The 96,000-nt window shown below is 48.9% G+C and carries 72 protein-coding genes and 1 riboswitch (1 of these 73 cut by a window edge); of the genes, 56 read left to right on the forward strand and 16 right to left on the reverse strand.

Annotated elements, in window-relative coordinates; genetic code table 11:
• The 3 genes in view from AB3N00_RS27750 to AB3N00_RS27760 are tightly spaced (at most 44 nt apart) and all read left to right on the forward strand, a layout consistent with a single transcriptional unit that may run on beyond the window.
• On the forward strand, nucleotides 1-5 hold the 3' portion of the coding sequence (locus tag AB3N00_RS27750; RefSeq protein ID WP_175397142.1) for a carbohydrate ABC transporter permease. It extends 880 nt beyond the left edge of the window; 5 of the gene's 885 nt are visible here — the last part of the coding sequence; its start codon lies off the left edge, out of view; the stop codon is at nucleotides 3-5.
• Between the two features lie 44 nt (nucleotides 6-49).
• Nucleotides 50-2,401 (forward strand): helix-turn-helix domain-containing protein, encoded by a 2,352-nt coding sequence (locus AB3N00_RS27755; RefSeq protein WP_413037405.1) that lies wholly within the window; start codon nucleotides 50-52, stop codon nucleotides 2,399-2,401.
• Nucleotides 2,402-2,418: 17 nt separating this feature from the next.
• Nucleotides 2,419-3,549: a glycoside hydrolase family 88 protein gene (locus AB3N00_RS27760; RefSeq protein ID WP_413037406.1), complete on the forward strand. Its 1,131-nt coding sequence runs from the start codon at nucleotides 2,419-2,421 to the stop codon at nucleotides 3,547-3,549.
• Between the two features lie 123 nt (nucleotides 3,550-3,672).
• Here the strand turns inward: AB3N00_RS27760 and pdxA are convergent, their stop codons facing one another.
• The 4 genes from pdxA to AB3N00_RS27780 form a co-directional block, all read right to left on the reverse strand.
• On the reverse strand, nucleotides 3,673-4,674 hold the full coding sequence (gene pdxA, locus AB3N00_RS27765; protein ID WP_413037407.1) for a 4-hydroxythreonine-4-phosphate dehydrogenase PdxA: 1,002 nt from the start codon (nucleotides 4,672-4,674) through the stop codon (nucleotides 3,673-3,675).
• Entirely contained in the window at nucleotides 4,671-5,966 is a 1,296-nt protein-coding gene (locus AB3N00_RS27770) for a four-carbon acid sugar kinase family protein (RefSeq protein WP_413037408.1), read from the reverse strand. Before AB3N00_RS27770 ends, pdxA begins: the two co-directional genes overlap by 4 nt.
• 61 nt (nucleotides 5,967-6,027) lie before the next feature.
• Entirely contained in the window at nucleotides 6,028-7,014 is a 987-nt protein-coding gene (locus AB3N00_RS27775) for a 2-keto-3-deoxygluconate permease (RefSeq protein WP_413037409.1), read from the reverse strand.
• A 168-nt stretch (nucleotides 7,015-7,182) separates the two neighbouring features.
• Nucleotides 7,183-8,865 (reverse strand): PrpR N-terminal domain-containing protein, encoded by a 1,683-nt coding sequence (locus AB3N00_RS27780; RefSeq protein WP_413037410.1) that lies wholly within the window; start codon nucleotides 8,863-8,865, stop codon nucleotides 7,183-7,185.
• 234 nt (nucleotides 8,866-9,099) lie between these two features.
• Here AB3N00_RS27780 and AB3N00_RS27785 point away from each other — a divergent pair, with 234 nt between their 5' ends.
• The 11 genes from AB3N00_RS27785 to AB3N00_RS27835 all read left to right on the forward strand — a co-directional run bounded on the left by AB3N00_RS27785 (nucleotide 9,100) and on the right by AB3N00_RS27835 (nucleotide 20,446).
• Nucleotides 9,100-9,312, forward strand: a complete 213-nt coding sequence (locus AB3N00_RS27785; protein WP_413037411.1) for a hypothetical protein — start codon at nucleotides 9,100-9,102, stop codon at nucleotides 9,310-9,312.
• A 231-nt stretch (nucleotides 9,313-9,543) separates the two neighbouring features.
• Nucleotides 9,544-10,248 carry a PspA/IM30 family protein gene (locus AB3N00_RS27790; protein ID WP_413037412.1) on the forward strand — a complete coding sequence of 235 codons (705 nt, stop codon included), beginning with the start codon at nucleotides 9,544-9,546 and terminating at the stop codon, nucleotides 10,246-10,248.
• Between the two features lie 41 nt (nucleotides 10,249-10,289).
• A complete protein-coding gene (locus AB3N00_RS27795) occupies nucleotides 10,290-11,321 on the forward strand; it encodes a TFIIB-type zinc ribbon-containing protein (protein ID WP_413037413.1) in 1,032 nt (343 codons plus the stop codon).
• 41 nt (nucleotides 11,322-11,362) lie between these two features.
• On the forward strand, nucleotides 11,363-12,115 hold the full coding sequence (locus AB3N00_RS27800) for a TPM domain-containing protein (protein WP_413037466.1): 753 nt from the start codon (nucleotides 11,363-11,365) through the stop codon (nucleotides 12,113-12,115).
• Nucleotides 12,116-12,162: 47 nt separating this feature from the next.
• A complete protein-coding gene (locus tag AB3N00_RS27805) occupies nucleotides 12,163-13,197 on the forward strand; it encodes an SPFH domain-containing protein (RefSeq protein WP_413037414.1) in 1,035 nt (344 codons plus the stop codon).
• A gap of 198 nt (nucleotides 13,198-13,395) precedes the next feature.
• A complete protein-coding gene (locus tag AB3N00_RS27810) occupies nucleotides 13,396-13,623 on the forward strand; it encodes a DUF896 domain-containing protein (RefSeq protein ID WP_095293145.1) in 228 nt (75 codons plus the stop codon).
• A 105-nt stretch (nucleotides 13,624-13,728) separates the two neighbouring features.
• Complete coding sequence (locus AB3N00_RS27815; protein ID WP_413037415.1) at nucleotides 13,729-14,685, forward strand: ring-cleaving dioxygenase; 957 nt, start codon at nucleotides 13,729-13,731, stop codon at nucleotides 14,683-14,685.
• Nucleotides 14,686-14,781: 96 nt separating this feature from the next.
• Nucleotides 14,782-15,870, forward strand: a complete 1,089-nt coding sequence (locus tag AB3N00_RS27820) for a low temperature requirement protein A (protein WP_175397131.1) — start codon at nucleotides 14,782-14,784, stop codon at nucleotides 15,868-15,870.
• Nucleotides 15,871-16,094: 224 nt separating this feature from the next.
• Nucleotides 16,095-18,878: a glycoside hydrolase family 3 C-terminal domain-containing protein gene (locus tag AB3N00_RS27825; protein ID WP_413037416.1), complete on the forward strand. Its 2,784-nt coding sequence runs from the start codon at nucleotides 16,095-16,097 to the stop codon at nucleotides 18,876-18,878.
• A 114-nt stretch (nucleotides 18,879-18,992) separates the two neighbouring features.
• On the forward strand, nucleotides 18,993-19,184 hold the full coding sequence (locus AB3N00_RS27830) for a hypothetical protein (RefSeq protein WP_175397129.1): 192 nt from the start codon (nucleotides 18,993-18,995) through the stop codon (nucleotides 19,182-19,184).
• A 245-nt stretch (nucleotides 19,185-19,429) separates the two neighbouring features.
• The gene (locus AB3N00_RS27835) at nucleotides 19,430-20,446 is read left to right on the forward strand and encodes a sialidase family protein (protein WP_413037417.1); all 1,017 of its coding nucleotides are present in this window, start codon (nucleotides 19,430-19,432) and stop codon (nucleotides 20,444-20,446) included.
• Nucleotides 20,447-20,488: 42 nt separating this feature from the next.
• Here AB3N00_RS27835 and AB3N00_RS27840 read toward each other — a convergent pair whose 3' ends face one another.
• Nucleotides 20,489-21,427 (reverse strand): helix-turn-helix domain-containing protein, encoded by a 939-nt coding sequence (locus AB3N00_RS27840; protein ID WP_413037418.1) that lies wholly within the window; start codon nucleotides 21,425-21,427, stop codon nucleotides 20,489-20,491.
• Between the two features lie 138 nt (nucleotides 21,428-21,565).
• On the opposite strand from AB3N00_RS27840, the gene AB3N00_RS27845 reads away from it, so the two are divergent.
• From AB3N00_RS27845 to AB3N00_RS27920, 16 genes are all read left to right on the forward strand, one after another.
• Entirely contained in the window at nucleotides 21,566-22,282 is a 717-nt protein-coding gene (locus AB3N00_RS27845; protein ID WP_413037419.1) for a copper homeostasis protein CutC, read from the forward strand.
• Between the two features lie 14 nt (nucleotides 22,283-22,296).
• Nucleotides 22,297-23,778, forward strand: coding sequence for an alpha-L-fucosidase (locus AB3N00_RS27850; RefSeq protein ID WP_413037420.1), 1,482 nt, complete (start codon nucleotides 22,297-22,299; stop codon nucleotides 23,776-23,778).
• On the forward strand, nucleotides 23,759-25,516 hold the full coding sequence (locus AB3N00_RS27855; RefSeq protein ID WP_413037421.1) for a beta-galactosidase: 1,758 nt from the start codon (nucleotides 23,759-23,761) through the stop codon (nucleotides 25,514-25,516). Before AB3N00_RS27850 ends, AB3N00_RS27855 begins: the two co-directional genes overlap by 20 nt.
• A gap of 104 nt (nucleotides 25,517-25,620) precedes the next feature.
• Nucleotides 25,621-26,487, forward strand: a complete 867-nt coding sequence (locus tag AB3N00_RS27860; RefSeq protein WP_413037422.1) for a sugar phosphate isomerase/epimerase family protein — start codon at nucleotides 25,621-25,623, stop codon at nucleotides 26,485-26,487.
• Nucleotides 26,488-26,741: 254 nt separating this feature from the next.
• Nucleotides 26,742-27,803 carry a Gfo/Idh/MocA family protein gene (locus tag AB3N00_RS27865; protein ID WP_413037423.1) on the forward strand — a complete coding sequence of 354 codons (1,062 nt, stop codon included), beginning with the start codon at nucleotides 26,742-26,744 and terminating at the stop codon, nucleotides 27,801-27,803.
• Between the two features lie 350 nt (nucleotides 27,804-28,153).
• Entirely contained in the window at nucleotides 28,154-29,566 is a 1,413-nt protein-coding gene (locus tag AB3N00_RS27870; RefSeq protein ID WP_413037424.1) for an alpha-L-fucosidase, read from the forward strand.
• Nucleotides 29,567-29,879: 313 nt separating this feature from the next.
• The gene (locus AB3N00_RS27875) at nucleotides 29,880-30,857 is read left to right on the forward strand and encodes an ABC transporter permease (protein WP_413037425.1); all 978 of its coding nucleotides are present in this window, start codon (nucleotides 29,880-29,882) and stop codon (nucleotides 30,855-30,857) included.
• Nucleotides 30,858-30,872: 15 nt separating this feature from the next.
• Nucleotides 30,873-31,781 (forward strand): carbohydrate ABC transporter permease, encoded by a 909-nt coding sequence (locus AB3N00_RS27880; RefSeq protein ID WP_095293099.1) that lies wholly within the window; start codon nucleotides 30,873-30,875, stop codon nucleotides 31,779-31,781.
• A 132-nt stretch (nucleotides 31,782-31,913) separates the two neighbouring features.
• Entirely contained in the window at nucleotides 31,914-33,548 is a 1,635-nt protein-coding gene (locus AB3N00_RS27885) for an ABC transporter substrate-binding protein (protein ID WP_413037426.1), read from the forward strand.
• A 171-nt stretch (nucleotides 33,549-33,719) separates the two neighbouring features.
• Nucleotides 33,720-35,933, forward strand: coding sequence for a helix-turn-helix domain-containing protein (locus AB3N00_RS27890; protein ID WP_413037427.1), 2,214 nt, complete (start codon nucleotides 33,720-33,722; stop codon nucleotides 35,931-35,933).
• A 55-nt stretch (nucleotides 35,934-35,988) separates the two neighbouring features.
• Nucleotides 35,989-38,301 (forward strand): glycoside hydrolase family 3 N-terminal domain-containing protein, encoded by a 2,313-nt coding sequence (locus AB3N00_RS27895; RefSeq protein ID WP_413037428.1) that lies wholly within the window; start codon nucleotides 35,989-35,991, stop codon nucleotides 38,299-38,301.
• The gene (locus AB3N00_RS27900; RefSeq protein ID WP_413037429.1) at nucleotides 38,298-41,396 is read left to right on the forward strand and encodes an alpha-mannosidase; all 3,099 of its coding nucleotides are present in this window, start codon (nucleotides 38,298-38,300) and stop codon (nucleotides 41,394-41,396) included. The genes AB3N00_RS27895 and AB3N00_RS27900 overlap by 4 nt, the downstream gene beginning before the upstream one ends.
• A gap of 202 nt (nucleotides 41,397-41,598) precedes the next feature.
• Entirely contained in the window at nucleotides 41,599-42,474 is an 876-nt protein-coding gene (locus AB3N00_RS27905) for a sugar phosphate isomerase/epimerase family protein (RefSeq protein WP_413037430.1), read from the forward strand.
• 12 nt (nucleotides 42,475-42,486) lie between these two features.
• Entirely contained in the window at nucleotides 42,487-43,359 is an 873-nt protein-coding gene (locus AB3N00_RS27910) for a sugar phosphate isomerase/epimerase family protein (RefSeq protein WP_413037431.1), read from the forward strand.
• Between the two features lie 224 nt (nucleotides 43,360-43,583).
• Nucleotides 43,584-43,820: a DNA-binding protein gene (locus AB3N00_RS27915; RefSeq protein ID WP_175397113.1), complete on the forward strand. Its 237-nt coding sequence runs from the start codon at nucleotides 43,584-43,586 to the stop codon at nucleotides 43,818-43,820.
• 224 nt (nucleotides 43,821-44,044) lie between these two features.
• A complete protein-coding gene (locus AB3N00_RS27920; protein WP_413037432.1) occupies nucleotides 44,045-44,473 on the forward strand; it encodes a VOC family protein in 429 nt (142 codons plus the stop codon).
• A gap of 81 nt (nucleotides 44,474-44,554) precedes the next feature.
• On the opposite strand, the gene AB3N00_RS27925 is transcribed toward AB3N00_RS27920, so the two are convergent.
• Entirely contained in the window at nucleotides 44,555-45,409 is an 855-nt protein-coding gene (locus AB3N00_RS27925) for a hypothetical protein (RefSeq protein WP_413037433.1), read from the reverse strand.
• A gap of 185 nt (nucleotides 45,410-45,594) precedes the next feature.
• Between AB3N00_RS27925 and ytxJ the strand changes: the two genes are divergently transcribed.
• The 8 genes from ytxJ (at nucleotide 45,595) to AB3N00_RS27965 (ending at nucleotide 56,048) form a co-directional block, all read left to right on the forward strand.
• On the forward strand, nucleotides 45,595-46,134 hold the full coding sequence (gene ytxJ / locus AB3N00_RS27930; RefSeq protein WP_413037434.1) for a bacillithiol system redox-active protein YtxJ: 540 nt from the start codon (nucleotides 45,595-45,597) through the stop codon (nucleotides 46,132-46,134).
• Between the two features lie 284 nt (nucleotides 46,135-46,418).
• Complete coding sequence (locus AB3N00_RS27935; protein ID WP_175397151.1) at nucleotides 46,419-46,502, forward strand: potassium-transporting ATPase subunit F; 84 nt, start codon at nucleotides 46,419-46,421, stop codon at nucleotides 46,500-46,502.
• 35 nt (nucleotides 46,503-46,537) lie between these two features.
• Nucleotides 46,538-48,217, forward strand: a complete 1,680-nt coding sequence (kdpA, locus tag AB3N00_RS27940) for a potassium-transporting ATPase subunit KdpA (RefSeq protein WP_413037435.1) — start codon at nucleotides 46,538-46,540, stop codon at nucleotides 48,215-48,217.
• 67 nt (nucleotides 48,218-48,284) lie between these two features.
• Nucleotides 48,285-50,432: a potassium-transporting ATPase subunit KdpB gene (gene kdpB / locus AB3N00_RS27945; RefSeq protein WP_413037436.1), complete on the forward strand. Its 2,148-nt coding sequence runs from the start codon at nucleotides 48,285-48,287 to the stop codon at nucleotides 50,430-50,432.
• 223 nt (nucleotides 50,433-50,655) lie between these two features.
• Nucleotides 50,656-51,216 carry a potassium-transporting ATPase subunit KdpC gene (gene kdpC / locus AB3N00_RS27950; RefSeq protein ID WP_413037437.1) on the forward strand — a complete coding sequence of 187 codons (561 nt, stop codon included), beginning with the start codon at nucleotides 50,656-50,658 and terminating at the stop codon, nucleotides 51,214-51,216.
• 203 nt (nucleotides 51,217-51,419) lie between these two features.
• Complete coding sequence (locus AB3N00_RS27955; protein WP_413037438.1) at nucleotides 51,420-53,759, forward strand: histidine kinase; 2,340 nt, start codon at nucleotides 51,420-51,422, stop codon at nucleotides 53,757-53,759.
• Nucleotides 53,760-53,767: 8 nt separating this feature from the next.
• Complete coding sequence (locus AB3N00_RS27960) at nucleotides 53,768-55,348, forward strand: ATP-binding protein (RefSeq protein ID WP_413037439.1); 1,581 nt, start codon at nucleotides 53,768-53,770, stop codon at nucleotides 55,346-55,348.
• 1 nt (nucleotide 55,349) lies between these two features.
• Nucleotides 55,350-56,048: a response regulator gene (locus AB3N00_RS27965; protein WP_413037440.1), complete on the forward strand. Its 699-nt coding sequence runs from the start codon at nucleotides 55,350-55,352 to the stop codon at nucleotides 56,046-56,048.
• A gap of 105 nt (nucleotides 56,049-56,153) precedes the next feature.
• Here the strand turns inward: AB3N00_RS27965 and AB3N00_RS27970 are convergent, their stop codons facing one another.
• Nucleotides 56,154-57,455: an alpha-glucosidase/alpha-galactosidase gene (locus tag AB3N00_RS27970; protein WP_413037441.1), complete on the reverse strand. Its 1,302-nt coding sequence runs from the start codon at nucleotides 57,453-57,455 to the stop codon at nucleotides 56,154-56,156.
• Between the two features lie 192 nt (nucleotides 57,456-57,647).
• Here AB3N00_RS27970 and AB3N00_RS27975 point away from each other — a divergent pair, with 192 nt between their 5' ends.
• The 6 genes from AB3N00_RS27975 to AB3N00_RS28000 all read left to right on the forward strand — a co-directional run bounded on the left by AB3N00_RS27975 (nucleotide 57,648) and on the right by AB3N00_RS28000 (nucleotide 63,912).
• Nucleotides 57,648-58,475, forward strand: coding sequence for an AraC family ligand binding domain-containing protein (locus AB3N00_RS27975; protein ID WP_413037442.1), 828 nt, complete (start codon nucleotides 57,648-57,650; stop codon nucleotides 58,473-58,475).
• Between the two features lie 81 nt (nucleotides 58,476-58,556).
• Nucleotides 58,557-58,748, forward strand: a riboswitch (cobalamin riboswitch).
• A gap of 164 nt (nucleotides 58,749-58,912) precedes the next feature.
• Nucleotides 58,913-59,851 (forward strand): nickel ABC transporter permease, encoded by a 939-nt coding sequence (gene nikB / locus AB3N00_RS27980; protein ID WP_413037443.1) that lies wholly within the window; start codon nucleotides 58,913-58,915, stop codon nucleotides 59,849-59,851.
• On the forward strand, nucleotides 59,852-60,685 hold the full coding sequence (nikC, locus tag AB3N00_RS27985; RefSeq protein WP_413037444.1) for a nickel transporter permease: 834 nt from the start codon (nucleotides 59,852-59,854) through the stop codon (nucleotides 60,683-60,685).
• Between the two features lie 14 nt (nucleotides 60,686-60,699).
• Complete coding sequence (locus tag AB3N00_RS27990) at nucleotides 60,700-62,295, forward strand: ABC transporter substrate-binding protein (protein WP_413037445.1); 1,596 nt, start codon at nucleotides 60,700-60,702, stop codon at nucleotides 62,293-62,295.
• Complete coding sequence (locus tag AB3N00_RS27995) at nucleotides 62,295-63,092, forward strand: ABC transporter ATP-binding protein (protein WP_413037446.1); 798 nt, start codon at nucleotides 62,295-62,297, stop codon at nucleotides 63,090-63,092. Before AB3N00_RS27990 ends, AB3N00_RS27995 begins: the two co-directional genes overlap by 1 nt.
• Nucleotides 63,082-63,912, forward strand: a complete 831-nt coding sequence (locus tag AB3N00_RS28000) for an ABC transporter ATP-binding protein (protein ID WP_413037447.1) — start codon at nucleotides 63,082-63,084, stop codon at nucleotides 63,910-63,912. Before AB3N00_RS27995 ends, AB3N00_RS28000 begins: the two co-directional genes overlap by 11 nt.
• Before the next feature lie 209 nt (nucleotides 63,913-64,121).
• On the opposite strand, the gene AB3N00_RS28005 is transcribed toward AB3N00_RS28000, so the two are convergent.
• The 6 genes from AB3N00_RS28005 to AB3N00_RS28030 all read right to left on the reverse strand — a co-directional run bounded on the left by AB3N00_RS28005 (nucleotide 64,122) and on the right by AB3N00_RS28030 (nucleotide 72,421).
• On the reverse strand, nucleotides 64,122-66,980 hold the full coding sequence (locus AB3N00_RS28005) for a DUF5704 domain-containing protein (RefSeq protein ID WP_413037448.1): 2,859 nt from the start codon (nucleotides 66,978-66,980) through the stop codon (nucleotides 64,122-64,124).
• A 541-nt stretch (nucleotides 66,981-67,521) separates the two neighbouring features.
• Complete coding sequence (locus tag AB3N00_RS28010; protein WP_413037449.1) at nucleotides 67,522-68,796, reverse strand: S-layer homology domain-containing protein; 1,275 nt, start codon at nucleotides 68,794-68,796, stop codon at nucleotides 67,522-67,524.
• Nucleotides 68,797-69,336: 540 nt separating this feature from the next.
• On the reverse strand, nucleotides 69,337-69,969 hold the full coding sequence (gene udk / locus AB3N00_RS28015; protein WP_175393910.1) for a uridine kinase: 633 nt from the start codon (nucleotides 69,967-69,969) through the stop codon (nucleotides 69,337-69,339).
• Nucleotides 69,970-70,167: 198 nt separating this feature from the next.
• On the reverse strand, nucleotides 70,168-70,749 hold the full coding sequence (locus tag AB3N00_RS28020; protein ID WP_413037450.1) for a VanZ family protein: 582 nt from the start codon (nucleotides 70,747-70,749) through the stop codon (nucleotides 70,168-70,170).
• Between the two features lie 27 nt (nucleotides 70,750-70,776).
• On the reverse strand, nucleotides 70,777-71,904 hold the full coding sequence (locus tag AB3N00_RS28025) for a DUF4179 domain-containing protein (protein ID WP_413037451.1): 1,128 nt from the start codon (nucleotides 71,902-71,904) through the stop codon (nucleotides 70,777-70,779).
• A complete protein-coding gene (locus tag AB3N00_RS28030) occupies nucleotides 71,888-72,421 on the reverse strand; it encodes a sigma-70 family RNA polymerase sigma factor (protein ID WP_413037452.1) in 534 nt (177 codons plus the stop codon). The genes AB3N00_RS28025 and AB3N00_RS28030 overlap by 17 nt, the downstream gene beginning before the upstream one ends.
• A 334-nt stretch (nucleotides 72,422-72,755) precedes the next feature.
• Between AB3N00_RS28030 and AB3N00_RS28035 the strand changes: the two genes are divergently transcribed.
• The 4 genes from AB3N00_RS28035 (at nucleotide 72,756) to AB3N00_RS28050 (ending at nucleotide 78,123) form a co-directional block, all read left to right on the forward strand.
• The gene (locus tag AB3N00_RS28035; RefSeq protein WP_413037453.1) at nucleotides 72,756-73,583 is read left to right on the forward strand and encodes a PRD domain-containing protein; all 828 of its coding nucleotides are present in this window, start codon (nucleotides 72,756-72,758) and stop codon (nucleotides 73,581-73,583) included.
• Nucleotides 73,584-73,716: 133 nt separating this feature from the next.
• The gene (locus AB3N00_RS28040) at nucleotides 73,717-75,651 is read left to right on the forward strand and encodes a beta-glucoside-specific PTS transporter subunit IIABC (protein WP_413037454.1); all 1,935 of its coding nucleotides are present in this window, start codon (nucleotides 73,717-73,719) and stop codon (nucleotides 75,649-75,651) included.
• 53 nt (nucleotides 75,652-75,704) lie between these two features.
• Nucleotides 75,705-77,162, forward strand: a complete 1,458-nt coding sequence (locus AB3N00_RS28045) for a glycoside hydrolase family 1 protein (RefSeq protein ID WP_413037455.1) — start codon at nucleotides 75,705-75,707, stop codon at nucleotides 77,160-77,162.
• 4 nt (nucleotides 77,163-77,166) lie between these two features.
• A complete protein-coding gene (locus AB3N00_RS28050; protein ID WP_413037456.1) occupies nucleotides 77,167-78,123 on the forward strand; it encodes a 2-keto-3-deoxygluconate permease in 957 nt (318 codons plus the stop codon).
• 194 nt (nucleotides 78,124-78,317) lie between these two features.
• Here AB3N00_RS28050 and AB3N00_RS28055 read toward each other — a convergent pair whose 3' ends face one another.
• Complete coding sequence (locus AB3N00_RS28055) at nucleotides 78,318-81,326, reverse strand: DEAD/DEAH box helicase (protein WP_413037467.1); 3,009 nt, start codon at nucleotides 81,324-81,326, stop codon at nucleotides 78,318-78,320.
• Between the two features lie 5 nt (nucleotides 81,327-81,331).
• Entirely contained in the window at nucleotides 81,332-83,092 is a 1,761-nt protein-coding gene (locus AB3N00_RS28060; protein ID WP_413037457.1) for an SWIM zinc finger family protein, read from the reverse strand.
• A gap of 282 nt (nucleotides 83,093-83,374) precedes the next feature.
• On the opposite strand from AB3N00_RS28060, the gene AB3N00_RS28065 reads away from it, so the two are divergent.
• The gene (locus AB3N00_RS28065; RefSeq protein WP_413037458.1) at nucleotides 83,375-84,193 is read left to right on the forward strand and encodes an endonuclease/exonuclease/phosphatase family protein; all 819 of its coding nucleotides are present in this window, start codon (nucleotides 83,375-83,377) and stop codon (nucleotides 84,191-84,193) included.
• A gap of 134 nt (nucleotides 84,194-84,327) precedes the next feature.
• Here AB3N00_RS28065 and AB3N00_RS28070 read toward each other — a convergent pair whose 3' ends face one another.
• Complete coding sequence (locus AB3N00_RS28070; protein ID WP_413037459.1) at nucleotides 84,328-85,137, reverse strand: methyl-accepting chemotaxis protein; 810 nt, start codon at nucleotides 85,135-85,137, stop codon at nucleotides 84,328-84,330.
• Between the two features lie 324 nt (nucleotides 85,138-85,461).
• Between AB3N00_RS28070 and AB3N00_RS28075 the strand changes: the two genes are divergently transcribed.
• The 7 genes from AB3N00_RS28075 to AB3N00_RS28105 all read left to right on the forward strand — a co-directional run bounded on the left by AB3N00_RS28075 (nucleotide 85,462) and on the right by AB3N00_RS28105 (nucleotide 95,291).
• A complete protein-coding gene (locus AB3N00_RS28075) occupies nucleotides 85,462-87,783 on the forward strand; it encodes a glycoside hydrolase family 88/105 protein (RefSeq protein ID WP_413037460.1) in 2,322 nt (773 codons plus the stop codon).
• Between the two features lie 217 nt (nucleotides 87,784-88,000).
• The gene (locus AB3N00_RS28080; RefSeq protein ID WP_413037461.1) at nucleotides 88,001-89,335 is read left to right on the forward strand and encodes an ABC transporter substrate-binding protein; all 1,335 of its coding nucleotides are present in this window, start codon (nucleotides 88,001-88,003) and stop codon (nucleotides 89,333-89,335) included.
• A 48-nt stretch (nucleotides 89,336-89,383) separates the two neighbouring features.
• Nucleotides 89,384-90,334: a carbohydrate ABC transporter permease gene (locus AB3N00_RS28085; RefSeq protein ID WP_217506281.1), complete on the forward strand. Its 951-nt coding sequence runs from the start codon at nucleotides 89,384-89,386 to the stop codon at nucleotides 90,332-90,334.
• The gene (locus AB3N00_RS28090; protein WP_175393918.1) at nucleotides 90,331-91,179 is read left to right on the forward strand and encodes a carbohydrate ABC transporter permease; all 849 of its coding nucleotides are present in this window, start codon (nucleotides 90,331-90,333) and stop codon (nucleotides 91,177-91,179) included. Before AB3N00_RS28085 ends, AB3N00_RS28090 begins: the two co-directional genes overlap by 4 nt.
• Nucleotides 91,180-91,204: 25 nt before the next feature.
• Nucleotides 91,205-93,091, forward strand: coding sequence for a cache domain-containing sensor histidine kinase (locus AB3N00_RS28095; RefSeq protein WP_413037462.1), 1,887 nt, complete (start codon nucleotides 91,205-91,207; stop codon nucleotides 93,089-93,091).
• Nucleotides 93,088-94,692, forward strand: coding sequence for a response regulator (locus AB3N00_RS28100; RefSeq protein WP_413037463.1), 1,605 nt, complete (start codon nucleotides 93,088-93,090; stop codon nucleotides 94,690-94,692). The genes AB3N00_RS28095 and AB3N00_RS28100 overlap by 4 nt, the downstream gene beginning before the upstream one ends.
• Nucleotides 94,693-94,745: 53 nt before the next feature.
• Nucleotides 94,746-95,291, forward strand: a complete 546-nt coding sequence (locus AB3N00_RS28105; protein WP_413037464.1) for an N-acetyltransferase family protein — start codon at nucleotides 94,746-94,748, stop codon at nucleotides 95,289-95,291.
• Nucleotides 95,292-96,000 lie beyond the last annotated feature (709 nt).

Genomic DNA, 96,000 nt, shown 5'->3' on the forward strand with positions numbered 1-96,000 from the left:
AATAAATCAGTCGTAGGCCATGCCAAACCACCATGTGAGGAGGAGACTCATGAAGAAGAAAAGCATCCTGCTGTCCTGGAGCATTTCTTACATGGTCATTCTGCTCATCCCGATTGTGATCGGTGCAGCTGTCTTTGCCGAGTCCCGCATCTTACTTGAGGAAGAGGTTAATCGTTCCAACATGGTGCTGTTATCCCAGGTGCAGGAGACGATCGATAATCAGATTGGCGATATTGGCAGCATTAGCAATCAATTGATGGCCGATTCCCAACTGACGAGCTTCATTAACCATGCATCTGAACAGGATGCCCGGTGGAGGTTAATGGGACTGGAGCTTATCAAAAATCTCAAATCCACACGCGTCGGCAACGGCCTAATTAGTGAATTATATATCTATATCAAAAACTCCGATGTTGCCTTGTCATCTTCTTCACTTATTCAGAAAACATATCTGTATGACATGTTCTATAAAGGCACCGATGTAACTGAGGAAGCGTGGACTGGACTGATGCATGATACCGGTAAAAGCATGTTCCGGAAAATGGCGGTTCGGAGTGAAGATCGGCGCATTGAAGAGACGCTTGTCTACCTGCAGCCGTTTCCCATCCAGAGTGCTGCCGACAGCCCTGCTACCTTCGTGGTCAATCTGGACCCGAATCGGTTCCAGCAAGCGATTGATAATGTGCGTTTGGAAAAAGAAAGCACCGTATTCATCCTGGATCGTGAAGGTAACACATTGTTTTCTACAGGATCTTTTGAAACCCCTTACAAAGCAGATAGTGATCTGAATTTCCAGCAGGATACAGGAGGGAAAACAGAGACGATCGACTGGAACGGTGAATCCGTCACCATGTCCCAGATCTCTTCCAAGGTCCAGGACTGGAAGTATGTATCCATCATACCTACCCGGATCTATGCCAAGAAGCTAACGGTCATCCGCAATATTACGATTGGTGGCGTTGCGGCTGGACTTATGATTGGCAGCGTGGCAGCCTGGTGGTTCACACGGAGAAATTACCGTCCGCTTGGACGGATCATGAACATTATCTCCGACAAGGTCAAATGGAAGCTGGAGCAGCCAGACGATGAATATGGCATCCTGCAATCGGTACTGGTTCGTGCCTGGGAAGAACAGGATCAATTCGCGAGCAGACTCAAGGATCAGCAAAACATGGTACGGAACAGTCTCTTTTCCAAGCTGATGAAGGGAAGGGTTCAGACAGGCGAAGAGTTTGCTTCAACGTTGGAACGGCTGGGTATTCGGTTCGAGTCCAATTCGTTTGCCGTCTTGCTTTTGCATATTGAGAACGTTGAAGGATTGTTCCGTACAAAAGTACGCGAGCAGGATCAGGAGGAGAAATATCAATTTGTGCACCTGATTCTGACCAATGTGTTGGAGGAAATGATGGGTTCCGTGGGCCATGTATATTCGGCAGACATTGACGGAAGGATCGCATTTCTCGTCAACATCCGGGAGTATGGGGAAAATGCCGGGCCCCAGCTAGTCAGCGCAGTCGAGGAAGCCCAGCGTTTTATTGGATCACGGTTTTGTGTGTACTTCTCTGTTGGGGTAAGTGATGTTCATCAAGGAGTAGCAGAGATCGCAGACGGTTTTCGTGAATCGGAAGAGGCTCTGGAATATCGACTGATTCTGGGGATTGGGCAAATTATTGACCAGAACCGGATTCGCAGGCCAAAAGAGGAACTGTACTACCCTCTCGATCTGGAAAGACAGCTCATTAATTATATTGCGACAGGCAATTATGCCCGCTCAACCGAAGTGATGAACGAAATTCTGATGACCAATTTTACGGGAGAGCCCTTGTCTGTTGAACTGGCACGCTGTCTCATGTTTGAGTTAATCGGTACCTTTTTGAAGGCCACCGAACAGATCAAGACAGATGACCAGAACGAGCTGACCCATCGTAATGATCTGATCCGGCAGCTATGTGCATGTGAGACTTTTGAGGAGATGGAAGCCGAGTTACTGCGGATTCTGGAGAGCATCTGTCAGATGGTGCATGAACGCAAGCGCTCCCGCAATGCAGAGCTGAAGGACCAGCTGATTGAATTCATTGTGGAGAATTATGCAGATGTCAATCTGGGTCTGACCCATTTGTCGGAACGCTTTCGTTTTCATCCAACCTATGTCTCCAAGTACTTCAAGGAACAGACCGGGGTCAACGTGATCGATTACATCAACCAGTACCGCATTGAACAATCCAAGAAAATATTACAGGCCGAAGAACTGACAATTCAGGACGTATCCGAGCGTGTAGGCTTCCTGAACAGCAATTCGTTCATTCGTGTCTTCAAAAAATATGAGGGCATCACGCCCGGCCAATATAAGCAAAACAGTAGGCTCGTCCAGCACGAGGATTGGAAAACAATAGATCCATAAGAGGAGGAATTGGTTCCATGTGGAAAAAAGCGATTGAAGATGCACTTCAAGTCACCCGGCACAATATTGACCGATTCGGAGGACGATTTCCCCATGTAAGTAACGGGGATGAGCATTATATACTGAACGACAACACGGAGTGGACGGCAGGCTTCTGGTCAGGCATTCTCTGGTTATGCACGGAATATACCCAGGATCCGCTGTATCGTGAGGCAGCTGTAAATACCGTCGCTAACTTTCGGACGCGCATGGAGCGGAAAAGCATCTTTGACCACCATGATATTGGTTTTCTCTATTCGTTATCCTCCAAGGCGCAGTGGATTGTGGAACACGATGACTCAGCACGGGAACTTACGCTGGAAGCGGCAGATATGCTGATGAAACGCTGGCGGGAGGAAGCCGGACTGATCCAGGCTTGGGGACGTAAAGGCGATGTGAACAACGGAGGGCGAATCATTATTGATTGCCTGCTCAATCTGCCGCTATTGTTCTGGGCGTATGAACAGACGAATAACGAAGAGTATCACCGTGTGGCAAAGCTGCATGCCGCGAAAAGCCGTCGTTTTCTGGTCCGTGGAGATGATTCCAGCTATCACACCTTTTATTTTGACCAGGCTACCGGTGAGGCTATCCGCGGCGGAACACATCAGGGATACAATGATGGCTCCACATGGACTCGCGGACAGGCATGGGGGATATACGGCTTTGCATTATGCAGTCGTTATCTGCAAAGTGCAGAGATGTTCGAGACAGCGAGGCGTCTCGCCCGTTATTTTATTGCTCATGTGCCTGAGGATCATGTGGCGTATTGGGATTTTGATGCACCGCAAACCTCCGAGACGAAACGTGACAGCTCCGCATCTGCCATTGCCGCATGTGGAATCCTGGAGATTGTAGAGCGTATGGATCCATCCGATCCTGAACGGGAGGTTTTCCTGGATGCGGTGCAGCAGTCAGTGGCATCTCTGGTTCAGAATTACTCCACTCATGGGTCCGATACGGAAGAAGGGCTGCTCAAGCACGGTTCCTATTCCGTAAGAGGCGGGGATTCACCGGATGACTATGTGATCTGGGGAGACTATTTTTATCTTGAGGCTCTCATGCGGTTGGAGCGGGGCATCCCTGGATATTGGTATGAGCGGAAGTAGAACGGTAGGCAATATGATGAAACAAATATGATCAAGCAGGGTACATGATACACAAAAGCAGCGACTCTTCCTATCAAGGAAAAGTCGCTGCTTTGTTTTGCTTTTATAGTTGGATACGTGCTGTTACATTTGTGTTTTAGGAGCAAGTTCAATGGCAGAGCGAATGGCTGCCAGCATGCTTTTGTCATCGGCAATGTTTTTGCCTGCGATATCGAAGGCTGTACCGTGGTCAACGGAAGTGCGGATGATGCCGCCTTTTAACCCAACGGTGATGTTCACGCCTTCCTCAATGCCCATAACCTTGATCGGAGCATGCCCCTGATCGTGATAGCAAGCCACAACGATATCGAAGTCACCGCGGCCTGCACGGAAGAACAATGTATCCGCAGGGAGGGGGCCAACCACGTTAATGCCTTCCTGCTGCGCGCGCTCAATACCTGGCTGCAGTTTCTCTTCTTCTTCACCATTGCCGAACAATCCGTTCTCGCCTGCGTGCGGGTTAATGCCGCATACAGCCACACGTGGATTATCGAAACCTGCTTTTTTGAGTGTATCGTGTGCAAGCTTAACCACCGTGTAGGTTCTTTCCGGGTTGATGCTGGCAATGGCATCAATCAAGCCCATGTGTGTTGTAAGATGAATGACCCGCAAATTAGGCGTAGTCAGCATCATCGAGAAATCCTGTGTATCGGTCAGGTCAGCCAGAATTTCGGTATGTCCCGGATACAGGTGCCCACCTTGATGCAAGGCTTCCTTGTTCAAAGGTGCGGTGCAGATGGAATGGATCTGTTGTTTTTTGGCTAGATCAATGGCTTTGGCCAGGAATTGAAAGGCTGCGTCTCCCGCTACGGCAGATACTTTTCCGTATTCCAGATCGGCAGGAACCAGATCCAGATCAATAACATCCACAGTGCCGAACTCGTACTTGGCTTCGGAAGGCTCATGAATGGCATTTACGTTCAGGTTCGATCCGATCACGGGCAGAACGCGCTCCAATATTTTCGCATCACCAATAACGAGCGGATTGCAGTTGTCGTAGACCTCCTGATGGCCCAATGCTTTCATAATAATCTCGGGTCCGATACCTGCTGCATCGCCCATTGTAATTCCAACTGTCGGTTTCATACTGGAATCCCTCCTTTTAATTTTTGAATCGCATGGATAAAGACGTCAGGTGTACCGAATCCGCCTGCTTTGGTTATGACATGCAGATCTTCAATCCCGATAAATTTGGATACCGGTACACCGATCTCAAGTTCATCAAGCAGCTCGAAGCCACTAATATTCCACTTCATGCAAATTTGCTTGGCGGTATCTCCGCCTGTCATGGATACACCTTTGAAATACCCTTCTTCGAGCAGTCTGGCACAAATCTCGCCCATCGCCCGTACAATTTCGTTGCTGACCTCGGTGTGATCCAGGCCGCGGGCTTCACCCGTGGCACGTGCCAATTCGACATCGACCTTCTCTGCGGTGGAGTACAAGACAACGTCATTGCCTTCCAGTGCCTTGGCTTTTACTTCTTCATATACACGCTCCATTTCCTCTGTCCGATCTGCTGCAGCGGATACGGCTTTGAAGGAATGGAACGGGATAGATGAGACACGGGTTTGCTGCAGCAGCTGCTTCAGCTGCTCCCGCGAGTTTTTGTTTACGCTGCCTACGACGGTCAGGATGGGTCCTGGGTTTTCCGGTATAGTCAGTTCGATTGATTTATTCTCCAGACGGTAATGACCGGGAAGGTAATTGGCGATACCCGCTGAACCTGCCCATGCAAAGGTATATTCCAGCTCGCTGGTCATCTGCAAAACTTGCTCCAGATGCAGTTCTTCCGTCGAATCCACAAGCACGTATGGGATGCCCTTTTCTTTCAAAAGGCTTAATTTCTTCTGAATATGGTCCTTGCCTGCTTCCAGGTCGGATACGGTAATTGCACTTACCTCATACTTCGTCTGAAGCTTCAGCAGGTCCGGAAGGTACGAAACGGTCACGGGTGTTTTCGGATCGTTTGCAATCTCGGTGTCCGCCAGTGGAATGCCGTTCAGGTAGTGTGTGCCATTTCGAATCGTGCGATTATTTTTCGGATACCCTGGGGCAATCATCATGAAATCGGGTTTAATCACGTCGTACAAGGCATCGATCTCAATCCCGATGTTTCCACGCATGGTGGAATCCATTTTTTTGAAAATGGTATCAAATCCGTTTCTCGTCAGAAACTCGGCTGCGCTGCTAACGCGCTGATAAGCTTCATCCGAAGCAATGGAGCGGCTGTCCGTGTCGAAAACAACAGCATCGTAACTACGAATGTTATTCTCGTCCATATTAAATAGTACGCTGGTTTTCAAGCCATGACGGGCAAGCTGAACCCCGCTGTCATTGGCACCAGTCAGATCATCTGCAATAATGGCTAATTTCATGCTGTTATCGCCTCCTTGAGAAAAAAGTGAATTCATGTCCGCTCAATATAAGGGTGCTGCTTTATGTGGTCGGTCTTTGATTGTATTTCTCGACACCGCCTGATTTCTCCAGCCGTTTGGAGAGGAATCCGATGAAGATCGGCAGCAGAATGGCGGTGGTCACAACACTCGCCGCAATCTGTACGGTAGCGATTTCAGCAATTGGGGCAAATGAAGCATTGGCAGCCACGATGGCAGCAGGTGTACCTACAGCGTTACCGGCTGTGGAACCTTCCGAAGCTCCGACAATGGGATTCCAGCCAATGGCTTTGAACAGCAGGTAGCCGACGCCACCAGTGATCAATACCGTAATTACACCCAGCATGATGCCGCCTAGTCCGCCTTGGATGATTGACGAGAAGTTGATTCCCATACCCAGTGAAAAGGCGAAGAATGGAACGAGCTTGTCGCTGCCTTTGTGCAGCCATTCAGCAAGGTTGCGATCCAGGTTACCGATAACAACACCGACGATCAATGGAAGCAGTACGGCTACAAAAGCCATCGGGGAGAACATGCCGTTGGCGAAACCCATCGCACCGAAAATAGAGAGTGCAACCATGGTAAGAAAAGGTCCATCGCTGAGTGCGAGGAACGGATAAGCAGCCTTGTCATCTTCTTTGCCGTATTGTCCGGCCAGTGCGATGTACAGTCCGCCGTTGGAATTCGTCATTGCGGCAATAATGGCAAGCGGCGCCAGGCCAAGGAATAACCCATTGGAATCCGCGAAGAAAATGGCGATCAAACCTAATATTGCACCAATCGCCCACTTGAACACAAGCAGCGTAACGCCTTTACCTACAGACGAACCGGCTGTCTTGAACGTAATTTGCGTTCCGGCAATCAGGAGGAACAGGGCGATCAGCGTGCTTGAACTGTTCACGAACAGGGCTTCAGTAAAACCACCAATCCGCAAGGCATTGGGGAAGAATGTATTAATACTTGCACCAAGTAACAGCGGGACAACCATCATACCGCCAGGAATGCGATCCAATGTCGCTTTAATGTTCATAGTAGTAGCTCCTTTATATGAGTAATCGTTTTCATGAAGCGCTTGCAGGACTTATGTTATCGCATATTGTTTATTTTAGCAACAATAATTTATTGTAAATTTAAAATAATGTGATGATTGTTTAAATATGCAACACATTTAGGTGTAAAAAAAGCGCAAACTTAAAGATTATTCTTTAAGTTTACGCCATAACGTGGCACGGTTAATCCCCAGGCGATCCGCTGCCTTGGATTGATTGTTGTTTTCCTCCTGCAGGACGTGCTGAATGATTTCCTTCTCAATCTCTTTCAATGTACCGTTCAGCCTCATCGTGTTGGAAGCAGAATGCTGATTAAGCAAACGGGATAACGTATCCGTCGAGATCACATAATCCTGCTCATTCAGGGCAGCCTGTTTGATAAGATGCTTCAGCTGGTTGACTGTCATCTGCGGAACTTGATCTCGGATCAACTGCAGCGCATCGTCTTTTATTTTCACTGCAGCCGTCCCATACTTCTGATAGTAGCCAGTGAGGAAATGCTGGATCAGTGGGGCCAAATCCTCCAGCCTGTCTGCAAGACTTGGCATCATCATGGTGTTAAGCTCAATATCATGCGTCCAATGCGGATTCAACGGCTCTTCACCCAGGATGAATACACCAATCTGCCTATGGAGACAGGTCTGAATGAATGAGATTAGTTCTTCATCATTTATGCGGCTATCGATATGATTCATTTCCACGTTGCGGACCTTGGAGAGCGGTATTTTATGCAAATGACCAGCCGGTACCTGGGACAGATCCATTTGCAGCAATAGTCCACCACCCGAGTACATTTGATGAATATGTTTTACGAGAAATGATTTGCCTGAATCCGCATGGCCAAGCAGATAAATGGGTTCATGATTTTCATATAGTGCCCGGATGTTCTTCAGCGTCACCTGCATGGCAGGTGATTCTGCGACGATAGGTTCTATGGAAATATCGGTGTAAGCTGTTATGCCAAATTGTGCAAACTGGTAAGGTTGTCCCTTTTCAAGCGTGTATACTTTATACCCCTTATTATTGAGCGTCGTTTCATAGGCTGTTACTGTCAGCTGGTAGTCGTCGACCATGAACATATTCTGGACTTGGGACTGATGAAATTCCAGGTTGGTGTTAATCAGATGAATGTGATTATCGGTCAGTGGGTTCTGCTCGAAATCCGTCAGGTTTTCGAATACAATCTCGTTCCGTTCATCTAAAATAAGCAGATTCGGATGCTCCTGCGTGACCAGATTGTTCAGAATAACGGATATTGCACGATTTTTGCTCAAATACCGATATACCAACTGGGCATCTTCCAACGCTCGCAGAATGGCTTCCTTGCCGGATTGGATCAGCAATCCTTCAAGCCCATAGGTTCTGGCAGTATTTACGGTGATAACATCCCCGACAATTTGACGGTATCCGGACGCTTTTAGCTCCAGCAGCAGTCTGGCCACATCTTCGGAACTGCGTATGGTATATACCTTGAGAGGCAAATCCATCAGATCAATAATCGATTGTGCACCCGATGTAATATTGGAAAAGCCTACGATGGCCGTTTTGCCGTTAAACTGGCTGGCCAATGTCAGGGAACGAATCATGTCATATCCCGACAGCTGCACATCAATAACGGGAATGGTGACAGCTTCCTTGATCAGCTGAGCAGTACCCCCGCGGCTAATGATAATATCTGCCCCGTTTTTTTCAGCTTGGGAGGCCAGTTCGGCGCCCTTCATCAGGTCACCTACCTCGTACTGAATGGTTAGTTGGGGGAATCGGGGAACGCATTCTTGTATAATGGTAGTCATGGATTCGTAAGGAGCGATAATATGAACTCGTGTACGCATAATTTTCCTGCCTTTTATAGAAATCTCATTCGGGTGGTTCCCTTATTATAGCCAACTTACGAGGGATTGGCATCTTTGGCTCCGGGCAGCTTGAACATAAGTAGAGAGAAAAGATGGCCGAGCGGCAGATATGCATTTAAGAGAGTGACAATTATCACGGAAGTCAGAATTCCACTTTTTCAAAATGAATACATAAGCATCAACGATGGAAAGGAAAGAAAGGAGCGTCATGCGATGGCAGCATTTCGTGAAACGGTAGAACCGGATCACATTATCCAATGCGTTGTCAGCGAGTTTCCGTGCAGGGTATTGTGGAGTGAGGGGCGCCCATGCCTGGAGTACCAGAGGGAAGAGGATCTGAAGGAAATCACAGCTTACGTTGAGGTAAACTTTGGTGTTGATTTGCTGGATGTATTCTTTACTGCAGTAGAGAGTCTTCCCGCCTGATCCGGATAACGGCTAGCGTCAGAAATTGAAAATAGCGTGAGAGAAACCATCAGCGATGTCTGGTGGTTTTTCTTTTGGTTATTTATTTGTTGCAGGAAGATGATTAAGGTCATGATAAGGTAAAGGATTTTTTGCTTCGCAAATACCTGTCCAATCCAGGGAATTGAAACCCCCTTCTCGGAATTCATGTATTATAGGGTATATGTAAACTTTTCGGAGGAGGAACGTGAAATGGGAATCTTATCGAGGTTTAGGGACGTGATGAAGGCCAATGTGAACAGCTTGCTGGCTCGGGCGGAAGATCCGGAGAAGACTGTGAATGAATACATGCGGAGTCTAAGCAGCGACCTGGGTCAGGTAAAGGCGGAGACGGCAGTGGTGCTGTCAGAGGAGAACAGGGCGAAGAGGGCATTGGACGAATGCAGTGCCGAAATTAAGAAGCTGCAGCGATATGCAGAGAAGTCGGCAGAGTCAGGCGATGAAGATAAGGCGCGAAGTTTTCTGGAGAAGAAAGTGAAGCAAGCGGAGAAAATGAACGAGTTACAGGCAGCCTACGACCGGGCCTCCGCAAAAGCCAAAATGATGAAGCATATGCACGAGAAATTGGTGGCGGATATGGGACAATTGGAAGCTCGGCATACCGAGCTGAAGGGCAAAATGGCAGATGCGAGAGCCCAGCAGCTTGCTAATGAACGAAATGCCTCTGCCGGAAGGGCGAATGCAGCATTTCAAGCGATGGAAGACAAGGCCAATCAGGCATTGAATGAAGCGGAAGCACTTGCTGAACTCCGGGCAGGGAAGCAGGAGGATGATCTGGATGAACTTATTGCCCAGCTGGAGAAAGAAATGAACGCCGATGCGGGTAATAATGAAAATGCGACGCCAAGTGCGGAGGAAGAACTCGCAGCAATCCAGGAGAAGCTGAAGAATAAATAGGATTTACACGATTATATTTCTTTAAACATTGAGGTGAGCAGATGCCGGTTATTGAATACAAATGTCCCAACTGCGGAAGTGGCATGGTTTTTGACAGCGCGACAGGAGCGTTATCCTGCCCGAGCTGCGGGCGGCAGGACAATATTGAGCAGATCCCGGATCCGCTCAAGAAACAGGTGTTCACGGAAAATGAAGTGAAGCAGTACCACTGCAACAGCTGCGGTGCGGACATCGTAACTGAACCGGAGACGAGTGCGACCACGTGCAGCTTTTGCGGTGCGGCGGTTGTACTGAGTGATCGGCTGACAGGTGATCTGGCACCAGTTAGGGTGATTCCCTTTTCCATCAGTAAGGAACAGGCGATGCAGGCATTCAAAAAGTGGTGCCGGAACGGCCTGCTGACGCCAAGCGGATTCATGAGTGCAGACCGGATTCAGAATATTACCGGGATGTATGTGCCTTTCTGGTTATATGAGCTACATAACAAAATCGAAGTTCACGGCCGCGGGACCAAGGTGAGAACCTATACTCAAGGTGACTACCATTATACGGAAACGCAGCATTTTGATATTTACCGCAAAATCCGGCTCAACTATGTGAACCTGCCCATTGATGCTTCGGAGAAAATGAAGGATGAGCTAATGGATAAGCTGGAGCCGTTTCCCTATAATCAGCTGAAAGAGTTCAAGACCCCATATCTTGCAGGGTACATTGCTGAAAAATACAGTTACACCGATGAGGAGTTATATCCGCGGGCCAAGGAGAAGACCAGTTCTTATATTGATTCTTACATTGCTTCAACGGTATCCGGTTATAACAGTGTGAGCTACACGGACAAACAAATCGATACAACCTTAAAAAATGCAGATTATGTCCTGCTTCCGGTGTGGATGGTCTATTATGACTTTAATCGTTCCCAGTATACCTTTGCGATGAATGGTCAAACGGGAAAGGTAGTCGGCAAACCTCCGATTAGCAAAGCCAAAGTGGCGGGATGGTTCGCAGGTGTTTCGGCCGTTTCCTTGCTGTCCTTGAAACTGGTCTCCTGGATGATGGGAGGTGGGTTTCTGTGAGAAAGGCCAAACATCTGGCGATGGTGGCTACTCTGGTGGTGATGGTGATTGGTCTGGCATTTCCCTTTTTTAATGTTCAGACCGCTTTGGCAGCCGAGAGCAAAAATCTCATCTATGATGAGGCCAATCTGCTAAGCGAGCAGGAAGAAAGCGAATTAAACGCACTGGCGAATGAGTATGGAGCCGAGAGGCAGACGGATTTTATTATCCTGACAACGAACAATACGGAAAATCAGGATGTAGAGCTGCTGACCGAGGATTTCTATGATGAACAGGCACTAGGGTATGATAAAGCCCACGGTAATGCCGTCATTTTGACAATGGATATGAATTTTCGGGAAGTGTACCTGGCTGGATTTTATAAAGCAGAGGATTATTTGGATAATGGGCGGCTGCAAGCTATCCGCAGCAGAATTACCCCTGATTTATCCAATGGTGACTATAAGCTAGCTTTCGAAAAATATATCAGGCTCTCTTACGAGTACATGGGGTACAAACCGGGTGTGAATCCTAATAATATTTTATTCAACGGTTGGTTTCAACTTGCTGTATCAGTCGCAATCGGCGGAATCGTAGTTGGTGTGATGGCCTACCGATCTGGAGGACGGGTCACCGTCAATCGGGCGACATATGAGGATTCCAGTAATTCCAGTGTAATTGATCGTCAGGACCGATATATCCGTACAACGGTCACCAAACAAAAAATTGAACGAAACAATAACAACGGCGGAGGCGGCGGTGGAGGTACCACCCGAGGCGGCCACTCGCATAGTGGAAGTAGAGGTTCGTTTTAGTATCTGAGCTTTCGGGGCAGGTCCAAATAGAAGGGATGGGAACGAATATGGGATTTTTCAAGAATCAATTCTCAAATGTGGTGGAGTGGGAAGAATTCAGAGATGACATGATCTTCTGGAAGTGGAGCAACCGGGAGATCAAGAAGGGCAGTAAGCTGATTATCCGTTCGGGTCAGGATGCGATCTTTTTGAACAACGGCAAGGTCGAAGGAATCTTCGAAGATGAGGGCTCATTCAATATCGATTCCGAGATCATTCCGTTTCTATCTACATTAAAAGGATTCAAATTCGGATTCAACAGCGGCATGCGGGTCGAGGTGCTGTTTGTGAATACGAAGGAATTTACCGTTCGGTGGGGGACGCAGAGTCCTGTACTGATTCCGACACCGCAGCTCCCCGGGGGAATGCCGATTCGGGCCAACGGTACGTTTAATTTTAAAGTGAGTGACTATGTTACATTGATCGATAAAATTGCGGGCATCAAGCAGAGCTATCTGGTCGAGGATGTCAAAATTCGCATGACTTCGGTACTGGATCAGCTGCTCATGAAGTGGATCAGCCGTGAGGGCAAGGACATGTTCAACCTGCAGGCGAACGCATCGGATATTGCAAAAGGCATTCAGGAAGACCTGGATATGCAGATGATGGATATCGGGATCGGCATTACCGGCTTCCAGGTGATGAGTTTCAATTATCCGCAGGAGATCCAGGATATGATTACGAAGACCGCTTCGCACGAGATGATCGGCAATCTGCAGAAATACCAGCAGGTCAGCATGACGGATGGTATTGCATCCGGTAAGGTCAAGGGCGGCGGTGCTGCTTCGGATATGGCGGGCATGATGATGGGCATGAACATGGCAAACGAAATGATGAAGAATATGAATTCCAATAACCAGAATCAAGGCCAGAGCCAAAACGATAACAGCAACAGCAACTCAGGTCAAAACCAGGATCAAGCAACTGCACCCAAGGAAGGATCTTCTTCCGAAGGTACCAAAAAACCGAACTTCTGTCCGAACTGTGGTGCTAAAAATGAAGGAGCCAACTTCTGTCCAAACTGCGGTCAAAAGCTTGGCTAATATAACTTAATATTAGAAGGGCTTGCAAGGGAGTGAGAACTCGTTAGCAGGCCCTTTTGCATTTTCAATTTAATTTAGATAAAAGTGTTGACAATACCTCGATAATGATTTATCTTTAATTTAAGATATTTAATTCGAAGGTAAACGACACCAAAGACAAATATCTGAATCCAAATTACAAGGAGCGAGATCAAGATGATGATTCCAACATTGACCAGAATAAATGAACTTTCCAGAAAAGCAAAAGAGGCAGAATTGACAGAGATGGAGAAAGCGGAACAAATTCGTCTGCGTCAGGAATATCTGCAAATCTTTCGCGGTTCGATCAATGATATTCTGCTGAATGTCACCATCTATGATCCGAACGGCGATGACGTTACTCCGGATAAACTGAAACAGGAACAAGCAAGCCAAAATAACAACTAAATTCAATCGGTCATATATCTTAATTTAAAGATAATACAAATTACAATAAATATTAACTGGCTTAAACCACCATATCCCATTCGAAAATCCAAGGAGGAATTTTTCATGACACTTCAAACTGCAGGTATTCACCATATTACAGCTTTTGCGGGAGATCCACAGGCCAATGTCGACTTTTACGCTGGGGTTCTGGGACTTCGTCTCGTGAAAAAAACAATCAACTTCGATGCACCAGACGTGTACCATCTGTACTTTGGAGATGAGAAAGGCAGCCCGGGAACCATTATTACCTTCTTCCCATCTGCTGGATCACCTCGGGGCAAAATTGGCGGTGGTCAAGTAGGCATTACCTCTTATGTCATTCCTCCTGGGACTATTGGCTTCTGGCAGGATCGGTTGGAACGGTATAACATTGAGGTAACCAAAACAAGTCGCTTTAACGAAGAACTTCTCCAATTCGAAGACAGCGAAGGTCTGCGGCTTGAGCTTGTTGAACGGGAAGAAGGAGCTGCCAGCACATGGGAGCATGAAGGAATTCCGGCAGACAAAGCCATCAAAGGCTTTGGTGGTGCAGTATTGTTCAGTGTGAATCCACAAAGAACGATGGATGCGCTGGAGAACATTCTGGGATTCGTCAGAGTGGATGAAAATGAGGAATATGCCCGTTTTCGCTCCAGCGGAGATATCGGTAATATCGTGGATGTTCCGGTTACCCGGATCCCTCTGGGTGTAGGCGGCTCAGGCACAGTACACCACATTGCGTGGCGTGCCAAAGATTTTGAAGAGCATGAAGCATGGAGAGGGGCCGTATATCAATATGGATACCAACCAACTCCGGTCCGGGATCGTCAATACTTTAACGCTATCTACTTCAGAGAAGCGGGTGGGATCCTGTTTGAAATTGCGACAGATCCGCCGGGATTTGCCAAAGACGAACCTGCTGATGCACTCGGACAAAAACTGATGCTGCCAGAATGGTTCGAGCAATATCGTGATCAAATTGAGAGCAACCTGCAGCCGATTGAGGTAAGAACGTTGGAACCTGCGACAGCTGCTCAATGAGTTAATACCATAGCGGTCAGAACGATGTTCTGGCCGCGAATGGATTCAATGTAACATAAGGCACATTACGACTTGAACCCAAAGGAGCATCGATGGATGATGGAGAAAAAGGTTACCTGGCTGGAGCTGTTCTACGATCTGCTCTTCGTAGCAGCCGTGTCCAAAGCAGGTCATGTCCTGCTGCATGCTGAGCATGGCGTCATTACGTTTGAATATCTGTTGAAATTTGTATTAATCTTCATCCCCGTTTGGTGGGCATGGGTTGGGCAGACCTTATTCATTAACCGATACGGTCAGGATATCCTCAGCCATCGCGTCTTTCTCATCCTTCAGCTTCTGTCGGTTCTCGTCATGACAGCAAGCCTCTCGACTCATTTTGACCAATATTACCTGTCATTCTTCGTGGGGTATATCGGATCGAGGGCATTTACGGCAATTCAGTATCTTACAGTACATAAGTCCAAAAGCGCACATCAACAACAGGCTGCCCGGTATCTGGGTATCTGCTTTATTATCGGTATCCTGATCTCCACGGGTTCTTTGTTCTTTGATTCCTGGCTGCGTTATGTCGTGCTGTATGCGGGGATCGCGGTAGATATCGTGCTTCCGCTGATTGGTCGCAAAAATCTGGTGAAGGTGCCAATCCACACACATCATCTGCTTGAACGCTTTGCGCTCTTTACACTCATCCTGCTGGGTGAGTCGGTGATCAGTATTATCGCTGTGCTGCAAGCGGATCATTGGGATCTGAGATCCATCCTGTTTGCCGCCTTTACTTCCATATTTGTCATTGCGATGTGGTGGCAGTATTTCGATAATGTAGAGAAAAAGGTCAGCAAAGAAATTCAGACTGCCGGGCAAGCGATCATCTATGGGCATCTGTTCATCTACATTTCAATGAGCATGATTGCGGCTTCGATTCAGCTGCTGTATCTGAATGAGCTCAACTATGTGTTCATGCTGGGGTTTGGTTTTGGATCTGTGCTATTATACTTCCTCTCGACCTCGCTCGTGTTCCATCGTTATCGGCATGCACATCAAAGGCTGCGTCCACGTCATCTGGTAGCTATGGTGGGGGTATTGGTTGCATTCGTTATAGTGGATCTGATCTACCAGGTTCCGAACTACGTCATCGTAGGGGAAGATATGTTATTTTTCCTTCTGTATGCGAAGCTGACGACTTGAGTAGCGGATTGAAAATACATTAAAAGTCACGGACGAATTACGTTCGTGGCTTTTTTGATTAACAATTTTTCTAAAATGCATGTCGACAATGTGAAAAAGCGGTTTCGTGAGTTATTTTCTTCTATAGAATCTGTTAATATGGGACTAGGTACAAGTGAATCTACCAGATCATTGAATAGAATAGCGATTCGTGGATATGGGGATGACAATCAGGAGGGAAATCATTGAGCACACATCAAATCGGAGTTCCATTGGAAGGGTTTGCAGAATTTAGCCGCACGGTTGCCGCAGAAGGCGCGGTGCTTTTGAAAAACGAAGGTCAGGTTCTTCCTCTTCGTGAAAACGAAAACGTTTCAGTTTTTGGCCGTATTCAAGTCAACTACTATCGCAGCGGCACAGGTTCAGGCGGAAGCGTACATGTAGCGTATACAACCAATCTGCTGGATGGACTGCGCAGCAAGAAGAATGTCACCGTTAATGAAGAGCTGGCAGCTGTCTATGAAAAGTGGATTGAGGAAAATCCATTTGATGATGGCGGTAAAGTATGGGCTGCTGAACCGTGGAACCAAAAGGAAATGCCACTGACAGATGAATTGGTTGCACAAGCCAGAAGTAAGTCCAGCAAGGCTATAGTCGTGATTGGACGTACAGCAGGGGAAGATCAGGACAATGCCGATGCACCAGGCAGCTACCAGCTGACAGAAGATGAGAAAGCCATGCTGAAGCAGGTTACGGCGCATTTTGAACACACCATCGTAGTGCTGAATGTATCGAATATCATCGATATGAGCTGGCTGAACGAAACGTATGTACATCCGATTCAAGGCGTCATTTACTCCTGGCACGGTGGTATGGAAGGTGGTAACGCGATTGCCGATGTATTGGCGGGTGACGTTACACCGAGTGGTAAGCTGACAGATACGATTGCATATTCCATCGAAGATTATCCTTCGACAAGCAACTACGGCAATGAATTCAAGAACCTGTATCAGGAAGATATTTATGTGGGTTATCGTTATTTCGAAACGTTTCGACCTGAAAAGGTTCAGTTTGAATTCGGTTACGGCCTGTCTTATACGACGTTTGCCATTCAACCGGAAGAAGCGAAATCGGTGTCCAAAGATGGCGAAACCGTGATTGAAGTTCGTGTAAACGTGACCAACTCGGGCACGACATATGCAGGCAAAGAGGTTGTGCAGGTGTACTACGAAGCTCCGCAAGGCAAACTGGGACAACCGGTCAAAGCTCTGGCGGCATTTGGCAAAACGGGACTGCTTCAGCCTGGAGAGTCAGAACTCCTCACAGTAAGCTTCCCAGTACAGGCCATGGCTTCCTACGATGATGCAGGTGTAACAGGTCATGCTTCCGCTTATGTTCTCGAAGAGGGTACCTATCGTCTGCACGTTGGAACCAGCGTCAAGCAAGCGCAGCACCTCAGCGTTGATGGCCAGGACGGGTACGTGATCGACGTCCTTCAGGTCGTAGAGCAGCTGCAAGAGGCGATGGCACCAACCGAAGATTTCACGCGAATGAAACCGGGTGTTCGCAAGGCAGATGGATCATACGAGCTGACTTACGTGGAAGTGCCGAAGCGTCAGGTCTCCATGGCTGACCGTATTGAGCAAAACCTGCCACAAACGCTGGAGCAAACAGGCAACCAAGGCTACAAACTGAGCGATGTCAAAAACGGCAAAGTCAGTCTGGAAGCCTTCATTGCCCAATTGAGCGATCAGGATCTGGCTGCGATCGTGCGAGGCGAGGGTATGAGCAGTCCGCTCGTTACTTCCGGTACAGCTTCTGCATTCGGTGGTGTCAGCGACAGCCTGTTTAACTATGGTATTCCTGTAGCCTGCACAGCAGATGGCCCGTCCGGTATTCGTATGGATAGCGGAGAGAAAGCCACGCAAGTTTCAATCGGGACGCTGCTGGCGGCGACATGGAATACGGATCTGGTTGAAGAGCTGTACGTCATGGAAGGACAGGAATTGCTGAGAAATCAGGTGGATACCCTGCTCGGACCTGGACTCAATATCCGCCGGAGCCCGCTGAACGGTCGTAACTTCGAGTACTTCTCTGAGGATCCGCTGCTCTCGGGTGTGTTTGCTGCCGCATGCACCAAAGGTATTATGAAGGGCGGATCCAATGCGACTCTGAAGCACTTTGCCTGCAACAATCAGGAGAAACACCGCAGCAAAGTCGATGCTGTAGTCTCGGAACGTGCACTGCGCGAAATTTACCTGAAAGGGTTCGAAATTGCGGTAAAACAAGGCGGCGCGAATTCCATCATGACCTCCTATAACCCGATTAACGGACACTGGGCTGCATCCAACTATGATCTGAACACGACTATTCTGCGCGGAGAATGGAATTTCGACGGGATCGTTATGACAGACTGGTGGGCCATTATGAACGATGTGGTCGAAGGCGGGGAGGCTGACCGCAAATATACAAACTGGATGATCCGTGCCCAGAACGATTTGTACATGGTCGTGCCAAACTATGGCGCAGAGATCAACGGCTGGGATGACAACACGATTGAATCTCTCGCCAATGGAACACTGACACGCGGAGAGCTGCAGCGTTCGGCGATTAATATTTGCAAATTCATCATGAATGCACCGGTTTCCTCCAGAAAGCATGAAATTGTGGAGAACGTCGCTTCATTCCAGGCAAATGCATCCCTTTCTGCAGAAGAGGCTCAAGTTCTGGCTGAGAATGCACAAGTGAAGCCTGTTGTAGGTGAGCCGGTTTACATGAAAGTAGACGAGGCAGGCCAATATCGGATTATTGTACAGATCATGTCCCCTGAGCCGGAACTGGCTCAAAGCGCATGTAATGTGATCCTGAACGACCAGTTGATGACGACCATTCAAACGAATGGTACAGAGGGCAAATGGATCAGACAGAAGCTGGTAAAAGTAGAGCTGGAAGCAGGACTGTATGAGTTGAAGCTTGATTTCACCAAACCGGGTCTGCAGATTGACTGGATTGAATTCAAACAGGTCTAGGACGGGCAGACAGACATTCAGTGATGGGAATGTTGTCACTGGACAGGCTGACTGTTATGATGTTGTTAGGATATCCTGGAATTCTGAACAATCTGGTCAGGAGTGTTGCGAAGGATGAGAAGGTATAATTTTTGGAGTCCAATCCTGCTGATTGCAGTGGCGCTGATCGTAAGAAGCCTGGTAACCAACCTGGGCATGCTGTTCGGCATGTCGCAAGAAGCAGCGAGTAATATCGCCATGATTGCCATGGTGATTGCCGCACTTATTATGTTTAATCGAATGACGAAGGCTCGTCGCAAAAAATAAAAAAAGCTTGGATGACCCGTTAGGGTATCCAAGGCAAGAAGACACCCTCCGGGGTGTCTTCTTTTTGTATTGACGTTCTGGACCTAACGTTTTAGACTAAACCTAAATAATAATAACGTTAATACAATAACAAAAATAACAAGATGGAATCGAACGAAACGGGATATAAGTTAAACTCCACATTTACATGAGAACGTAGGGAACAGAACAGAAATAACCTGCTATTCCAAAGGAGGACTCCATCGATGAAGATCATTGCCGACAAACAATATATCTTTCAGGAAGGTCAGCCTTTTCAGAGCAGCCATGCTTCCACGGTTGCTGTTTTACCGGATGGAGCTGTGCTGGCTGCTTGGTTTGCAGGCCGGCATGAGAAGGCAAGTGATGTTGCGATCTGGATGGCAAGGCAGGAACAAGGATCATGGTCAGCTCCGCGTAAAGTCGCAGATGAAGAGGGCATCGCTCATTGGAACCCAGTACTGTATGCGCAGGGTGGTTCACTAATGCTGTTTTACAAGGTAGGGCACGAAATAACGGATTGGCATACCCGCATCATTCACTCCGGGGACGGCGGGCATACGTGGTCCGATCCCAAGGAACTGGTGCCTGGAGATATCGGTGGTCGTGGGCCGGTTCGCAACAAGCCTATTCAACTGGAGGATGGAATGATTCTGGCTCCGGCATCCATTGAACGATTGGACCGAGAGGGTTCAGGCAAACAGATCTGGGAGTCTTTTGTCGATATCTCCACCGATCGTGGGGAGACATGGACGAAGAGTGCGCATGTGCCGATGGACCTGTCCACCTATGTTGGGGCGGAGCACTGGTTTGCCAAGGGACTGATTCAGCCCACTCTGTGGTCTTCCGGCGGGAAGTGTGTGCATATGTTTCTGCGCAGTACCGAGGGGGCTGTTTTTCGCAGTGATTCGGATGATGGTGGATGGACATGGTGTGAAGCTTACCGTACAGGACTGCCCAACAATAATAGCGGAATTGATGCCACGTTGATGGAGAATGGCTTGCTTGCGCTTGTCTTCAATCCGGTCAGCGGGTATGCAACGGAGAGTCCTCGAACCCCGCTGGTGATCGCCTTTTCAGCGGATAATGGTCAGACTTGGGGTGATGAGTTTGTGCTGGAAAATATACCGGGGGAATACTCGTATCCGGCGATCGTGGCCAAAGGGAAGGAACTGTATGTCACCTATACGTGGAAGAGGGAGCGGATTGCGTTCTGGAAGCTGACCGTTAACCCATTACGATGAATAAGGACCGCGAAGGCACTAATGATGCGCTTTGTCGGTCCTTTATGTCATGGGGCGTGGACGGAACTGATTCGGTGAGAGTCCGGTACCACGCCGAAATTGTCTGGAAAAGTGACTGACGGAGTGATAACCGAGCTCATCCGCGATGTCCTCAATCGTTTTATTGGTACTGACAAGCAGTTGTTTTGCATGTTTAAGCTTCTTTTCCGTGACATACTGCCGAGGGGAAATGCCGTATATTTCTTTAAATATTTTGGTGCACTGGCTGCGGCTCAGATTCAGTTCTTCAGCCATTTGCGTGATGGAACCTTCGCTAGAGATCATGGTCTGCAGCAGCTCTTCGATTCGGTGAGCGGTATCCGCCTTATGCATGGTAGCTTCCGGTATGACATCCGGAATGTGCTCTGCTTCCTCAGATTGCAGCAGGATTATTTCCTGAATAATCAGGAGAATGTAGGCTTGCAAAGCCATCTTTTGAACCGAGGTCAAGGTTAGTCTGGTTGCAGAGTCTTTCTGGGGCACGGCAGAATTCGAAGACAAACTGTGCTTCATCTCGAGTTCAATCCTTGCCACATAAGCAGGCAGTTCAGTGGAAGCTGCTTGGTTGTGGGGAATAAGCCGATATTCACGCTGGCTCAGCGTTCTTCGCATCTCAGAATCATCAATATCGAAGTGAATATTGAAAAAGGAAAAACGCGAATGATCAATAGGTTCAATTTTGCCTATAGATTCGTTGGCACAAGCACAAGCATTCTCCATCAGGTGTCTGGCGCCTGCCCGGATGAATAACCAGTCTCCCGGACCCAGCAGAATTTCATCCGTGCCGATCTGCAGTCTGCCCTCTCCGGATTGGCAGTATAGGACTTCATATAAATGGTGATGGTGCTTCGGATAGACCCAGCCGGGTGATTTCCTGCCAAAATGACATCCTGTAATCTGCAGTGTGCTCGTCATATTTGGAAAAACCACATCCGTATCCATGGGATCACCGCCTCATTATTGTTGTAACAGATTATACCATCCGGCCAGTGAGCACAAAAGGTCAAAAAGCAGGACGTTTTGTGAATGGTGAGATGTCTTGGGGACTTATATATTGGAAGAAACGAAGGGAGCCGCCATATGAAAAGACAGCCCATATTGGAAGTGATCGCTATGGATGCGGCAGATGCCAGGGCAGCTGAGCAGGGTGGGGCAGATCGGATTGAGCTGGTTTCAGCCATGTCTGAAGGAGGACTTACGCCCAGCTTAGGTGTTATTGAGCAAGTGGTGTCCCGAGTCTCCATTCCGGTGTATGTCATGATCCGTCCTCATAGCCGCTCGTTCCGCTATAGCGCTGAAGACATTGGCGCCATGGCCCGGGATGTGCATGTGGCGAGAGAACTTGGAGCCTCCGGCATCGTGATCGGTGCCCTGACGGAAGAGGGGGAAGTCGATCTGTTATCCTTGCAAGCTTGTACAGTCGAAGCTCAGGGGCTAGGTGTTACATTTCATCGTGCCATTGATGCTAGCGCAAGCCTGACACGGGCGCTTAAGTCCATCAGCACAGTAGGCTCGGTAGAGCGCGTACTGACATCCGGAGGAAAACGGACAGCGCCTGAAGCCATGCCCGAATTGAAACAACTTCAGGAACTGGGGCAAGAGATGGAGGTAACGGTTATGGCAGGCTCAGGGGTAACCATAGACCGGATTCAAACCTTGGTAAGGCAAACAGGTATTGCAGAAATACATATGGGATCAGGCGTGAGACATGAGAGCAGCTTCCAGCATCCCATTAATCCCCGATTGGTCGCAGAAGCCAAGCGGCAGTTGTTAAGTGCAATTCAATCCAACGAATGACGGGAGTGTTACCCATGAATCATGGACTGCAAACAGCTGATTGGATCAAGGCTGCAGCGCAGGTCACACCATCCGAGCGCCAGCTGAAGTGGCAGGAGATGGAGTTTTATGCATTTATTCATTATACGGTGAATACATTCACGGATCGCGAATGGGGGACCGGCGAAGAAGATCCGGCCATCTTCAATCCTTCGGAGCTGAGCGCGGAGCAATGGGTGCAGGCATGCAAATTCGCTGGAATGAAAGGACTAATCTTAACCTGCAAGCATCATGACGGGTTTTGTTTGTGGCCAAGCAAGGTCACGAAGCATACCGTCGCAGCCAGCCCATGGAGAAATGGCACAGGTGATCTGGTAAAAGAAGTGGTCGAAGCCTGCCGTAAGGGCGGATTGAAGTTCGGAATATATCTGTCCCCTTGGGATCGCCATGAAGCATCGTACGGGGATTCGGAGAGGTATAACGAATTTTTCCTCCATCAGCTCCGTGAGCTGCTCACGAATTATGGCGACATCTTCTGTGTATGGTTTGACGGGGCATGCGGCGAAGGTCCGAATGGCAAAAGGCAGGTCTACGACTGGACAGCTTACTATGCTCTCATTCGTGAACTCCAGCCGGAAGCTGTGATCTCGGTATGTGGCCCGGATGTCCGCTGGTGTGGTAATGAGGCGGGGCATACGCGAGACTCGGAATGGAGCGTTGTGCCGGCGCATATGCAGGATAATGAGAAGATCCAGGAGCAATCTCAGCAGGTGGATGATGGAGAATTTGCCCGAAGGATCAATACGCAGGACAGGGATTTGGGAAGCAGAGAGGTCATCCGTACCCAAGGCGATCCATTGATCTGGTATCCTGCCGAGGTCAATACATCGATCCGTCCGGGATGGTTCTATCATCCGAGTGAAGATAATCAAGTCAAAACGCTGGAAGAGCTGCTTACCATCTATTACGGCGCAGTGGGGGGGAATGCCAGCTTTCTACTCAACCTGCCGCCGGACACGCGTGGTCTCATTCACGAACAGGATGTGAAACGGCTGCAGGAGTTGGGAGATGTCCTGCGCACCACATTTGAGGATAACCTGGCGTTGCAGGCGTTGGCTAAAGCATCAGAGACGATGGACGAACAACATGCAGTATCGGAAATGCTGACTGAACAGCGAGATACGTATTGGTGTCCTCATGAAGGAACAGAACAGGCGTGGATTGAGATTGATTTACAGGCGGAAAAGACGTTTGACCGGGTGGTGCTGATGGAGCATATCCAGACAGGTCAACGGATTGAGCGCTTTACACTGGAAGTTTGTAGTGACGATGGCGTCTGGAATGAGGTCTACACTGGAACGGTTGTGGGATATAAGCGAATCTGTTGTTTTACGAAGGTCGCATCAAGAAAAATTCGGCTGACCATTCATGAATCACGATGGTGTCCTACGTTATCTGGACTGGGCATATATCTGAGCGAGCGGGGAGGGACGCAGTATGGCGGTTCTGACGTATAAAGGATCACAATTCATTTATGATAACGAGCCCATTCAAATTTATTCAGGAGCCATTCATTACTTCAGGGTGGTCCCTGAATATTGGGAAGATCGACTGCTGAAGTTGAAAGCTTGTGGCTTGAATACAGTGGAAACGTATGTGCCGTGGAATTTCCATGAACCGCAGCCGGGGCAGTATCGTTTTGAGGGTATGGCCGATCTGGAACGTTTTATTCAAATTGCAGGAGATGTGGGTCTATATGTGATTGTTCGCCCGAGTCCTTACATATGTGCCGAGTGGGAGTTCGGAGGATTGCCTTCCTGGCTGCTCGCGGATGATGAAATTCGCCTTCGATGTCATGATGCGAAGTTTCTGGCGAATGTGGATCGTTATTATGATGTACTTTTGCCCAAATTGAAACCGCTCCTTAGCACCTATGGCGGGCCAATTATTGCGATGCAGATTGAAAACGAGTACGGCAGCTTCGGGAACGATGCTGATTATTTGAAATACTTGCGTGATGGCATGGTGCGACGCGGCATGGATGTGCTGCTGTTCACCTCGGACGGACCGACAGACCCTATGCTGCAGGCCGGATCGGTACCGGGGCATCTGGCTACAGTCAATTTTGGATCAGGGACAGAGGGTGCCTTCGCCAAGCTGCGTGAATATCAGCCAGATGAGCCTTTGATGTGCATGGAATACTGGAACGGCTGGTTCGACCACTGGGGAGAGTCACACCATACCAGGGAAGCTGCAGATGTAGCTAGTGTGTTTGAAGAGATGATTCAAGCAGGAGCTTCGGTCAACTTCTATATGTTTCATGGCGGAACGAATTTTGGATTTTATAACGGGGCGAACTGTCAGCAAAAGGATCAATATGAACCTACCATTACAAGTTACGACTACGACTCGCTGCTCAGTGAGTCCGGGGAGCCGACAGCGAAATTCCATGCCGTGCGTGAGCTCATTGCTCGTTATAGCGACAGGGAACTGGGAGACCTTGTACTGCCTGAACCGAAGGGCAACATCGCTTATGGGCGAGTGGAGTTGACGGAACAGGCTGGACTGCTGAGACAGTTGGGCCGGTTATCCGTTCCGATTCAACGGACCAATCCGGAACCAATGGAGAAGCTCGGTCAGGATTATGGCTTTATTTGTTATCAAACCCGGATATCCGGCCCGAGGGAGCGGCAGGAGCTGGTGGTTCAGGAGGTGCGTGACCGTGCACTGGTGTTTGTTGATGGACAGATTCAGGGCGTTCTGGAGCGCGGAAATAAAGCATTGTCGGTATCGTTCGAAGTGCCTGCAGAGGGTGCGGACATATCGATCCTTGTTGAAAATATGGGGCGAATCAATTATGGCCCGTACCTGAGAGATCCGAAGGGGATTACGGAGGGGGTGCGGCATGGCTTTCAATTTTTGTTCGATTGGACGATTCATTGTCTGCCGCTGACGGATCTGTCAGGCTTGCAATTCAGCAGTGCATCTTCTGAAGGACAGGGGCCAGCCTTTTATCGGGGGAGCTTTCAAGTAGGTGAAGTGAAGGATACCTTTCTGCGTCTGGACAGCTGGACCAAGGGTGTTGTTTATGTAAACGGGTTCAATCTGGGGCGCTACTGGGATCAAGGACCGCAAAAAACGTTGTATGTGCCTGCTCCGCTTCTGCGCCAAGGTGAAAATGAAATCATTTTATTCGAGCTTCATAAGACGACCGATCAGGCAGTAACGTTTGTAGATACACCGGATCTGGGCTAGGAAAGGGAAAATAGCATAGCAAACGATTATTGAGAATTGTCGTGTCCGCCGGAAAAAGGTATACGTTGGGTATGGACATCGACTACAGGAGAGGATGAGGAAAAATGAAAGTTGGACTCAGCACCTACAGTCTGCAACAGGCACTTGATCGCAAAGAGCTGAGCGTGCCGGATGCCATTCGATTTATTGCCGATCAGGGCGGGGAACATGTGGAGATTGTACCGATGGGATTCAGTCTGATCGACAATCGGGAGATGATTGATGAAATTAAAAATACGGCAGAAGAAGTTGGGATCGACATTTCCAATTATGCCATCGGTGCAAACTTTGTTGTTCAGGAAGACGCCGAAGCGCTGGAACAAGAGATTCAGAATGTGATGCGACATGTGGATGTGGCTGCCGCACTGGGTGTTAAGCTGATGCGTCATGACGTGGCATTCCGTCCTGCAGAAGAGGGGACTGTAGCGCAGTTTGAAACGGATCTGCCGGTTTTGGTGAAGGCCTGTCAGCGGATTGCCGATTATGCAGCAGGCTTCGGAATCACAACGAGTGTGGAGAACCATGGTTATTATGTGCAGTCCAGCGAACGAATTCAGCGTTTGCTGCATGAAACGGCACGGGAAAACTTCAAAACCACGCTGGATGTCGGCAACTTCCTCTGTGTGGATGAAGATCCGGTGAGTGCCGTAAAAAATAACATCCCATACGCGTCAATCGTGCATGCCAAGGATTTCTATTGGAGATCTTCCTATCGAAATCCTGGCGAAGGCTGGTTCCAAACCTCGCACGGCAATTACCTGCGCGGTGCAATCGTGGGCCATGGTGATATCGACATGCCTGAGGTGTTCCGTGTGCTGAAGCAATCCGGGTATGACGGATATATCTCCGTTGAATTTGAAGGCATGGAAAATTGCAAAACCGCCTCGCGTATTGCAATGGATAACGTCCGCCGCCTATGGGAAGAGGCATAGTGCTGAGTACTTGTTTTAAATGAAGGTATGAATTACACAGAGCAACGGAGAGGGCAGAAAAAAACCTGAAGAAGCGAAGCTACAAGCTTTCTGCAAGAAAGCTACTTCGTAAGCATTAACTCGCCTTTATCCCAGGATTCGCACCTTTATAGAAAGTGGATTGAGGAATCCGGGGATAACAGCGATCGGAAGGTTGTTCTGCCAGCGTAGTGGTAGAGTGTCAATAATCATTTATTTATGGAGGGATCAGCACAATGTCCAAATTGAAAGTCGCCGTCATCGGTGCCGGATCAATATCCGATTGCCATTTGCAAGCCTATGCCAGCAATCCTGAAGTTGAAATATACGCCATATGCGACCTGAATGAAGCACGTGCCACAGAAGTGGCAAAGCAATATGATGCACCTCACGTATTTACCGACTACAAGGAACTGCTCGCACTGCCCGAGATCCATTCCGTCAGCATCTGCACATGGAATGACTCCCATGCGGAGATCAGCATTGCCGCACTGGACGCAGGCAAAAACGTATTGTGTGAGAAACCGCTTTGCCAAACGGTAGAGGATGCACTCGAAGTGGAGAAAGCTGTTCATCGCAGTGGCAAGCTGCTGCAGGTTGGTTTTGTGCGCCGCTATAGCAACAATGCACAAATTCTGAAGAAGTTTATTGATGCGGGTGAGCTGGGTGAGATCTATTACGCCAAAGCGTCCAGCCTGCGTCGCCTCGGAAACCCGGGCGGCTGGTTCTCGGATATCAATCGTTCGGGCGGCGGTCCGCTGATTGATATTGGCGTACATGTCATTGATATTTGCTGGTATCTGATGGGCAGACCGAAGGTGAAATCTGTCTCTGCAAACGTGTCCAATCGACTTGGGAATCGTGCCAATATCAAAAATCTGTCATTCTACAAGGCCGCAGACTATGACGCAGAACAGAACACGGTCGAGGATATGGCAAATGCCCTGATTCGTTTCGAGAACGGTGCGAGTCTACTCGTGGACGTCAGCTTCACGCTTCATGCGAAAGCGGATGAAACCTCGGTCAAACTATATGGTGACAAAGGCGGTGCCGAGCTGGAACCGGAAATCTCGATCATTGGCGAGAAATTCAATACTATTTTGAACATGACCCCACAGGTGGATTTCAAATCATTCGATTTCATGGGTTCGTTCCGCAATGAAATTAACCACTTTATCGACAGTACGCAGGGCCGCAAAGAAACGCTTAGCCCGGTAGAGGACGGCGTCGAAGTGATGAAAATGCTCTGTGCCATCTACGAGTCAGCACGTGAGGGACGCGAAATTTCACTGTTATAGTGGCTCCGTGATCGGAAGAAGAGATCACATTCAAAGTAGCCAGGGTTCATCATGCCTGTGTTGTCGAACTAACGTCTATGCAAACGGAGAGTGTAAAAACTAAAGGAACGAAATGACGAGACTTAATATGTCTTTCTTAGTTGAACTAAACCGTTACACGTTAACGGAGAGGGCAGAACCAATCTGAAGAAGCGAAGCGCTCGCGTTTATCCCCAGATTTTCCCTTTGGAAAAAGGGAGTCAAAAAAATCTGGGGATAACAGCGATCGGAAGATGGTTCTGACCGCGCAGTGGCCCAGTGTAAAGCTACTTATTCAGCTTATGACATCTAATCCAAAGGAGATGAACGGGATGAGCGAAACCAAAGACGTGGTGCTGGAACAGGAAGAACAGGTCGTCGAAGCCGGGGTACACAATTTTAGCAAAGAGGATGAATGGGTCAAGCCGGAAGATCCGCTGCTCCTTGAGCGGCTGGAGTGGTTCAAGGACCAGAAGCTGGGGCTGATGATGCACTGGGGGCCGTATTCCCAACTTGGCCTCGTGGAGTCCTGGGCGCTGAGCGATGAGGACGGCGATTGGTCGCGCGATGACATTGACTGGACGGACGACATGGAGCATTTCAAGCGGGAATATTTTGATCTGAACAAAACCTTTAATCCGATTCGCTTCCAGCCCGAGGAATGGGCACAGATGGCGGCAGACAACGGCTTCAAATATTTTCTGTTTACCACCAAGCACCACGATGGTTTCTGCATGTGGGATACCCATACGACAGATTATCGCATCACGGGCAAGGACACGCCTTTTCATACCCATAAATATGCGGACATCTGTAGAGTGTTATTTGACGCTTTTCGGGCCAAAGGACTTGGCATCTCGGCGTATTTTTCCAAAGCGGACTGGCATACCTCGTATTACTGGGCACCGGGCATGGAGCGTGGACGTCATATGTGGCGCGGGCCATCGTATGATCCCCACAAGTATCCGTGGCTGTGGGAGAAATTCGTGGAGTTCACACATGAACAGATCATGGAACTGCTGACGAACTACGGCCGGATTGAATGTCTATGGCTGGATGCAGGCTGGGTGCGTGAGGGTCGTCACGGCCAGGATATCAGGCTTGGAGAAGTCGTGGAGCGAGCGCGTCAGACCACACAGCCATGGCTCCTGTCAGCAGATCGTACGGTAGGTGGACCATATGAGAATATCGTCACTCCCGAGCAGACCATCCCGGAACATCCGATGAACATCCCTTGGGAGAGCTGTATCACGGTGGGCAATTCCTTTGCTTTCGGATTCGATGATCAGTATAAATCGGGAAGACAGCTGGCGCATATTTTACTGGAAGTGGTATCCAAGGGCGGCAATCTGGCGCTGAATGTTGGACCGCAGCCGGATGGTCGTCTTCCAAAAGGTGCAGTAAGGGGCATCAAGGCACTTGGTGAATGGCTCGCTGCCCACGGAGAGGGGATCTATGGAACCCGGATATGCGGACCTTACTTTACAAAGGATTGGGCCTTTACGCAGAAGGAAGATATCAACACTGTGTATGCCTTCCGTTTGTATAGAAACGAGAACGAAGCAGTACAACCACAAGTCATCATTCCCTATTTGGAAAAGGTAGAGCGCGTCGAACTTGTTGGCTCCAATGACGTAATTTCGTATCAGCAGACAGAGAATGGACTTGTTGTCGATCTTCCGCCATCTGCTGTTTCTGGCACAACACCAATCACGCATACGTTCAAATTGTTAACAAGCGGGTAGAACGGCATGTGAATTCCGGGGGAGCAATCAGGGCCTCCGGGATTTTTAATTTAAACATATGGAGGTGGGATTCCTGATAATAAGGGCACGTAAACGCTTGTGCCGCAAGGGTTTATAGAATATGGAGAGGTGGGAGAAAATTACGAATTGATAAGAAAACAAGGTTCCATGTACTATCGAATTAAGAAAGCGCTACCTGACACTATTACTAACACAGTTAGCGCGACGACATCAATATGAGCGAAAAAAAGGATGTTTAAGAGAAGTGAATGTAATGTATTATTACACTTGAGGTGTAGAAGGAGTGACGCAAATGAGTCGAGCTACGGAAAGCATACCCGCCAACCTGGAACTCCAGCAAAGGAATTATGTGGAGCCCAAAAGGCAGCATCCATTCATCAAAAGCCTCAAGAAGCATTGGGAGCTCTATCTGCTCGTTCTGCCCCCCGTGTTGTATCTGTTGATCTTCAAGTACATCCCCATGGTCGGAGTCCAGATCGCTTTTAAGGATTTTAGTGTAGTCAAAGGAATCTGGGGAAGTCCGTGGGTCGGATTCAAACACTTCGAGGCATTCTTCGAGTCCCCCAACTTCTGGCTCCTGATCAAAAACACGATCGGCATCAGTTTCTACTCTCTGATTGCCGGATTCCCCATTCCGATCCTGCTTGCGCTGGCGCTGAATGAGATCCGAACGGGTTACTTTAAGAAGACCGTGCAGATGGTCACCTACGCTCCGCATTTTATTTCCACGGTCGTGATGGTGTCCATTATCATTTTGATGCTCTCCCCGCATGTGGGTGTGGTAGACAAGCTGTTTACATTGCTCGGCTTCCCGATGACCAACTTCATGGGCATTCCGGAATACTTCAAATCGATCTATGTCTGGTCGGGTGTGTGGCAGGGCATGGGATATTCATCCATCATATATATTGCGGCCCTTGCTGGTGTTGATCCATCGCTGTATGAAGCGGCAAAGATGGACGGTGCTTCAAGGCTTCGGAAAATTTGGCACATCGACCTTCCAACGCTCGTCCCGGTCACCGTCATCATGCTGATTCTGAGTTTGGGCAGCATTATGGGTGTCGGCTTTGAAAAAATATATCTGATGCAGAATCCGCTCAACACAAGCGCTTCGGAGGTCATCTCCACGTATGTGTACAAGGTGGGTCTGATCGGTGCGAATTTCAGCTTTTCCTCGGCGGTCGGATTGTTCAACTCGATTATCAACCTGATCCTGCTGGTCATCGTCAACGGCATTTCCCGCAAAGTATCCCAGAACAGCTTGTGGTAAAGGAGGAGCTCATCCATGTTCAATCTGTTTAATCGTAACCGGATCAAGGATCCGCTCGGTGACCGCATCTTCATGACTCTCAACTATATCTTTCTGTTCGCCATACTGCTAACGGTATTTTACCCCCTCTTGTATATCATCAGTTCGTCATTCAGCTCTTCACGAGCCGTTACATCCGGCCAGGTTTGGCTGTTCCCGGTAGACTTTAACATCAAGGCGTACATCTCCATTTTCAAAAGCCAGCAGCTCATGCTCGGTTTTTATAACACAATCATTTATACCGTTGTAGGAACATTTATCAATGTGGCGCTTACCGTCATGCTGGCCTACCCGTTGTCACGCAAATCGTTCTACGGAAGAGGAGCCATTATCATTTTCATGATGATTACGATGTTCTTCGATGGCGGTCTGATTCCAACCTACCTCTTGATGAAGGACCTTCACCTGCTGGATACACGCTGGGCCATGTGGCTGCCAGGAGCGCTCGCGGTGTTCCAGGTTATCGTGGCGAGAACCTTCTTCCAGTCTTCTATTCCGGAAGAGCTCGGAGAGGCTGCGGAAATGGATGGTTGCCGGGATATACGGTATTTGATCAGCGTGGTTCTTCCGTTATCGAAGCCCATTCTGGCGGTCATGACGCTCATGTATGCCGTAGGTCACTGGAATGCATACTTTGACGCACTGATCTATCTGCGTTCCGAGAAGTTATTCCCCCTGCAGTACGTACTTCGCAATCTGCTCATCTTGAACGCAGCTGATCCGGCGATGCTCGCCAATACCAGCCAACAAATGCGGGATCAAGGGTTTGAGCAGGTGTTGAAATATGCATTGATCGTTGTCGCAAGTATTCCGATTCTGATCATGTACCCGTTTGTACAGAAGCATTTTGTCAAAGGGGTCATGGTTGGTTCCCTCAAAGGATAATCCATAGGAATGATGCCCGGCTAGCCTCTTGAAAGGAGGTGGAAGGAACACGCCGGCTTCCGGGATCGGTTTTAAACGAGTGCAGTAAATGAGTTGTATGCCAGCCGTTTTGAACAAAAAGGAGGAGTCAGATTGAGAAAATCTTGGATTTCGATGTTGTTTCTGGTCTTTGCTTCGATGGCTTTGTTGTCCGCATGTGGTTCCGAAGAATCGGGCGCAGGTAGCGATGGTAGCGGCGAGAGCGGTGGCCCTGTAACGATGACCTTCTTTGCCCCGCAAGGCAAAGCTCCCATGGAAGAGAATGAGTTCACCAAATTTATCGAAGACAAGTTCGACGTTACCCTGAAATGGGATCTGGCCCCAACAGACGCATTACAGGACCGCAGACAGTTGCTGCTGGCCAGTGGTGATTATCCCGAAGTGTTCCTTCACGGCAAGTTCACCACCTCAGACCTTCAAAACTATGGGAAACAAGGCGTGTTCCTTCCGCTGCAGGATCTGATCCAGGAGTATGGCCCGAATCTGACCAAGATCATGGAAGAGAAGCCATATTTCAAGGAAGCCATTACGGCTCCGGACGGCAACATTTATGCCCTGCCGATCTTCAATGAATGTTACCACTGTACGTATGCACAGAAATACTGGATCAACACGGAATGGCTCGATAATCTGGGTCTGAAAATGCCAACGACGACAGATGAACTCTACACTGTACTGAAGGCGTTCAAAGAGCAGGACCCCAACGGCAACGGCAAAGCCGATGAGATTCCACTTACGGGTGCACCGAACAAGTACGTATGGAATGGCAACATTGATGCCTACCTGATGAACAGCTTTATTTACAATGACAATGACAAATACCTGATCGTGAACGATAGCAAGGTTGATTTTGCAGCGAACAAGGAGGAGTGGAAGAAAGGGCTGGAGTACATGCACAAGCTGTATGCGGAAGGTCTGATTGATCCGGCTTCCTTCACGCAGAACGATCAGGCGATTGGACAGCTGGGGAATAAGGAAGGCGATGAAGTGGTTGGCTCCATTACAACGGCGCTGGTCAGCTATCTCGTGAACACTTATGACAAAGAGATTACTCGTCACCAGCACTGGGAGATTGTTCCTCCATTGAAAGGGCCGGACGGTGTGCAGACGACAGGCGCTACACAGAGCGTAGGTGAGTTTGAGTTTGCCATTACCAACAAAGCGACAGAAGCACAGCAGATTGCTGCCATTAAAATTGTGGATTACATGTTTAGTGAAGAAGGTGCACTGTACGCGGAGTACGGTCCAACAGAGGGTAAGGGATGGAAAAAGGCTGATGCAGATGAGAAAAACATCAATGGCGAGCCTGCCAAATACAGCTACTACAACCTGCCTGAGCGTGACCCGAATGTTATCGTTAACGAAAGCTGGTCCCAAATCGGAGCACATGACTTGTCCAATACGTTCCGCAACCTGTTCGCAGAAGGTCAGAATCCGCTAGAGGCAGAGGGTTACGGTACTCGTCTGGCTCAAGCGACCAATGTGTATGAACCTTACGCACCAAAAGAAGTGTATCCGGCGAACGTATTTATCCGTCCGGAGGATACGGAATCGGCTGCACAACTCACCACTGCCATTAAGGATTATGTGCAGACCAATATGGCGCAGTTTATTATCGGCAGCAAGAGCATTGATAAGGAATGGGATTCATATGTCAAAGGCTTCGATGGTCTGGGACTCAGTAATTATCTTGAGATCTACCAGCGTGCAATTGAGAAGGATCAATAATAGTTGAGGAATGCAAGATCGAGACTGTCCCGATGTCACCCGTGACCGGGACAGTCTTATCCTTTGACAACCCCACTTCCTCCGATATCATACAGATTATTTATAGAAAGTTAACGACCAGAGCGAGTGGTTGTCGTCACACGTATAAACAGTGGTGGGGGGACCTTGGGGATGAACAACAATTGGTTTAGACGTTTGCTGCTATCGTATCTGCCCGTTTTCTTTATTGTAACTACAATTCTATTCATTATCTTCTTCCAGATTTTCAACGAACAGAACCGCAAAGAAGCGCTAAAGGCCAATGAATTTTTGGCTTCGCAAGTGACGCAATATTTGGATAATTCGCTGCGTTCCATTGACTTCAAGGTGCTGCGCGAGATTTTAACCAATTCCAATCTGAAAAATTATTACGCGGTAACCGGAAGCGATGATGTATATGCCGGAATCCAGGCCATCCAGGTTATTGACGAATTGAAAATAGAATATCCGCTGATCGATTCCATTTATATGGTCCGGTACAAGGATGACAAGGTGTTCAGCAACGGCAAGCCCGTACCTATTGAAGAATTTCCGGATGCAGCATTTATTGAAGACAGCCGGGCTGCAGAAACGCAGAAATGGGTTGGTGGGAGAACCTTTAAGGCCTTTCCTACAGAGGAAGGGAAACAGGTAATTACGCTGATCCGCGGGGTTGGCAATGGGAGCGGCCTAATTGTGGTCAACGTTGATCTGCAAACGCTGCAAAAGTCCATCATGCAGATGTATGATCCCGAATTCACTTTCGTCAACATATTCAATCGCTCGGGTGGCAATTTGTGGGATGGTGGCATGGCAGAAGAGCCCGCAGCAAAGGCCTCTTCCGGTGAAGTCTTCTCCGAATTTACATCCAGCTACAGCGGGTGGAAGGTGCAGACGGGTCTGAACAACGGCAAAGTCGTCAAATTTGCCCTGAAGTTCTACAATATCTGGTTTGTGTTCGCGGTGGCTGTTGTTCTGATTGGGGTCGCATGGGTGATCTATGTAACTCGCAGAAATTATAAGCCGATTCAGCAGATTGTCACGTTAATCGAAACCGTTGCTTCACAGAAACAGCCAGGCATAACTTATGCCAAGGAGAACGAGTTCCGTTTCATTCAGACAACGCTGGAACAGATGATTGACCAGACGAAGCAGTATCAGGAGGAGTACGAAGAGAATCTGATTTTGAAGAAAAAATACTTCTTTCAGGAGCTGTTGGAAGGAACGAAGGAATTCACTGATGATGAGCTCGCAGCCGAGATGAACAAGTTCAACCTCCCGCGTTTGGATGACAGATGGACTGTAATGGTCGTGGAGATTGATCGCTATTCCCGCTTTATCGAAGAATACCATGTGCAGGACCAGTCTCTTCTGAAATTTGTATTATCCAGCATCCTGCAGGAGAGCGCCCGCAAGGAAGATACCGAGGTCTGGGCCGAGTGGATCTCGGACCATCGCCTGTATGCCATCTTATGGTTGCCGGAGACGACACAGCCGGAGGAAAGCGAGCGCAGACTGTTGTCCGGTTACCTGGATCAGGTTGAGCAGTATCTGAACTTCACGGTGACCATTGGAATTGGGCGGGTGGCCGTCGATCTGCGCGGCCTCAGGGCTTCCTTCAAGGAAGCAATCCGTGCGCTGGATTACAAAGCCGTATTGGGTTTGAACCGAATCATTCCGTGTGGGGATGTACCAAGTTCAACCAATGACGTGTATGAGTTTCTAAGGACGATATCCCTGTTAGTGCAGGCGATGCGGCTGTCTGATGACGATTGGGAAAAGCATTTTGACAGGCTGTTTGAACAGATTCATGCTTCGGTGTTGTCCCGTCAGGAAATCTTGAACACGATCCAGCTGCTGTTCCAACATGTGAACCGTGAATTTGCAGAGCTGCCGCGTGAGTACCACGAGCTGTGGGCCGAGGTCATGGGTCATCTGCTTCGCAATCTTGAAGATTGGGAGACGGCTGAAGATCTGCAGGAATTGTGCCGAGACGGGTTCCGAAAACTTGCCGAGCAGCTGCAGACGCTGCGTTGTACCAAGAAACACCGGACACATATTCTGGAGATTCGCAAGTATATCGAGGAGAATTATAACAATCCCGATCTGTCGCTGAATTATCTAAGTGATCTGTTCGATATTAACCCGAAATATTTAAGCAAGCTTTTCAAGGATGAGATTGGTGAGAAGTTTGTGGACCTGCTGATTAGCCAGCGAATTGAGAAGGCCAAGCAATTGATGCAGGAGACGGACAAGGCCATTCAGGAGATAAGTGAAGAAGTGGGATACACGAATTACAATTCATTCAACCGAGCCTTCAAGAACGTGGTGGGTGTAGCGCCGAGTGATTACCGAAAGGCAATTTGATACCAAGTGGAAAAACAGCAGCAAACCAAGCCAAATGCATAAGGAGAATGTGCACATGGATTATAGAGATGCTTCGTTATCTGTCCCCGAACGGGTACAGAATTTACTTGAGCAGATGACTACTGAGGAGAAAATCGGTCAACTGATCCAGCCGATGGGCTGGAAAACGTACCGGAAAGAATCAGATGGCACCGTGCAGGTTACGGAGGAATTCAAAGAAAATATCGCGCAGGGTGGCGTTGGTTCTCTCTACGGTGTCCTTCGTGCCGATCCGTGGACCGAAGTTACGCTGGAGACAGGGTTAACCCCAAGGCAGGGGGCGGCGGCCACCAATGAAATTCAGCGCTATGCGATTGAAAATTCGCGTCTGGGCATCCCGATTTTGTTTGGGGAGGAGTGCTCGCATGGCCATATGGCAATCGGGGCCACGGTATTTCCGGTACCGCTGACCGTAGGGAGCACATGGAACACGGAATTGTACCGCAAGATGTGTGAAGCAATTGCTGTGGAGACCCGCAGCCAAGGCGGGGCAGCAACCTATTCACCCGTGCTGGATGTAGTGCGTGACCCGAGATGGGGACGGACCGAAGAATGTTTTGCGGAAGATCCATATCTGATTGGCGAACTGGCCGTGGAAGCGATCAGGGGTTTACAGGGAGACCGGCTTGATTCTGACCGGACAATTATCGCAACGCTGAAGCATTTTGCGGCTTATGGAAGTTCCGAAGGCGGACGCAATGCGGCTCCGGTACACATGGGCCTGCGGGAGCTGCATGAAGTGGATCTGCTGCCTTTCAAAAAAGCGGTGGAAGCCGGGGCCTGCTCTGTCATGACGGCGTACAACGAAATTGATGGCGTGCCCTGCACGTCCAGTACGTATCTGCTGAATGATCTCTTGCGAGAACAATGGGGCTTCGAAGGTTTTGTCATTACCGACTTTGGTGCCATTCAGATGCTGGTCAGCGGACACAATACAGCCGAGAACGGGGAGCAGGCTGTAGCTCAATCCCTTCAAGCGGGTGTGGACATGGAGATGTCCGGATTCATGTACCGTAAACATCTGGCGCAGGCGCTGGAGCAAGGATTGATTCGTAATCAGGACCTAGACACAGCCGTATGGCGGATTCTGGAGATGAAGTTTAGATTGGGACTGTTCGAGCAGCCCTTTGTTGATCCGGACTTCGCAGAGCGGGTGATTGGGTGTGAAGAGCATGTGGAGCTGGCCAGAAAGGCGGCCCAGGAAGGGATTGTTTTGCTCAAAAATGAGAAGGACCTCCTTCCGCTAAGCAAGACGAATGTGAAGATCGCTGTACTTGGCCCGAATGCCAATCATACGTATAACCAGCTGGGAGACTACACCTCTCCACAACCGAGTGGACAGATCGTTACGGTGTTGGACGGCATACGCCGAAAGTTTGGTGCAGATGCGGACCACGTATTATATGCGCCTGGCTGCCGGATCAAAGGCGATTCCAGGGAGGGCTTTGCCCAAGCCCTCGCTTGTGCTGAACAGGCCGACGTGATTGTCATGGTCATGGGCGGATCGAGCGCACGCGACTTTGGAGAAGGTGCGATTGACCTGCGGACAGGTGCATCGGTTGTTACGGATGATCCGTGGAATGATATGGAATGCGGAGAGGGCATCGATCGTTCATCGCTAGATCTCATGGGTGTCCAGCTGGAACTGGTCCAGGAGGTTCATAAGCTGGGCAAACCCGTGGTTGTCGTGTACATTAACGGGCGGCCGATTGCAGAGCCATGGATCGATGAGCATGTCCATGCCATTTTGGAGGCTTGGTACCCGGGACAAGAAGGCGGCAATGCGGTTGCAGACATTTTGTTCGGGGAAGTCAATCCATCCGGGCGTCTGACGATCTCCATTCCCAAGCATGTGGGCCAGCTCCCTGTGGTTTACAATGCCAGACGTACCCGGGGCAAGAGATATCTGGAGATGGATCTGGAGCCGCAGTATCCGTTTGGTTTTGGACTCAGCTATACCGAATTCGAATATGATCATGTAAGGGTTGTTCCTGAAGTCATCCAGCCGGAGGGAGAGGCTGTGGTTCAGGTGGAAGTCACGAATACCGGAACGGTCGCCGGAGCTGAAGTTGTGCAATTCTATATAAGGGACGAAGCAGCTTCCGTCACCCGACCCGAAATATCTCTTAAGGGTTTTCGCAAGATTTATTTGGAGCCTGGAGAGACCCAAACCGTCACATTTCCCGTAAATTCGGAGCATTTGCAACTCATGAACTCCCGTCATCAGTGGGTGGTGGAGCCAGGCAAGTTTCGCTTGATGGTTGGTCGCAACTCCAGGGAATGGAGTGCATGCAGTTTACAAGTGCAGAGTGAGGTGGGGCAAGCATGATTCGTATTGGGCGTTTTATAAAGGATATGGCTGAGCAGCAATGGTTAGAGAAGGTGGAGCTGCCAGAATGGCAGATGCAGAAGGCCAAATATATACGGCCTGGAGAATACCGGTTGGAGCAGGAAGAAGCCTCTGCCCAATCTGTGAATCCCCTTCACAGCACACACGGAACAACTTATTTCATGAGTAAGCTTCTTCAGATCCCGAGCGATTGGGAGGATCATGCGATTGGACTGACCTTTGAAGCTGGTGGTGAAGGACTGCTAAAGGTGAACGGCAAGCCGTATCACGGACTGGATCGCAATCATTGGCTGGTGCCACTCCCCAAGAGCCGGGTCGGAGCATCACCGCTGCTGGAGATTGAACTGTATGACCCCATTCCGGAACCACATGACCCACTGAATCGCCAAGCAGTCATTCAGCCGCCGATCCGTGGGATACGTGCAGCCCTGGTACATATTAATCGTCCCTTGCAAAGCCTGATGTACAGCGTTACGGTGCTTGCGGAATCGCTAAAGGCACTGCCGGAGAAAGACTTGAAGCGTAATCGGCTGGTTCGTGCCATCCATCAGGTTATGGATGAGATGTACAATGAGCCTAAGCGTTGGGTTGAGGGAGCGTGGGTACAGCGCTTCGAGCAGTCGCTTGCACAATCCGTACAGGAACAGGACCCGGAAGAACAACGGGATGGTTTCATGCATCTTGTCGGACAGTCACATATTGATATTGCCTGGCTCTGGCCTGTACGCGAAACGGTGCGCAAGTCCAGCCGTACCTTCTCCACAATGTGTACCTTGATGGACGAATACCCGGGGTTTGTATATTCACAGAGCCAGCCGCAGCTATATGCCTTCGTAAAGGAGCATTATCCGGATCTCTATGAACGGATCAAGGCTCGTATTGCCGAAGGTCGATGGGAGCTCGTCGGTGGCATGTGGGTAGAGCCTGATCTGAACATTCCGAGTGGTGAGTCTCTGGTGAGGCAAATTTTGTATGGACAGAATTTCTATCAGGAGGAGTTTGGCAAACGCTCAAGCATCGAGTGGCTGCCGGATACGTTCGGCTACTGTGCTTCCCTGCCACAGATGCTGCAGCTCGCCAATATTCCGTATTTCATGACCACCAAGCTCAATTGGAACGACACGAACGCGTTTCCGTACGACCTGTTCGACTGGGTAGGCATTGATGGCACCTCGGTGCTGGCGTATCTCAACCATGGGGTGAATGAACATACGCGGCCCAAGGATGTGGATGAACACTGGCAATCCTATAAACAGAAGGATCTTCATCCGGAGCAAATGCTGCTCTATGGACATGGAGATGGTGGGGGCGGGGTTACGCATGAGATGGTCGAGTTCGCGGAGCGGGCCCAGTTCATGGTTGGGCAGCCGATCAGTACATTCAGTACAGCGCAGGCCTTTTTCGAAGGAATTTCAACCAACAATCCGACACTGCCGAAATGGCATGGCGACTTGTATCTGGAGCTGCATCGTGGAACGTATACGACTCATGCCCGAAATAAACGAAGCAATCGCAAGGCAGAGGTATTGTATCGGGACGCTGAGATTTGGGGGCAGTTTGCCGGGGCTCAGGCAGATTGGGTGAAGAGCACCCTGGATGAGGGTTGGAAGCTGATTATGCTTAACCAGTTTCATGATATTATCCCTGGTACGTCCATCCCGGAAGCATATGTCACGTCCACGGAAGAGTACACGAAGGTATTTGAACTGGGGACATCGGCTTTGGACAATACCCTCGGCCACCTTGCGGAGCGCATTGCAACAGAAGGATCAGACGGTGTGCCGTATATCCTTTTCAACAGTCTGGGCTGGGAGCGCGAAGAAGTGGTGACCATTAGCGGTGGAGCTGAGCTAAGTGGTTTGGCGGCGTTTGATCAGCAGGGGAACCGTCTGGATTGTGATCTGGTGCAAAAGGAAGACGTACTGATTCTGTCTGTTGCTATTCCTTCCATTCCGGCTTTTGGTTACACCACGATATGGCTTCGTTCAGACACGAATTCTGTTCCGGCTGTGTTAATGGATGAGACTTTCTCTTCCGTATGGGAAACGGAATTCTATAGGGTTGAATTTAATGAATCGGGCGAGATCACAAGGTGGTATGACAAATCGGTGCAGCGGGATTGGCTGAAGCCGGGGGACAAGGCGAATGAGCTGCAATTTTTCCATGACAAACCAACTTACTGGGATGCCTGGGATATTGATCCCCGGTTCGAATCTCAGCTTGCAGGCAAGGTGCAACTGATCTCGAGAGAGATCGTACAGCGAGGAGCGACCAAGGATGTACTGCGGTTTCACTGGAAGCTGAACGATTCGGACATCAGCCAGGATATCGTGTTTTATCGTTACCAGCGACGGGTCGATTTCCAGACGAAGGTCAATTGGAAGGAAAGTCATAAGCTGCTGAAAGTTGCCTTTCCGGTGGATCTGGTAGCTGCTAAAGCAACGTATGAAATCCCTTTTGGTGCGCTGGAACGGCCGACACATAACAACACGAGCTGGGAACAGGCACAGTTTGAGGTTTGCGGGCATCGCTGGGCAGATGTCTCCGAAGGGAATAGCGGCGTAAGCCTGCTGAATGATTGCAAGTATGGATACGACATCAAGGATCAGACGATTCGCCTGTCCCTGCTGCGTGCTCCGAAGTGGCCGGACGAACATGCTGATCAGGGAGAGCATGAATTTACGTATTCATTATTGCCCCATGAGGGGGATTGGCGGACAGCTGGGGTCGTTCGTCGGGCGATGGAGCTGAATCATCCGGTACAGACTGTTGCAGCAGGGCGACATGCGGGCGTATTACCTGCTGAACATGCCTGGATTGAGTACCAGAGCGAGCATGTCATTTTGGATACGGTTAAGGCTTCAGAAGATGGCTCGGGAACGGTACTTCGTTTCTATGAATCGTCAGGAGGTCGGGAGACGGTGCGGGTTCAGTGGAGAGATGAGCATGTGAAGGCATCCATGATCAATCTGCTAGAGGACGAAATCGAACAACTGGCTTCTCAGGATGGCACATTCGAACTGACGTTTAAACCATATGAGATTAAATCGGTGAAGCTTGTATGCGTAAATTGAGGATAGACGGGTATAGCGATGACAACGTAGGACATACACGTAAGTAGAATACTGTAACCAAGTTGCTTTATCGATGTGACGGCGATTCGTACTTTAGTTATGATTAGGTAGAGTCGCTTCTCTACCATTTGCGAGCATATTTTGAAGAAGGGCTTGCAGTATCCTGGTTTGATAAAAATCGAGTTCAGCGGGAGGGCATGACATGACATTAACGAACAAGATCGGTGTAATCGTGGACAGCTTCGGAGTAGGTGTACGTGAAGGGCTGAATAAAGCCAAGGATGTGGGTGCAGAAGGGGTGCAGATCTATGCCGTCAAGGGAGAGATGGATCCTGAAAACTTGTCGCCTGCGGCACGCAAGGAGCTAAGAAGTTACATTGATTCTCTGGGTCTGGAAATTTCAGCATTGGTTGGCGATCTGGGTGGCCATGGATTTCAAGTGAAGGAAGATAATCTGTGGAAAGTGGAGAAGTCCAAACGAATCGTTGATCTCGCTCTTGATCTTGGCACCAATATCGTTACGACCCACATTGGAATTGTTCCACATGACCCTGCATCAGAAGTGTATGCAACACTGCATGCAGCTTGTGAAGAGCTGGGCCAGTATGCCAAAAGTGCTGGTGCATACTTTGCGATTGAGACAGGACCGGAGACGGCAGCCGACTTAAAGAGATTTTTGGATACCCTCTCGACGAACGGGGTTTCGGTCAATTTTGACCCGGCGAACATGGTGATGGTGACCGGCGATGATCCGGTCCAAGGTGCTCGTTTGCTAAAGGACTATATCGTGCATACCCATGTGAAGGATGGCGTGCGCCTGAAGGAAGTGGATCCAAGGGATGTATATGGTGCGGTGGGTTACGCGCCTATGGACCATGAGAAGATTGCCGAAATGGTATCGTCGGGAACATTTTTCCGCGAGGTGCCGCTCGGAGAGGGCGGTGTGGATTTTGACAGCTACTTTGCTGCCCTTCAGGAGATTGGTTACACAGGGTACCTGACGATTGAACGTGAAGTGGGCGACCAGCCTGAACAGGACATCCGCAAAGCAGTTGAATTCATCAAACAATACCGCTAGGGAGCTGAGAAGATGAAAGTGGGCCTGAGTACGTATAGCTTGTTGAACGATTTGAAGTCGGGAGAAATGACGGTTCTGGATGTGATCGACTGGATTGCGGCAAATGGTGGTGAGCATATGGAAATGGTCCCGTACGGCTACACGGTGGAGGATAACCATGAGCTTGCCGATGCGATCCGGGAGCGAGCGGCTTCCGCAGGCATTGAGCTGTCCAACTACTCGATGCCAGCCAACTTTGTACAGGAGACCGAAGAGGCGTTTGAAGAAGAGATGGCTCGGGTCAAAAGGCATATCGATGTGGTACACCGAATGGGTGTCAAACATATGCGTCATGACGTCACGGCATTTACTTTGCCAAAGGAAAACATGACCATTGCCTGGTTTGAGCAGCATCTGCCGCTCATGGTTCGAGGAAGCCAGATTATTGCCGATTATGCCGCGCAGTTTGGCATCACAACGACGATTGAGAATCACGGCTTCAGTGTTCAGGCGAGCGATCGTGTGCAGCGGGTGCTGCAGGCTGTGGACCGGCCCAATTTCAAAACCACACTGGATATCGGCAACTTCATGTGTGTGGATGAGAGTCCGATAATTGGAGTCATGAAGAACCTGCCTTATGCCTCTCTGGTGCATTTCAAGGACTTCTACTTCCGCCCGTATGACGAACATCCGGGGGCAGGAGAGTGGTTTACCACGTCCAATGGTAATTTCCTGCGTGGAGCCATTGTTGGACATGGGGATATTCCGATTCGCAAAATTGTAAAGCTGATCAAGGATTCCGGTTATGACGGAAACATCACGGTGGAATTTGAAGGCATGGAAGAATGCAAATCCGCATCCAAAATCGCCATGGACAACCTGCGCCGGTTTTGGGAAGAAGCATAAGCAATTATTCTATTTCATTGTCAGGGCCACTTTATATGGAAGTGGCTCTTTTGGCGCCTTTTTTTTGGCAATATTGATGCAGTCCTCATTGCTGAGCATACTCTCGCAAAGCTAACATAAATTGGTTCTATGTAAGGATGAAGTTACGATCATCACAAGTATGGTATACTTAATCTATTCAGCCTGGGAAAGTACTGGCTATGGATGGGAGAGATCGCTGATCTATGCAGGTATTCGAGGACTGGAATCAGAAGGTGAAGAAAACATTTAATGCGACAAACCCCGCGGTTGTACTGACGGTTTCGGAGGCAGGCAGTTTGCTCGGTTTATCCAAGGATCAAATGAAACTGTACGTGGATAAGAACAAGTTAACCAAGGTGCCAATTATGCGAAGCGTACACAGGTATCTGTTGCTGAAAAGCGAGGTTGACGACATCGTCAAAACGAATAAATCCATATGATCCTGATATCAGCCATTTTACCGACATATGTATCGGGAGAGTGGTTGTTTTTTTTGTAATTTGATGCAGGCAGCCTGGTCTAGAACAGGGGATAAGATGTGGGAGGAATGGGTGTTGCTTAAAAAAGGAAATACCTGCTTGTCAAAGGACAACCTGTCATATATACTCATGTCGCAAGCGGCATGAATGGTTTAAAAACATGAGCATAGGGAGATGAAAAACGCATGGCGATTAGTTTGAATGTGTATCTTGTAACGGATGGAAATGGACAGGAAGCAGTAGCGTTCTATAAAGAGGTATTTAACGCAGAAGTGTTGGCAATTCAGACGTTTGGTGAAGGTCCATCCAATCCGGACCATCCGATTCCGCCAGAAGCCAAAGATCGCATCATGCATGCTTCCCTGCAAATTGGAGGCTCTGTGCTCATGCTGTCGGATACGTTCCCGGGCATGCCCCATGTCATTGGTAACAACATTAGTGTTACCGTGAATACGGATACTGCAGATGAAGCCAAACAAATCTTCAATAGACTGCAAGAAGGCGGAGAGGTGAAAATGCCGATCCAGGAGACGTTCTGGAGCCCAGCCTACGGCATGGTTACGGACAAGTACGGTGTTCAGTTCCAAATTAGCTGTACTCCCAGCCAAGCGTAGCCATTGGTCTTTGATTTACCATTGAAAAAGCAAAGACCTTCAGTGCCTGATTTCATCATGCAAGCTGGAGGTCTTTTTGGGTTAGACTTGTTTCTGTATCTTGGACGGGTTGTTGATTTTATAGGGAACAGGATTTCGAGTCAGTTTCTTTTTAATCATTTTTGCTTCAAACGTAAGTACATCGCCAACTTCAAGCTCCTGCTTTTTCATCGTGGCACTGTGACTGGACCAGGCTTCGCCAATCTCAACGCGCTCAGGCTCGGTAATCGCCACTTCTTCATAGATGATGACTTCATCGTCATTATCAGAGAAGTGGTTGGGAACTGTTGTAAATTCCTTCACGACCGCAGTCATTTTTACTTTGCCTTCAGGCAGGTCAATCTTGACGGATTTGGCTTTGCTGGCCGTCTTCGCCTTCGGTTTGGCTTCACTGCTTGTCCCGCCTTGAGGCCCCACATATTCCTCGACCAGCCCATCCGGATCTCCCTTCAGGCCGGAATGGCTTCCTTCTTCATCAATATCCATGTCATTCAGATCGGATGGAATATCGTTTGAGTCAGACAATGGATCAGCGACCGAAACAGCTTCAGTGCGAGGCGTCACCTCTGTATTGGATGCGGCAGAAGGTTCATTTCCCTTCTCAGCTCCTGCTCCCGTCACGGATCTTACGTTATAGCTTGACGCCTGCATCTCTTTTAGATAAGAGGGGTGAATGCAGTGTTTCTGTTCATTATCCAGTTGAATGACTGCTGCCATGTGATCGACAAAGCCAATGATGGTACAGGGCACGTTGAGTCCGTTTCCTTTATAGTAGAAGGTTTTGAGCTTGGTTGCTTTTCCGGAAAGCAGGCCCCACTCCTGGCATTTTTCAATGAGCTCTTCATCGTTCTCGAAGGGGGTGTAATGCTGCGGTTCAATCATAAAAGCGTATGTCATATCGAAATTTCCGCCTTTCCAATCGGTTCTCCATTCATCGTTTCCAAATTACAATCAGTGTATCACAAATATATACCCGAGGATGCATATTATAAAAGCGCCCTCGCGGGCGCCTGTGATATAATTTGTTAAAGATAACGGGTGGGAGTCGCGGCGCAGCCTTCTGTCCAGAAAGGATGATCTGAATGGAGAAAAAAGTGAATCACCAGGCCCTTTGGCTTGGAGTGGGCGTTGCGCTTGGGGTCAGCATTGGTACGGCTACGAATCAGATTGCACTTGGCATTGCTTTTGGCGTGGCTCTCGGAGTTGTGATCGGTTCGGTGGTTAGCAAACGGACAAATGCTGGTATGGAAGATCTGCTAAGCGAACATGTCAGCGAACTCCGCAAACCAGACGACTGGGAAGAGGCGCTTCAACGTTCGGAAGATCATCCGGTGCTAATCCTGAAGCACAGCACGACTTGCCCAATCAGTGCAAGGGCATACAGAGAGTTTATGGCGTTTGTGGGCTCGAATGCGTCAGACCCGAAACAGCAGATGGACTATCATATTGTCAAAGTCATTGAAAATCGTCCGCTTTCCCGCCGTATTGCGGAGGAGACAGAGGTTCAGCACGAATCACCGCAGGTATTGCTTCTGGACCAGGGGCAGGTGATGAAACATACATCTCATGGCAAAATCACGAAAAAGAGATTGCTGCAATGGACGCAGAACCCCTTTGGTTAAAGATCATACCACCCGATAGACCCGTTTTCTTCAGCCCATGGCGAAGGAGCGGGTCTATTTTTACGCTTTTTTTACACCCTGGCAGGGATTTCTTTACCCCCTTTTTACAGCGTTCCGGTATAAGATTTTACACGTAGCAGGTTGGGAGAACGGTAGAGAGAGGGAGGAATGGTAACGGTGAACGATGCTGCGATGATCGGATTGGTTGTGCTGCTGTTCGTGGTGTTCTGGGGTTTCGTTAAATTCTGTGAGAGAGCCTAGGGCCTGGGGCCGGAGAGGGGAAGATGCATGTGACCGTCATTGGAGTGATTGTGCTGGCACTCGTGATCTATCTGGGCTACGTGCTGGTGAAACCGGAGAAATTCTGATTCATTCGGATCGTGATTAGGGAGGAACTATGGATATGGGTAGCGGTTTATTACAAGTGGCAGTCACACTGCTGATTATTATACTGCTGGTAAAACCGGTGGGGAGTTATCTGGTGAACGTATTCGGTGGTCAGCGAACCGGATTAGACCGGATTTTTGGCGGACCTGAGCGAGTGCTGTATCGATTGATGGGGGTTCGGGAGAATGAGTCGATGGGCTGGAAAAAGTACCTGTCGGCCGTGCTCATATCCAACTTCGTGATGCTGATTTTAATGTTTCTGGTGCTGCGGCTGCAGCAATTTTTGCCGCTCAACCCGGATGGCATCAGCAACATGCCTGCGGCGCAGGCGTTTAACACGGCTGTATCCTTCATGACCAACACCAACTGGCAGTCGTATACGGGCGAGAGTGCCCTCTCGTATCTGTCACAGATGCTGGCTGTGACGTTCCCGATGTTTACATCGGCTGCAACGGGATTTGCAGTGGCTATTGCGTTCATACGCGGATTGATAGGTCGTAGAGATGAACTAGGAAACTTTTATGTCGATCTGGTACGGTCGATAACGAGAATCTTTTTGCCGCTAAGCTTCATTGTGGCGTTATTTCTGGTCTTTCAGGGTGTACCGCAGACCCTGGCAGGGGCAGTGAATGCAACCACGCTGGAAGGTGCAGAGCAGACGATCACCCGCGGACTTGTTGCTTCGCTGGAGTCGATCAAACACATCGGAACGAACGGCGGCGGCTGGTTCGGAACCAATGCGGCACATCCTTTTGAAAACCCAACCGCGCTTGCGAATCTGGTTCACATTGTCTGCATGATGCTGCTGCCCACTGCGCTGGTGTATGCCTTCGGACTGATGGTGAACAACCGGAAGCAGGGCTGGGCGCTGTTTGCGGCGATGAGCTTTCTTTTTCTGGTGATGCTTACAACCGTATTTGTATCGGAATATCGCGGGGTGCCCGCACTGGATGCTGTCGGTGTTCAAGGCAACATGGAGGGGAAAGAGGTCAGGTTCGGGATATCCGAATCGGCGCTATTCACGGCAGTGACCACAGCTGCGACAACGGGATCGGTCAACAATATGCATGAGTCGCTCACTCCGCTCGGCGGAATGGTGGCACTGGCTGAAATGATGCTCAACAACGTCTTTGGCGGCAAAGGAGTAGGTTTGCTCAACGGATTGCTGTACGTCATTCTGGCTGTGTTTATTTCTGGACTGATGGTCGGACGGACACCTGAGTTTTTGGGCAAAAAAATCGAGGGGAAAGAAGTGAAGCTTGCATCGATTGCGCTGCTGATTCATCCCCTGATTATTCTGGCCCCCACTGCGCTGGCGCTCATGCGACCGGAAGCTGTGGCCTCGATCTCGAAATCAGGCATGCATGGCCTGACCGAGGTGCTCTATGCTTTTGCATCGGGGGCTGCCAATAACGGGTCGGCCTTTGCCGGACTGAATGCCAATACGGACTTTTACAATATCGCCATTGGTGTGGTGATGCTCCTGGGAAGGTACATTTCCATGATTGCCATGCTCGCCATAGCAGGCTCGCTGGCAACCAAGCGGATAGTTCCGTTAACAACGGGTACACTTCGCACGAATACACCCCTTTTTGCCGGAATACTGGTGATGATGATTGTTGTAGTCGGAGCGCTTACCTTTTTCCCGTCACTGGCGCTTGGACCGATCGCTGAGCATTTGGCGATGATCCGGTAATGGGCCGCGTGTGGAGAGGTTATGGAGAGTATAGGAAGGACGTCAAGCATGGAGGTGCACGAAGTTAATGGCAGCGATAGAGCGAAAGCAGGAACATAGGGTGGAAGGAATAGATCAGGGAACGTTTAAACCAACTGGCAAGGGTGCGGGAAAGGACAGTGCTCCCCAACATCATCGTCGTCAACCCAAGAGGACAATAAGCGGGGATATCGTGCGTCAGGCCTCTCTGGAGGCCTTCAAGAAGCTTAATCCGGTGGTCATGATCAAAAATCCCGTGATGTTTATCGTGGAAATCGGTACGTTCATCACATTGCTGTTATGTATCAATCCGGATCTTTTTGTTGCATCGGAAGCGGGTCGGGGATACAACATTGCGGTGTTTCTCATTTTGTTGTTTACCTTGCTGTTTGCGAATTTCGCCGAGGCGCTGGCTGAAGGACGAGGCAGAGCCCAGGCAGATACGCTGCGCAAGACAAAATCGGATACGACTGCAAGGCTGGTTCAGAAGGATGGAACGACCAAGCAAGTATCCGGGGCCCAATTAAAAAAAGGTGATATCGTCCGTGTGGAAGCGGGAGAACTGATTCCCACGGACGGTGAGATTATCGAAGGGTTGGCCTCCATCGATGAATCGGCCATCACAGGTGAGTCTGCTCCCGTCATTAAGGAAGCTGGCGGTGATTTCTCTTCCGTTACGGGAGGCACGCGGGTCACTTCCGATTACATCGTCATCCGTGTGCAGACCGATCCGGGAGAATCCTTTCTGGACCGAATGATCTCTCTGGTTGAGGGTGCACAGCGTCAGAAGACACCGAATGAAATTGCGCTGACCACCCTGCTGGCCGTGTTGACCCTGATCTTCCTGATTGTCATTCTGACGATGGTTCCGATGGCAAATTATCTCGGAATACAACTTGATCTCGCTACACTGATTGCATTGCTGGTTTGTCTGATTCCGACAACGATTGGCGGACTGCTGTCTGCCATTGGGATTGCGGGGATGGACCGGGTCACTCAGTTCAACGTACTCGCCATGTCAGGGAAAGCAGTGGAAGCAGCAGGGGATATTGATACATTAATTCTCGACAAAACCGGAACGATTACGTACGGGAACCGCATGGCATCCGAGTTTGTCCCCGTTCAGGGTGTGACTGTGCAGGAGATGACACGGGCGGCGCTGCAGGCTTCGGTGCGAGACGAGACACCGGAAGGGCGCTCCGTGGTGGAGCTTGCTGGCAAGCAGGGTGAGAGCTGGATGGAGCAGGAGTATGCAGGTGCGGAAAATGTGGAGTTTACAGCCGAGACTCGGATGTCCGGTCTCAACCTCGGCAGCGGAACACAGATCCGGAAGGGTGCAGTGGATGCCATCAAGCGCCATATTGTCTCACGGAGTGGGCGAATTCCGGCCGATCTGGATGACATCGCTAATCGCATTGCCAAGGCTGGGGGGACACCGCTTGCCGTTGCGATCGATGACCGGATTTACGGTGTAATCTATCTGAAGGATACGGTGAAGCCCGGTCTGAAGGAAAAATTCGCTGAAATGCGATCCATGGGCATCAAAACGATCATGTGTACAGGTGACAACCCACTTACGGCGGCTACGATTGCGCTGGAAGCGGGCGTGGATGACTTTATTGCTGAAGCGAAGCCGGAAGACAAGATTACTGCGATCAAAAAAGAGCAGCAGGCGGGCAAGCTCGTCGCCATGACTGGCGACGGTACCAATGATGCGCCTGCCCTGGCGCAGGCCGATGTGGGCCTTGCGATGAATTCGGGTACCATGGCGGCCAAGGAAGCGGCCAACATGATTGACCTGGACTCCGACCCAACCAAGCTGCTGTCGGTGGTCTCCATTGGGAAGCAGCTGCTGATTACACGCGGCGCGCTGACCACCTTTTCGATATCTAATGACATTGCGAAATACTTCGCCATTATCCCGGCCATGTTTATAGTAGCCATGCCGCAGCTCCAGGCACTGAATATTATGAATCTGGCGTCACCGCAATCGGCCATTCTGTCGGCACTTATTTTTAACGCAATCATTATTCCGCTGCTGATTCCAATTGCCATGAAGGGTGTGAAGTACCGGGCCATGTCAGCCGAGCGGCTGCTCGGACGTAATGTGTTGATCTATGGCGTGGGTGGCGTGATTGTGCCGTTTATCGGGATCAAGCTGATTGACCTGATCCTTTCGGGGCTTCATCTGGTGTGATACTAACCCATACAAATTGGAATTCCCTTTTACACGATAACGGAGAGGGCAGAAAAAACCTGGAGAAGCGAAGCGTTCGCCTTTATCCCCATATTTTCACCTTGGGAATTGTGATCAAAAAATCTGGGGGTAACAGCGATCGGAAGGTTGTTCTGACCGCGCAGTGCGCTAGTGTAAGAAATTGATTCAAATTTACCAATAACGAATTCAGGATGTGACTGATATGAAAACAATACTGCCTGCCATCCGCTTATCCGTTGTCCTTATGCTGCTCTGCGGCGTGGTGTATCCGCTGGTGACGACTGCAGCGGCGCAGCTGCTCTTTCCAGCCGAGGCTGGGGGCAGCCTGATTACGCAAAATGGGAAAGTCATCGGTTCATCGCTGCTGGCACAGGAAGTGACATCGCCGGCCATGTTCCAGCCTCGGGCATCAAGCGCAGGTTATGATCCAACTGCATCGGCAGGCTCCAATCGGGCCGTCGCCTCGGAGGAGTATATTGGCGAGATAACAGAGAAGGCGGCCCAGCTCAGACAGGAAAATCCGGCATTGCAGCAAATTCCTGCGGATCTGGTGACCGGATCAGGGTCAGGTCTCGATCCGGACCTTTCGCCAGAAGCAGCCAAGGCGCAGATCCCGCGGATTAGCCAGGCAACCGGCCTTAGTGAGCAGCAGCTCTCGAAGCTGGTGGAAGCTCACATTCAGGGGCGCCAACTCGGCATATTCGGTGAGCCGCGTGTGAACGTGACTGCGCTGAATCTGGCGCTGGCAGCAGAGCTGGAATAACTGCGGGAACGGGCCTGACCTCAAGGTGATTACGACATTGAACTGGTATTAAATATAGCCACAGGGTCAGAGCCCTATTTCATAATCAAAATGCAGCGATGTAAATGTGAATACTGTCCTTCAACTATACTTGGCCTTCTTCCGGGTTTCGGAGGGGGCTTTCTCCATTTTTGATCCAATGCATGGGAAGGGGGAATAAGCGAATGGGTGACGGCTTCAAGCGCAAATCGCCGGAGGACATTCTGAGGATGATTACGAAGCTGCAGCAGGGTACGCTCACCATCTATATCGGTCCGGTCAGCGGCTCTGGTAAGACATATCATATGTTAAGAGAAGGAAACACGCTGTGCCAGCAAGGCATTGACGTGGTCATCTGCGCTGTGTCGACCATGCAGAGACCCGAGACTGTGGAACAGCTTGGTGAGCTGGAACGAATTCCGAGTATCCATTGGCGCCGGCAGAGAGATGGCATGGAGATGAAGGATTTGAATCTGGAAGCCCTGCTGGAGCGTAACCCGGAAGTGGTGCTGGTCGATGGGCTGGCGCATAGAAACCGGGAGGGGGCACTTCATGCGACCAGGCTGGAGGATATTCAGTATTTGCTGCAACACAATATCAGCGTGATCACCACGGTGAATGTCTATGAGCTGGAGGGTTATACCCAACTGGCTCGCAAACTCACGGGCATTGCGGCTGAGCATACAGTTCCTGCGGGTACCCTTGAATTGGCGGATGAAGTGAAGCTGATCGATGTCACACCGGAAACGGTGTTGACTCGGCTTGCTGAAGGGCATCTGAAAGGTCACGAGGGAGAAGCTGTGTTCAGGCAAGGTAACTTGGGCATTTTACGGGAACTGGCACTAAAACTGGTTGCCGAAGGGGTCAATGAATCACTTCGTGAACACCGGGAAGAGATGGGGATCACCAAGACAACAGGCATCATGGAACGGGTTCTGGTATCGACCCAATATCACTGGAACGGATCCATCTACATTCGGCGGGGACAACAGATTGCCAAGAGACTGAATGGGGATTTATGCGTGGTGACTTTTCGCGACAGGAAGCAGGTGCTAACCAAGGAGGCTGCTGTTTTTCGCCGTAACATGATCAAGCTGGTGGAGAAGTTCGGAGGAGCATTCAAGGAACTGCCGGTCACACATCGTCGCAATATACCATCGACTCTGGCGCGTTATGCAGCTCAGCACCAGATTACCCGTATTGTAATGGGGCACTCGCGGCATACCCGCTGGCAGGAGCTATGGCAAGGTTCTGTCATCAATTCGCTCCTGCACAGATTGCAGGGGGTCGACCTGTTCCTGCTGGCAGATCGGACCGAGCTGGATGGTGAACGGGTGCTTCCGGCAAAAATGCCGGATACCCGGAGCACAACCTATCGAAGATTAAGTGAACAGGAAATGAAAAAACAGATCGGCCAAATTCGGCGTGGCCAATTCAAAGTGTACATCGGCGCAGCCCCCGGCGTAGGTAAAACCTATATGATGCTGCGGGAAGGAAATGATCTGCTCCGTAAAGGCATCGATGTCCGGATCGGCTTGCTGGAGACGCACAATCGGGCCGGGACGTTGGAACAGATTGGGCAGCTATCCGTTATTCCACGCATGAGTCGGACCTATCAGGGAGTAGCTCTGGAGGAGATGGATACGCAGGCTATTCTTCATCTATGTCCGGAAGTGGTACTGGTGGATGAACTAGCACATACCAATGTGCCCGGAAGTATACACCAAAAACGCTACGAAGATGTGCTGCAGCTGCTGGATGCAGGCATCTCGGTAATTACGACGGTCAACGTGCAGCATCTTGAAAGCCTGAACGATGCCGTGGAGCATATTACGGGCATTCGGGTCCGGGAAACGGTGCCCGATCAGATTCTGCAGATGGCGGACGAGGTACAGTTGATCGATGTCGCTCCACAGGCCTTGCGGCAGCGCATGCGGGAGGGTAAAATCTATGCAGCAGCCAAGGTGGAGCAGGCCCTTGCGAATTTCTTTCGCATCGGTAATCTGATTGCATTGCGGGAGCTTGCCCTGCGGGAACTGGCCGACGATGTGGATGAGCGGTTGGAAGCGCAGGAACGCAAAAGTGCACTCCGGGGTCCTTGGCGGAGACAGGAAGCAGTCTTTGTCTGTGTAAGCAGTGACAAACAAGCGGAGCGGCTAATTCGCCGCGGATTCCGCACCGCCTATCGGTTGAAGGCCGTTTGGCATGTACATCATGTCCATGTAGGCAGGGCCATGAGTCATGAAGTAAAGTGTCAGCTGGAAGCACTGAAACAGTTAACTGAGAGGCTGGGCGGCCAATTTCATATTCATCACAGTCAGAGACTGAGCGAAGTACCGCTCATTCTGACAAGCAAGGCAGCGGAAGCGAAGGCAACACAGCTGGTGGTTGGTCAAGCGAAAAGGCTTTGGTGGCTGAATGGCTATCGGGGTGCCGGGTCGGTGGTCCATCGGCTGGTTCAGTTGTCCAGACATATGGATGTATTGATAGTTGCAGATTACGATTATGATCCGAACAGGATGTGAAAAGTACGGTGTCTGAACGAATTAAGGGGAAAGAGGGATTAACCCTTGTACACCGGGTTCCCAAATATATATGGGTCACCATTGGCATTACCTTGTTAACCCCACTGCTTCATGTCATCGGCATGAGTAATGATCTGGTTAACGTCTCACTCATTTACCTGTTTCCCATTCTGGTGAGTGCCGTCTTCTGGGGGCTTGGACCTGCAATCTACGCAGCAAGTCTGAGTGTTCTGATGTTTGACTTCTTTTTTGTGCCTCCGAATCTCAGTTTTACCGTTGCGGATCTGCGATATATTTTTTCTTTTGTGGTGTATTTGGCAGTAGCCGTGTTAACCGCGACACTTTCCAGCCGTTTGCGGCAGCAGTTGGAGATGGTCAGGCAGCGCGAAGCCACAACGAATTCATTGTATGCGCTAAGCCGCCAGATGACGGCCGTCACCGATCTGGAAACCCTGGTGAACCATATTGCAAGACAGGTATCATACACACTTGATACCGAGGCTGCGGTATATTTGCCGGATGCTCATGGTGAACTGACGATAACGACATCCGCTGAGAATCATGTTACCGCTAGCTGGGGTGAAGAGGAGTCGGAAATCGCGATTGCCAAGTGGGTATATAGAAATGGAGAAACTGCTGGAAGAGGGTCTTCCAGCTTGCGGGAATCATCTGGTCTATACGTGCCCTTGCGTACGGAAAACCAGATTCACGGTGTGCTTGCAGTCCGTATGGAAACCGGTGATGTCCGGGAACAGCGGGAACAAGTGCAATTGCTGGAGGCTTGTGGAGGACTGGCTGCCAGTGCGATTGCTCGTGTCAAACTCGCGGAGGAAGCGAGGCTTGCACAGCTAACGGCTGAATCTGAGCGGATTCGCACAGCCTTGCTGGACTCCGTGTCTCATGAACTGCGAACACCCTTAACTGCCATTATCGGATCTGCTACAGGATTGATTGAAAATGACGCCATTTTTACTCCCGAGGATCGGAAAGAGTTAACGGGCAACATTCGGGATGGTGCCATGCGCATGAACCGGCTGGTGACCAATCTGCTGGGCATGGTGAAACTGGAGAGCGGCATGCTGCAGCTGCGAAGGAAATGGTGTGACGTGGGAGACATGATCAGTGTGGTATTGATGCAGGTTCGGGAATTCAGCAAGAACCGCGCCATTCGTGTGGATTTGCCTGAACAACCGTCATTTATATGTGGTGATGAAGTGCTGCTGGAGCAGGTACTGGTCAATGTCGTCAGCAATGCCATTAAATACTCTCCTGATTATAGCGAGATTGTAATTAGCGTTAAGGTAGATGAGAACAATGCCAAGCTGACCATCGTGGTGGCCGATGCAGGTATGGGTATCCCTGATATCGACAAGGAACGGATATTTGAGAAGTTTTACCGATCGGAATCCTCCCGGCATGTCACAGGCACAGGGCTGGGACTGGCCATATGCAAAGGAATCGTTGAAGTCCACGGAGGAACGATTGGAACAGAGCCTAATTCAGGAGGCGGAACAAGAGTAAGCATCTGTTTACCGATGGAAGTGCCTGATGCATTATTTCCCTATATGGAACAAGGAGAGGTTGAGTAACATGACGTCACCGCAAGGCGCACGCATACTGGTTATAGATGATGAACCACAGATCCGCAAACTGTTGAAGGTGACTCTGCAGGCACATCAATTCGAAATTCACGAATGTGGAGACGGGGAAGAGGCTGTCGTTCAGGCCAGTATCGTTCATCCGGATCTGATCGTTCTTGATCTGGGTCTGCCTGGAATGTCCGGGATGGATGTGCTGCGCCGTGTCCGCGAGTGGTCCCAGGTGCCCATTATTGTACTGACCGCGAAGGAACGCGAGGAAGACAAAATTGCTGCGCTTGACGGCGGAGCCGATGATTATGTAACCAAGCCGTTTGGCATGGGAGAACTGGTTGCCCGAATTCGGGTTGCACTCCGCCACGTGGCCAGAACAACGGATGAACCTGTACTTCGTTTTGGGTCCCTCACCATGGATCTGGCGCAAAGGCAGGTGGAGCTGGACGGTTTGCCGATCAAATTAACACCAACGGAATACGACATGCTCAAGGTTCTTGCTTCCAACGCCGGAAAAATCATTACCCAACGCCAGCTGCTGCAGCAGGTGTGGGGAGGGCATCATCACGAATCGGATAGTCATTATCTGCGGGTCTATGTGGGTCACCTGCGCAAAAAATTAAAGGAAGATCCTACGCAGCCACGTTTTATCCAGACTGAGCCGGGGATTGGCTATCGCTTTTTGCTTCAGGATTAGATTGTATAGCAATAAGGTACATTCAAAAAAGCGCCGGAGCCTCCTGGGATTACAGAGGACTTCGGCGCTTTCCTGATCATCAAGCGGATCATAACTTCTTAGGCACTAGGATGTGTATTTCGGCAACCAGTCGCCATGGGCCTCGATCAGTTCATCACACATGGCGACGATATCATCGATGGACAGTTCGGCAGCGGTATGCGGATCCAGCATGGCTGCATGATAGATATGTTCTTTTTTGCCCGTCATGGCCGCTTCAATGGTCAGCAGCTGGGTGTTAATATTGGTGCGGTTCAGTGCCGCCAGCTGCGGAGGCAGGTCGCCGATGTAGGTTGGGCTAATCCCGGATCCGTCGACGAGACATGGAACTTCAACACAGGCCTCACGAGGCAGGTTAGTGATCAGTCCGGTATTCATTACATTTCCGCCGATTTTGTACGGACGGTCCGTTTCCATCGCTTCCATGATGTGCGAAGCGTACTCACGGCTGCGAGTATGTTCAATATTTTCACTGGCAAACAGCTTCTCGCGCATTTCCTTCCATCCTTCAATCTGGTTCACGCAGCGGCGCGGATACTCATCCAGCGGGATGTTGAAGCGTTCGATCAATTCCGGATAGTTACGTTTGATAAAGTATGGATGATACTCGGCATTGTGCTCGGAAGACTCTGTTACGTAGTATCCAAAACGATTCATCAGCTCAAAACGCACCATATCATGATGCTGCTCCTTCTGCTTTTCCCTCGCCAGGCGTTTAATCTCTGGATACAGGTCCTGGCCATCCTTAGTCACTTCCAGCAGCCAAGCCATATGGTTGATGCCTGCAACTTTTGCAACTACGCCTGTCTGATCCATGCCCAGCGCCTCAAACAGATGGGGCACACATACCTGCACACTATGGCACAGACCTACCGTTTTAATTCCTCCATGAACGTTCATGACATTGGTCAGTACGGCCATGGGATTGGTGTAGTTCAGGAACCAGGCGTCAGGGCACACTTCCTGCATGTCCCGGGCAAAATCGAGCATGACTGGAATGGTACGCAAATTGCGGAAGATTCCGCCAATGCCGAGTGTATCGGCAATCGTCTGACGCAGTCCGTATTTCTTCGGAATTTCAAAGTCCGTGATTGTACACGGATCATATCCGCCCACTTGAATCGCGTTAATGACATATTTGGCACCGCGCAGCGCTTCTTTGCGGTCCGTATATTTTTTTACAGCACAACGGCTTCCGAGGGAACGCCCCATACTGGTCAGCAGTCGCTCCGAATCATTCAACCGCTCGGCATCGATATCATACAAGGCCAATTCAAAATCCTGCAGTGCTTCGGTCATCATGACGTCACCCAATACATTTTTAACAAAAACGGTGCTGCCCGCACCGAGAAACGTAATTTTGTTCATCTCAAGTTCAGCCTCCCTGAATAATGGTGTACCCCAACTATAGGCCGATCCGGCATATATAACTATGGTTCAACCTCTCTCAAACATGGCATAATCCCATTTATGATCCCGCTTTCAGCTGATATTTCCCTGGTTCACCTGTTATAATTTAAAGTGAGAAAATAGATACGGGTGAAGGGAAGGAGTGGAAGGATGACACCGATTGAGTTTAATGTGCTGCCTATGGACTGGACGCAGATGGAGCTGGTGCTGTTGTTTTTCGGTTGGCAAGCCTGCGATCCTTCTCATTATTGGGGTCCAGGGGTGCGAGATTCCTATGTGGTTCATTACATTCATGAGGGATGGGGAACGGTTCATATGGAGGATAAGGAATACCGGCTGACCCAGGGTCAGGGCTTCGTCATTCTCCCGGATACCATTATCCATTATGAGGCCGATGCGAAGGAGCCATGGACGTACTCCTGGTTCGGGTTTAAGGGCGTCCATGCCAAGACATTCATGCAGCGGGCAAAACTGAGTCCGTCACATCCTGTATTTGATGCCAGAGATCCTAAGGTAATAGATGGTTTGTATGCAGACATGACCCAGGCCTCATCACGCAATGGCGGAGATGTATTTAGCCAGAGTCTGTTATACCGGTTAATTGCCGAACTGATATCCTCCTCACCTGAAGAAGAGAAGACACGGCGTCCCCTGTCCACCAAGGATGAATACATAAGACAAGCCGTCCAGTTCATGGAGAACAGGTACAGCCAAAAGACTTCGATCCTTGATATTGCGCAGTCCGTGCGCTTGGATCGTACGTATCTGTCCGGTCTTTTTAAGGAGAAGTACGGGAAGTCACTTCAGGCATTCTTTCTCGAATACCGGATGAATCGTGCGGCAGAACTGCTGCAGAGCTCAACGCTTTCGGTAAGCGAGGTTGCCCACTCCGTGGGATATACCGATCCGCTGTTATTTTCTAAGATGTTCAAGCGAGTGACAGGAGTGTCCCCCAAGGGATCAAGAGAACGAGGTTAGCCTGCAGAGCTGTTTCAAATTTGAATAAAAAGTTTTGATCATTATCCGTGAGCCAGCTATACTGGTACAGAATGCAATTCAATTGAATATGTGGAACTAGGTGCTTTGCCCTCGGGTAGAAGCTTAATAGGGAAGTCCGGTGTGATACCGGCGCGGTCCCGCCACTGTAACAGAGGAGTCAAGCAGACGTTATGCCACTGGTTTATGCCGGGAAGGTGCTGCAATGATGAGGATTCTGGAGCCAGGAGACCTGCCTAGTTTAACAACACAGTAGTACCCTACGGGAGATAGGAAGGTGTTTAGAGAGAGCATGATTTTTCTGAAAATCTGTTTATTTAAGACGTCCTTTTCCGGTAATACGGAGAGAGACGTCTTTTTTGATATGCAAGGACAAGTCACTGTGTATTGATGGAGATTGGGGAGAGGGCGTCAGACATGTGAGTAGATACATTGTTAAAAGATTCATTCAACTGGCAGCCGTGTTATTCGGCATTACGTTTTTGACGTTTCTGCTGACCTACCTGTCTCCAGGGGACCCGGCAAGGCTCATGCTCATGTCCACGGGGATCACTCCGTCCGACGAATTGGTTCAGCAGGTACGCGTTCAGCTTGGGTTGGACCAACCGTTTTGGATACGCTATGGAACCTGGCTGGGGCAGGTGTTTACCGGGGATTTCGGAACGTCCTACAAATACGACAGACCCGTGCTCGACATCCTGTTGTCCAGGCTTCCGGCTACACTTCGGCTAACGGGAAGTGCCCTGCTTCTGGTTATTCTGATTTCATTTCCGCTGGGTATTATGTCGGCAGTCTACAGAAATAAAGCGCTGGATTACGTCATTCGTTTGTTTTCATTTGCCGGATTATCCATGCCCAGCTTCTGGCTGGGGATGCTGCTCATGTTGGTGTTTGGCGTACATTTAAAGCTGCTGCCCGTAATGGGAAGTTCGGGATGGAACAGCTTGATTCTGCCGGCATGCACACTGGCTTTGCCTCTGATCGCCCAGTATATCAGGCAGATCCGTACCGTGATTCTGGAAGAGATGTCCCAGAGCTATGTAACGGGGGCAAGAGCCAGGGGTGTGAAGGAGAGAGTGATCATGATGCATCATATTTTACCTAATATATTGCTGCCGATCGTTACGCTCATGGGTATGTCCACAGGAGCTCTGCTCGGAGGGGCGGCCATTGTGGAAAGTTTATTTGTGTGGCCCGGGGTTGGGCAGATGGCGGTCGATGCCATATTTACAAGGGACTATCCCCTGATTCAGGGTTACGTCATCTGGATGGCAACGATCTATGTATTGCTGAATCTGATCGTTGATCTGTGGACACATCTGCATGATCCGCGGATCCGACTGGACGTGGATATATAGATGAGAGAATTCAGACTTGTTTGGACACAACACCGCTGGTTTGCGTTCCTGTTCTCGTTGACCATCCTCTGGGTTATTCTCGCGATGATTGCGCCGCTGCTTGCCCCGCATGATCCACTGGCAACGAACTTTGCCAAGGTACTGCAGCCAGCCAGCGCCGAATACCCGCTTGGAACCGATCAGCTTGGACGCTGCGTGTTATCCCGTCTCCTATACGGAGCACGGACTTCGCTTCTGCTTACGTTTATGATGATCGGTATTGTATTTGTGCTCGGCGTGACAATTGGTGTGATTGCGGGTTTCGCTCGCGGTCTGATCGACACAATTCTGATGCGGCTATCCGATACGCTGATGGCCTTTCCGGGATTAATCTTCGCCATTGCGATAGTAGGGATGCTGGGACCGGGATTATTTAATACGGTTATCGCTCTTGCGGTTGTCTGGTGGGCGAAGTATGCACGACTGGCAAGAAGTCTGGTGATCTCACTTTGGCAAAAGGAATATGTTGCTGCTGCGGCATTTAGTGGTGCGAAGCAGATTCAGATCATCACAAAAACAATCCTGCCCAACATGCTGTCTCCCCTCATTGTCATGGCAATGATGGATGTGGGCGGCATGATGCTGTCCATCTCGGGCCTGTCGTTTCTGGGATTGGGTGCCCAGCCACCTGAACCGGAGTGGGGGGCGATGCTGAATGAAGGCAGAAGATATTTGCAGACGGCCCCATGGCTGTTGATTTATCCGGGACTGGCGATATTCTGCACAGTTATCATTTTTAATTTGCTGGGAGACAGTCTGAGAGATGTGATGGACCCCAAGAAAAAGGCGGCTTAACAGGAGGAACGGAAATGAATTCGAGATATGGAAAAACGCTACCGCTTACCGTACTGTCATTATTGGTTCTATGCATTATCGCAGCTTGTGGCCAAACTACAACAAGTACTTCCACCTCATCATCTTCGGGCGAAAAGGCGGCTGAGGCGAATAATAGCAGTGCTGGTACACCAACTCATCTAAATGTAGCCCTGTTCTGGCTCGGCAGCAATCTGGATCCGGCAGAAGAGTGGAATGGCTGGACCCTTACACGGGCAGCCATTGGAGAGACGCTGATTCAATTCGATGAGAATATGAAGTTGGTACCAAAAATTGCGGATAGCTGGGATCGTATCGATGATACGACATGGCATTTTCATATCCGGGACGGTGTAACGTTCCATAATGGCAACAAGGTCACCGCAGATGCGGTCAAAAAGTCCATTGAACGTTCCATCGAGTTAAACGAGAGAGGACAGTCGACCTTGCCGGTAGCTTCCATGACGGCTGAAGGTCAGGATCTGACTATTACAACAACAGAGCCTTACGCATCCCTGCTCGGCAATATTGCTGAACCCTTGTTTGTGATCGTGGATACGAGTGCAGATACGTCCAAATACAAGAGCGAGCCCATCGCCACCGGGCCATTCATGGTAACAGGCTATACCCCGGATCAGGAGATTCAGGTGAAAAAATATGAAGGATACTGGGACGGCGCAGCCGATGTGGATACCATTACGTTAAAATATATCAAGGATGACAGCACACGTGCACTCGCTCTGCAATCGGGTGAGATCGACGTAGCCAGCAACGTCGGACGAAGCAGTCTGGCATTGTTCCAGGACAAGAGTCAGTACACCATTGATGAAATTCCGAGCCTGCGTACCCAGTTTGTTTGGTTCAACACTAAGAATCCGCTGCTGAGTGAGCCGGAAGTACGCCGCGCAATTTCCTATGGCATTGACCGTGAGATGTATGCAAATACACTGGTAGGTGGTCAAGCGGCAAAAGGACCGTTCACCTCCGCACTGCCTTTTGGCTATGATCAGATCAAGGGATCTGACTATGAACCCGAGACAGCCAAACAGCTGCTGGATGAGGCGGGTTTCAAGGATACAGACGGAGACGGTATTCGGGAAAAAGACGGACAACAGATGACGCTTCAGTTGATTCTCAACTCGGCTTACGAATCTGATTCCATTGTGGCTGCCGCGATGCAGTCCCAGCTCAAGGAGATTGGTGTCAACCTGGAGATGACCTCCTACGAGGATCTGACCGATCATCAGAAAAGCGGAAACTACGATCTGGCCTTGACCAGCATCAATACGGGGATTACCGGAGATCCCCAGTATATTCTCGACTTTTATTTCAAATCAGGGGCAGAGTGGAACATTGGTGGATACAGCAATCCGAAGCTCGACGTGGTGATTCAGAAGCTTCATTCCGAATTTGATGTGGAAAAAAGATACGAACTGGCTGCAGCAGCACAGCAGATGATCTTGGATGATGCAGCATATATGTTTATTACCTATACTCCGATTAACATTGTGAGCAAAAGTGCGGTGCAGGGTGCGACGATGTATCCGATCGACTTCTATCTCCTGGATCGAAATATCCAGGTTGGGCAATAATGAGCGCCTTACTGGGTGTAGATCGCCTTTCAGTCACGTATAAGAGCGGCTCACCCGCGCTGCAAAATGTATCGTTTGCCATGAATGCCGGGGAGATTGTCGGAATTGTTGGCGAAAGCGGAAGCGGCAAATCGACGCTGCTTCGAGCTTTGCTCGGCATGCTGCCAGACGGTGGCCAATATGCGGGGGGAGACATTGTTTTTCAGGGGAAGTCCATATTTAGCCATTCACAAAGAGACTGGAGCCATATACGTGGCAAGCGGATGGCGATGGTTTTTCAGGATAGCGGTGCTTATCTGAATCCAATCCGCAAAGTAGGGAGTCAGTATATTGAGGCGATCCGTACACACTTTAATATATCGAAGAAGGCTGCCCATGCGATGGCGGTGGACATGCTCTCACAGATGGGACTGGATGAACCCGATCGGATGATGAACATGTATCCCGGCCAGCTTAGTGGGGGGATGAAGCAGCGAACGGCGATTGCCATGGCGGTAACGATGGAACCAGAACTGCTGCTCGCCGATGAACCGACCAGTGCGCTGGATGTAACCACACAGGTTGAAGTGATGAAACGTCTGACCGATCTTCGGGCCCGTCAAGGAACAGGAATGATCATCGTGACGCACAATATTGCCGTTGCAGCCCACATGGCAGATTACATTGGTGTGATGCAGAACGGGTCATTGGTTGAGTTTGAACAAACGTCAAAAATCATTACCAATCCTCGTCATGAGTATACCCGAAGACTGCTCGATGCCGTACCCGAATTGGAGGGGGATGCTAATGGGAAATGAGAGGATGCCCATTCTGGAATTGAGGGATTTGTGTAAAACCTATGAGTCAAAGGGACAGACGGTCAATCCTGCACTGCAATCCGTCCATTTGAAGCTGTATCCGGGAGAATGTCTTGGAATTGTGGGTGAGAGTGGTAGTGGCAAGAGCACACTGGCCAAATGTGTGACCCATCTGGAAAGAGCAACCTCCGGACAAATCATTTATCGTCAGCAGGATATCACCTCAATCAAGGGAGAGGCTTTAAGGCTGCAGCGCAAACAGATCCAAATGGTTTTTCAGGAACCTTCGGCGATCTTCAATCCCCGCATGAAGATTGGAGCGTTTATTCTCGAACCGTTATTAAATTATAAGCTGATCAAACGCAGGCAGGCTAAGCAGGAGATTTACCGCTTGCTAGAGCTGGTAGAGTTGCCTGCTGCTGTTGCCGACAAGCATCCACATGAACTCAGTGGCGGAGAGCAGCAGAGAGTGGTTATTGCTCGTGCGATTGGGATTCAGCCCGATATCATCCTATTTGATGAAGCCACCTCGGCACTCGACGTTTCCATTCAGCAGCAAATTCTGAACCTGTTGGTGCAGTTGCGCCAGGAGACAGGCATATCATGTATTTTCATATCGCATGATCTGGCCGTGGTACAGCAGGTTAGTGATCGGACTGCTGTCATGTATAAGGGCAAAGTGGTTGAGGTCCTGGAAAGTGCACAGCTGGCCCATGCAGCCAATCATCCATACACGCGTAGCCTGATGGCTTCGGTGTTATCGGTAAGGGAGATCAAGGATAAGATGCGGGAGTATGCGATTCAGGGGATCACTCGCTGACTCGCATTGGCGTATTGAGGTGTCTAAAGAGGCAAGCGAACAAAAAGGATTATTCCGGGTCATGGCAATGACTCTCGGAGTAATCCTTTTACTGTATAAGAACGTTCTATGAATGGATGATTCGATGGTTGTGGTGAGTAGTACGACAACGTACGCAAGTATGGAGCATCCAGGTTCAATGTTAAGGTGTTGCTGCCCATGCAATGAGTTTAATGCGGCACTTGAGATTGGAAATCGTTTCGGCTGGACCGATTAGCATGATAGAAGACGACATCTCCGTCTTGAATGGGCCAGGTGTTGCCTTCATGATCAACCGGACTGCGCTGAAAACCTTCCATCTGCCACTGATTCATCAGAGGAGCGTGAATGTATTGCAGGTGGGGCGCGTCTGTTTCACCATTCCGCAGACTTTCGATATTGAAGTTGACCACGATATAACCATTTCTCAGGAACACGGAGGACTTTTCGTCCAACTGGTTTTGTCTCGCGAGCGGCTCCAGATCCGTACCCTTCGGCACGGCATATACATCGGCCGGCAGGCTGTATTCGCCATACCAACGCTGGATGGCTGCATTGGCCCGGTCCATATTTACGCCCTGAGGAATGTCGGTTTTGGGTCCGATCAATGTACGAATGGAGGAGGGCAGGATCATCCAATCATAGCGACCCACCCACGTTTTCTGGTGAGAGGTCTGATCGACGAGACGAATCATGTACTCTGCCAGTGTGCTCTGGCGCTGCTCCTCTTCTGTCAATTCATAGGTGTATTGATAACGGGCAGTATCACCCAGCTCTGTACCAGGGACGTTTCGTAAACGGGCGTTCAGAACAACAAATCGTTTCTCCAGATCCTGCGCAGATCCGATACGAATAAACCTTTCCTGTCCCCTGTGGTAATACAGGTCCACTTCCTGGCGGGAGGTACCGTCTTCACTCACAAAATGAAAAGTCGGCGTAATCCGTACACCATCCTGCTTGCCAAACATATTGCCTTTTGTTTTTAGGTCAAACTTGATATGATATCCGGTTTTTACAGCCGCATTTTTGAATCCCTGTAAAGGATGACTGCCTGGACGAATGGGCAATACGAAGGGTGCCAGATTGCCTCGAGGGTCGCCATCAATACTGTTGAGGCCTGTCCAATAGCTTACTCCCGTTGGCTCTGGGCTGCCCGGCTGCTTGCGGAAAACATTTTCCCAGTTGTAGTCCGAAATATCGGTGACGTGAAGATCATACAGGCGTCCGATAACTTCGACAGGAACCGTATCTGCAGCGACATGGTGGGCCAGGTTGGTGTTGGCATCCTGCTGTTCGGTGAAGGTAGAGGGTGCATTCTCCGCGATGTTGCGGAACTCCACCTCATAGTTGCCCTCATCTACCCAGACCGGGAGATAAAAGCCAGTGTCCAACTGGTTTACCGGGATGTCCACCCAGGTATTGGCCGGAATAAATTGGCTCCTGTCCGCGTTATAGACGTCAAACGGGAACCGCACTTGTTTGATGCGAAAATATTTGGCGTAGTCCCGGTTGCCATAACCGGGGTAACTTGCTGCGTCCAAATGCTGCCCGATGGTTGGAATACGCACAATAAATGGACGCTCCAGAATGAGTGCTGACCGGGTTAGATCCGGAACTGTCTTCTGATTATGTGCTTGGTCATCCGATACCAAGGCGTAGTTTACAACAGGGGTGTGCACAGTAACGGTGTTGATGCCGTTAATTGGCAACTCTTTGTTTGCTCCGCCATTCACATTTCCGGGCAGCAGATCGTAGTAGATCGTACCGGAGCTTGGCGTGTTCTCCTTGTTGATTAGCGTTGGACTGATCATGTTGTTTGGTTTATACAGAACATCCTGACCAATTGTTGTAGGGTTAGGAATATTCGATGGCGTAGGTCCATCCTTGGTCGCCTCTGCATCATCCATAATTTTGGTGTTGTTGAATATGACTGAGTCATTATTTACTTTTGCTTGAGGGGTATTAGACTCCGCCATTCCCTTCAACATGGATGTATCATCCGGCACATCTGGAGGTGAATTCAGCCCGCCTGTCAATTTAGGTGGGGTATAAGATATGGACGTTGTTTGCCCTGGCCTCACATGACTCTCCACGTTGTCATCATTTTTGGATACCAAGGTCGGTGGTATATATCCAGATGGAGTCATGGTGACCATCTCACCTGGCAAAGCATAATTTTCCATGGTCGCTTTTGCGATCTTGTACACTTCAAGGTTGTTGATTTTCCAGTAGGAGTAGTCACGTGTAATTTGGAAATTGTACGGTTTGGTTACCGTATCATAGGCTGGAACAGGAGGGCCATCCGTGCAGCCTTCCTCGGTACAGATGTCTGGACCAGGCACGGTCCATTCCCTGTCGTAGGAGAGAGTGACATTGCAATCATACGTAACTTTACCCGACATTTTCGCCCATGCCTGGTTGAACAGGTAGTTGTCAGCAAATGCATTGGTATACAGTGACTCAGAAGTAGGGATTCCTTTCAATACATTAAATGTCTCATTACCTCTGTTATCCGACTTTATTACACCGTTGGCATTTGGATCAAGGTCGCTCATACTCATGATGTTTCCTGCAGAAGGTGGACCGATTGTCGGTGAACAGCCGACCCCACCACCGCCTCCGTTTCCTCCGCCACCACCGTCACCGGGATCTTCTTCTACGCCAACCGTTGTAGATGTTGTTAGTTGGAAGTCGTCTTTTTCCCAGAGTACGGTGATGGTTGTAGTACCCCTGCTTATGGCTCGAACTAATCCGGAATTACTAATGGTTGCAACACCGGGGTTGGAGGAAGTCCAGGTCGTTCTCCCATTTCCGCTGTTCACATTGGTTTCAGCGCCAAAGCTTCCATCACCGGTTTTGGTTTTGACTGTTGCATTTAATTGCTTTGATTGGTTAATGCTGAGTTGACCGCCATCGGTGAGATTGATTTCTTTGGTGATCTCGGCTCTACCGTACCAGTATAAGTCTGTATTAAATAAATAGTCTGCAGAGTATTTAGGGGGATTATAAGGTCTATATTCTGTAGGCTCAATGGCTCCACCTATTTGCATCTGAAACTTAACCCTTCTGTTGTTAAAGGAATCTACACCTAATAAAATAGGTAGTCCGGGTTGATAGTACTTTGAATTATCCATGTATTCTGGTGAAAGGGAGTTCTCGACTATTTCTGTGTTAGAGATTGGTTCATCATTTATATCATAATAAACTGAAGGCCTATAACTTGGAGCTTCTAAAGATAAATCAATGCATACGGTAGAAGAGTTTGGTTTGTTTGTAGAAGAGTTGTTTGACAACTCCTGACCGTTACATTCTCCATCAACTTTCCATTTCATATTATCTAATTGATAAATATAGATTCCAATATTAGTTGTTCCCTTACCCTCTAACGGAATAATTTTTTTTTGAGATTTTGCAGGGGTAGAAGGTTCTATTCGTGAAGCTTCTAATATAGGTTTAGTTCCAGGACCACCTCCGGCGAAAATCGCTGGAGGTGAAGATAAGATCAAACTTATTGCGAGGACTAATAGAAGGGGCTTTTTTAATAATTTAATAAGACCCAAGATACATCATCCTTATCTCAATAGTAAGTAGTTATTGCTTTGCTGTTACTCCGTAAATAGTCCCATTTTTGAGTACAAGAAGAACTTCTGGATCCAGTTCTTTATCAAAATGCAATAAACCTTCCGCCCAATAAACTGGATTTTTTACGTTAAATAAACCTCTTGCACCGATTAATTCACTAATACGAGGTACATTATAAGCGAATACTGCTTCACTATTAGGAGACCTAAGAGGATTAATGGTTGCAGAGTTAATCAAACTGCCACCTTGTAATTGATTCATTGAGTTCTTGATATTTATATCAAACTCAACAAATGAATAATAGGCTCCTCTAATAAGCCGATCTTTCTCATCAACAAATACAGGATAGTAAATACTTCTCTCACTCAATTGTACGTATGGGTTGACCACAATCCAGTTTTTTAATCTAAGATCAGCATAGTTAGTGACTGTGACCAATTCTTCATTACGAATCTTTGAAAAGTCATCTGTAACTTTACTGTAATCATATGATTTGGGGAGCCTTCTTTCAGGATACATCTTATACTTAGGTGCAATAATGCTCAAATTCGTTCCAGTCAAACCCACCTCACGCAACTCATTCAACCCCTGAAAATCAGCAGGTTTCGTTTTGGCCACACTAACATAACGTGAGATCAGAACAGCAACTTCGGCCCTTGTCGTTGTACGATCGGTTCCAAAGTTTTTATCGCTAGCGACACTCATCAGCCCCGTACCGAGAGCAACAGCGACTGCATTTTTTTGGTTGCTTGCCAGTTTCCCAGTGAAATACTCTTTTGCAGGTATCACGGTGTTGGTTACATCAGATAAAGCTTGTTTATAATCCGGGTCAACTACTGTCAGCCCCTGCGCCAGCCAAGTTGCCATTTCTCCGCGTGTCAGAGATGCTTTGGCATCGAGTTTTCCATTGTAGTTGGAAGGGATGATGAAGCCTTTTGCGATCGCAGAGGATACGCCACCTTTTGCCCACTCAGGCACGTCGGTGAAGCTGTTTGCTTCTTGTGCAGCAGCATTAGGTTGATCTGTCAGTCGTCCAAGAATACTTGCCATTTCAGCCTTGGTTACAGGAGAACTTGGTTTGAATGTTCCATCGGAATACCCCTTGAAAAATCCTTGTTCTACTGCGGAGTTGATCGCTGCGGCAGCCCAGTGTGTCGAAGGGACGTCTTTGAATTTTAGCGTAGCTTGAGCAGCCTCTACCGAACTTCCGTTACTCCCAGAACCTATAACGCCTCCTGTGAACAAAGCCAATGCCGTAACTCCAGATAGAATCATTTTCTTCATGAATACTACTCCTTTCCAATTTTACTTTCTGGTTGTACAGCATTTTGCATAATTCGATTTACCTCGCTCCCAGGTACAAGATATAGTCGAATAGAAGCATTTCGATCTATATCTTCTGATTGAAAGACACTTTTGGGATTTGCAAAATGCTTAGTATGTACTTGATACTACTAGATACTAAATTTGTAATAATCATCAATATTCTACCATGTATAACTAGGCATTTGGTATTATTTATCAACTTTAACGATCCTTTTAAGGTGTGAAAACCCCTCCTCTAGACCCATCCAGCCTCAAAAAACACAAAAAAAGGCCACGAATCCGCAAATTCATAGCCTTATGCTTTAAGGTAGAGGTTCATCATATTTTATGGTCAAATTCTTATATTTCAAGAATAACCCATTTCCACCCATTTGAAAAGAGAGAATCAGGATTAAACAAAAAATCCAGACTGCGAAAGAGGCAGCCTGGATTTCAATGACCATCTTATTCAGCTCCAATAAGAGCAGGGTGGACGGCTATACTTAGTATTCGATAATGTTATGCGCCGTTCCATTTTTCGCCGGTCAGGTACTTCTCGGTCAAAATGGACAACATCTGAATGCCGACTTCATTATGTCCACCTTCAGGGATGATAATGTCCGCGTACTTTTTGGAAGGCTCGATAAAAGCATCGTGCATCGGTTTGACGGTTTCGAGATATTGTTTATAAACGGATTGGATTGTACGTCCACGTTCCTCAATATCCCGCAGCACTCTGCGCAGAATGCGAACATCGGAATCGGTATCGACAAATACCTTGATGTCCAGCAGGGCACGCAGATGTTCGTCGATGAGCACATGCAGTCCTTCCACAATGACAATATGGTTTGGTGCAAGTTCAACCGTTTCATCGGCTGCACGGTTATCTATGGTGAAGTCATATACGGGAGCATATGCCGTTTGTCCTTGCTTCAGCAGGGTAAGATGCTCAATCAACAGATCATTGTCGAATGCAAACGGATGATCGTAATTGGTGAGTCGGCGCTGCTCTGGAGTGAGCTGCGACTGATCTTTGTAATAGTTGTCCTGGGATATAAACGTCACTTTGCCTGATCCAAGACGGTCGATGACGGAGCGAGCTACCGTCGTTTTACCGGAGCCGGTTCCTCCGGCGATACCAATAATGAGCATGGTTGTTCCATAAACCTCCCTAGAATGGCAGCATGGTCATGGATAATGGACAGTAAATCAAAATTGATTTAGGTCATTATCCACATGTCTGTCTGTGAATACACAATTCCTTCATTGTACCATAGCGCATCACATTTTTCATCTGAAGGAAGTGACCATGTTTTGCCTACTAGGGGGTGAGTCTTTACAGCCAGCAATCTAATGCATATCTTTGCGGAATATGCCGTGTGAAAGCTTCCATGGGTTGAGCAGGCGCTGTCCAATGGCTCTTTTATCAAACCACTTAAGAATGAGAAAACCGAGCAAACTTCCCGCAGTATTGGCGATTAAGTCATTGATATCTGTGCTGCGGCCATTCCCCAGAGTAACCCGAATAAGAAGCTGCAGCATTTCTATGAGAAGACTTAAGATCAATCCAGCCCTTGCGGCCTCCCGCATAGAGGTAACCAAAGGGCTCAATATAGGAAGCATGAACCCCAGTGGCAAGAACAATAAAATGTTCAGTGCAAAACTCGGTATATCTGCGGTGAGGAGGGGGATCCATTGAATGGTCTTGTACCAAGGTGTCTGATTGGCATACACTCCGATGTTGATGTCGATCGGGAAGAATACAAAATGCATTACTCCCAAAATGTAAACTGCAAATGCAATGATGAGGGCATATTGCTTTGAAGTGTATCTAATTCTAATTACCCTGGTACAAACCACCAGGGCAATTAGAAACAGGATGAACAGTGGACCGAGTACGGTTATGGATGTAATCGTATGTTGAATGGACACGGGACGACTCCTTTACAAAGCTATGATTTACGGCTGATTTAGCTCAATCTTCATTTCCATTCCTTTGATAAATTGCGTATCTTTGATTTCTTCTGCGAAGTCATCTTCGATCTCAAAAGGCTTCACAATCAAGTACTTCGGATCGCCAGATGTGGTGGCATAGATTCGTTCCGATTTTAACTGGGTACCCTCGTACAGGCCCTCGCCGTTTAGTGCAGTCAGTTGTTGGCCCTGATCATCGTAGATCGCGAACCCAATACTGCGTAACTGGTCTTCATCCTTAGTCGTGAGTGTGCTCTTGTTGTTTAATGAAATAACCGTAGACAACCGTGTTGTAATCGGCGTAACCTCAGCTTCCGTAACGGATGCAGTAAATTGATCATTGGAAACAACCGTGTTGGGTTGAACATGCTGAATGTCATCAGTTGATTTGGTAAAAGGAATATCCAGCTTGAACTCATGATCAATGCCCTGCAGCGTTAATGTAACCTCGGCGTTAAACTGATCCGGGAGTCCAGCAGCCGCTTGGTCGGAAGGAATAACCTGTTCGAACAGAAGTGTATCCGGCTCTGTTTCCCCTATGGAACTGTAGAACAGACCGCCCTCCTGGCTTGTTCCTTTCACATTGAAAAAGACGTTATCAACTCCATTGCTCAGTTCCACAATGTCTTTGCCGTTGTCATATTTACCTTTATTCAGATTAGGCGCGGTGAAGTGAACCAAAAAGGCTGCACGTGTACCATCATAGACCGTTTCCAAAACTTCAAGCTTCACATCCTGGTAAGATACATTGCTGTTCACGATCTGCGTCAGACCTTCTTCACCTGCGGTTCTCAGTCCCATATCGGCTTCAATGGAACTGAAGAGACTGCCCACCAATGGAATATTACGCAAGGAGTCTGCCATAACTGGAGATACAAAACCAGAGGCAAATACAGTCACGCCCAATACTCCGGCTGCGATGGTAGCGACGGCTGTTCGGCGTAATCCCTTGTGAAGGCGAATGGGGCGCTGAGCATCCTTTAAACTGGATGTGGAGGGCTCGGGCAATGATTCAAGGGTGGCATCGATTCGAGTGCGCACAAGTTTAGACATGACGGGACGCTCCTTTGCTTGTTCTTTTAATTCCTGCTCGATATTAAATGGGTTTGACATGTAATTTTACCTCCCGAAAGTTTTTAAATTTCTGATATAGTTCCTGCCTTGCCCGAGTCAGCCTCATTTTCACCGCACTCTCGGATATATTCAGCGTATCTGCGACCTGTCGCAGGGTGAGGTCTTCAAAATAATGCAGCACAATGACGATTCGTTTTGATTCTTCAAGCCGATCAACCGCTTCTCTCATATCCACCTCATCGTAGGGACTGGCTTGTTCCTGCTTGGCAGGTACCTCTGCGTATGATGTTGAGAGGGAGCGACGGGACAGCATGGTGTTGCATTCATTAATAAGGATGCGGAACATCCATGTCTTAAAATATTGGGGTTCGCGGAGCGTATGCATGGATTTATAAGCTTTTAAAATGGTCTCCTGAATGGCATCAGCCACGTCCTCCTCTTTTCGCAGCATGGATTTTGCTGTATTGTATAGGGAATTTTCGATTTCTCTGATGAGCCTGATAAAGGCATCACGATCTCCCTGAATGGCCTGGTTAACGAGATCGGTTGGATCCATGGGTAACAGCTCCTTTCTGGAATACGGGAAACAGCTTCCCGCTGGTTTTTACATGAATTAGACTTTCAGGTGGTGTATATGGTCACAATTAATTTTAAAAAGGGAAAAAGGTTTGCTCTATATGGACGAGTCGGAGCGCGCTTTACCCTTCATATGAATAATCGGGGTGGAGTGGTTTCCTTATATTGGGCGATTGACATTTCAGAGAATGGGCATATAATAATATGTATATACTTAACACGGACTGTTACTGGGAGAGCCAGGCATGACCGAATTCGATTACTTAACTGTAATCGCTTTCGGTCTTTTTTATTTTTGTCGGGAGGTGAGAACATTGAAGGTTATCAAGAAGGTCAATAACAATGTGGCCATTGCCATTAACGATAGTAATGAAGAAGTTTTTGTGGTAGGGAAAGGCGTAGGGTTCCTGAAAACGCCATACGAATTGACTGAGACTGATCTGGTGGAGAAAATCTTTGTAGCACCTAAAAATATTCGCATGTATGACTTGTTGAACAGTATTCCAATCGAGGATATCTATTTGGCAGAGGAAGTCATTAAGCTTGGCAGTCAGATTCTGAACAAGCAATTTAACCCGAACCTGCTTCTCACCTTGTCCGACCACATTAGTTTTGCACTGACTCGAACCAGAGAGGGCATTAATATCAAGAACCCGCTGGAATGGGAAGTCCGGACACTTTACCCTGACGAGACACGGGTGGGTGAGGCTGCAATTCAACGAATTCATGAACAGACAGGTGTCATGCTGCCGCCAGCAGAAAAAACACTGATCGCCCTGCATTTTGTGAATGCTCAGGTCGGTTCGGGAGAGATGTCGGATACCACCAAGGTGACTACAGTGACAGGTGAAATATTATCCGTAATCAAATACGCACTAAAAATAGACTTTCAGGAAGATTCCATCCATTTTATGAGGTTTGCGACACATATCAGATACTTTATCATGAGACAGATGAGTGGTAAATCGCTCAAGGACGAGAATGAATCCTTGTTCCTTATGGTGAAGGAGAAGTTTCCGAAGGAACTCGCCTGTGTTGAGAAGATCGCTGATTTTTTGAAAAAAAATTATGGCTGGACCTGTTCCGACGATGAAAAGTTATATCTGATTCTTCACATACAACGACTAATCTCCAACGAATAGCTGAATATCCAATCTGGACTGTTACTGATTCGATCAGGCATGACCAAGCGTAGGGAATGACGATTCCCCGGCTTGGTCATTTTTTATATAAAAATATGAACTATTTTATCTTTTCATGTAGAGGAGCAGGGTCATGAACAACAAAGACTTAGCCAAAAACGTGCTGGAACTTGTTGGCGGCGAACAAAATATTTCGGGTCTAACACACTGCGCAACCCGGTTGAGATTTGTATTAAAGGATGATGCCAAAGCCGATTTGAAGGCATTGGACCAACTGGAAGGAGTGCTCAAGGCACAGAATTCTGGAGGTCAAATTCAAGTCGTCATTGGAGCCAAGGTAGATGCGATATACAGTGAAGTGAAAAATCTGACTTCAGACCAATTTGGTGGGGTGGACCAATCCGCCGATAGCAGCGGACCGAAGAAGAAACGTAACCCGGTCAATACGGTGCTGGAGACGATTGCAGGCATATTCACTCCGGTGCTTCCTGCCCTCATTGGGTGCGGAATGATCAAATGTGTTGCCACAGTGATTGCTGCATTGGGATGGCTGGAAGGCTCGGGATTCTTGGTGATCGTCAACATGATTGGTGATCTGATCTTCTATTTCCTGCCTTTCTTCCTAGCGGTAAGCGCGGCACATAAGTTCAAAACCAATCCATATCTCGCAGTGGCACTTGCAGCCGGACTAATGCATCCAACCATTCTGAATGCTGCTGCCCAGATCGCTGATACAGGCGTTGACACGATTGATTTCCTGGGAATGCCGATTCTGCTCATGAAGTATTCATCCTCGGTCATTCCCGTCATTTTGGCCGTATGGATCATGAGCTATGTGTACCGATTTGTCGATCAGTTTATACCTAAGTTTCTGCGGGTTCTGCTTACCCCGATGGTGGTGCTGTTTATCATGATTCCGCTTGAGCTCATTGTACTTGGACCCATCGGTTCGTATATCGGTGACTGGCTCACTCAGGGAATCAACTATCTATTCTCCACAGTCGGCATTCTTGCCGGTTTGATTCTTGGCTTTTTCAAACCGATCATGGTTATGTTCGGCATGCACTATGCGCTTATGCCCATTCAGGTACAGCAAGTGGCGAGCCTGGGTTCAACCGTGCTGCTGCCTTCTGCACTGGCAGCGAATCTGGCTCAGGCGGGAGCGGCGTTCGGCGTGTTTGTACTGACGAAAAGTAAAACGATGAAATCTGCCGCCGGTTCTAGCGGATTTACAGCTTTGTTCGGGATTACCGAACCAGCCATCTACGGGGTTACACTGCGATACAAACGGCCATTTTTTGCAGGTTGCGCAGCGGCTGGCCTGGTCGGTGGGTTTTATAGTCTGGTTCATACCAGTGCTACCGCAATTTCTCTGCCCGGCATCCTGGCCTTAGGGACGTACACCGCTGACCGTTACATCTATGTGGTCATTGGTTCTGTTGCCGCAGTCGTACTGGGTTTTGTGTTCACCCTCCTGGCAGGTATCAAGGAAGATACGGATGGAGTGAAAACAAAACAGCAAACTACAGATGCAGCTGACAATATCCAAACTACTGTTAACACAGGAGCGAATGAAGAACAAGCGTCCACTCAGACATCGGCATCTTCTTCGGACATGCTGATTGTCAGTCCAATGACCGGGGAAATTAAATCGATCACAGAGGTTGAGGATCAGGCATTTGCCCAGGAACTCATGGGTAAAGGCATTGCCATTGTTCCAACAGAAGGGAAGGTGTTTGCTCCTTTTGATGGCGTAGTTGAGGCATTATACCGTACCAAACATGCAATCGGATTGAAGGCTGTGAACGGAGTAGAAATTCTGATTCATATTGGAGTCGATACCGTCAGCTTGAAAGGGAAGTATTTTAATGCCCTTATTGAACAAGGACAGGCCATCAAAGCAGGTGATTTATTGGTGGAGTTTGATCCTGAAGGCATCAAGTCGGCGGGGTATAACACGATTACATCCATTGTTGTAACCAATATGCAGAATTTTGGAGATGTATTGACGACAGCTACCAGTGGCCCAGTTCGGGAAAGCGAAGCTTTGCTCAAGCTCATCCCATGAGTAACTTGCTAAAACAAACCGAACGTATACTCAACAAATAGGAGGAAAATATGATGACAAATTCAAGATTTCCAAAAGATTTCTTATGGGGAGGAGCGCTTTCCGCATGTCAGGCAGAAGGAGCTTATGATCTGGACGGCAAAAGCCTCACCATACCAGAAGTAATGAAGTTTAACGAGAAGAATGATCGCAAGGTGACCAAGCAGATTCGAATCAATCGGGAGATGATCGAAGAAGCGAAGAATGACCCCGACACCATAAAATATCCAAAACGTCGGGGGATCGACTTTTACCATACATTTAGAGAAGACATTGCGCTGTTCGCCGAGATGGGCTTCAAGGTATTCCGTTATTCGATCTCATGGGCCAGAGTATTCCCGAACGGGGATGATCCGGCTCCGAACGAGAAAGCACTTCAGTTTTATGACCAAGTGATTGATGAATGTCTGAAGCATGGTATGAAGCCCCTGATCACAATCAGTCACTTTGATATGCCAATCGTGCTAATCGACAAGTTCGGCGGTTGGTATAACCGCAAGTTGATTGATCTATACGTGAATTATTGCGACGTGCTGTTTAACCGATATAAAGGCAAGGTGAAATACTGGGTCACATTCAATGAGATCAACATGAGCGTAAAGGCAGGGGCGAAGACGCTGGGTATTATTGAATACGACAAGCCGAATTATGAAGAAATGTTATTCCAGGGACTGCACCATCAATTTGTGGCTGCATCCAGAGTAACCAAGATGGCGCACGAGATCGATTCCGAAAATATGATTGGCAGCATGGTGGCTTATTTCACAACCTATCCTTATACTTGCAAGCCGGAGGATGCGCTCCAGATGCAACAGGATGACCAGATGAAAAATCAGTTTTTCTTGGATGTGCTGAATAAGGGTGAGTATCCATACTATGCCAAAACGTATTTTACAAGGAAGGGTATCCAGTTGAAAGTGGAGGATGGCGATTTGGACAGCATTCGGGCACACACCGCCGACTATGTTGGTATGTCGTACTACAATTCGATGATCTCCAGCAGTGATACCGAACAGCTTGAATTAACGGCCGGTAACGTGCATAGTGTCTATAAAAATCCGCACTTGCCTGCCAACGAGTGGGGCTGGCAGATTGACCCGGTCGGACTCAGATACACACTTAATCTCGTCTATGATCGGTACCAAAAGCCGGTGTTCATCCTTGAAAACAGCTCGGGTTTTTACGATAAACTGAACGAGGACGGGACAGTGAATGATCCTTACAGAATTGACTTCCTAAGCAAACATATTGAGCAGATGGGGCTCGCAATTGCGGACGGCGTAAATGTGTTGGGATACACCATGTGGGGCCCGATTGACATGATCAGTTCCGGAACCTCCGAGATGAGCAAGCGCTATGGATTCATCTACGTGGATCAGGATGATTATGGGAATGGAACGATGAAACGATATCGTAAGGATTCATTTTATTGGTATCAAAATGTGATAAAGACGAATGGAGAGCAGCTCTAATTCCATGAATATTCTTGGTCGAGTCAAGAAAATACCCGGAGGCTTGCTAATCGTTCCCATGCTGATCGCCGCCGTAATTAACACCGCATTTCCGTCGCTTTTTCAGATCGGGGACCCAACCACGGCACTATTCACTTCCAAAGGCACTATGGTTCTTATCGGCATGATTCTGCTTGTCTCTGGAACCCAGCTGAATTTGTCCCAGCTTGTAACCACTTTGAAGAGGGCGGGCGTCCTATGTGTATCACGGATAATGATCAGCGTGTTGATCGGTTGGGCGTTTGTGCACTTTTTTGGGATTGGTGGTATTGGCGGGGTCTCGGCCGTGGCATTTATAGCAGTACTTACAAGCAGCAATCCAGGTCTGTATCTGGCTCTAATGAACTCCTATGGTGATCATGTGGATCGGGCCGCATTCGGTATTCTGAATCTGATTGCTGTGCCGATTATTCCGGTGATGATTCTCAATTCGGCTAGCGGTGTAGGCATTGACTATGCAAGCGTAATTGCAACATTGTTGCCCTTTCTGATCGGTATATTGCTGGGTAACCTGGATAGCAGCATTCAGAAAATGTTTGCTCCAGGTACGCTCATTCTGTTGCCTTTCCTTGGGACTAGCTTCGGTTCTAACATTGACCTGCGCGTTGCCTTTCAGTCCAGCCTGTCGGGGCTGCTCGTCACAGTCCTGTTTTTATTCCTGTGCATGTTACCCTTAATTGGCATAGATCGTGTTGTGTTGAGACGTCCAGGTTATGCAGCCGCGGCGACCTGTTCAGTAGCAGGATTGTCCATGGTAGTACCCTCCATGGCAGCTGGGTTTGACCCCGCATATGCGCCTTATGTGGAAACGGCCGTTGCGCAGATTGCTTTTGCGGTCATTCTGACTTCTATTGTCGTTCCTTACGTTGTGAGAAGGCTGGCTTTGCAGTCCTTGTCCAACAAACGCAATGAGGCTTTTTGACGTGATGACGAACTTCATCAAAAAGATGCAGGATTCAAGATCATCCATCATCGGCAATATGCGTTAATTTTTTATTGACCCTTCGTGATCAATGGTCATTAGGCATACCAAAAAGCGAAGTTCTCGACTCATGGTCGGTAACTTCGCTCTTTTGGTGTTTTTGGACATGGACTGCTGTTATAGCAGCTTCTATTTTAACCCGACCAGTCGCGACGACGAGTGAAGAGATCTTTCAGTTCGTCTGTCGACAGCTCGGTAATCCAATTCTCGGAACTGGTGATGATGTTGTCACTGAGCTGCTGCTTGCTCTCCAACATTTCATCTATGCGCTCTTCCAACGTGCCGAGGGAGATGAATTTGTGAACCTGAACGTCCTTCGTTTGCCCCATTCGGTACGCACGGTCGGTGGCCTGGTTTTCCACGGCAGGGTTCCACCAGCGGTCAAAGTGAAATACATGATTCGCTGCCGTCAGATTCAGCCCCACGCCGCCTGCCTTGATGGACAGGATGAAGACCGAGGGCTGCTCTTGCGGAGGCAATGTCCGGGACTGGAACTGCTCGATCATGCGGTCCCGTGCTGTCTTGGATGTACCACCATGGAGATAGAGCACAGGTTCTTGGAGCTCCTGCTGGAGAACTTGCTGCAGCATCTGACCCATACCGATGTATTGGGTGAAAATAAGGCAGCGCTCGCCCTCCTCCCGCAGTTCGCGGACCAGTTCCATCAGCCGTTCCAGCTTCGCGGAGCGGCTGATCAGCATCGCCATGTCCTGTGGACTATACAGGTCATACTCAGTTCTGGAGCCATCCGAAGACAGCGTCTCCGGCAGGGCTTCCTTGGTCAGAAGCAGCGGATGGTCACACAGCTGCTTGAGCTGGGTTAATGCGGACAGAATGGCACCTTTGCGCTTGATGCCCTCCAGCTCTTTCATTTTATCCATTAGCGCCTGCACGGATTGGTCGTATAGGGCACTTTGTTCACCAGTAAGATGAATGTAAGTCTTCATTTCGTTTTTGTCCGGCAGATCAAGCTGGATATTCGGATCCTTTTTCTTGCGGCGAAGCATGAATGGCTTGACCAACTGCTGCAAATCCTGCATGCGCTGCTCGTCCTTGTCTTTCTCGATTGCGCTGATAAACCGGGTTTGGAAGGCGCGTGCGCTGCCAAGGTATCCCGGATTAATGAAATCATAGATGGACCATAGCTCAGCCAGCCGATTCTCGATCGGTGTACCTGTCAGTGCGATGCGGTGTTTGGCCGGGAAACTGCGTACGGCCATGGATTGCTTGGTCTGGGCATTTTTAATATTCTGTGCCTCATCCAGACAGATGGATGCCCAAGTGTACTCCTGCAACATTTCTTGGTCCAGGGTAGCCGTGGCATACGAAGTAATGATGATATCCACCTGTTCAGTCTGCTCCCTGAATTGATCTCCGCTAAGTCTGCGTGCTCCATAGTGCAGACTGACGTTGATCGATGGTGCAAAACGACTGATTTCCTTCTGCCAGTTCCCTAATACCGAAGTTGGACAGACGAGAAGGGCGGGGGCATCTTCAGGTAACCGCGGCTGGTTTTCCTTAATATGCAGCAAATACGTAATGAACTGAATCGTTTTCCCAAGGCCCATATCGTCAGCAAGGCATGCTCCGAGGCCGAATCTGCGCAAAAACCCAAGCCAGGCGAAGCCTTCCTTCTGATAGGAACGCAGTTCGGCATGCAGTCCAGTTGGAACGGGAAGGGATGGAGCACCGCCTTGTCCACCGCCAAGCTGCGCAATGATCCGGTTCAGGTGTTCGTTCAGCTCGACTTCAAGCTTGATGTTCTCGGCAGATTGTGGCTGTTCTTCTTCCTGTCCTTCCTGGCGCTTCTGATTACGATACTCACGCTGCTCATTTTGCAGCAGATGCAGGTGCAGGATGTCCTGAAACGACAACCCCTGTTCCCGGTCGACACCGCCCATGGCCCGTCGAATCTGCTCCAACAGGGCAGGATCAAGCGGAACCCATTCCCCGCGGAAACGCACCAGTCGCTCGTTGCGAGCAACGAGATCGGCAAATTCCTCTTCACTGAGATCGGTATCTCCAATCGCAATTCGCCAGTCAAAATGAATGATCGAATCCAGTCCGAAGAATGACTGTCCACGTTCACTGCCTTCCTCTGGCTTCACCTTGGCACGAAGCTTGGGCTTCTTCTTGCGAGCCGCTTCCCACCATCCCGGGAGCAGTACCTGCCAGCCGGATTCCAGCAGTCTGCCGCTGTCCACCGTCAGGAACTGCCACGCCTCCTGATCGCTGAGCGGGTCACTTAGCACATCTCGGCTTCCGCTAATGGAACGGCTGATTCGCGGCAAATGTGCACGCAGCTGCTCCAGCCACCCGGCAGAACGGTCAAGAATGAATGCCGTCCACACTTCTGGCCATTCCCCTTCAAGCCGTCCGCGGGAGTCCAGTCGAACCGGAACGAGCGTAGCTGCGTCCAGCTTGTCCTGCAAAACCACTCGCAGCCGCCATGCGGGTTCATCGTCATCCGGCTCCAGCAATTGCAGGAGAGGGCGGAACGGGGCAGCGTCTGCCTTCCAGCCGATGGAGACAAGCCAGGCCTGGGCATCCATTCCTGCTGTTCTTGGCGGCGTATCTCCTTGAGGGAACAATTGAGGGAACTCGCGCCGCAGATCGGTTGCAGCTTCCTCGGTGCTATACCATCGCTGAAAAACCGAAGCAGAGTAGGCTGCGCCGAGTCCCTCGGCGTAGCTCTCATCCGTCTGATCGAGGGCTTTGTTCAGAGCTGACCGATCCTGGGGTTTCATACTATCCAGATCCCAGCTCCATTGCAGCTGACCTGTGCGAAAGGCGGTGAAGCTGGGGACATACTTCCGGTTCTCAATGGTGGCAGCGAGTGCAGGGGCAAGCCTGATCAGGTGAGCTGCCTGCTCGTCCCATTTCCATTCAATGTGCAGCAGCGTATGCATCTCTGCAAAGAAAGGAATAACTTCTTCCGCAGGCAGTACCACCAGATCAATATCTTCGATCTGCCTAGTCTCCAGCTCTGTTCCGTAGAAGGAGGGAGCATGCCAGGCAAATAGTCGCTGCTTGAGCGACTGCCCGGATACAAAATGATGCGTATTTAGTGCTCCATAGAATAAGGCATCACCGTATCCGGTTAATGCCACATGGACTTCAATCGTTTCGGTATAAGGATGTATAAGGCTCATGAGATCAACTTACCTTTCCGAAGCTCTTCCTGCAGGGCGCGCAGTCTGCTGTTCCGCACCGCCAGTGCGGTAATGAAATCTTCCCAGCGATCCTCTTGCTTCAATTTTTTGTAGAGTTTGGACAGTCTCTTCAGCAGCTTGACCGCTGCTTTGTAGCCGTCCCTGTTCTTGTGTCCAATATATCGCTCAACCGCCTGATGGTAGAACGGGAGCAGCAGCTCTGGTGCGTCTTTTTCAATCGGCTGCAGCACAGCCACACGGAATTCTAGCGGCTCCGTTTCCGTGCTCAACTGAAAATCAATCCAACGGCGCCACTGTCCACGGCTGTGCATGGCATCTTCGTATGCGGGGCGTGAGTGAGGGAGCATGCTGACAAGGGTATCCCACATGTGATTTTCAGTCTCGGGAAGATGTTCAATCGTCGTATCCCACAGCTTCATGTAATCCTGCAATGGTTCATTGCGGCGATTTGCCAGCAGTGGTCCAAGCTGAGCAAGCCATGCACCGAGCCGCTTCCAGTCTGATTCATCCGCGAGTACATGAAGAAAATGCAGCAGATGCTCTGCCGGGATGCCGTACGCCGTACTTCCGCTGGTTAATCGCTGCCAGGCCTGTTCATCCTGCTGCAAGTGGAAGTGCATCCAGCTCTGTGCCAGCACCAGCGGCAAAGGCGGCGATTTTCCAGGCTTGCCCGGCTGGCTGCTGCCCGTCAGATTCGCAACACTTAGCACGCTTCCGCCGCTGTTGCCTGGTGTATTGACTGCTGTTTCCTTCAATTGAGCCTCTATTTCCTGCAAGATGTTCAACTCTGATTCGAGCAGTTGCTGATACTGTGCGTGAGGAACGATCCAATTCAGCCATACCTGCCGATAGATTGGTGTAAATAGCATCAGCGTGGATGTTTCCGGCATCATCTGTGTGCGAAGATACGTTACCGTTTCTTCAAGCCGTTTCCACAGTTGCTTGAGCTTATTGTCTGACAGATCAGCGAATTGAAGCGGGCGGGTTAATACCTGTTCTACGCCTTTCTGAAGTGAATCTACAGCAAGCTGCGCAGGGTAACTTAGATAGATGGGTGTATGCGTAGTCGAATGACGAGCAGGTATGCAGTACTGCATAAGGTACAGGTGGACATGAAATTCAAATAACTGATCCATGCCAGCAGGCAGCTTGGGTTTTATCGCATAGAGTTCGTCGGCTGCTTCCTGCACATACGCTGTACTTGGCGTGCCTGTACCCAACCTGGCCAGACATTTTTCGAACAGTTCGTGCCATTCCGTGATCTCCAGGCCTGCAATCTCTAATGCCCGCTCCTTGATCTGACTGTACTGATGATGGGGAATGTCCTCATCCTGGTCGGAAACATAATTCGAGCGTGAAGACATGGAAGCCACGGGCTTGGGAGCCTGTTTCAGGGCCGTACTGGAATGAGCGTTCACAATGGCATGCACTGGGCGTTCCAGCAGCTCGGCATAAGACATCATGACAGCAATCATATGTTTACAAGCTGCGCCCACTGGGCAGGTGCAGTGACTAGTAGATAGGGACTGAATACTCAAGGTGACTTCATAGTCTTCGGAGCCTTGTACGTCCGCTCTGATTCCATGTTGTTCGGTAAAAGTTAATGATCCAACACGTTTCTGTTTATAATATTGGAATCCGCGCATGATCGTCAGATTGTTAAAGTGCTCGGCGACTTCTCTGATCAGCTGCTGCCACTGCGCATCATCCATTTTCATGTCAATCGGTATATTCATCATTCCATCTCCTGGGCAATCATAGGTTTAACGGTCCATACGAATTAACGATGTATGGTGTGGATTTTCTGTATCCATCATATCAGTTATGAGCGGCTCCGTGCATGGATTGAGAGAACTTGTAAGAGACTTTTTGATGAAGATAATCCGAAACAGCCACGTGTTCCTTCATCTACTAGCATGCGTTATCGCTCCATATTGTGTATGCTTATCGTATGTATTCCTTTCAGGAACGATACAGGCCCTCGAAGTGGTCAATTCAATCAACAGGAGAGAGTATATATGAAAATACTTACGTTAAACACACACGCCTGGGCGGAAGAAGATCAGTTGAACAAGATAAGCCAGCTGGCTGACTTTATCAATACACACCAGTTTGATGTAATCTCCATGCAGGAGGTCAATCAATCGATACAAGAGGCGGCATTGTCCGCGGAACACTTGCAGCATTTTGTTGTCACCGATCCTGAGGCTGTCATTAAAAAGGATAACTACGCCTACGTCCTGCTGACGCAACTAACCGATACCTATTACTGGACATGGGTTCCGACTCATATCGGATTTAGCAAATACGATGAAGGCCTGGCGATTCTGAGCCGAACGCCGATTACCCAGTCCTTTGGAGAATACGTTTCTCATATGCGTGATTACAGCAACTACCGGACACGCAAAATTTTGGGTATACAGACGGTCGTTGAAGATGAAGCAACCTGGTTTGTGAACGGACACTATAACTGGTGGGATGATGAACAGGAACCTTTCAAGGGACAATGGGAACTGACCGAGAGCAAATTGGCTCCTTATATGGATCAGCCGCTGTTTATCATGGGAGATTTTAATAATGTTGCGGAAGTGCGTGGGCAAGGCTACGATCACATGGTCGGTCGGGGTTGGAATGACCTCTATACCACCGCAAAACAGAAAGATGATGGAGCGACGGTCGTCAAAGCCATTGCAGGATGGGCTGATAATAAACGCGATTTGCGTATTGATTATATTTTCTCCAAACACCCTGTGCAGGCAAAGTCTTCGACCGTGGTGCTTAACGGCAAGAATGGTCCGGTTGTATCTGACCACTACGGCGTAGCTGTGGAAATCTAAACGGCATTACATTTTCATCAAACGAAAGCCTCCGCTGTGTTCCTGTTATTAGAAAATGCAGCTGGAGGCCTTTTTTGTGCCTTAATATATGTACTTATGAGAAATTATAGTGGTTATTATCAACATCTTCTTTGCTACTCTAGTGCCAGCATCTCTGTTACAAATTTTTTCAAGTTCGCACTGGTTTCGCTGAGCTGCTCAATACTTTGCATAAACTCGCTGACCAGCTGTGCCTGATCCACTGTTGCGGTTGTAATCTGACCGATCTCCAGCTCCATATGCTTCATGGAATTTTGAACGCTGCCTAGTGAGGTTTCGATATCTGCAGCTGCCTGCTTGGTATGATCCGATAACTTTCGAACTTCACTGGCAACCACGCCGAAGCCACTTCCCAGATCGCCGACACGAGCGGCTTCAATCATGGCATTCAGGCCTAGCAGGTTGGTTTGTTCAGATACTTCACGAATCACGTTGGTTACCTTGGTTACACTGACCGAATTCTCTGCGGCTTGTTTGGAGTTGCGTAAAATCTCTTCCGAAGTCGCCGATAGTTCCTCCGAATGTGCTGCAATTTGCTGGATGCCGCCTAGCAGGGCATTAATGGTTGCTTCATTTTCACCGATGAGTTTCTCAAGGGTAATATGGTTATCCAGCGCGTAATTGACACCTAATATGCCTACAACCTGATCATTCTCTTTAATTGGAATAAGAATCGCATCAAAAGGTCTGCCTTGCAGATCGCCCGGCATCCGTGCAACGGTACGGGAATCGCGGTTCGTCAGCATTTTGAAATCCTTATAGTCTTCATGCAGCTCGTCACCTACGTTTACACCAATCTCCAGACCATTAGCTTCGGCAAAATATAGCACTTTCTCATGATCATTAATGGATATGGAAACATCATCACGAAACATCTGTCTTACAAATGGCATAGCATTTACCAAAGATTCAAGAATACTCAAGGCTCATCTTTCCTTTCCCATACAAAAAGTGGAATTTCCAGTCTAATACCTATATCGGCAGGGGTTTCCCATTTTTAAACCGATATTATGATCTATTCTATCTGAAAGCGCAAACAAATTTCTATAGCCACCAACAATCCTGTCAGTTATACTGGGTTTAATATTTGGCTGTTCAGAGGTAAAACAGGAGGAATTGACCCAGCAAGGGAGATTCTCACCAAGGTTAAGCGCTATACCCTTGACTTTTCATGCAATAACATTTGCAGAGATGTTGTTAATCACAACGGGAAAGGAATGTGGCAATCCATGACAACGTATTTTGATGAACCGCAGAGTATGAACTACCGGTTTGGGGAGGATCAGGATCAAGTGTTGAAGGTGCTGGCTGAGAGATATATCGGAGCCAATGCGCAGGCGGACTTTGTGTATCGGGTGTTTCAGAAATCGGGTATTCTGCAAAACGAGAAAGGGTTGTATGATCTCAATCTGAGTGAACGTTTCCCTGATACCCAAAAAGGACAATTAGCCTATGCCGCAGCGCTGGTCTGGGGAGATGAGGACCGGAATCTGGATGTGCTGATCCGCAGTTACGGACCTGTTCGTTTCTATTTCAATGAGCAGTTGGTGTACCGCTCTACGGTGATGGACGAGATTAATCCGGATTCGACGGTAAAGCTGGGAATCGACATCAAGCCCGGCTGGAATACGTTATTGCTCGAAATGAAATATACACCTGCCGGTTTTGGATGCCAGTTTGGTTCGGATGAAGGGAAAGTGCGTATTCTGAATGTACTGGCACCTTTTCAGGAACGTCAGGGACAGGCCGGATGGGTTTACTCCAAGCCTGTAAGCAGAGATGAAGCTCTCTCTTTCATCACATCCGGAGGCAGTCATCCTGACTGGAACCTGCTTGGAATGGAACAAGATCATCAACTGAAATGGCTGCCTGAAACGGAATGGCCTGTTGAAATGAAGAACAAGCCTACCCTGCAGCGATTATACGGACATCTTCCGGGACAGCGGGTGTATGGTTGGTCACGGATGAACAATAGTGATTCGACGGGCAGCTCCATCCGATTATCCGGTCATTCTTCCGGTCCACTATCGATATGGCTGAATGGCATACCAGCGGTACAATTAAAGGAAGCGGGATCGTTTGAGTCGGAGGTGCATGCACCTTTCGGCCGGAGCGATCTGCTGGTTTGCAGTGAATGCAGTAGTGATACCGCTGAGCCATGGCAATTTACTTTAAACGCAGCCGTGAATGGCAAGCAGTTGGGACTTGAGCTGCCCAGACATGTACATGGAGCTTCAGGAGAGAAGTGGATGTATGTCGGCCCCTTTGAATCTGATGTGGAACCTGATGTTCAGGACATAATGCGGACAGATCGCGTATACACGTCAAGTGTGTCACAGGACAGCAATGGAGCCGGTAGCCAGGATGTGCAGGCGGAACGAATGTATTGGCAGCTGGATCAACCGGATGCATGGATTCGTCCTTACTACGAAAACGCCATGCTAAGCAACAAATGGACCGTGGGTAGTGTAACCAACTATGGTCGTTGGGATTATCCGCTGGGTGTAACCGTATATGGACTGCTGCAGACGGGACGTTATTTGCATAGACCGGACATTATTCGTTATGCAACAGAACATGTGCAGGCATGTACCCGGATGTATGATTACTCGCTGTGGGATCGGGAGCAGTATGGATTTCCTGCAGTGAATCAGCAGCTGGTCATGCTGAAAATGCTGGATAACTGCGGGTCCTTTGGTTCAGCCATGTTGGAGGCGTACTCGGAATGCCATGAACCGACGTTTTTGCCGATTGCCGAGCGAATCGCCGATTTTATGCTCACCCGGTTGGAACGACAGGAAGACGGTGCGTTTTACCGTGAGTGCATTGGGGAGTTTGCCGAGAACACGATGTGGGCGGATGACCTCTATATGAGTACGCCGTTTCTCGTTCGGTATGCCCGCCTGACAGGCAACACCTCTGCTCTGGACGAAGCAGCCAGACAATTTATACTGTACCGCAAGTATCTGTTTATGCCTGAATTCAAGATTATGTCTCACGTATATGATTTTAAATATGACCAGGCGACACGTATTCCGTGGGGACGCGGGAATGGCTGGACACTATTTTCCCTGACTGAAGTATTGGAGGCTTTGCCTGAAGAGCACCCTGATCGCCCGGCATTAATCCATTTCTTTAATGAATTATGTGAAGGGTATGCGGCTCTGCAGGGAAAGGATGGATTATGGCATCAGGTGTTGAATGATTCGGAGACATACCAGGAAGCTTCCTGTACTGCGATGTTCGCCTATGGATTTGCGCGGGGGGTTCGATTTGGCTGGTTAGAGCAGCCTGACCGTTATATTGAAGCTTCTGAGCGGGCATGGAACGGACTAACTTTCAAAGCAATTGATCGACAAGGCAATGTGCACGGGGTGTGCAGTGGATCAAGGTATGCATTTACTGCAGAATATTATGATAAGGATTTACTTACTGTAACGAATGACAATCATGGTATTGGTATTATGATGCTGGCAGGAACCGAGGTTGCGAAGATGAAGGAATACTTGACTCGTCATACGAAAACCTCTGCTGCTGTGACGCATTCCTAAATATATGACTTGAAAAAAAATCAGCGGAATAACCGCCGGAAATGGACGTTCCGGTGGTTATTTGAACATGATACATTTTATCGTATCATCACATGTCCAACTCCCTTACTTTTTTGACAGGAAAGCTTACTTTTGTTTATGTCATGAGCAGCCATAGGCCGTTACAATAGTTTTTGTAAGCGATTCCATAAAAGCAAAAAGGGGAGGAAATTCATTCATGTTGATCACCAAAAAGTGGGTTACCCTGTTCTGCATGTCCCTGTTATTGTTTGCTGCAGCCTGTTCCGGAGGATCTTCCGGTTCAACGGCTTCATCTGGTGACGGAAGTGAAGGAGATGCCTCGGGCAACATTCAACTGCGCATGACCTGGTGGGGATCGCAAACTCGCCACGATCTGACGACCAAAGTGATCAAGCTGTTTGAAGAAAAGCACCCCGGTATTACGATCAAACCGGAATATTCCGGTTGGGACGGTTACATGGATAAACTGACCACCCAGGTGGCTGGTTCGAATGCTCCGGATATCGTGCAGATGGATTATGCCTTTCTGACCGACTTTGCCCGTCGCGGCGCATTGCTGGATCTGACCCCATATAGTCAGAGCAAAGAGCTGCGCACAGAGGATCACGACGAGAGCATGCTCAAGGCCGGATCAATTGACGATAAGCTATATGCAATTACATTGGGCGTAAACGCTCCAGGCGTCATCTATGATGCTACCCTTTTTAAGGAGCTAGGGATCGAGGAACCACAGGAAAGCTGGACGTGGAAGGATTTTGGCGATATTGCCACCCGGATTGCAGAAGCCAAAGGGGAGGGGTTTTACGGTTCAGCGGATATATCCGGTACAACCAACATGTTTGAGGTATTTATCCGCCAAACGGGCAAAGGTCTGTTTGAAGACGGAACGATCACGGCGACCAGCGAAGAAATGCAGCAGTGGTTCGACATGTGGAGCGCCCTGCGCGCAAGCGGTGGAGTTACAACCGCCGAGGTGACAGCATCCACTACCAATGCGCTGGAGACGCGCCCCATCTCGCTGGGAACAGCAGCCATGGATTTTTCCTGGTCCAACCAACTGCTGACGTTCCAGCAAGTGAACAAAAATCAGGATCACAAGCTGGGCATACAAGTCATTCCTCATGGTGTGAATGAGAAGCAAATCGGTGAATACTTGAAACCAAGCCAATTTATCTCCGGCTATGCCAAAACCAAGCATCCAAAAGAAGTAGCCATGTTTATCGATTTCATGGTAAATGATCCGGAAGCGACGACCATTCTTGGTTCTGAGCGGGGGGTCCCTGTCAATTCAAGCATCCGTGAGCAGCTGCAGCCCACACTGCCAGAGGCGGAGCAAGCCATTTTTCAATTCATCGATGTTGTATCCAATAACTCCAGTGAGATTGATCCTCCTTATCCGCAGGGATTCTCCGAAGTGGACACCAGCTTCAAAAGTGCAAGCGAGCAGATCGCTTTCGGTCAAGGCAATACACCGGATGTGATTGCTCAGTTTATTGAGGGAGCCAAGGCCACCCTTGCCTCGAGTCAATAACCGCTTGTCTGGTTCCAATTTGTCCAATTCTGCGGGGAGGTTGCGAAGATGAGTACAACACAGGTCAGTCAGGCCCGAGCCGAACGAGTGACAGCCCGGAGGGTGAAGCGGAGATACGCACACAATAGAGCAGCACTGCTGTTCCTCGCTCCATGGCTGATTGGTTTGTTGTTCCTGACCCTTGGTCCAATGCTGGTTTCGTTATACATTTCATTCACGGATTACAGTATCCTGGCCGCCCCTTCCTGGGTCGGTCTGGGTAACTACACAACCATGTTTACTTCGGATAAGCTGTTTACCCAATCGCTCAAAGTTACCTTTACGTATGTTGCGGTGTCCGTGCCGATCAAGTTGATCTTTGCCCTGCTTGTAGCGATGCTGTTGAACAAGGGGATACGGGGTCTCGGCATTTACCGGACCGTGTACTACATCCCAACCCTGCTTGGCGGCAGTGTGGCTATTGCCATGTTGTGGCGCAAAATGTTGGGTGGGGACGGGTTGCTCAACGGTGTGCTTGCGATGGTGGGCATCAAGGCGCCGGATTGGGTTGCCAATCCGAAATACGCCCTGTACTCAATCGTGCTGTTGTCCGTGTGGCAGTTCGGATCGTCCATGATCATTTTTCTGGCAGGCTTGAAGCAGATTCCACCTGAATATGATGAAGCTTCAGCAGTTGATGGAGCAGGTCCATTCCGGCGTTTCTTCTATATAACGTTGCCGATTCTGTCGCCGGTGATTTTCTTCAATCTGGTGATGCAGCTGATTACGTCTTTTCAATCGTTTACGCAAGCCTTCGTCATTAGTAACGGCAGCGGGGGTCCGGTCAATTCAACACTGATGTATTCCCTATATCTGTACAAAAAAGGATTCTCTTTCTTTCAGATGGGCTATGCTTCCGCAATGGCCTGGGTGCTGGTGATCCTGATCGGTGTGTTTACATTGCTGGTATTCCGCAGCAGCAAGCTGTGGGTCCATTATGAGGATGGTGGAAAATCATGATTGGACAACGGAATTCTGCGGCTTGGATTGCCATGAAACATATCCTGATCTCTGGAATTGCCTTTGTCATGTTGTATCCGGTGCTCTGGATGTTGGGCAGTTCGTTCAAGCCGGGACATATGATTTTTAGTGAAACATGGTTCTGGCCGCAGGAATGGAACTTTCAAAATTACATGAATGGCTGGACGGGAATACAAGGCAATCCGTTCTCCCGTTTTCTGACCAACTCCATTGTCCTGTCGCTGGGTGCCGTGCTGGGGAATGTGGTCTCTTGTTCAATGGCGGCTTATGCCTTTGCCAGACTCGATTTTCGTTTCAAGGCTATCTGCTTCGGCTTGATGTTAATGACGATCATGCTGCCACATCATGTGACGCTGATCCCACAATATATCCTGTTCAACCATTTGGAATGGGTGAATACGTACTTGCCTTTGGTGGTGCCAAAATGGCTTGCAACCGACGCCTTCTTTATTTTCCTGATGGTTCAGTTCTTCCGGGGTTTGCCCAAAGAGCTCGATGAGGCGGCCACCATTGATGGCTGTGGGCCTGTGCGTATCTATACCAAAGTCATTATTCCGCTGGCCTTTCCGGCGCTGGTGACCACAATGATCTTCACCTTTTTATGGACATGGGATGATTTCTTCAGCCAGCTGATCTATCTGAGTGATGTCAGCAAGTACACGGTACCGCTGGGACTTCGCCTGTTCCTTGATTCCAGTTCCCAATCCGATTGGGGTCCGATGTTTGCCATGTCTGTGCTTTCGTTGGTGCCTTGTTTTATCGTTTTTATCGTATGTCAAAAGTACTTCGTGGAAGGAATCGCGACCTCCGGACTCAAAGGTTAATTCCAAAACGAAATGAGTTGATTTCATGGGGAAACGAAGATTATCCCTGTTTATCAATCAAAAGCTGCAGCAAAGCAAGCTCACCACACTGATGGTGACTTGCTTTATTGCGTTTAACCTGCTGCTCGTATCCATTATCGTCTGGCTGGCATATCAGTCCTTCTCTACGGTGACCTTTACCGAGATCAGCAAAGCACGGCTGGCGCTTCTGAACGAGAGCACCCGGCGGGGGTTTGATTTTATTACAGGGGTGACGGGGACTGCCTATTCGCTCGCGAGCAACCGGGATCTTGCGAATTTGTTGGAAACAGCAGGAACAGGGAGACTTACGCAGATCCATCAGCGGCGAGAACTGGCCAAAATACTGGACCATACACTTGTCGTTAGCGAAGGCATTACCTCGGTGGAATTGTATACAGATGCTTACAATGGTGTTACTGTCACGATGGCTGACCGAATCTTTCCAGTGGATACGATTGCCGGGGATTCCTGGTTCGCAGCACTGGAGCAGGCGGACGCAGCTTGGGTGCCTTTGCGAGAAAATGAATCGGGACATTCCCTGGTAGGGTATGCCCAGCGTATCTTTGACAGCCGTGGGGGTACGGTGGCATATGTTCTGATCCGCTTAAGTCGCGAGGATATCGTACGCCGATTTGCGGACATGCCGATGGTATTGGATGGACAGGTGCTGCTGGTGGATACGGCGGGCAATGTCGTTATGCAGATGGGAGATGCAGACCCGACGAGGGAATCTGGTCAAAATCCCAATGGTAATGCTGCAGCAGCAAGTGCAGCGGACTCATCCCTGCCAGTGGACGTATCCACTAAAGGAACTCTACCGGTTGTAGACAGTGATTGGATTCGAACACATGCCGAACATAATGAAGACGGATTTGAAGTGGTATCTGGCAATGCTGGCGGTGCACAACTCGTGTTATATTCCAAACCCGCCACACTTCAGTGGCGTCTGGTGCAGACGATTCCTGTACATACACTGCTATCCCCTGTCAGGTACGCCGGATGGCAGGTGCTTGGAATTGCTGTGGTTGGACTGCTATGTTCTGCCGTATTTGCGTACCTGTTCGTCCGGAGAATTGTACGTCCCCTTCGTCAGCTGATCAAACGAATGAGGCAGCTCGAGAAGGGAGACTTTGAGACCCGGGTCCAACTTTCGTTTACCGAGGAATATGCTCACCTGGCCTATGGCTTCAATCACATGGCATCCAGATTGACGGAGCTAATGGATCAGGTCAAGGAAGAGAGCCGTGCCAAGCGGGAGGCCCAGACGAGCCTGCTGGAGGCGCAGATCAAACCCCATTTTCTCTACAATACACTTGATATGATCCACTGGCGTGCGCTTGATTATGAAGCCAAGGACATCAGCCGCATGATTGTGCAGCTCAGCAAACTTTTACGCATTGGACTTAGTGGAGGCAGAATGTTTATTAAAGTTCGCGATGAGCTGGAGCATGCCCGTTGTTATGTCAGTATTCAGGCTGAACGGCTGCCGTTCTCCATTGATTATGAGGAAAAGATTGATCCACGTGTCCGTGGTTGTTACATTCCCAAAATTATTTTGCAGCCCTTTATTGAAAATGCCGTCATGCACGCGCATCCCCAAGAGGAGAATCTTCGAATATGTGTGGCGATCAGCGAAGAAATTGGAGATCCTTCCAAAGTCTTTATTCGGATTATGGATAATGGTCAAGGCTTGCCAGCAGAGTGGAAACAGGAAGAGTCACGTGGTATCGGAGTGAGAAATGTCCATCAGCGCATTCAATTATATTGTGGCAGGGGATATGGAGTTGATCTATGCACAGGAAGTTCGGGAGGTGTGGAAGTGACCATCTGTCTGCCGTGCATTGAGACGGAAGAGCAGTTAAATCTCTGGCTGGACGGTGAGAAGGTATGAAAACCATCATGCTTGTAGACGACGATCCACATACTATAAAGGCATTAACCGATCATATTGAGTGGCCCTCCCTCGGCCTTCGTATTGCAGGCACCGCTTCCAACGGAGTGGATGCACTGGAACAGTTTGAGCGGCTGCGTCCCGATCTGGTTATGACGGATGTATATATGCCGGGTATGACAGGACTTGAGGTGACACAGGCGCTTCGGCGCAATCACCCTCATCTGCCAATCATTATTCTAAGTGGTTATGATGAATTTGAGAATGCTCGTGCCGCCATGCGATGGGGGGTTAATCACTTTTTGCTGAAACCGGCGGAGGTAGAGGAGATTGAGTCGGTGCTGCGTGAAGTTCTGTTGGAGCAGGAAGTGCGAGAGCGCCATGAGCAGCTGGAGCGGACATACAAGCAGGAGATTGGGAAGGTAGTTCCCTATTTGCGCAAACAGTTTCTGCACGAGCTCCTGACCACACGCTATCTGGCAGATGAGTTGCCGCAGGAACGTATGGATTACGTGGGTATTCGGATGTCTTCGCAGGTACGTGCGATTAGTCTGCAGCTGAATCGTCCCGGATTCTTGGCACGGATGAAAGAGCGGGACTGGCAGTTACTCCGTTACGGGGCAGCGGATATTATTCAGGAGACGGTTAAGGAACAGACTGCGCACATGCAGGACAGCCAAGTGGAAGTTCTGGACTATTCCGATCAGGTGTTTGTACTGCTTCTTTTTGGTGGGGAGGGGATGTCTGGACAGATCGAAATACTTGTTGAGCGGATGATTGATCAGATATTTACGTATCTGAAAATGGAAATGAGCGCAGGGATTGGAACAACCAAAGAGCATATATGCGAGGTAATGGACTCCTATTTGGAGAGCAGAGAAGCCCTTGAGATGGCGGAATTTCAAGGAGGCAGTCGTGTCTATGCATACGATTCAATAGAAAAAGTAGAAACGAATGTCACCGATTATTCTTTGCTGCTGCGGCAGTGGAACGAGTCATGGGCAGATATGCGGACCGATCTGGCAGAGGAGGTATGGCTGCAAATTCGCCGTTTATTTGAGGATGGCATTTGTACTAGTATTCAGGATGTACAGGTTGTGGCTGTAAGTCTATTCGACACCTTAATTCATAGTTGGAACAGACAATATCCCTTATTGCAGCCACCACTGGCGATGAGTGAGTTTCTGAGGGATATTCAATCCAAGTATTCGCTACAGGATTTGCTATGCTGGATGGACGCCATTATTGGAGACTGGATAGAACAGACACGGAAAGAGATAACGGAGAAAAAAAGCAATAGACTGGTGGATCAGGTGAAACAGTACGTGGAGCAGCATTATGCTGACGAAATCAGCTTTGAGGCAATTGCCAAGGGACTCTTTGTGCATCCCAAATATTTGAGTCAGTTGTTCAAAAGGGTAACCGGGCAGAATTTCGTGAGCTATCTGAACGGATATCGAATTCAAAAGGCGATGGATCTGCTGCAGTCGGGCCATTACATGGTATACGAGGTTAGTGAGATGACGGGCTTTCGTAACGCCACGTATTTTAGCCAGGTATTCAAGATGCTTACGGGTAAGAGTCCATCCGAATTCGGATAGGGCACTGGTCCATAATAGTAGTAATATAGAAAGGATTAGGAGGGAAAGTATAGATGAACATTGAAAAACAGGACTTTATCGTGAAAGGATTGGCTTACTCCATTAGATCCGCAGAGGAAAAGGATGCTGAGGCATTATCTACGCTTCGTGTACAGATTGATGGAGAGACGGAGAACATGGATCGGGAGCAGGGTGAGGCTTTTATTGGGGCAGCGGGATTTAGGGAGATTATTCGTTTGGATACGGAGAAGGATCGAAACCTGTTCCTCGTTGCTGATGTGCAGGGAGAGATCGTTGGGTACTCCAGATGTGAGGGTTCGGATTTAAAGCGATTTTGTCATAAGGTTGAGTTTGGTGTATGTGTTGCCAGAAATCACTGGGGGTACGGAATCGGGAAGAAACTGCTGGAGCTGTCGATCCATTGGGCAGACACGAGTGGTGTTGAGAAAATGACGCTGAACGTGCTGGAAACCAACGATAAAGCGATAGAACTATATAAAGGAATGGGTTTTGAAATTGAAGGTGTTTTGAAAAAGGACCGGAAACATGCCGACGGGAAGTATTACGATACGATTGTGATGGGTAGGTTTAAGAGTTGATTGGGAGTAGATCCGCGTTTAATAATACTGTTGTCCATTTGTTAACTACTATATATAGAAGAAACAGAATATAGTGTGTGGCTGATATCATAGAGGTTATTTATAGATTCCTATCATTGATCTCCCATAATATAAGCTAGAAAGGGTAGCGCAAAATAATAAGCTACCATACTTACCTGAACACTATACTAGATAAGATTGTCTGTTTAATTGTGCTGACTAGTATCAGCTTGCAAGTATAATAGATAAGATCAGTATGCTCGGTTTGATTATGTGGGTAACTGCCAGCATATTTATGCTATTCGATTCAATCACCGAGCTGGTTATTTGGGATATTTTACATGTAGTAATTAATGTACCGGCGTGATATATTATATTTCCGGCCAAGAAAACACGAGAAACACGGTGCGGTAAGCAAACAAAATAAGCTTCGAAAGAAACTTAAAAAAAGTGCTTGCTAAATTGGTTCGGACGTGATAAGATATAAAAGTTGCTGAAGAGAACAACACTCGGATGCGAACGAAGTTTGATCTTTGAAAACTGAACAACGAGTGAGTAATCATCCTGCTTGCAGGATGAACGTGAAGGTTTTTGGTACATGCCATCTGGCTGTATGAAAACCGGAACATAAATGAGATTTTTAATCTCGTCAGATTCAAAATGAGCTAATCGCTCTTTTCAATACTTTATTGGAGAGTTTGATCCTGGC

The organism is Paenibacillus xylanilyticus (genome assembly GCF_047246825.1).
In the GTDB taxonomy this organism is placed as follows: domain Bacteria; phylum Bacillota; class Bacilli; order Paenibacillales; family Paenibacillaceae; genus Paenibacillus; species Paenibacillus xylanilyticus_B.

What these genes read in the sequence shown, in the direction of transcription:
- AB3N00_RS27755 (WP_413037405.1), top strand. Translation starts at nt 50, where the DNA reads ATGAAGAAGAAAAGCATCCTGCTGTCCTGGAGCATTTCTTACATGGTC.
- AB3N00_RS27760 (WP_413037406.1), top strand. Translation starts at nt 2,419, where the DNA reads ATGTGGAAAAAAGCGATTGAAGATGCACTTCAAGTCACCCGGCACAAT.
- pdxA (WP_413037407.1), bottom strand. Translation starts at nt 4,674, where the DNA reads ATGAAACCGACAGTTGGAATTACAATGGGCGATGCAGCAGGTATCGGA.
- AB3N00_RS27770 (WP_413037408.1), bottom strand. Translation starts at nt 5,966, where the DNA reads ATGAAATTAGCCATTATTGCAGATGATCTGACTGGTGCCAATGACAGC.
- AB3N00_RS27775 (WP_413037409.1), bottom strand. Translation starts at nt 7,014, where the DNA reads ATGAACATTAAAGCGACATTGGATCGCATTCCTGGCGGTATGATGGTT.
- AB3N00_RS27780 (WP_413037410.1), bottom strand. Translation starts at nt 8,865, where the DNA reads ATGCGTACACGAGTTCATATTATCGCTCCTTACGAATCCATGACTACC.
- AB3N00_RS27785 (WP_413037411.1), top strand. Translation starts at nt 9,100, where the DNA reads ATGGCAGCATTTCGTGAAACGGTAGAACCGGATCACATTATCCAATGC.
- AB3N00_RS27790 (WP_413037412.1), top strand. Translation starts at nt 9,544, where the DNA reads ATGGGAATCTTATCGAGGTTTAGGGACGTGATGAAGGCCAATGTGAAC.
- AB3N00_RS27795 (WP_413037413.1), top strand. Translation starts at nt 10,290, where the DNA reads ATGCCGGTTATTGAATACAAATGTCCCAACTGCGGAAGTGGCATGGTT.
- AB3N00_RS27800 (WP_413037466.1), top strand. Translation starts at nt 11,363, where the DNA reads ATGGTGATTGGTCTGGCATTTCCCTTTTTTAATGTTCAGACCGCTTTG.
- AB3N00_RS27805 (WP_413037414.1), top strand. Translation starts at nt 12,163, where the DNA reads ATGGGATTTTTCAAGAATCAATTCTCAAATGTGGTGGAGTGGGAAGAA.
- AB3N00_RS27810 (WP_095293145.1), top strand. Translation starts at nt 13,396, where the DNA reads ATGATTCCAACATTGACCAGAATAAATGAACTTTCCAGAAAAGCAAAA.
- AB3N00_RS27815 (WP_413037415.1), top strand. Translation starts at nt 13,729, where the DNA reads ATGACACTTCAAACTGCAGGTATTCACCATATTACAGCTTTTGCGGGA.
- AB3N00_RS27820 (WP_175397131.1), top strand. Translation starts at nt 14,782, where the DNA reads ATGATGGAGAAAAAGGTTACCTGGCTGGAGCTGTTCTACGATCTGCTC.
- AB3N00_RS27830 (WP_175397129.1), top strand. Translation starts at nt 18,993, where the DNA reads ATGAGAAGGTATAATTTTTGGAGTCCAATCCTGCTGATTGCAGTGGCG.
- AB3N00_RS27835 (WP_413037417.1), top strand. Translation starts at nt 19,430, where the DNA reads ATGAAGATCATTGCCGACAAACAATATATCTTTCAGGAAGGTCAGCCT.
- AB3N00_RS27840 (WP_413037418.1), bottom strand. Translation starts at nt 21,427, where the DNA reads ATGGATACGGATGTGGTTTTTCCAAATATGACGAGCACACTGCAGATT.
- AB3N00_RS27845 (WP_413037419.1), top strand. Translation starts at nt 21,566, where the DNA reads ATGAAAAGACAGCCCATATTGGAAGTGATCGCTATGGATGCGGCAGAT.
- AB3N00_RS27850 (WP_413037420.1), top strand. Translation starts at nt 22,297, where the DNA reads ATGAATCATGGACTGCAAACAGCTGATTGGATCAAGGCTGCAGCGCAG.
- AB3N00_RS27855 (WP_413037421.1), top strand. Translation starts at nt 23,759, where the DNA reads ATGGCGGTTCTGACGTATAAAGGATCACAATTCATTTATGATAACGAG.
- AB3N00_RS27860 (WP_413037422.1), top strand. Translation starts at nt 25,621, where the DNA reads ATGAAAGTTGGACTCAGCACCTACAGTCTGCAACAGGCACTTGATCGC.
- AB3N00_RS27865 (WP_413037423.1), top strand. Translation starts at nt 26,742, where the DNA reads ATGTCCAAATTGAAAGTCGCCGTCATCGGTGCCGGATCAATATCCGAT.
- AB3N00_RS27870 (WP_413037424.1), top strand. Translation starts at nt 28,154, where the DNA reads ATGAGCGAAACCAAAGACGTGGTGCTGGAACAGGAAGAACAGGTCGTC.
- AB3N00_RS27875 (WP_413037425.1), top strand. Translation starts at nt 29,880, where the DNA reads ATGAGTCGAGCTACGGAAAGCATACCCGCCAACCTGGAACTCCAGCAA.
- AB3N00_RS27880 (WP_095293099.1), top strand. Translation starts at nt 30,873, where the DNA reads ATGTTCAATCTGTTTAATCGTAACCGGATCAAGGATCCGCTCGGTGAC.
- AB3N00_RS27890 (WP_413037427.1), top strand. Translation starts at nt 33,720, where the DNA reads ATGAACAACAATTGGTTTAGACGTTTGCTGCTATCGTATCTGCCCGTT.
- AB3N00_RS27895 (WP_413037428.1), top strand. Translation starts at nt 35,989, where the DNA reads ATGGATTATAGAGATGCTTCGTTATCTGTCCCCGAACGGGTACAGAAT.
- AB3N00_RS27900 (WP_413037429.1), top strand. Translation starts at nt 38,298, where the DNA reads ATGATTCGTATTGGGCGTTTTATAAAGGATATGGCTGAGCAGCAATGG.
- AB3N00_RS27905 (WP_413037430.1), top strand. Translation starts at nt 41,599, where the DNA reads ATGACATTAACGAACAAGATCGGTGTAATCGTGGACAGCTTCGGAGTA.
- AB3N00_RS27910 (WP_413037431.1), top strand. Translation starts at nt 42,487, where the DNA reads ATGAAAGTGGGCCTGAGTACGTATAGCTTGTTGAACGATTTGAAGTCG.
- AB3N00_RS27915 (WP_175397113.1), top strand. Translation starts at nt 43,584, where the DNA reads ATGCAGGTATTCGAGGACTGGAATCAGAAGGTGAAGAAAACATTTAAT.
- AB3N00_RS27920 (WP_413037432.1), top strand. Translation starts at nt 44,045, where the DNA reads ATGGCGATTAGTTTGAATGTGTATCTTGTAACGGATGGAAATGGACAG.
- AB3N00_RS27925 (WP_413037433.1), bottom strand. Translation starts at nt 45,409, where the DNA reads ATGACATACGCTTTTATGATTGAACCGCAGCATTACACCCCCTTCGAG.
- ytxJ (WP_413037434.1), top strand. Translation starts at nt 45,595, where the DNA reads ATGGAGAAAAAAGTGAATCACCAGGCCCTTTGGCTTGGAGTGGGCGTT.
- AB3N00_RS27935 (WP_175397151.1), top strand. Translation starts at nt 46,419, where the DNA reads ATGCATGTGACCGTCATTGGAGTGATTGTGCTGGCACTCGTGATCTAT.
- kdpA (WP_413037435.1), top strand. Translation starts at nt 46,538, where the DNA reads ATGGGTAGCGGTTTATTACAAGTGGCAGTCACACTGCTGATTATTATA.
- kdpB (WP_413037436.1), top strand. Translation starts at nt 48,285, where the DNA reads ATGGCAGCGATAGAGCGAAAGCAGGAACATAGGGTGGAAGGAATAGAT.
- kdpC (WP_413037437.1), top strand. Translation starts at nt 50,656, where the DNA reads ATGAAAACAATACTGCCTGCCATCCGCTTATCCGTTGTCCTTATGCTG.
- AB3N00_RS27955 (WP_413037438.1), top strand. Translation starts at nt 51,420, where the DNA reads ATGGGTGACGGCTTCAAGCGCAAATCGCCGGAGGACATTCTGAGGATG.
- AB3N00_RS27965 (WP_413037440.1), top strand. Translation starts at nt 55,350, where the DNA reads ATGACGTCACCGCAAGGCGCACGCATACTGGTTATAGATGATGAACCA.
- AB3N00_RS27970 (WP_413037441.1), bottom strand. Translation starts at nt 57,455, where the DNA reads ATGAACAAAATTACGTTTCTCGGTGCGGGCAGCACCGTTTTTGTTAAA.
- AB3N00_RS27975 (WP_413037442.1), top strand. Translation starts at nt 57,648, where the DNA reads ATGACACCGATTGAGTTTAATGTGCTGCCTATGGACTGGACGCAGATG.
- nikC (WP_413037444.1), top strand. Translation starts at nt 59,852, where the DNA reads ATGAGAGAATTCAGACTTGTTTGGACACAACACCGCTGGTTTGCGTTC.
- AB3N00_RS27990 (WP_413037445.1), top strand. Translation starts at nt 60,700, where the DNA reads ATGAATTCGAGATATGGAAAAACGCTACCGCTTACCGTACTGTCATTA.
- AB3N00_RS27995 (WP_413037446.1), top strand. Translation starts at nt 62,295, where the DNA reads ATGAGCGCCTTACTGGGTGTAGATCGCCTTTCAGTCACGTATAAGAGC.
- AB3N00_RS28000 (WP_413037447.1), top strand. Translation starts at nt 63,082, where the DNA reads ATGGGAAATGAGAGGATGCCCATTCTGGAATTGAGGGATTTGTGTAAA.
- AB3N00_RS28005 (WP_413037448.1), bottom strand. Translation starts at nt 66,980, where the DNA reads ATGCAAATAGGTGGAGCCATTGAGCCTACAGAATATAGACCTTATAAT.
- AB3N00_RS28010 (WP_413037449.1), bottom strand. Translation starts at nt 68,796, where the DNA reads ATGAAGAAAATGATTCTATCTGGAGTTACGGCATTGGCTTTGTTCACA.
- udk (WP_175393910.1), bottom strand. Translation starts at nt 69,969, where the DNA reads ATGCTCATTATTGGTATCGCCGGAGGAACCGGCTCCGGTAAAACGACG.
- AB3N00_RS28025 (WP_413037451.1), bottom strand. Translation starts at nt 71,904, where the DNA reads ATGTCAAACCCATTTAATATCGAGCAGGAATTAAAAGAACAAGCAAAG.
- AB3N00_RS28030 (WP_413037452.1), bottom strand. Translation starts at nt 72,421, where the DNA reads ATGGATCCAACCGATCTCGTTAACCAGGCCATTCAGGGAGATCGTGAT.
- AB3N00_RS28040 (WP_413037454.1), top strand. Translation starts at nt 73,717, where the DNA reads ATGAACAACAAAGACTTAGCCAAAAACGTGCTGGAACTTGTTGGCGGC.
- AB3N00_RS28045 (WP_413037455.1), top strand. Translation starts at nt 75,705, where the DNA reads ATGACAAATTCAAGATTTCCAAAAGATTTCTTATGGGGAGGAGCGCTT.
- AB3N00_RS28050 (WP_413037456.1), top strand. Translation starts at nt 77,167, where the DNA reads ATGAATATTCTTGGTCGAGTCAAGAAAATACCCGGAGGCTTGCTAATC.
- AB3N00_RS28060 (WP_413037457.1), bottom strand. Translation starts at nt 83,092, where the DNA reads ATGAATATACCGATTGACATGAAAATGGATGATGCGCAGTGGCAGCAG.
- AB3N00_RS28065 (WP_413037458.1), top strand. Translation starts at nt 83,375, where the DNA reads ATGAAAATACTTACGTTAAACACACACGCCTGGGCGGAAGAAGATCAG.
- AB3N00_RS28075 (WP_413037460.1), top strand. Translation starts at nt 85,462, where the DNA reads ATGACAACGTATTTTGATGAACCGCAGAGTATGAACTACCGGTTTGGG.
- AB3N00_RS28080 (WP_413037461.1), top strand. Translation starts at nt 88,001, where the DNA reads ATGTTGATCACCAAAAAGTGGGTTACCCTGTTCTGCATGTCCCTGTTA.
- AB3N00_RS28085 (WP_217506281.1), top strand. Translation starts at nt 89,384, where the DNA reads ATGAGTACAACACAGGTCAGTCAGGCCCGAGCCGAACGAGTGACAGCC.
- AB3N00_RS28090 (WP_175393918.1), top strand. Translation starts at nt 90,331, where the DNA reads ATGATTGGACAACGGAATTCTGCGGCTTGGATTGCCATGAAACATATC.
- AB3N00_RS28095 (WP_413037462.1), top strand. Translation starts at nt 91,205, where the DNA reads ATGGGGAAACGAAGATTATCCCTGTTTATCAATCAAAAGCTGCAGCAA.
- AB3N00_RS28100 (WP_413037463.1), top strand. Translation starts at nt 93,088, where the DNA reads ATGAAAACCATCATGCTTGTAGACGACGATCCACATACTATAAAGGCA.
- AB3N00_RS28105 (WP_413037464.1), top strand. Translation starts at nt 94,746, where the DNA reads ATGAACATTGAAAAACAGGACTTTATCGTGAAAGGATTGGCTTACTCC.